We start from the raw sequence: 115,343 nt of genomic DNA, 5'->3' as shown, positions 1-115,343 counted from the left end.
CAGCTTGTTCGTAGGTTTTTTCACCCAGGCGGCTGACCTTTTTCAGCGCCGCACGGGTGGCGAACGGGCCGTTGGCGTCGCGGTGGGCCACGATATTCTGCGCCAGGGTGGCGTTAAGCCCCGAGATACGCGTCAGCAGCGCCACGGAGGCCGTGTTGACGTCAACGCCCACGGCGTTCACGCAGTCCTCGACCACCGCGTCCAGGCCTCGTGCCAGTTTGAGCTGCGACACATCGTGCTGGTACTGGCCGACACCGATGGATTTCGGGTCGATTTTCACCAGCTCCGCCAGTGGGTCCTGCAGGCGTCTGGCAATCGACACCGCGCCACGGATGGACACGTCAAGGTCGGGGAATTCACGGGCGGCAAGTTCGGACGCCGAATACACCGAGGCCCCGGCTTCAGAAACCATGATCTTGGTGATCTGCAGGGCTGGGTATTTTTTAACCAGGTCGGCGATCAGCTTGTCGCTTTCGCGGCTGGCGGTGCCGTTGCCGATGGCGATCAGCTCGACCGAGTGCTTGGCGCACAGGGCGGCGAGGACCGAAAGGGTGCGGTCCCAGTCATTGCGCGGGGCATGTGGGTAAACCGTGGTGTAGTCCAGCAGCTTGCCGGTGGCATCCACCACCGCAACCTTGCAGCCGGTACGCAGGCCAGGGTCGAAGCCCAGGGTTGCGCGCGGGCCGGCCGGGGCGGCCAGCAGCAGGTCGTGCAGGTTGTGGGCGAAAACGTTGATCGCCTCGCTTTCGGCGTTGTCGCGCAGCTCGCCGAACAGGTCGGTCTCAAGGTGGGTGTACAGCTTGACCTTCCAGGTCCAGCGCACCACTTCACTCAGCCATTTGTCGGCGGGGCGGTTGCGGTTTTCCACGCCAAAGTGGCTGCCGATCATCACTTCGCACGGGTGCAGGGTGCCTGGCAGTTCTTCGCCGACTTTCAGCGAAGCGCTCAGCACGCCTTCGTTGCGGCCACGGAAGATGGCCAGCGCACGGTGCGACGGTGCGTTGCGCAGCAGCTCGTCGTGGGCGAAGTAATCGCGAAACTTGGCGCCTTCCTCTTCCTTGCCCGCCACCACGCGGGCGCTGAGCACGGCTTCCTGCTTGAGGAAGTTGCGCAGTTTTTCCAGCAGGGCGGCGTCTTCGGCGAAGCGCTCCATGAGGATGTACTTGGCGCCTTCCAGCGCTGCCTTGATGTCGGCCACGCCTTTTTCGGCATCGACAAAACGGGCGGCTTCGCTTTCAGGGGTGAGCTGCGGGTCGTTGAACAGGCCGTCGGCCAGCTCGCCAAGGCCGGCTTCCAGGGCGATCTGGCCCTTGGTGCGGCGCTTTTGCTTGTACGGCAGGTACAGGTCTTCGAGGCGGGTCTTGGTGTCAGCCAGCTTGATCTCGCGGGCAAGCTCCGGGGTCAGCTTGCCTTGCTCCTCGATGCTGGAAAGGATGCTGGCGCGGCGCTCGTCGAGTTCGCGCAGGTAGCGCAGGCGCTCTTCCAGGTGGCGCAGTTGCGTGTCGTCCAGGCTGCCGGTCACTTCCTTGCGGTAACGGGCGATGAAAGGCACGGTAGAGCCTTCGTCCAACAGGCCCACGGCCGCCTCGACCTGTTGTGGGCGTACACCCAGTTCCTCGGCGATACGGCTGTTGATGCTGTCCATGTAAACCACCTGACAATTGTGAAAACGGGGCCGCTGGCAGGGCGTTTGGCCCGGCGGCGCTGGATGAAAGCGGCGCATTATACCCATCGTGCCGGGGTTGCGGTGATGGCGCGGCGCCAGCCCTGATGGTGCGGAAGTGGCACCGCGGGAAAAATCTGCTAACAATGCACACGGCACGCGTGGCAGTGGCTACGCCATAATGCGCGGCGATCCTAGAGGAGTTTTTCATGACCAGCACCGCAAACAACGCTGAAGGCGACAAGATTCTCATCGTCGACGATGACCCGGGCCTGAGCAGCCTGCTGGACCGTTTCTTCACCAGCAAAGGCTTTCGCGTGCGCACCGTGCCCAACGTCGAACAGATGGACCGCCTGCTGGCCCGTGAAGTGTTCAACCTGGTGGTGCTCGACCTGATGCTGCCTGGCGAGGACGGCTTGTCTGCCTGCCGCCGCCTGCGCGCGTCCAACAACCAGATCCCGATCATCATGCTCACCGCCAAGGGCGATGAACTCAGCCGCATCAAGGGCCTGGAGCTTGGCGCCGACGACTACCTGGCCAAGCCGTTCAACCCTGACGAGCTGGTGGCCCGGGTCAAAGCCGTGCTGCGCCGGCAGGCCCCAAGCGTGCCGGGTGCGCCTGGTAGCGAAGAAGAAACCGTCACCTTCGGCGACTACGAGCTGTCGCTGGCAACCCGCGAGCTCAAGCGCGGCGACGAAATCCACATGCTGACCACCGGCGAATTCGCCGTGCTCAAGGCGCTGGTGATGCACGCCCGTGAGCCGCTGACCCGTGACAAGCTCATGAACCTGGCCCGTGGCCGCGAGTGGGACGCGCTGGAGCGCTCCATCGATGTGCAGATCTCGCGCCTGCGCCGCATGATCGAGCCCGACCCGTCCAAGCCGCGCTACATCCAGACCGTATGGGGTGTGGGTTATGTGTTCGTGCCGGACGGAAACGCCAGCAAATGAGCCTGCGGCTCATCCTGCCAGTGCAGGGCGGCTCGAACGGGCCGCCCTGTTTTCGTATGGGGCATGCGCCCCTCGCGTTGCCCTTGCCGACTCGTAGCGATCGATGAAAACCCCACTCTGGTTCCCGCAAAGCTTCTTCGCCCGCACCCTTTGGCTGGTGCTGATCGTCGTGCTGTTTTCCAAGGCGCTGACGCTGGTCTACCTGCTGATGAACGAGGACGTGCTGGTAGACCGCCAGTACAGCCACGGCGTGGCCCTGACCCTGCGTGCCTACTGGGCGGCAGACGAGGAAAACCGCGAGCAGATCGCCGAAGCCGCCGGGCTGATCCGGGTTACCGGGTCTGGTGTGCCGGAAGGCGAGCAGCACTGGCCGTACAGCGAGATCTACCAGCGCCAGATGCAGGCAGAGCTTGGCGAGGACACCGAAGTGCGCCTGCGCATCCATGCGCCGCCTGCGCTGTGGGTGAACGCGCCGAGCCTGGGCCCGGGCTGGCTAAAGGTGCCGCTGTACCCACACCCGCTGCGTGGGCAGAAAATCTGGAACGTGCTGGGCTGGTTCCTGGCCATCGGGCTGCTGTCTACCGCCTCGGCATGGATCTTCGTGCGCCAGCTCAACCAGCCGCTCAAGCGCCTGGTGTTTGCCGCCCGCCAGCTTGGCCAGGGCCGTAGCGTGCGCCTGCCGATCAGCGACACCCCCAGCGAAATGACCGAGGTGTACCGCGCCTTCAATCAAATGGCCGAGGACGTCGAGCAGGCCGGGCGTGAGCGCGAACTGATGCTGGCCGGGGTGTCCCACGACCTGCGTACCCCGTTGACCCGCCTGCGCCTGTCGCTGTCGCTGATGGGTAACGACGACGACCTCAGCGATGACATGGTGCGTGATATCGAAGACATGGACGCCATTCTGGACCAGTTCCTGGCGTTTATCCGCGATGGGCGTGACGAGCCGGTCGAGGAAGTCGACTTCAACGAGCTGATCCGCGAAGTGGTGGCGCCGTATAACCAGCAAGAGGAGCGGGTGCGCCTGTGCCTGGAGCCCATCCCGCCGTTCCCGCTGCGCCGTGTATCGCTCAAACGCATGCTGGGCAACCTGATCGGCAACGCGCTGCACCATGCCGGGCAGGGGGTTGAAGTGGCCGCTTATGTGTCGGGCGAGCAGAGCGCGCCTTATGTGGTGCTGAGCGTGCTGGACCGGGGCACGGGCATTGACGAATCGGAGCTCGAAACCATCTTCAACCCGTTCATCCGCGGCGACCGTGCGCGCGGTGGCAAGGGCACTGGGTTGGGCCTGGCAATCGTCAAACGCATTGCCGCGCAGCATGGCGGCAATGTCGAGCTGCGCAACCGCTCCGGCGGTGGCATCGAGGCGCGGGTGCGCTTGCCATTGGGCCTGATGTTACCGCGCGACGCCGTGTAATACCCGCCAGACATATCTCCTGGTGTCGAGCTCCTTTGTGGCGAGCGGGCTTGTCCCGCGTTGGGCTGCGCAGCAGCCCTGAAAACCCCAGGGGCTGCTGCGCAGCCCAACGCGGGACAAGCCCGCTCGCCACGACGCTCTATCATTTCCTGCAGGATTGGGCTCAACCAGCAATGTTGCGGTTGAGCACGGCCTGCGTGGGAGCTGGCGCCAGCCTGCGATGAGGCCTTCGGATAGTGCACGGCAACCCGGCTCAGCCCTTGCCTTTGGTCCGGGTCTGATTGGGCCCGCCGTTTTTCTCCAGGTGCTCGATGATCATCCCGGCCACGTCCTTGCCGGTGGTGACCTCGATGCCTTCAAGCCCCGGCGATGAATTGACCTCCATCACCAGCGGCCCATGGTTGGAGCGCAGGATATCCACACCCGCCACGCTCAACCCCATCACTTTTGCCGCACGAATGGCAGTCATGCGCTCTTCAGGGGTGATTTTGATCAGGCTGGCGACGCCGCCACGGTGCAGGTTGGAGCGGAATTCGCCGGGCTTGGCCTGGCGCTTCATCGAGGCGATCACCTTGTCGCCCACCACGAAGCAGCGAATATCGGCGCCACCGGCCTCCTTGATGTACTCCTGCACCATGATGTTCTGCTTCAGGCCCATGAACGCCTCGATCACCGACTCTGCAGCCTTGGTGGTTTCGCACAACACCACGCCAATGCCTTGGGTGCCTTCAAGCACCTTGATCACCAGCGGGGCGCCGTTGACCATCTGGATAAGGTCGGGAATGTCGTCCGGCGAGTGGGCAAACCCTGTGATCGGCAAACCGACGCCACGGCGCGAGAGCAACTGCAACGAACGCAGTTTGTCCCGCGAGCGGGCGATGGCCACCGACTCGTTGAGCGGGTAGACCCCCATCATTTCGAACTGGCGCAGCACCGCACAGCCATAGAAGGTGACCGAGGCGCCAATGCGCGGAATGACCGCATCGAAGCCTTCCAGCGGCTTGCCGCGGTAGTGGATCTGCGGCTTGTGGCTGGCAATGTTCATGTAGGCCCGCAGGGTGTCGATCACCACCACTTCGTGGCCACGCTGGGTACCGGCCTCGACCAGGCGGCGGGTTGAATACAGACGCGGGTTACGCGAAAGCACAGCGATCTTCATGCAGCACCTGTGACAGAGGAAAGAGTGGCCGCAAAGGCCGGTTTGTCCTGGACGTACTTCACGCCCGGATTGACTACCAGTTGACCGTGGACCAGGGCCTTCGATCCAAGTAACAGGCGGTAACGCATGCTCTTGCGGCAGGCCAGGGTGAATTCCACCTGCCAGACCCGATCACCCAGCGCCAGGGGCGTGCAGATGACATAGCGGGTTTGCGCATGGCCATTGGAGCTTTTAATGCTTTTCATGGTGACCAGCGGCGCTTCGCAGCGGCGGTGGCGCAGTTGTACTACCGTGCCCAGGTGGGCGGTAAAGCGCACCCAGCGCTGGCCATCACGTTCGAAGGGTTCGATGTCGGTGGCATGCAGGCTTGAGGTGCTGGCGCCGGTGTCGATTTTGGCGCGAAGGCCGGCGACGCCGAGGTCGGGCAGGGCGACCCACTCGCGCAGGCCGATCACAGTCAGGTGGTCAAATGTCTTCACTAGGCGCGCCCTGGGGATAAGGTGGTGAACTGTAATGACGGCACGGATTTTTTGCATCCGTCAGTCACGGTAGTACAGTTCTGTGACTGACAGCGTTCGAGGAAAAACCATGGCACAAAAGCCTGAAGATGACGATAAGGTCCGCCTGGACAAGTGGCTGTGGGCGGCGCGCTTCTACAAGACCCGCGCCCTGGCCAAGGCTGCCATCGAGAGCGGCAAGGTGCACTGGCGCGGCGAGCGCTGCAAGCCTGGCAAAGAGCCACGTGTGGGCGATGAATACCTGGTGCGCACCGGTTTTGACGAGCGCACCGTGGTGGTCAAGGCGTTGTCGGTGGTGCGTCGCGGCGCCCCTGAGGCACAGGCGCTGTACGAAGAAACCCCAGAGAGCGTGAAACGCCGCGAGCAGGCTGCCGAATTGCGCAAGGCAGGCGCCTTAGGCATGACCACTGACGGGCGCCCGAACAAGAAGCAGCGCCGGCAGATTCACCAGTTGCACGGCAACTTCGACTGAATGCGCTGAGTCGCGGCTACGCAAATATAAAAAAACCGGCGCACAGGGCGCCGGTTTTCATTCATGCCGCTATGTCGGCAAAGCCTTACAGCCCGTCGAGCATCGCCTTGTTGCGCACCGCGCCTTTGTCGGCGCTGGTGGCCAGCAGGGCGTAGGCCTTCAGCGCGGTGGTGACCTTGCGTGGGCGCACTTCGACCGGCTTCCAGCCTTTCTTGTCCTGCTCGACACGGCGCTGAGCCAGCTCTTCGTCGCTGACCAGCAGGTTGATCGAGCGGTTCGGGATGTCGATCAAGACCTTGTCGCCATCACGCACCAGGCCAATGGCGCCGCCCGCAGCCGCTTCTGGCGAGGCGTGGCCGATGGACAGCCCCGAGGTACCGCCGGAGAAACGGCCGTCAGTCAGCAGGGCGCACGCCTTGCCCAGGCCCTTGGACTTGAGGTACGAGGTCGGGTAGAGCATCTCTTGCATGCCCGGGCCGCCTTTCGGGCCTTCGTATCGAATGATGACGATGTCGCCAGCCTTGACCTCGTCGGCAAGGATGCCGCGCACCGCGCTGTCCTGGCTTTCGAAAATCTTCGCGTTGCCTTCGAACACGTGGATCGACTCATCCACACCGGCGGTTTTCACCACGCAGCCGTCCAGGGCGATGTTGCCGTACAGCACGGCCAGGCCGCCTTCTTGCGAATAGGCGTGCTCGAAGCTGCGAATGCAGCCGTTCTCGCGGTCGTCGTCGAGGGTTTCCCAGCGGGTCGACTGGCTGAACGCGGTTTGCGTCGGGATGCCGGCCGGGCCTGCCTTGAAGAAGGTGTGCACGGCTTCGTCATCGGTCTGGGTGATGTCCCATTTGGCGATGGCTTCTTCCATGCTGGCGCTGTGCACGGTCGGCAGATCGGTGTGCAGCAGGCCGCCACGGGCCAGCGAACCGAGGATGCTGAAGATACCGCCAGCGCGGTGCACATCCTCCATGTGGTACTTCTGGATGTTCGGCGCCACTTTGCACAACTGCGGCACCACGCGCGACAGGCGGTCGATGTCACGCAGGTCGAATTCGACCTCGCCTTCCTGGGCGGCGGCCAGCAGGTGCAGGATGGTGTTGGTCGAACCGCCCATGGCGATGTCGAGCATCATGGCGTTTTCGAACGCCTTGAAGTTGGCGATGCTGCGCGGCAGCACCGAGGCATCGCCTTCGCCGTAGTAACGCTTGCACAGCTCGACGATGGTACGCCCGGCAGTGAGGAACAGCTGCTCACGGTCGGAGTGGGTGGCCAGTGTCGAGCCGTTGCCCGGCAGGGCGAGACCCAGGGCTTCGGTCAGGCAGTTCATCGAGTTGGCGGTGAACATGCCGGAGCACGAACCGCAGGTCGGGCAGGCGCTGCGCTCGTACTCGGCGACTTTCTCGTCGGAGGCGGTGGAGTCGGCGGCGATCACCATGGCATCGACCAGGTCCAGGCCGTGGCTGGCCAGCTTGGTCTTGCCGGCTTCCATCGGGCCGCCGGAAACGAAGATCACCGGGATGTTCAGGCGCAGTGCGGCCATGAGCATGCCGGGGGTGATCTTGTCGCAGTTGGAGATGCACACGATGGCGTCGGCGCAGTGCGCATTGACCATGTACTCGACGGCATCGGCGATGATCTCGCGGCTGGGCAGCGAGTACAGCATGCCGTCGTGGCCCATGGCGATGCCATCGTCGACGGCGATGGTGTTGAACTCTTTGGCCACGCCACCGGCGCGTTCGATCTCGCGGGCGACCAGTTGGCCCAGGTCCTTCAGGTGCACGTGCCCTGGGACGAACTGGGTGAACGAGTTGGCGATGGCGATGATCGGTTTCTTGAAGTCTTCGTCCTTCATCCCGGTGGCGCGCCACAGGGCACGGGCGCCGGCCATGTTGCGGCCGTGGGTGGAGGTCTTGGAACGATAATCAGGCATTGGCTGCTCCGGGCGGCTTAATCAGGTCACTAGTAGGAGAGTGAGCTTCTCTTGTCCTGAAACGCCGTAGGCCGGTTGCCAGCGGCAAGGATCGGGGCCGGTGTCCGCGCGGGATCGCCGCAGGCTCGGCCAGAGCTCATAAACCCGCCGGGGATGACTGGCGATGAATAGCCCGATTCTACACCGCCACGCCTGTGAAGGAACGGCGTTGTGATAATTGGCGCCAGGTGCGCCGCCCAGGGTAAAGCCCTTGGCGGCTGGCGGGGGGCTTTGGGTAGACTGCGCGCCAGCACCCCACTGGCCAAAAGGACTTGTCATGCCAGCGCCCAACCGCTCCCTGCCGTTCTACATCGCCATTGGCCTGATCCAGGGCCTGCTGGTGGTCAGCCTGCTCAGCGCCAAGGTCTACTTCCTCGATTTCAACCTGTCGATTGCCCTGTGCGCGATGGCTGCTGTGGTCGGCATCAACCTGCAACTGCTCGGCGGCCTGCGCGGGCAGCGCGGTGCGCTGTGGCTGGTGGCGGGCCTGGGCCTGCTGATTGGCGCAATCAGCGCGGTCGTCCTCGATGTAGAACACATGGCCTGGATGGAGCAAACCTGGTGCCTGGCCGCCGTGCTGGTGGGCTATATCGGCACCGCGTTCATCCTCGCCTGGCCGACCCGCGAAGGGCTGCGCCCGCGCTACCCGGCGCTGTTCCAGCATGCCTGGAACAACGCTTTCATCGTGCTGCTGGCGCTGTTGCTGACGGGGCTGTTCTGGCTGCTGGTGTGGCTGTGCGCGGGGCTGTTCAACATGGTTGGCATTGCGCAGGTCAAACAGGTAGTGACCGCACCGGTGTTTGTCTGGCTGGTGCTGCCGGTGGTGTTCTCGCTGGGTATGCGTATGGGCTGCGAAAACGAGAGGATCATCGGCCTGCTGCGCGGCATGTTGCTGGCCCTGTGCCGCTTTCTGTTGCCGTTCAGCGCCCTGAGCGTTGTGGTGTTCACCCTGGCCCTGCCGTTCACCGGCCTGCAGGCGGACTGGGGCAGCGGTTATTTCTCCTCGCTGCTGCTGGTGCTGGCTGGCATTAACCTGTTTCTGCTCAACGGCGTATTCCAGGACGGCCAACAAGTGCAGGTGTACGCCGCGCCGCTCAAGCGCCTGGTCGAAGCCAGCTTGCTATGCCTGCCGGTGCTGGTGGGCTTGGCGGCCTATGCCATGTGGATGCGCATCGACCAGGACGGCGCGAGCCCCTCGCTCATTCTGGCCTTGCTGCTGGTGGCCGTAATGGCCGCACACAGCCTGGCGGCGTTGTGGGCGGTGCTGGTGCCGCGTCGTGGCTGGCTTCATAGTCTGCAGGTGAGCAACCCGTGGATTGCCCTGCTCAGCGCGTTGTTGTTGGTGTCGTTCTACACGCCGCTGCTGGCCCCGCAGGCAATCAGTGCCAGAAGCCAGGTCGAGCGGCTGCTGAGCGGGCGCACCGCGGTTGCCGACTTCGATGTCGGCAACCTTTATTGGCGCCTCGGGGACCCTGGGCGCAAGGCGTTCGATGCATTGGATGCGCAGCTTGAGGCGGGCGAGGTACTCGACCGGAAAGAGCGTGAGCAGTTGCTGGAAAAGTTCTCGATGGTACGCACGCCGCGCCATGAGGAGGACCTGAGCACGAAGGTCGAATGGCTGGGCCCGGTAGAGCCGGGCGGTGAGGCATTCGACAGCATGCAGGCGACCTTGCAAGAGTGCGGCGGCAAGGGCTGCCTGCTCTGGGGCGTGGACATGGACGGCGATGGGCGCAACGAAGTGCTGATGATCCCCCGGCAGGTATACGCCTCCTATGTGCTGCTGTTTGCCCGTGACGGGGAGTGGCGAGAGGTCGGGAGCTTTTCTGGCCGCTTCGAGGACACCGATGAGCTGGTCAGGCTGATCCGCGAGGGGGCTATGAAACCGGTCACGCCACGGTACAAGACGTTCAATCTCAATGGTCAGGACCTGACGTTGGGGTTGGAGCACTGAGCGGGCCGTGGGTGGTTCCCTGGTTTCGTGCAAGCCCATTCTGGCCTCATCGCAGGCTGTCGCCAGCTCCACAGAGACCGTGCTCAACGGCAGCATTGCTGGTTGGACCCAATCGTGTGGGAAATGAAAGACAGTTGTGGCGAGCGGGCTTGTCCCGCGTTGGGCTGCGCAGCAGCCCTGAGGTTTACCCTTGGGTTTCCAGGGCTGCTGCGCAGCCCAACGCGGGACAAGCCCGCTCGCCACAAGGGAACTCGCCACAAAGATTGCTCTCAGCCTGGCCAAGATACCTGTGGGAGCTGGGGCTAGCCTGCGATGTGGCCGGGAAATGGTAAAGGACTTGGCATACGTCACAGCGCTTTGGGTAGACTGCGCGCCCCGTATTCCACTGGCCAAAAGGACTTGCCATGCCGGCGCCCAACCGCTCCTTGTTGTTCTACATCGCCATCGGCCTGATCCAGGGCCTGACTGTGCTCGGGCTCATCGCCTTGCGCAGCCACGACGTGTGGCTGGGTTTTGGCCTGTCGATGGGCCTGTGCATAGCCGTCGCCGTCGCTGGCGTTAACCTGCAACTGCTCGGCCGCCTGCGCGGGCAGCGCGGCGCAGGCTGGCTGGTGCTGGCCGTGACCCTGCTGGTCAGCGCTGTGGGTGCCAAAGTCTTCAGCGATAACAACCGCATGGGCTTCATCCAGCAGACCTGGTGCCTGGCGGCGGTGGCGCTGGTATACATCTTTGCTGCGTTCATCCTCGCCTGGCCCAACCGCGAAGGGCTGCGCCCGCGTTACCAGGACCTGTTCAAGCATGCCTGGAACAACGTCTTCATCGTGCTCCTGGCGCTGCTGCTGACCGGCCTGTTCTGGCTGCTGGTGTGGCTGTGCTCGGGGCTGTTCCAGATGGTCGGCATCACCCAGGTGAAGGACGCGGTGACTTCACCGACGTTTCTCTGGCTGGTGCTGCCGGTGGTGTTCTCGCTGGGCATGCGCATGGGCCGGGAGAACGAGAAGGTCATCGGTTTGCTGCGCGGCGTTCTGCTGACGCTGTGCCGGTTCCTGTTGCCGCTGAGCGCGCTGATCGCCCTGGTATTCACCCTGACCCTTCCGTTCACTGGCCTGCAGCCGGTGTGGGACACCGGTTACTCCACCACGCTGCTGCTGGTGCTGGCTGGCATCAACCTGTTTCTGGTCAATGGGGTGTTTCAGGACGGCCAGCAAGGGCATGTGTACGCCGCGCCGCTCAAGCGCCTGGTCGAGGCCAGCCTGCTGTGCACGCCGGTGCTGGTGGGCCTTGCCGCCTACGCCAGCTGGTTGCGTATCGACCAGTACGGGCTGACCCCATCGCGCATCCTCGCGGCCTTGCTGGTAACGGTGATGGTGCTGCATGCCCTGGCGGCCGTGTGGGCGGTCGTGGCGTCACGTAGCGGCTGGCTGCATACCCTGCAGGTCAGCAACCCATGGGTTGCGCTGCTCAGTGCCGTGCTGGTGGTGGCGTACTATACGCCGCTGCTCGACCCCTACGCGCTCAGCGCCAAAAGCCAGGTGCAGCGTTTGCTGGACGGGCGGACCGAAGTGGCCGATTTCGATGCCAGCTACCTCTACTGGGGCTTGGGCGAACCGGGGCGCGAAGTGTTTACCCATCTTGAGGCACAGCTGGAAGGCGATGAGCTGCTGGATGAAGCGGGGCGCGAGCAGCTGCGCAAAAAAATTGCCCAGGTGCATAAGCCTTACGAGCCGGAGCAGCACGGGCCGAAGATTGAATGGCTGGGCACTCCGGAGCCGGGCGGCGAGGCCTTCGACCAGATGGTGTTGACCATCAGCCAATGTGGCGGCAAGGGTTGCCTGCTGTGGGGTGTGGACATGGACGGCGATGGGCGCAACGAAGTACTGATGATTCCGCGCCATGTGTATGCGTCGCGCATGTTCCTGTTTGCAGCCGAGGGTGGCTGGCACCAGGTCGGCACCTACTGGGGCGATATGCAAAACACCGACGAGGTGGTGCGGTTGATCAAGGAAGGCAAGCTCAAACCGGTGACGCCCAAGTACAAGACCCTGCAACTCGATAGCGTGGACCTGAACTTCAACCTGGAGCGGTGATGTAGGAGCGGCCTTGTGCCGCGAAAGGGCTGCGCAGCAGCCCCAGGTCTCGACCTCATGCAAGATTGCCGGGGCTGCTGTGCAGCCCTTTCGCGACACGAGGCCGCTCCTACAATGACCGCGTCTGTTCGTTGATATGCGCCCAAGCTCTGGGCGCGCTGATCAGCTGTTCGGCAGCAAGCGGCAGGTGATGCTCTTGATGTAGCGGGTTTCGCCAATCGCCGGGTGCACCGGGTGGTCCGGGCCCTGGCCGCCGCGTTCGAGCAGTTGCAGGTTGCGGTCCAGGTGGCGGGCGCTGGTCAGCAGGATGTTGTTCAGGTCGTCTTCGGGCAGGTGCATCGAGCACGAGGCGCTGACCAGAATGCCGTCCTTGTTCAGCATGCGCATGGCCTGTTCGTTGAGGCGGCGGTAGGCGGCCTCGCCGTTTTTCAGGTCCTTCTTGCGCTTGATGAAGGCGGGTGGGTCGGCAATGATCACGTCGAAACGCTCTTCGGCGGCTTTGAGCTCGCGCAGGGCTTCGAACACGTCACCTTCGATGCAGGTGACCTTTTCGCTGATGCCGTTCAGCGCAGCGTTGCGCTCGACGCCGTCCAGGGCAAAGGCCGACGCATCCACACAGAACACTTCGCTGGCGCCGAACGCGCCGGCCTGCACACCCCAGCCACCGATGTAGCTGAACAGGTCGAGCACGCGCTTGCCTTTGACGTAGGGGGCCAGGCGTGCGCGGTTCATGCGGTGGTCGTAGAACCAGCCGGTCTTCTGCCCCTCACGCACCGGCGCTTCGAACTTCACGCCGTTCTCTTCCAGCGCTACCCAGTCCGGCACCTCGCCGTAGACCGTGTCGACATAACGCTCCAGGCCTTCGGCATCGCGCGCGGCGGAGTCATTCTTGAACAGGATGCCGCTTGGCTTGAGCACCTGCACCAGGGCGGCGATCACCTCGTCCTTGTGCGCTTCCATGGTCGCCGAGGCCAGCTGCACCACCAGAATGTCGAAGAAACGGTCGACCACCAGGCCCGGCAGCAGGTCGGAGTCGCCGTACACCAGGCGGTAGCACGGCTTGTCGAACAGGCGCTCGCGCAGCGACAGCGCCACGTTCAAGCGGTGCACCAGCAGCGACTTGTCCAGCGCCAGCTTGACGTCGCGCGACAGCAGGCGGGCGCAGATCAGGTTGTTCGGGCTCATGGCAACCACGCCCAGCGCCTTGCCGTTGGCCGCTTCGAGAATGGCCTGCTGGCCGGCCTTCAGGCCCTGCAGCGGGGTGGCTGCAACATCGACTTCATTGCTGTAGACCCACAGGTGGCCGGCGCGCAGGCGGCGGTCGGCATTGGCTTTGAGACGAAGGCTGGGCAGGGACATGACGTCGCTCCGGAAAAAAGAGCGGGAGTATACCGCGTTGCCCCGCTGCGCGCTGAGGGGCGCGACCAGACGCCTGTGGCAGCAACGATGACCGCAATGGGTGTGCGGGGGCGGCGACGGGGGTTAGAATCGGCTGTCCTCTTCGAGTAAGTACTTATGTCCCAGGAATTTACCGCCGAACAGATCCAGCAGGCCTTGCAAGGTATTGCCATTCCGCCCCAGCCGCAGATCATGGTTGACCTGCAGTTCGAGCAGTACATGCCCGACCCGGACCTGGAGACCATCGCCAAACTGATCGCCCAGGACCCGGGCTTGTCCGGGGCCTTGCTCAAGCTGGTCAATTCGCCGCAGTTTGGCCTTTCCAACAAGATCGGCTCGATCCAGCGTGCCGTTAACCTGTTGGGCAGCCGCTCGATCATCAACCTGATCAACGCGCAGTCGATCAAGGGCGAGATGACCGACGACACCATCGTCACCCTCAACCGTTTCTGGGACACCGCCCAGGATGTGGCGATGACCTGCCTGATGCTGGCCAAGCGCACGGGTATCCAGTCGCCCGACGAGGCCTACACCCTGGGCCTGTTCCACGACTGCGGCGTGCCATTGATGCACAAGCGCTTCCCCACCTACATGGAAGTGCTCGAAGACGCCTATGCCAAGGCGAGCGAAGAAACCCGCGTGGTCGACACTGAAAACCGGGCGTTCAATACCAACCACTCGGTGGTCGGTTACTTCACGGCCAAGTCCTGGCGCTTGCCGGAGCACATCAGCGGCGCTATCGCCAACCACCACAACGCCCTGGCGGTGTTCCGCGACGAGTCCTCACGCAATACCCAGACCCAGCTGAAGAACCTGCTGGCGGTGCTGAAAATGGCCGAGCATATCTGTGCGTCGTACCGGGTGCTGGGGAACCAGGCCGCGGACCATGAGTGGAATGTGGTCGGCAGCCTGGTTCTGGACTACATCGGCCTGACCGAATACGAGTTCCAGGAACTCAAGCACACCGCCCGCGAAATGGGCGGGCACTAAGCCATGCCGGAGTTGCCAGAGGTCGAGACCACCCGCCGCGGCATTGCCCCGCACCTGGAGGGCCAGCGCGTCAGCCGGGTGGTGGTGCGCGACCGGCGGCTGCGCTGGCCGATCCCCGAAGACCTCGATGTGCGCTTGTCGGGGCAGCGCATCGTCAGCGTCGAGCGGCGTGCCAAGTACCTGCTGATCAACGCCGAAGTGGGTACCTTGATCAGCCACCTGGGCATGTCGGGTAATTTGCGCCTGGTGGAGCTGGGCTTGCCGGCGGCGCGCCACGAGCATGTGGATATCGAGCTGGAGTCCGGCATGATGCTGCGCTACACCGACCCGCGGCGCTTTGGCGCGATGCTCTGGAGCCTCGACCCGCTCAACCATGAGCTGCTGCTGCGCCTGGGCCCGGAGCCGTTGACCGACCTGTTTGACGGCGAGCGGCTGTTCCAGCTGTCGCGCGGGCGTTCGATGGCGGTCAAGCCGTTCATCATGGACAACGCGGTGGTGGTGGGGGTGGGCAACATCTACGCCACAGAGGCGCTGTTTGCTGCGGGTATTGACCCACGCCGGCCAGCGGGCGGCATATCGCGGGCGCGGTATCTGAAGCTGGCCATCGAGATCAAGCGGGTGCTGGCGGCGGCGATCGAGCAGGGCGGCACCACGTTGCGTGATTTCATTGGTGGCGACGGCCAGCCGGGGTACTTTCAGCAGACGCTGTTTGCCTATGGCCGCAGTGGCCAGCCTTGCAAGGTGTGCGGCACCGAGCTGCGCGACGTAAAGCTGGGCCAGCGCGCCAGCGCATTCTGCCCGCGCTGCCAGCGTTAGAGGCTTCGCTGCAGGGCTTTTGTGGGGATAGTTCTGCGCAGGCTTTTTCCGGCCTCATCGCAGGCTATCGCCAGCTCCCACAGAAATCGCGCACGGCCGCAAAATTGAGGTATGGCGCAAGTCCCTGTGGGAGATTCCATGGTTTCGGGCAAGTCGCTTTTGATTGTGTAGGAGCGGCCTTGTGTCGCGAAAGGGCTGCGAAGCAGCCCCAGCGATTCTGGTGGTTGCTCAGATCCTGGGGCTGCTTCGCAGCCCTTTCGCGACACAAGGCCGCTCCTACACTGACCGCGTAGACGGCATCGATATGGGGTGGGCGAGCTCTGTGGGAGATCACCCAGCCTTTCCGGGCTGCGCTGTCGCGCAGAGAACTGGGCGTGGGAGCGGGCTTGCCCCGCGATGCGATGTTGGCAGTGCCATCGCTATCGCGGGGCAAGCCCGCTCCCACGTTTCGATGCAAATCAGGTAGTTAGCGTTTGTTCTATGAGAGCTGGCGCCAGCCTGCGATGAGGCCGGTGCAGGTTGGTACAGAACCCTGGCTACTTGTCGAATACTTTCTTCACCCGCCCGGCAATCTCTCCCTTGTCGCCTTGCCCGGAAGCCTTGGCCTGGGGCCCGCCGCCGACGTTCAGGTCGAGCTTGCCGCCGGTGTTGATCACGCCGTTCTCGCCCGCATGGATGTTGAAGTTCTTGCAACTGATGTTGATATTGCCGTCGGCCAGCAGCTCGATCACGCTGTCGCCACACACCAGGCGGATCTTGTCGCCGGCGTCCATCACATAGCTGGCGCTGACGCTGTCGCGCTTGTTGCCGCCCACCTGCAGGGTGTCGTGCTGGCGCACTGAGCGGATGCGGTCCTGGCCAATGGTGGCAATTTCGATCATGCCGACGGTCTTGACCCGGCTGATACCCACCGCCAACGTCTGGTTCTGCTCCACCACCGTGTCCATGTTGCGCTCGGCATGCACGTACAACTGCTCGGCGCCCTTCTTGTCTTCCATGCGGATTTCGTTGAAGTTGGCCGGCGTGCCGCCCTTGCTCGAACGGCTCTTCATGCCGCTTTGCGTCGCGTTGCCGGGCAGGTCGTAGGGCACCGCCTGTTCGGCGTTGTACACCCGCCCGGTAATGATCGGCCGGTCGGGGTCGCCTTCAAGGAAGCTCACGATCACTTCCTGGCCGATACGCGGCACCTGGATCGAACCCCAGTTCTTGCCGGCGGTGGCCTGCGACACACGAATCCAGCACGAGCTGTTCTCGTTGGACTGGTCGTGCCGGTCCCAGTGGAAGTGCACCTTCACCCGACCGTATTGGTCGGTCCAGATTTCCTCGCCAGCCGGGCCTACCACCACCGCGGTCTGCGGGCCTTTGACGAGAGGCCGCAGGGTGCTGCTGACCTGCCGGTAGCTTTGCTGCGCGTCGATGCAGCTGAGGTTGCTCTCGAACTGCGCCGCGCCGCTGCCCGCGCCGCTTTCAAGGCGCTCCTGGTGCACGTAGTAGCGCGCCGCGACGATCAGGTATTCGCGGTTCTGGTCAGGGCGGCTGAAGCCTTCGAGGCTGAACAGATGGCCACTGCCCAGGCCCCGCGCGTTACCGCGCAGTTCGACGCGCTCGTGCAGGCTTTGCAGCGATTCCAGGCGGGTGCGGGCGTAATGCTCGCCGTCCTGGGTCTGCTCGTAGGCGCCGGGGTAGTCGTACAGCGGATAGTCGCCGGCCTGGTGCGGGCGCGGCATGGCCGAGCGCACGTCGATACGCGCGCTGGGCCGCTGGAAGTCGTAGTCGTTGAGCTCAAGCGACCCCGGCTGGACTTCCTGGGCCAGGTGCCAGTCGTTGATATGGTCGCGTTCGCGGTGCTGGCCGTCGGGCGGGTAATACGGCACGGTCTCGTAGCCCGGCGCCTTCTGGTGCGCGCCGTAGGCGTCGGCCAGCACCAGCACGTGGCGCTCCTGTTCATGGCGGAAGAAGTAGTAGATGCCTTCTTCCTCCATCAGCCGGCTGACGAAATCGAAGCTGGTTTCGCGGTACTGCACGCAGTATTCGCGCTCGCGGTAGCTGTGGCTCAGGGCGTCTTCGAAGTCCGAGAAGCCCAGGTCACGGAACACCTGCTTGATGATCTGCGGCACGCTCAGGTGCTGGAAGATGCGGCAGTCGCTGGTGCGGCTGAGCAGCCACAGCCACGGCCGCAGGGTCACCCGGTAGCTGGCGAATTGGCCTTGGTCGACCGACTGGCTGCAGCGCGCGACGATACCGTGAAAGTGCCGCGAACTGCCGGCGCTTACCTGCACGCTGAGGCTCATCGGCTTGCCCAGCAACTGGTTGAGGTCGATGGACGGGTCGTCGCTGGTCAACTGCAACTCGTAGTCGAACAGGCGGCCGAGCTCTTCGCTGCCGCCCATTTCGGCGAGGATCAGTTTGTCCGGCCCCAGCGGGCTGTTGATCTGCGCAAGGCGCGTGAACTGCTTGAACAGCATCGTCGGTCTCGTCAGTCGGCAGCGCCGAAGTCATAGTGCAGGTCATTGTCGCGGCGGCTGATACTCACGCTCGCCAGTGGCTTGCCTTCGAGCAGGCGGGTCAGGAACTCGCGGCTCATGTCCGGCAGCAGGCCGTTGGTCAGGATGGTGTCGATCATGCGGCCACCGCTTTCGGTTTCGGTGCAGCGCGAGACTATCAGGTCTACCACGCCGTCATCGTAGGCAAAGCCGACCTTGTGCGTGCCCTCGACGCGCTTGCGGATACGCTCCAGCTGCAGGCGAGTGATGGCCTTGAGCATGGCGTCGCTGAGCGGGTAGTAAGGGATGGTCACCAGGCGCCCGAGCAGTGCCGGCGGGAAAATCTCCAGCAGCGGCTGGCGCAGCGAAGTGGCCACCGCCTCAGGGTCGGGCAGTGCCTGCGGGTTGTTGCAGGTGCGGGCGATCAGCTCGGTGCCGGCATTGGTGGTCAGCAGGATCAGCGTGTTGCGGAAATCGATCTGGCGGCCTTCGCCGTCTTCCATGACGCCCTTGTCGAACACCTGGAAGAAGATTTCGTGCACGTCGGGGTGGGCTTTTTCCACCTCATCCAGCAGCACCACGCTGTATGGCCGGCGGCGCACGGCCTCGGTCAGCACGCCGCCTTCGCCGTAACCGACATAGCCGGGTGGGGCGCCCTTGAGGGTCGAGACGGTGTGGGCTTCCTGGAACTCGCTCATGTTGATGGTGATCAGGTTCTGCTCACCGCCGTACATGGCCTCGGCCAGGGCCAGCGCGGTCTCGGTCTTGCCCACGCCGGAGGTGCCGGCAAGCATGAACACGCCGACCGGCTTGTTCGGGTTGTCCAGGCCTGCGCGGGAGGTCTGGATGCGCTTGGCGATCATTTTCAGCGCGTGGTCCTGACCAATGATGCGCTTGGCCAGGTGGCTGTCGAGGTTGAGCACCGTTTCGATTTCGTTGCGCGCCATGCGCCCGACCGGGATGCCGGTCCAGTCGGCGACCACCGAGGCCACCGCCTGGTAGTCCACGGTCGGCAGAATCAGCGGGCTTTCGCCTTGCAGCGCGGTCAGGCGCTGTTGCAGGTCGATGAGTTTTTCGCGCAGCTCATGGCTGCCTTGCACCTCGACTTCCTGGTCGACCACACCCACCTGCTCGCGCAGTTGCGCACGGGTGGCCAGCAGTTCGTCGACCAGCGTTTTTTCCTCGGCCCAGCGGCTTTCAAGCCCCGCCAGGCGCTCACGTTCTTCAATCAGCAGGGTTTCGGCCAGGCGCTGGCGCTGTTCGGTGGCAACGCCAATGGCCGCTTCGCGGGCGATGATCGCAAGCTCCACCTCAAGCGCTTCGATGCGCCGGCGGCTGTCGTCGACCTCGGCCGGCACCGCGTGCAGGCTGATGGCCACGCGGGCGCAGGCGGTGTCGAGCAGGCTGACCGACTTGTCGGGCAACTGGCGCGCCGGAATGTACCGGTGCGACAGTTTCACCGAGGCTTCCAGGGCTTCGTCGAGGATCTGCACCTGGTGGTGTTTTTCCATGGTCGAGGCCACGCCGCGCATCATCAGCAGGGCCTTGGGCTCGCTCGGCTCGTCCACTTGCACCACCTGGAAGCGGCGGGTCAAGGCTGGGTCTTTCTCGATGTGCTTCTTGTACTCGGCCCAGGTGGTGGCGGCCACGGTGCGCAGGCTGCCGCGCGCCAGTGCCGGCTTGAGCAGGTTGGCGGCATCACCGGTACCGGCTGCGCCACCTGCACCTACCAAGGTGTGGGCTTCGTCGATGAACAGGATGATGGGTTTGGGCGAGGCCTGGACGTCTTCGATGACCTGGCGCAGGCGCTGTTCGAACTCGCCTTTCATGCTGGCACCGGCTTGCAACAGGCCGACGTCCAGGCTGCGCAGCTCGACGTCCTTGAGCGCTGGCGGCACGTCGCCGGCCACGATGCGCAGGGCAAAACCTTCCACCACGGCGGTTTTGCCGACGCCGGCCTCACCGGTAAGAATCGGGTTGTTCTGCCGGCGGCGCATGAGGATGTCGACCAGTTGGCGGATCTCTTCATCGCGGCCGACGATAGGGTCGAGCTTGCCGCTACGGGCCTGTTCGGTCAGGTCCACGGTGAAGCGCTTGAGCGCTTCCTGCTTGCCCATGGCCGCAGGAGCCACGGCGCCGCTGGCTTCGCCGGGCGCACCGGCGCTGAAGCCGTCGCTTGCGGCCAGGCCGTTTTCGGGCGAATCGCCGACGTATTCGTCGAAACGCTCGGTGAGGCTGTCGATCTTCAGCTTGGCGAACTCGCTCGACAGGCCCAGCAGCGCGTTGCGCAGGCTCGGCGTCTTGAGGATGCCCACCACCAGGTAGCCGGTGCGCACCTGGCTTTCGCCGAACAGCAGGCTGCCGTACACCCAGCCACGCTCGACCGCTTCTTCAACCTGCGAAGACAGGTCGGTGATCGAGGTCGAGCCACGCGGCAGGCGGTCCAGGGCATCGGTCAGGTCACGGGCCAGGCGCGCCGGCTCGACGTTGAACTGGCGGATGATGCGGTGCAGGTCGCTGTCTTGCAGTTGCAGCAACTGGTGCAGCCAGTGCGCCAGCTCCACATACGGGTTGCCGCGCAGTTTGCAGAAGACGGTCGCGGCCTCGATGGCCTTGTAGGCGACGCTGTTGAGCTTGCCGAACAGCGCGGCGCGGCTGATTTCACCCATGATCCTGGCTCCTTGTGTGGGGGGCGGCGACCGGCTGCTCGGCGTAGTACCGGGCAAGCTTCAGGTCGCGTGCATCGTGCGAGGGGCGGCCGACCCAGGTATCGAACCCGAGGCGCTGGCCTGCGTTGAGTTGCAACGCAGGCACGTGTGCCTGCGCAAGAATCAGATTGAGGTCCCAGTCCAGTTCCTGGCCCAGGTACTCGGACACCCACGCTGCCAGCTCGACGAACGCCTGCCCGCCGGGCAACAGCGCGTGATACTGGTCCAGGGTCAGCGGGCCAAGGCACAGGCGGAACTTGTGCTGGCGGTCCCAGACGTAGCGGCCCAGGCACAGGTCCATGCCCAGGCGGTTGGCGCGCACGCCGAGCTGGCTGCGTTCGGGCAGCTCCAGCCATTGGCCGACGTACTCTTCAAGCTTGACCGGCACGCCGAAGTATTCGCCCAGGATGCTGCACAAACCGTCCGGGTAGCGGGTCTGTGCGCCGAGGTGCCCCGACCAGTGCAGCTTGGCAGTGTCAGCCAGCGGGCCTTGGCCTTGCAGCTCCGGCTGGCCACGGCCGCTCAGCGCTGCCAGGCGCGCAGCCCAGTAGTCATCGCCTGGGCGGTCATGGCTGACGGTGGGCCGGGCTTCGGCCCAGGCGCGGTAGAACAGGCTCAGCAGGCGGTGGTGGAAGATATCCAGAAAACGCTTGCTGGTGGGGTCGGCGTGGTTGCGCTGGCGCTCGCGCATGTACTCGGTCAGGTGCAGCGGCAGCGGGCCGTTGGGGCCGCCCAGGCCGAAGAAGAACTGCTCCAGGCGCGGCGGGCCGGCTTCGCCTGCGCTGACCGAGGCCAGTGTGGCTGGGGCGAAGCTGCAATCCAGGCGCTGGCCCAGGCGCACCGGCTCATCTGCCAGGCGCAACGAATGGCCGAAGCGCGGCAGCTCCGGGTTTTCTGCCTCAAGGCGGCGCAGCGCCTGGAAGAAGTCGTACTCCCAGGGCTCGGCCTGCATGGCCTGGAGCGTATTCACAGGGTAGGCCTGCGCCCGGGCTTGGCTTTCCAGCGCATGATCTCGCCTCGTTCGCTGGTGCGCAGCACGGTTTCGGTAAAGCTGTTGATCGACACGTAGCGGGTCAGGAAACGCTCGAACACCGCCCCGAGCAGAAACACCCCGGTGCCGCGGAAGGCGTTTTCATCGAAGGTCAGGGTGATTTCCAGGCCACGGCCAAAGACGATCGGCCCCGGCATCGGCAAGCGCCGCGTGCACGGCTTGCTGCTGACCTCGCGCAGGCCGTCGATCTGCAATTGCAGGGCGCTATCGTGATGGTCGCCATACAGGCGCAGCAGTTCGCGCAGGGCGGCAGCGCCCTGGCCTTGCTCGGCCAGCGACAGGTAGTTCAGCGACAGCTGGCTGATCAGGCGCCAGGCGCGGTTGTCGTGGGCGTGGCTGGCCTTTGGCCGGCTTGGCCCGGCCAGGCAGCGCACGGCGGCCACGGGGGCACTGTCGGCCAGGCTGAAATCGCTGCGCCCGTCGCCAACGTTCATGAACAGCGGCAGGTCGCGGTTGCTGCACAGCGCGCTGATGCCCAGCTGGCGCAGGTCGTGGCGGTACGGCGCCTGTTGGCCATCGACCAGGCTGACGAAGGTCTCGCTGCCCATGTAGCTGGAGCGCGTGCCGTTGCGTCGTTGCTCGCTGGACAGCACGCGCGGCTCGCGGCGCACGATGTAGTAGGCCTGGTCGCGGCCATAGCGCGACGGGTCGCGCACGGCATAGAAGGGCAGGAACGGCTGGTCGGGGCCGGTGCCGTGGCCGGTCACCTGTTGCAGCGAGTGAATCTCGAAATCGGTGGGCCGGGTGCGGTCGGCGATCACATGGTGCTCGTTGACCCGGTCGGTCAGGTGCAGGCGGTCGACCCGGCGCGGGAACAGGTTGATCGCCGGGGTGCAGAACGGCACGAACTGCGCCGCACTCACGCTGCTTTCAAGGCTCTGGTCGAAGCGCTCGAACAGCACCAGGATTTCCAGCTCCTGGCCGTCGCAGCGTTGCACCGCCCGTTGCAGCCCGGCCACATCAATGAACAGAAAACGCTGCGGCAGGGCGAAGTATTCCTGCAACAGCCGGTAACCCTGGAACGCCTGGGGCACCACCGGCAACGCCGCTTCGGCGTCATCGAAGCCGCACGGCAGCAGGGCTTGCTCGACCGGGATGCGCTCGACCCAGTCGGCACCTGGCTGGCGCACGAACACCGCGCAGGCGCTGCCGAGCAGTTGCTCGTAGAGGCGATACGGGGTTTCGTCGGCGCCGTTGAGGTACAGCGGCAGGTGCGTCAACGGCAGGCTGGAAAACGGGATTTCCGCCCCGCTGCGCAGGGTCAGGCGCAGGCCGGCACGGGCCTTGGGTTCGCTGGTGGCCAGGCGCCCAAGCACCGCGCCGGGGTTGCCGAAATACTCGGCGCGGGCTACTTGCAGTGGCCACAGGGTGACGTCCTGGGTGCTGCGAAACTCGCACGGGGTTTGCGAGTTGCGGCCCAGGTTGGCGCGCAGCACGCTGCCGCGCGGCAGCGGGAAACCTGCCGCCAACGAGCCTTCGTCGGGGTCGGTCTGCAGCTGCACCACGGTCATCGACGGGGTCGGCGCCAGGTAGTGCGGGTAGGCGATTTCGAGCAAATTGTGGGTGAAGGTCGGGTACTCGGCGTCGAGTTTCAGCTGAACGCGCGCGGTCAGGTAGGCGAAACCTTCAAGCAGGCGCTCGACGTACGGGTCGGCGCATTCGATGCCCGACAGCGTCAGGCGCCCGGCAATCTTCGGGTATTCCTTGGCGAACTCGGCAGCGCCTTCGCGGATGTGCTGCAGTTCCTGGTTGTACAGTTCGAGCAGGCGCGGGTTCATGTGCGCCTCCTGCGGTCGGCGGGCGCTACGCGCACATGGCCCGATTCGAGGTCGACGTCGGTCTGCAGCAGCAACGGCAGCGCCGCTGGCTGCGCCCACAGGTCGCCTTCGATTTCGAAGCTCAGGGCGTTGGCGTTCATCTCGCCGGGTGCAGCCTGCGCCCGTACCTTGAGGGTGTGGGCAAGGATGCGGGGTTCGTAGGTAGCGATGGCCTGATGGATGATGCGCTCCAAGGCGGTCAGGTCGATGTTCGAGGCACTGTTGCCGGCCAACGCAGGCAGGCCGTAGTTGATCACCGAGGCACCGGCTGGGGTGTTCAGGGTGGCGGCGCTGTCGAGCAGGGAGGTGGTGTTGAGCAGCCAGGCCAGGTCACGCAGCACCGAGGCCTTGAGTTGCTGCAGGCTGAGCACGCGCTTGTCGGGGGCTTCCTGCGGGTTGCCCGGTTCATCGTCGGTGAGACGATCGAGCAGCGAGGGTTGCAGGCGGTCGCGGGTGGCGAGTTCGGCTACCACTTCAAAGACACTCTCTCAGTGAGCGTTGATACCGTGGGAGCGGGCTTGCCCCGCGATGGCGACGGCACGGACAGTACGGTCTGCCGGCCGGCGCATCGCGGGGCAAGCCCGCTCCCACGAAGGGCTGTCAGATTTTGACGTTGGAGCGGATGTTCCAGCCGTACTTGATCGGGCCGCCTTCTTTGGAGCCGTCGGCTTTCTGCGGCTGGTAGTCAACGGTGACCTTGGCGAAGTTCAGGCTGACGTTTTCGGTCAGGCGGTCATCGCTGCCCGAGCCACCGGTGCTCAGCGAGCTGATGATGACTTCTTCGAGGTTGATGATGAAGTACTCGACCTGGCTCTCGCCGCCGGCTTTACGCACGGTCAGCTTGACCTTGTCGATGTGCTTGCCGCTGGAGCAGTGCGCCATCAGGTTAGGGCTGGATTTGTCGACGTACTTGGTGATCGACAGGTCCTGGATGTTGACCTTGCCCGAACCGCCGCCGCTGCCCATGTGCATGTTGCCGGACTGGGACATGCCCCAGCTCCAGTTCAGCACGTCGATTTCGTCCTTGTGGCCTTTGTCATGGGACTCGCCCTTGATGTCGCCGATCTTGATGAAAATATCTACAGCCATGATGTCCTCGGAGTTTCGCGTCGATTAACAATCTGGTGTTTGGGGGCTGCTTTGCAGCCCTTTCGCGACACAAGGCCGCTCCTACATAGAGCGCCTTGGTGCCGCAAAGGGCGGCAAAACGATCAGGGGGCTATCAGGCCCCTTTGGCCGAAGGCAGCTTCGATACCAGGCGCAGCGACACGGTCAGCCCTTCGAGCTGGTAGTGCGGGCGCAGGTAGAAGCGCGAGTTGTAATAACCCGGGTTGCCTTCGACTTCCTCGACCACCACCTCGGCAGCCGCGAGCGGATGCTGGGCCTTGGTGGTCTCGGTGGAGTGCGCCGGATCGCCGTCGACGTAGTTGAGGATCCAGTCCTGCAGCCAGCGCTGCATCTCGTCCTTTTCCTTGAACGAGCCGATCTTGTCGCGAACGATGCACTTCAGGTAATGCGCAAAGCGGCAGGTGGCGAACAGGTACGGCAGGCGCGCAGCCAGGTTGGCGTTTGCGGTGGCGTCCGGGTCGTCGTATTCGGCCGGCTTTTGCAGCGACTGGGCGCCAATGAAGGCAGCAAAGTCGGTGTTCTTTTTATGCAGCAGGGGCATGAAGCCGTTTTTCGCCAGCTCCGCCTCGCGGCGGTCGGAAATGGCGATTTCGGTCGGGCACTTCATGTCCACGCCACCGTCGTCGGTGGGGAAGGTGTGCGCCGGCAGGCCTTCCACTTCACCGCCCGACTCGACGCCACGGATGCGCGAGCACCAGCCGTAGTGTTTGAACGAACGGTTGATGTTCACCGCCATCGCGTAGGCGGCGTTGGCCCAGGTGTACTTGCTGCTGTCGGCGCCGTCGGTGTCTTCTTCGAAGGCGAAGGCCTCGACCGGGTCGGTCTTGGCGCCGTATGGCAGGCGCGCCAGGAAGCGCGGCATGGTCAGGCCGATGTAGCGCGAGTCTTCCGATTCACGCAGCGAGCGCCAGCCGGCGTATTCCGGGGTGGTGAAGATCTTGGTCAGGTCGCGCGGGTTGGACAGCTCCTGCCACGAGCCCATGCCCATCACCGTTGGCGAGGCTGCCGAGATGAACGGGGCGTGCATCGAGGCGCAGACCTTGGACATTTCGCCCAGCAGCTCGACATCCGGTGGCGACTGGTCGAAGTAGTAGTCGCCCACCAGGCAGCCGTAAGGCTCGCCGCCGAATTGGCCGTACTCTTCCTCGTAGAGCTTCTTGAACACCGGGCTCTGGTCCCACGCGGTGCCTTTGAATTTCTTCAGGGTCTTGTGCAGGTCGTTCTTCGAGATGTTGAGCACGCGAATCTTCAGCTGCTCGTCGCTCTCGGTGTTGTTGACCAGGTAGTGCAGGCCACGCCACGCGCTTTCCAGCTGCTGGAAATCGTTGTGGTGGATGATCTGGTTGACCTGCGCGGTGAGCTTCTGGTCGATGGCCGCGATGATCTGCTCGATCGAGCCGATGGCGTCGTTGGACACCAGGTTGGTCTGCGCCAGGGCCTGTTCCGCCAGGGTGCGCACCGCGCTCTCGACGGCTTCCTTGGCGCGCTCGGTCTTGGGCTTGAACTCCTGCAGCAGCAGGCTTGCGAACTCGCTTGGGTCCTGGGTGGCCGTCTGCTGGGCCTGGGTGTCGCGCAATGTGTCGGTCATGGGCTGGCTCCTCAGGCGCTCGGCTCGGAATCGGCGGGTTTCGGTGCGCTGGCCAGGGCCTGCAGCAGGGCCGGGTCCTTGATTGCCTTGAGGATGATGTCCTCGGCGCCAGTCTTGCCGTCCATGTAGGTCAGCAGGTTGGCCAGCTGGGTGCGGGCTTCGAGCAGTTGGTTCAGGGCATCGACCTTGCGCGCCACGGCCGCTGGGCTGAAGTCGTCCATGCTCTCGAAGGTGATGTCCAGGCTCAGGTTGCCTTCACCGGTCAGCTCGTTGGGCACGTTGAAGGCCACACGCGGCTTCATGGCCTTGAGGCGCGAGTCGAAGTTGTCGACATCCACCTCAAGGAACTTGCGGTCGGCAACGGCTGGCAGCGGCTCGGCAGGCTTGCCGGCGAGGTCGGAAAGCACGCCCATGACGAAGGGCAGCTGGACCTTTTTCTCGGCGCCGTAGAGTTCTACGTCGTATTCGATCTGGACCCGCGGCGCACGGTTGCGCGCGATGAATTTCTGGGAGCTGTCTTTCGCCACGTTGTTCCTCCTGCTCGCCGATGCGGCGGCTCTGTTCGTTGCGGGCGTCGTTGTTTAAGCGGGCGAGGCGTCAGTAGTCGCCTTCAGGCCCGCGCAGGTTCTCGAATTGCGACATGCCATCGGGGATCAGGTCGCGCACGATGGTCGCAAAATCGGCATTGACCAGGTTCTTGGCCCGGCGCAGCAACACCGGCAACGGGCTCGAAGGCTCGTGGCGGGCGTAGTACTGCAACAGGCGTTCAAGGCATTGCTGGACGTCTTCGCGGCTGTTGACCTCGCCCGGGCGGGCGGCAGGGCGAGGCGCTGCGGCCTGGGCCTGCGATGGCGAGTAATCGTCGTTGCTGGCCCAGGCGTCGTCCGCGGCGGCGGTAACTGGCGCTGCGCCCTCGGGGCCGTATTCGTTGAGCACCTGCTGCACCTGGCGCAGCGGCTGGCGCAGGGCCGACAGGTCGACGCCGCTGGCAGAGCCAACCTGGTCGTTGACCCGGCTTTCGATGCTGTCGAGCGCATCACGCGCCATTTGCAGCGCCTGCTGGCACTCCAGCAACTGCTCGGGGTCGGCGTCGCGCAGGGCGGCGGCGAGTTCTTCGGGGCTCAGGTGTTCGCTGGCAAAGTGCTGTACGCCACCGGCATGCAGGGCGGCGCGCAGGGTAACCGGGCCGAAGGTGCGCGAGCGCACCAGCACCGCGTCGCGCAGCAGGCCGATGTTGGTGTCGCAGGTGAGGCCGGCCAGGGCATTGACGCGCACAGTGGGGTCATTGTCGTCGGCGGCGTCCAGCTGCGGGTGCAGGTACAGCCAGTATTCGGCGAGCAGGTCGCGGATCAGCTCAAGGCTGGCGGCCAGGCCCGGCAGGCCATGCAGGGCCAGGTTGGACTGCACCAGAAAGTGGGTGATGCGCAGGTCTTTGCTGCGCTGCAACAGGTCGGTACAGGCTTGCTCGATGGCGCGCCACTGGGGCGGCTCGGCCGGCTGCACGGCATCGCCCATTACACGCTCGGGGCGGCCCTGGGCGTCACGCTCCAGTTGCAGAAAGTCGGCGTCATATTCGAGGTCGTCGCCACAGGGGAAGTCTGCGGAAACAGCGGCGAGCAACTGCGGCGAGTTCACCTGAATTCGATCTCCATATCGGCCCGTGGCGCGGGCTGGCGTTCATGCGAGGCAACTTTTGTGAGCAAGTGCACAAACTTTTCAAAGAGCACCTGGGTGATATCACGGTGATATCATTTTGGTACTCCGAAGTTGCGCATTTATGGTTTATTTGTAAACAAGTGTCAAGGTAAGCTATGCGCCGCGAATGGCGGCTGTGAACCAGTTGGCACGGCCATTGTCCATGTGTCGGGTGCCATCAAAGTGCCTCATCTTTCGGGTTCCATCTGGCCCGGCAAATCCTGAGACAAGGCCCGCGGCCTAACGTTCCCAGGCCGGTTCGAGGTTTGTAGGCACGCTCTGTCAACCCATCCATACGGGTGGGCGCAGCGTTTCACACATATGCATGGAGGCATGATGGCGCTTTGCCTAACAATCACCAGCTACCACAAGATCACGCCCGGGCAATGCCCGGAAAAGTTGCTGGAGAACGGTGCCATCACTGTTGGCCGCTCTGCGGACAATGATTGGGTACTTCCCGACCCTGAACGCCTGGTTTCATCCCAGCATTGCGTGATCCAGTTCAAGGACGGCCGTTACTACCTGACCGATACCAGTACTAACGGTGTGGAATTGGTCAATGCCGGTATTCGTCTGCGCCGTGGCAACAGTGAGCCACTGATGAACGGCGAAGTTATCCGTATTGGTGAATATGAAATTCAGGCGCGCATCGACGCGAGCCTGGCGATTGCCGTGGACGGGCAGCCGGGCGCCAACAGCTTTGAAGCGCTGATGGCTAACCAGGTGTCGTCACCGGCCATGACCGAGGCGCCGATTTCGGGCGCGCCGGCTGCGTTTTTGCAAGGGGCGTCGAGCCACGACACCTTGCCGGACCTGTTCGATTTTCTTGGCCCTGCGAGCGTGGCCCCGGTCAGCCAGCCTGACCACGTGCCGGCCCAGCAGCACGACTTCCGCCCGCCGGCGCCGGTTGCGCCGCCGCCTGCGCCCGCACCGGCACCCACTGCCCCAGGGGTGATCCCGGCGGACTGGAACCCGTTCGACGATGCCCCAGCGCCGGCCCCGGCCCCGGTATTCGCGGCACCCGCTCCTGCGCCATTCATTCCAGAGCCTGCGCCTGCGCCCGAGCCGCTGCGCAGCGTAGAGCCCATGCCCGCGCCTGCTCCTGCTCCCGTGCAGCCCGTAGCCGCCCCGGCGCCGGCCCCGGCAGCCAACAGCGATGCCCTGTTGCAGGCCTTCCTGCGCGGCGCCGGTATCGAGCACCTGCGCATCGACGCGGTTGACGCTGCCGCGCAGATGGAGTCCATCGGGCGCAGCTACCGGCTGATGGTCGAAGGCCTTATAGATGTACTGCGTGCGCGCAGCAGCCTAAAAGGCGAGTTCCGTATGCAGCAGACCACCATCGCCCCGGTGCAGAACAACCCGCTCAAGTTCGCTCCCAATGCCGACGAAGCGCTGTTGCTGTTGCTGCGCCACGGCAACCAGGCGTTCATGCCGCCTGACCAGGCGGTAAGCGACAGCTTCGATGACCTGCGCGCTCACCAGCTGGCGGTAATGGCCGGCGTTGAAGCGGCCATCAAGCACCTGTTGAACCGCTTCGAACCTGCCCGCCTCGAGGAGCGCCTGGCACCGGCAGCCGGCCTTGCCAAGCTGTTCGGCGGCTCGCGCCAGGCCCACTGCTGGCAGCAGTTCACCGCCCTTTACAGCCAGATATCCCAGGAAGCCGAAGACGACTTCCAGGACCTGTTCGGCCGTGAATTCAGCCGCGCCTACCAGGCCCAGAACAACCGTATGCAACGCCCCTGAGGCGCACAGGAAGACACCACACGTCATGAGGACGAGGATGAACGCAACACGACTGATCGCAGCCCTGGCCATGGCGCTGCTCAGTGCCTGCAGCAAGGATGCGCCGGTTGAGCCCGCGGCGGTTGCCGCAGCACCCGCCGTTACCCTGTATTTCAGTGCCGCCGAAGGGCTCAACCCCGGCGCAACGGGCACCCCTGCGCCGGTGCGTGTGCGCATCTTCGAGCTGAAGAACACCGCCGCCTTTGCCCGTGCCGACTATTTCTCCCTGGCCGACCGCGCCCAGGCCACCTTGGCTGCCGACCTGATCGACCAGGACGAGGTGCTGCTGCACCCCGGCGAGCAGCTACGCCTGGAGCGCCCGCTGGACCCCGCCACTCGCCATATCGGCCTGGTGGTGGGTTACCGCGAAGTCGACCAGGCGCAATGGCGCAGCGTGCTGCCAGTACCGCCGCGTGACTATCAGATCAGCCTCGATGTGCGTGCCGTGCGCAGCGCCGTGGCCACCCCACAACCTGAGCCTGCCCGCTAGGCAATCGGAGTACCCATGTCCTGGAACAATCGCGTGGTCTGGTCGGAAGGCATGTTCATCACGACCCAGCACTTCCAGCAACACGACCGCTATCTGGAAAACTTCGTCGACGCCCGCAGCCGCCCGCTCAGTGCCGCCGCCTGGGGCTTCTCGGAGCTGCTGATCGACCAGGGCCTGCTGGCCCAAGGCAAGCTGGCCATCCTCAGTGCCCGCGGCCTGCTGCCCGATGGCACCCCGTTCGATATCCCCCGCGACGACCTGCCGCCTGCGCCGCTGGACGTACCAGACGACCTGCGCGACGGCGTGATCTACCTGGGCCTGCCGCTCAAGCGTGCCGGCGCCCGCGATACCGTCGATGAGGGCGAGGCGGCCGATGGCGCGCGCTATGTCAGCCGCATCAGTGAGGTGCGCGACGACAACGCCCCGTTTGAAAACCGCGTGCCCCTGGCCCTGGGCAGCCGCGCCCTGCGCCTGCTGCGCGCCGAAGATGGCTTGAGCGACTACGCCGCCTTGGGTGTGGTGCGCATCCGCGAGAAGCGCGCCGACCGCGCGCTGGTGCTGGACGAACGCTACATCCCGCCACTGCTGGATATCACCGCCAACACGCAGCTGTCGGGTTTCCGTGGCGAGCTGCTAGGCCTGCTGCACCAGCGCGGCGAGGCCCTGGCCGGGCGCGTGGTGGCTTCGGCCAATGGCGGTGCGTCGGAAATCGCCGACTTCATGCTGCTGCAGCTGGTCAACCGTGCCCAGCCACTGGTCGAGCACCTCAACCAGTTGACCCCGCTGCACCCCGAGCGCCTGTACAGCGAACTGGTGGCCCTGGCTGGCGAGTTCGCCACCTTCACCCGCGATGGCCGCCGCCCAGACACGTACCCGGTGTACCAGCACGATGACCTGGCAGCCACCTTCACCCCGGTGATGGCGGCGCTGCGCGAGGCGCTGTCGATGCTGATCGACAGCAAGGCGGTGGCCATCCCGCTGGTCGAGAAGGCCTACGGCATTCACGTCGGCATGCTCGCCGACCGCAGCCTGCTCGACAGCGCCAGCTTCATTCTGGTGGTGCGCGCCGATGTGCCCAGCGAAACCCTGCGCAGCCGTTTTGGCCAGCAGAGCAAGATTGGCTCGGTGGAACACATTCGCGACCTGGTCAACCTGCAACTGCCGGGCATTGGCCTGCTGCCGCTGCCGGTGGCGCCACGGCAGATCCCGTTCCATGCAGGCTCGACCTATTTCGAGCTGGACCGTGGCAGCGAGCACTGGAAGCAACTGCAGCACTCGGGCGGCTTTGCGTTCTATGTGGCGGGCGAGTTCCCTGGCTTGAACCTGGCTTTCTGGGCGATCCGCGGATGATGCTCAACCCGATCACGCGGCAGGTCGCCCAGCCCTTCGCGCTGCACCGCCGCGCAGAAAACCGGGGCGTGGGAGCGGGCGTGCCCCGCGATCCTGCCGACGTTCATACCCCCAATCCACGGACCGGAGACTAAGCCGCGATGCAATCGGATGACCGCACCCAGTTCATGCCGCGCCCCGGTGGCCGTGGCCCGCAGCCTGGCGCCCAGGCGCAGCCGGCACCGGCCGCCGCGCCGCTGAACGTACCTGCCGAGCCGCTGGCTCCAGGCCAGGCCGTCGGCCTGAACCCGCTGGAGCAAGCCGCCGGCCCGCTGCTGGCACTGCTTACGCGCCTGCGCAACACCATCGCCCACCCGGCGCCGTCCAGCTTGCGTGCGCAACTGCTGGCCTATCTGCGCCAGTTCGAAGAACGTGCCGAAGCGGGCGGCGTGCCGCGCAACGAAGTGCTGCTGGCGCGCTACGCGCTGTGCACCGCCCTCGACGAAGCGGTGCTCAGCACCCCGTGGGGCAGCGCCAGTGACTGGGGCAAGCAAAGCCTGCTGATTACCGTGCACAACGAAGCCTGGGGCGGCGAAAAGGTCTTCCAGTTGATGGAACACTGCCTGCAAAGCCCGCGCGAGCGCCTGAACCTGCTGGAGCTGCTGTACCTGTGCACCAGCCTCGGTTTCGAAGGCCGCTACCGCGTCATGAACGGCGGCCGCGCCCAGCTTGAAGCCCTGCGCGAGCGCACCGCTGCGGCTATTCGCAACGCCCGTGGCGAGAGCGAGCGTGAGCTGTCGCCGCACTGGCGCGGCGTCACGGTGGCCCGCGATCGGCTGTCGCAGTTCGTCCCGCCGTGGGTGGGGCTGGCTGTGGCCTTGGCGCTGCTGTTGCTGATTCTGTTCGGCCTGCGCATGAAGCTGGCCTCCGACGCGGAACCGGTGTTTCGCGGCATCCATGCGCTGGGCGAAATCCCGGTGCAGGCCATGGACCGCCCGGTGGTGCAGCCCAAGGCCGTGGAGCGTCCGCGCCTGGCGGGCTTCCTGGCCGAAGAGATCAAGGCCGGGCGCGTGGCGGTGGAGGATGCCGTCGACCGTTCGGTGGTGACTATCCGTGGCGACGAGCTGTTCGCCAGCGGCAGCGCCAGCATCAAGGGCGACTTCGAGCCGCTGATGCTGCGCATCGCCGAGGCGGTGGCCAAGGTCAAAGGCAACGTCAAAGTCACCGGCCACAGTGACAACCAGCGCATCGCCACGCTGCGCTTCCCATCCAACTGGGCGTTGTCGCAAGCCCGCGCCGAAGAGGTCCGCAACCTGCTTGCCGCGCGCACCGGCCAGCCGCAGCGGTTTACCGCGCAAGGGCTGAGCGACACCGAGCCGCTGGCGTCCAACGACAGCGCCCAGGGCCGGGCGAAGAATCGCCGGGTTGAAATCACTGTTCTGGCGGAGGGCGTCGAGTGAAGGCGTTTTTCAGTTTTGTCATTCGCTGGGTCATCCCGGTGCTGGGCCTGCTCGCGCTGAGCCTGATCATCTGGTTCGTCGGCCCCTTGCTCGATGCATTGGTACCGGCCACCCCGCGCGTGGTGTTGATCGTATTGCTGTTCTCGGTGTGGATTGCCTACCGCGTATGGCGCATCGTCCAGGCCCGCCAGCAGGCGGCCAAGGTGATGCAGAGCCTGGCCGCAGAAACCCCGCCAGACCCTGCCAGCGTTGCCACCGCCGAAGAACTGGCGACCCTGCGCCAGCGCATGGACGAAGCCCTGGTGCTGCTGAAAAAGGCGCGCCTGGGTGGCGATGAACGGCGCAACCTGTACGAGCTGCCGTGGTACGTGATCATCGGCCCGCCAGGCTCTGGCAAGACCACCGCGCTCGTCAACTCCGGCCTGCACTTCCCGTTGGCGGCGCAACTGGGCGAGGGCGCCATCCGTGGCGTCGGCGGCACCCGCAACTGCGACTGGTGGTTCACCGACGAAGCGGTGCTGCTGGACACCGCAGGCCGCTACACCACCCAGGACAGCCACGCGCAAGTGGACAAAGCCGCCTGGCTGGGCTTCCTTGACCTGCTAAAGAGCCAGCGCTCGCGCCGCCCCATCGACGGTGCGTTCATTGCCATCAGCCTGTCCGACCTGCTGCTGGGCAGCGACGCCGAGCGCGCCGCCCACGCGGCGGCCATTCGCACACGTATCCAGGAGCTGTACAGCCAGCTGGGCGTGCGCTTCCCGATCTACCTGATGCTGACCAAGCTCGACCTGGTGCCGGGCTTCATGGAGTTCTTCGACAACCTGAGCAAGGAAGAGCGCGCCCAGGTGTGGGGCATGACCTTCGCCCTGGACGACGGCGAGCACGGCGAGAGCCCGCTGGCGCAGTTTGGCAGCGAATTCGGCCTGCTTGAGCAGCGCCTGAACCAGCGCCTGGTCGAGCGCCTGCAGCAAGAACGCGACCCGGCGCGGCGCGATCTGGTGTATGGCTTCGTGCAGCAGTTTGCGGCCTTGCGCAGCAACCTTGCGACCTTCCTCGATGGCGTGTTCAAGCCTAACGCCTTCGAGCAACGCGCCCTGCTGCGCGGTGTGTACTTCACCAGCGGCACCCAGGAAGGCAGCCCCATCGACCGCCTGATCGGCAGCATGGCACAGAGCATGGGCCTGGACCGCGCGCACCTGGCGCGCCAGAACGGCACCGGGCGCAGCTATTTCATCGAAAAACTGTTCAGCGCCGTGGCATTTGCCGAGCGCGGGCTGGTTGGCAGCAACCCCAAGGTCGAGCAGCGGCGCAAGTGGATCGCCCGCGGCGCCCTGGCCCTGAGTGTGGCGTTGGTGCTGGTGGTCGGCACGCTATGGACGCTGAGCTACCGCGCCAACCAGCAGTACATCGCTGAAGTCGACAGCCGCTTGAAACCTGTGGGCAAGAGCGTCCAGGAACTCAGCCCGGCGCAGCGCAACGTGGTTGAAGTGCTGCCACTGCTCAATGCCGTGCGTGACCTTGCCAACAACCCGCCCGGTTGGGCCGAGGGCCTTGGCCTGTACCAGGGCGACATGCTCGAAGGCGAGTCGGACAGCGTCTACCGCAAGCTGCTGATTGCCATTTTTGCCCCGCGCCTGGTGACCCGTATCGAGGAGCAACTGTACGCAGGTGGCCCCTCGGACTACCTCTACGAAGGCCTCAAGGCGTACCTGATGCTGGCTGACGGCGAGCACTACGACGCCGACTTCATCAAGGCCTGGATCACCCTCGACTGGGAACGCAGCCTGCCCCGCGACCTGGCCCCGGACCTGCGCCAGGCCTTGGCCGGGCACCTTGCTGCGCTGCTCGACAAGCGCCCACCGAATGCGCGCCTGGACCAGCGGCTGATCGACGATACCCGCCGCCAGTTGCAGCAGTTGCCCGTGGCCCAGCGTGTGTACGACCGGGTCAAGCGGCAGAAGCTGCCCGTTGCAGTCAACGATTTCCGCGTCAGTGATGCCGCCGGCCGTGATGCCGCGCTGGTGTTCCGCTTCAAGAGCGGCAAGCCGCTGAGCGAGCCACTGCCTGGGCTGTTCACCGTCGAGGGCTACCGCAAGGCGTTCCTCGCCGCCAGCCTTGCGCAAAGCGCAACGCTTGCCGAAGAACGTTGGGTGTTGGGCCGCGAGCCTGGGGAGGCGGGCGATGCCAAGCGCCTGGCCGACGACGTGCTGCAACTGTATTACCAGGACTACATCCGCAACTGGGATGCGCTGCTGGCCGACCTCGACTTCGTGCCGATCACCAGCGTCGGCCAGGCTGCCGACATTCTGCGGGTGCTCTCCGGGCCGACTTCGCCCATGAAAAAGATGCTCCAGGCGGTCGCCCACGAAACCAACCTGTCGCAGCCAACCGCGCTGGACAAGGTGCAGGACAAGGCCGAACAGGCCGGCGTCGATCAACTGCGCCAGCGCCTCGGCGGTTTGCTTGGCGATACCCCGCTGCCTGGCGACAACCCGGCTGCGCGCCAGGTCGACCCGGTTACCGCGCACTTTGCCGAAGTCGCCGCCCTGGTTGAAACCGGTGACGGCCAACCGGCGGCCATCGATGCCCTGTTGACCGACATGAACGCGCTGTACGTGCAGGTCAGCGCCATGGTTGGCGCCAGTGGCGATGCGCTGCTGGGCGAGGCGAGAAACCAGGCCCAGGCCGCCGCGCAGCGCGTGGCACTGGGTGCGGCACGCCAGCCCAAGGTGGTGCAAAACCTGGTCAGCTCGGTGCTCGGTTCGACCCATGGCGTGGTCATGGGCGGGGTGCGCAACCAGCTCAACGCCGCCTGGACCAGCGAAGTGGTCAATATCTACCGCCAGTCGCTGAGCGGCCGTTATCCGCTGGTAGCCGGCAGCAGCCGTGACGCCACCCTGGAAGACTTCGGCCAGTTCTTCGGCGTTGGCGGGGTGATGGATAACTACTTCCGCAAGTACCTGCAGCCTTACGTCAACACCTCCACCACGCCGTGGAGCTGGCAGCCGGGCGCCGCGCAGAAGCTTGGGATCAACAGCAACGTGCTGTACACCTTCCAGCGCGCGGCGAGCATTCGGGATGCGTACTTCCGCTCAAGCGGCATGCAGCCGGGTGTGCGTTTCGAGCTCAAGCCGGTGGCCATGGACGCCAGCATTACCCAGTTCCTGCTCGACCTCGACGGCCAGCAAGTCAGCTACGACCATGGCCCGAGCCGCCCGGTGGCCTTGCAGTGGCCCAACCCCAACAGCATTGGCGTGGTGCGCCTGTCGGTGTCGCCACCGCTGGCCAGCGGCCGCTCCGGGCTGACGCTGGAAGGGCCGTGGGCCTGGTTCCGCCTGCTCGACCAGTCGGACCTGGTGGCCGGTGGCTCGCCTGAACGCTTCAACCTGCGCCTGCGCGTAGACGGCGTCAGCGTCTCCTACGAGCTGCGCGCCAGCAGTGCCTTCAACCCGTTCCGCAGCCGAGTGGTCAGCGGTTTCAGCCTGCCGGAGCGCCTGTGAACGACGTCGGCTTCTACGGAAAGCTGGCAAGCCGCGGTGACTTCGTCAGCCGCGGCCTGCCCAATACCTTCATCCAGCCTTGGGACCAGTGGCTGGCGGCGGGTATCCAGGCCAGCCAGCAAAGCTTGGGCGAGCGCTGGCTCGAGGCTTATCTGGTGAGCCCGCTATGGCGCTTTGCCTTGGCGCCGGGCGTGTGTGGGCCGGATGCGGTGGTGGGCGTGATGATGCCGAGCATCGACCGCGTCGGGCGGTATTTTCCGCTGACCGTGGCGCAGGTGCTGGGGGCTTGCGAGTCGCTGGCCAGTGCTGTGGTTGGGGCGGATGAGTGGTTCGAGGGGGTTGAGGAGGCGTTGTTGGCCACCCTTGAGCCTGATGCTGCTTTTGAGCGCTTTGAGGCTGCCTTGCAGCCGTATTGCGGGGCAAGCCCGCTCCCACGGGGTGCCTCCGGGCACCTGCTGGCGGCGACCACGCCTGAACAGCGTGCGCAGGCTTTGGCCGAGTGCGCCTGCGCGGGCATGAGCCTGTGGTGGGGCAGGGGGTCGGAGCGTATCGCCCCAGGGTTGCTGCGCTGCGCAGGGCTACCGCGCAGTGACGACTTTGGCGGGTTTCTTTTGGGTAGCGAGGCACAGTTCGGATGACCGCATTGCACTACCAGGCGGCCAGTTACAGCCATGTCGGCATGGTCCGCAAGATCAACGAAGACGCCTGCCTGGAGCACACCTGGGAAGGCCTGTGGGCGGTGGCCGACGGGATGGGTGGGCATGCGGCTGGCGATTACGTCAGCAGCCTGGTGATGGACAGCCTGCGCAACCTGCCATTGTTCGAAACCCTCGATACCTTCGCGCAAGCGGTGTGCAGCAGCCTGGAGCAGGTCAACGCCAAAGTGCGTGAAGAAACCGCACGGCGCGGCGTGGCGATGATGGGCAGCACCGTGGTGGTGCTGGTTGCCCATGGCAACCGCGGCATCGGCCTGTGGGCCGGTGACAGCCGCCTGTACCGCCTGCGTGAGGGGCGCATCGAGCGCCTGTCGCATGACCACAGCTACGTCCAGGAGTTGCAGGACAGCGGCCTGCTCAACGAGGCCGAAGCCCGCGTGCACCCACGCGGCAACATCGTCACCCGCGCCATTGGCGTCGAGGACCAGTTGCAACTGCAACAGGTGCACCTTGAAGTGCAGGCAGGCGACAGTTACCTGTTGTGCAGCGACGGCCTTAACAAAACGGCCGAAGACCATGAAATAGCCGACGTGCTCGGCCACGCCGACCCCTATCAGGTGGTGCGCAGCCTGGTCCATCTGGGCCTGACCCGTGGCGCCCCCGACAACATTACCGCCGTGGTCGTGAAGGCGAATTGAAGACAATGAACATGCACATCCCCGGATTCGACATCGACAGCGAGATTGGCCAAGGCGCCATGGCCAGCGTGTACCTGGCCACCCAGCGCTCGCTGGAGCGCAAGGTCGCGCTGAAGGTCATGGCGGCAAGCCTTGCCGCCGACCCGACCTTCTGCGAGCGGTTTTTGCGCGAGGGGCGCACCCTGGCGCGGCTGGCGCACCCGAACATCGCCACCATCCATGACATCGGCAACGTCGATGAGCTGTACTACATGGCCATGGAGTTCTTGCCCAACGGCACGCTCAAAGAGCGTATCGCGGGCGGGCTGACGCCGCAGCAGGGGCTGGTGTATGTGCGCCAGATCGCCCAGGCGCTGGGCTATGCCCACGCCCAGGGCCTGGTGCACCGCGACGTGAAACCGGCCAACATCCTGTTCCGCGCCGATGGCACGGCGGTGCTCTCGGACTTCGGCATCGCCAAGTCGCTGGACGACCGCACGCAGTTCACCCAGGCCGGTTTCGCCGTGGGCACGCCGAGCTACATGAGCCCCGAACAGGCCCGTGGCCTGGACATCGACGGCCGCGCCGACCTGTATGCACTGGGCGTTGTGCTGTACGAGATTCTGGTCGGCAAGCTGCCTTACAACGGCAACGACGCGCTGTCGACGGCGCTGGCGCACCTCACCGAGCCATTGCCGGAACTGCCAATCGAGCATGGCCGCTACCAGGACATCCTGCGCGGGCTGCTGGCCAAGGACCCCAACGAGCGCTTCGCCGACGCCGCGGCCTTGCTGGCCGCGCTCGACCGTTTGCCGGCGCAGGACACCGAGACCACGGTGATCCAGCCGCTGCCGCTCCCCGCAGTTGCCAGCCCCACGCTTGGCGGGCTGACCCCGGTGTCCATCGATATCCCCAAGGCGGCGCCCACGCCTGCGCCAAATCTGACCAAGCAGCCGCCACCTGCCGCCGCCAAGCCCGCCGCAAGCAAGCCGCAGCCTGCCAAGTCGGGCTCCAGCAAGCCGGCCAAGGCCGTGCTGGCGGTAGCCATCGCTGCCGCACTGGGCCTGGGTGCGACGTTCTTCTGGCTGCTGGGCGGCGACGACGAGCCCGCCGCGCAACCCCCGGTGACGCAAGCCCAAGCCCCGCTCGAGCCTGCCGCAACCCCGCCAATGGCCGCCAGCGAAGACGGCCGCCCGCTGTTGATGCCAGGCAAGAAAACCCTGTTCCAGCGCGTGCTGAGCAAGCCCGACGCGCAACTGGTCGCCCAGCCCGGCGATGCCACGGGCGAGAAGCTGCCGGCGTTCTCGGTGCTCTACGTTTACCAGCGCAAAGAGGTCGACGGCCAGCCGTGGGTGCAGGTCGGTGCCTCCAGCGATGGTCAGCGCGATGGCTGGCTGCAAGCGGCGCAAACCAGCGACTGGAAGCAGAGCCTGGTGCTCAAGCTCACCGAACGCTCTGGGCGTTCGCCGGTGATGTTCCTGCGCCAGCCCGATGACGTGCAGCGCCTGTTGGACAACACCAGCCAAGCCCGCGACAGCCTGCTCAAGGCGCAGAACAGCCCCGACAAGGTGCCCCAGGTGCTGGCCCTGGAGCCGGCTGCCAGCGCCGTGCCGCAGAACCAGTTCTACCTGATGCCGATTTTCGACTACCGCGAGAGCTTCGACGCCGACGGCCAGCCGGTGCAGTTGCTCAACATCGCCTCCATCGACCCAGGCGCCAGTGCCCGCGCAGCAGCCCCAAAAACGGTTGCGGCGGCTGACAATGGTTTCCGCACCGGCATCGTGCTGGTGGTCGATACCTCGGTGTCGATGCAGCCCTACATCGACCGCGTGCGCCAGGTAGTCAGCGAACTGCAGCAGCAACTCGCCGCCCGTGGCGAGCTGGACAGCGTCAGCTTTGGCCTGGTGGGCTTTCGCAACAGCGTCAAGCGCACCCCTGGCCTTGAATACCTGAGCAAGACCTTGGTCAGCCTGGAACAGGGCCGCGACCCGGCGCGCTTCCTCAAGGCAGCGGCGCAGGTCAAGGCCACCAACGTGTCCAGCCACTCATTCAACGAAGATGCCTTTGCCGGCGTGATGCAGGCCGTGCAAGGCATGGACTGGAGCGGCTACGGCGGGCGCCTGATCCTGCTGGTCAGCGATGCCGGCGCGTTGCGCAAGAACGACCCGTTCAGCAGCACGCAAATGAACGAGGCCGAAGTGCGCCAGGCGGCGCTGAGCAAGCAGATCAAGATCTACGCCCTGCACCTGCGCACCCCGGCCGGGGTGAAGAACCACGGCGCTGCCGAAAGCCAGTACCGCGTACTCACCGCCGACAGCAACCCGCAGATCGGCGACCTGTACGTGGGCGTGCCGGGCGGCGAAGTGGGCGTGTTTGGCGACCGCGTGCGCGAAATCGGCTCGACCTTCGCCGAGCTGGTGCACCAGGTGCGTAGCCAGCAGGCCCAGGCGGCGCCGGTGCTCACTTCGGGGGCGAACCTGGCGGCCAAGTCCCAGGCCATCGGTTATGCCATGCACATGGACTTCCTCGGCCGCAACGGCGCCAGCCAGGCCCCGCAACTGGTCAGCGCCTGGACCGCTGACCGCGACCTGACCAACCCGGCGCTGCCGACCTTGCAGGTGTGCGTGATGCTGACCAAGCTGCAGCTCAACGACCTGCAGCAGTCGCTGAAGCTGATCGTCGATGCCGCGCGCAAGACGCGCAGTTCGCCGGGCGACTTCTTCAATGAAATTGCCAGCGCCAGTGCCTACATGAGCCGCGACCCGGCGGCCTTGAGCAAGGGCGCCAACCTGGCACAGGGCGGCGTGCTGGGCGAATACCTCGAAGGCCTGCCGTACCGCAGCAAGTCGCTGAGCATGACCCAGGACTTGTGGCTGTCGCTGTCGGTGGCCGAGCAGGAGGACTTCATCGACGAGCTGGATTCGAAGATCCGCCTGTACGAGACCTTCCACAACGACATGGCCAACTGGGTGCGCTTCGGCAAGGCCGAGCCTGGCGACGCCCTGTACCGTGTGCCGCTGTCGACGCTGCCGTGATGATCAGCCTGAGCGGCGTGCACAAGACGCGCGGGCAGGGCGCCCAGCGTTACAGCCTGCGCATCGGCCAGTTGCAGTTGCAGCCCGGCGCGCGCGTGGCGCTGGTCGGGCCAAGCGGCTGTGGCAAGAGCACGCTGCTCGACCTGCTGGCGCTGGTGCTGGCACCCGATGGCGCCGAGGGCTTTGCCTTGGGCGGTGAAGACATCGCCGCACTGTGGCGCCGCCGTGCGCTGGACCGCCTGGCAGCGCTGCGCAGCCGCCATCTGGGCTATGTGCTGCAGGCCGGTGGGCTGCTCGGGTTTCTGGATGTGCGCGGCAATATTCGCCTGCCGCGCCAGTTGCTCGGGCTTGCCGATGACGGCAGCGTCGAGCGCCTGGCCGAGGCGCTGGATGTGCTCGACCAACTGGCCAAGAAACCCGCCGCGTTGTCCCTGGGCCAACGCCAGCGGGTCAGCTGTGCCCGCGCCCTGGCCCACGCCCCGGCGCTGCTGCTGGCCGACGAGCCCACCGCAGCGCTGGACCCGGTGAATGCCGAGCGCGTCATGCAGCTGTTGCTGCGAGAGGCCGAACAGCGCCAAGTCACCTGTGTGGTGGCCACCCATGACGAAACGCTTGCGCGCAATGCCGGGCTCAAGGTGCTGCGCATCGCCTGCCGGCGTGATGCCGACGGCGGCGTCACCGCCACCTTGGAGCAGGCCGCCTGATGCGCCCGCTGCTGATCGCCAGCCTGGCCTGGCAGGACTACCGCGCCGAGGCACGCCTGTCGGCCTGTGGCGTGCTGGCGCTGGTGGCGGTAATCGCCCCGTTGCTGGTGCTGTTCGGCCTGAAGTTCGGGCTGGTCGGCAGCCTTACCGAGCGGCTGCAACGTGACCCTGGCGTGCGCGAGATCATTCCCTTGGGCGGCGGGCGCTTCAACGCCGAGTTTATCCACAGCCTGGCGCAGCGTGCGGACGTCGCCTTTGCCATCCCACGCACCCGGCAGATCGCGGCCACTGCCGAGCTGCTGATGCCGCTGCAAGGGCGCGGGGTCACGGTGGAGATGTTGCCGACTGCCGGCGGCGACCCGCTGCTGGGCCGCGTTGCGCCGCCGCAGGGCTTGCAGGATGTGGTGCTGAGCTTCACCGCCGCCGAAAAACTCGGGGCCCGCGCCGGCGATCAGTTGCAAGCCAGCTTCAGCCGCCAGCAGGCCGGCCAGGTGCAATGGCGCCAGACCCCATTGCAGGTCACGGCCGTGTTGCCGCTGGCGGCGTTCGAGCGCGATGCACTGTTTGCCCCGTTAGCGCTGCTTGAAGCGGTGGAAGACTATCGCGATGGCCGTGGCGTGGCGGCGCTGGGCTGGGCCGGCGACGAGCCGGGCAACGCGGCGCAGCGGGTGTACCCGGCGTTTCGTCTGTACGCCCGTGGCCTGGACGATGTCGAGCCGCTGCGTGAGCTGTTTGCCGAGCGTAAGCTGCTGGTGTCGACCCAGGCTGCACAGATTGCCCAGGTGCAATCGCTGAGCCGTAACCTCGACCTGGTGTTCTGGATCATCGCAAGCCTTGCGGTGGCGGGCGCCGTGGCGGCGATTGGCGCAGGCGCGGTGGCGGCGGTGGAACGCAAGCAGCGTGAGCTTGCGGTGCTGCGCCTGCTGGGCTTTGGCAGCGCCGCATTGCTGCTGTTCGTGATGCTCCAGGCCCTGTACAGCGGCGTGATCGCCGCGGCTGTGGCCGGGCTGCTGTACGTGTTGGCCGAACACGGCCTGAACCGGCTTTTCATGCAGGTGCCCGGCGAGTACGCCAGCCGCCTGTTACCCCTGCACTACCTCGTTGCGCTGGCTGCCGTGCTGCTGGCCAGCAGTACAGCCGCTGCCCTCGGTGGCTGGCGGGTTTCGCGCATCGATGCTGCCCAAGGAATTCGTGATGTCTGACTACCGTCTCAAGGCTGCGGCCTTGATATTCACAGCGCTGGGCCTTGCGGCCTGTTCACCGGCCGATGGCGACGACCAGGGCAAGGCCACGGGCGCGCAAGCCGCCGGGCAGCCGGTCGATGCGGCCAAGCTGGATAACCCCAAGCCGTTGCCGGGCGACGTCAGCCTGCCGCTGCCGTGCGGCGGTGAGCTGGTGTTGCGCAGCGTCTATGTGCTGGCCCAGGGCAGCCTGGATGACCGCGAGGTGCACCTGGGCTACCCGTTCAGCGAAGGCGAGGCGGGCTACAAACAGTCGTTTATTTCCGGCTACCGGCGCGACTTCATCAACGGCCAGTTCAGCCTGCAGGACCTGGCGCCGCAGTGGCAGAAAGCCGTAGCGCCGACCTTGCCGAAGATCGATAAGGGCGGGCCGCTCAAGCCAATGATGTACTTCATCGGCAAGTATGAGGTGACTGCGCGCCAGTACGCCCAGGTGATGGCCCAGGCGCAGTCGCTGGCCAGTGGCGAGGCACCGCCTGAGTGCAAGGCCGACACCACCGCTGCCGGGCGCCTGCCCAAGGTCAAGCTGTCGCGCTTCGAGGCCGAGCGTTTTGCGGCGGTGTACAGCGCCTGGCTGCTCAAGCACCACCGCGATGTGCTGCCGGTCAGCGGCCGTGGCAGCAAGGCCGAGGATGGCGGTATCGGCTTTGTGCGCCTGCCCACCGAGGTGGAATGGGAATTCGCGGCCCGTGGCGGCTCGCAGGTCAGCCGCCTGGAACTGGAAGGGCGGCTGTTCCCGCGCAAGGTCGAAGGCGCCGACAGCGAAGGCCCGCTGGCCGACTGGGCGGTGTTCAACCAGGTGGCAGGCGGCACCGGCCAGGCTGCGCGGCTGATGCCCATCGGCACCAAGCTGCCCAACCCGCTGGGCCTGTTCGATGTGATCGGCAACGCCGCCGAGATGGTCCAGGAATCGTTCCAGCTGGTTAATGCCGGGCGTTTGCAGGGCGCTTACGGCGGCTTCGTGGTCAAGGGCGGTAACTACCTGGAAGGCGAGGGCACCTTGTTCACCGGCATGCGCCGCGAATACCCGCTGTTTGGCGCCGATGGCACCGAGCAACGTAACGAAACCACCGGGTTCCGCGTGGCCATTGGCGCACTGTCGGCGCCGCGCTCGCGTTATGACGAGCTGTTCACCCAGTGGCAGAAAGAAGGCCGCCTAGCTGGGCTGACCGATGATATCGATGCCGCCCAGGACCCGACCAAGCGCTTGGACAGCATCATTGCCGCCACGACCGACCCGCGCCAGCAGGCCGAGCTGGGGGTGGTCAACGAAGAGCTCAAGCGCAATGTGTCGCTGATCGCCCGTCAGCGTGAAGAGGCCGCTGGCAACCTGATCCAGTCCGCCGCACTGATGGGCGAGACCATCAACAACTACAACATTCGCCTGACCAACCTGCGCGCCACCCAGGCCAAGGCCGAGGCCGCTGGCGACCAGGCCAGCGCGCGCATGTATGGTGCTGCAATTGCCAACGGCCGTGCGGCACTAGACGGCGCCGTGGCGATCTACATCGACAACCTGGCCAGCGGCACGCGCTACACCGATGCGGTGATCCAGGCGCAGTTCCAGCGGGTCAAGGAAGAGCTGAACCGCAAGCCGGTGCTGGGCAACAGCCTGGTCACCCGCGCAACCCTGTTCGTTCGCCACGTCGGGGAGTACCGCCAGAACCGGCGGGCCGATCCGGCGACGATCCTCAAGGAGCTGCTGGCATCGGCCGCTCCGCGACCTTAAGGACTGCTTCAGTTGAAAGGAATCCCGGGCGGCATGACGCCCCCGGACACCGACAAAACCCAAGAGAGAACCTGACCATGTCCACCCGTAAACCTTTGATCAACGCCACCCACGCCCGCACCGCGCTGCTGCTGGCTGCAGGTTTCAGCACCGTGCTGCTGGGCGGTTGCGCCAGCTCCCCGGCCTCCAAAGTGGGCGCGACCACCAAGGTCGAGTACTACCCAACCTGCTACGAGCCGGTGAAGCACTTGCGTGCAACCGACGGTGACATGACCCGTTCGGTCGCCACTGGCGCGGTGATGGGCGCGCTGGGCGGAGCCCTGGCCGGTGCCTTGGTCGATGACGAGAAGCGTGGCCGCAATGCCGCCATCGGCGCTGCCGGTGGTGCCTTGGTCGGCGGCGCTGCCGGTTACTACACCGAGCGTCAGAAGCAGATCAGCGATGACAAGCAGCGTATCGCTTCGTACGCCACCGACATCGACAAGAGCGCCGCCGACATGGACCGCACCACGGCTTACGCCAAGTCGTCGCAGTCCTGCTACCAGCGTGAATTCACCAGCCTGATCGATGGCCGCAAGGCTGGCCGCATCAACGATGGCGAAGGCCGCAAGCGCCTGGCCGAGATCGTCTCGGGCCTGCAGGAATCGAACAAGCTGCTGGCGGCGGTCAACGGCCGTGTCGGTGAAGATCTCAACAACTACACCCAGGCCTACGAGCAGGACCTCAAGCAGGTTGGCGTGCAGCGTACCGAAGTGGTTGCCGTAGCCGAGCCGCCGAAAGTGGCGACCACCGGCAAGAAGAAAAAGGGCAACCAGAAAGTGCAGCCGGCCAAGGTCAACAAGAACGTGCCGCAAGAAGCAGTCGCCACCGAGAAGACCCTGCAAAAAGCCACCACCAAGCAGGCTGAAGCGCAGCAAGTCGCCAAGGCCGGTACCGACCAGGTCAATGGCATGTGCCGCAACCCGGACATGGGTGACTGGGCTCCGGTGCCTTGCCCTAACGTTTGATGTAAATGGGGGCGTTCTGCGCCCCGTTCGCGACAAAAGGCCGCCCCGCAACGGGCGGCCTTGCATTGGCGTAGCAACCTGCAGAAGGACCTCATCGCGTGACAGATCTTCTGGTCAACTCCCTGGCCAACAGTTCGCAATTCCTCGCCCGCCAGCGTATCCAGGCGCGGATCAACCTGCCGCAGCTGTTCGCCGCCATCGATGCCGACCCGCGTATCGTCGGTGCCGGCGTGGTGTATATCGATGCCGAGTTCAACGTCATTACCCTGCGTGAATTCCAGCCCATCTGCAGCATCCGCCCCAAGCGGGTGATCCTGCGCGAAATCAAGAAATACCAGACCCCCGACCAGTACACCCAGCAATTGCAGACCAACCCTCGCGAGTCGAAGGTGGTGAAGGAGGCGGTGAATACCACCTTGTCCTGTGCAGGCGCGGTCATTGGTTGGTTCGTGGTTTTCAGCGGCACCATCGCCGCCCCATTTTCGGCCGGTACCAGCCTGGTACTGACCTACGTCGGTGGCGCAGCAGCCACCGCCAGCAGCATCCAGTGCGGCATCGGCCTGATGCGCACGGTACGTGAAGTGACCAACCCGGCCGCCAACGACGCGCTGGACAGCAACCAGTGGTACCAGAATGCCTCGCTGGTGCTCGATGGTGTGTCGCTGTTAGGTGTCGGCGCTTCGGGCCTGACCACCCTGAAGTACCTGCAGGTGCACAAGGCATCGACCGGCCGCAGTTGGCTGGAGCTGACCAAAAGCCTCAGCCGGCAGCAGCGCAAGTCGCTCACCGATGAGTTGCTGTCGATCAAGCACCCGACCCTGACTGCCAAGCAGCTCAAGTTGGAGCAGGCAGCCGGTAACTTGACCAAGCGCTATACCCCGACCGAGATCAGCCACGCCACTAAAACCCTGATGCGCGACTCGCTCGGCGCTACGTTCGGTTTTGCTGGCAGCGGTACGGTGCAGAGTATTGCCGTGGGGCTGTACGAGGAGTTCGAATGATGGGGGGCGGGGAATTCCAGGCGTTCATGCGGGTTTACTTCCCAACGTTCCTGCTGGGTTTTTTCACCTGTTTGATGTCGGTGGCGTTGTCGCTGGTGGTGTGGATCGATGAGCACTGGCTGCACCACCCCGATAACGCCACCTATACCCTGCTGTTCAGCACTGCTCTCACGATTCCGCTATGCCTTGGGCATTTCGCCGTGGTCCGTGGCTGGAGGTGGGCCATGTGGGCTGTTTTACCTGTACCGGCCGTGACCTTGCTGATTGCCCTGAGCCTATTCGGCAGTGGCCTGCCGGCGCTGCTGCTGGTGATCATGCTGGCACTGCCGTTGCTGGCGCTGCTGATCTTCAACAGCCAGCGGCACCGCGAAATGCGCCGCCGGCTGGTGGAACTGCGCCAGCAACGCTGAAGGCCGGGAAGGCCCCCTTGAACCTGTAAGGAAACAGCCCTGTGACTGCATTCATGCCCAACCCTTTGGGCAATACCGCAATACCTGGCCCGCCAACTTCAGGATGCCACGGGCGGTGTACTGGGCCTGGCCGGTAGCCGCCTGGTGCGTGGCGGGGTGGGGGCGGTGAAAGGCCTGGCGGTGGGGTTGTACGAGGAAATCAGCGAATGAAGCGCAGCCCGGCGTTCAACGAATTCGTCCAGCGTTACTTCGGGGTATTCATCGGCGCCTGGTTCACCTCGCTGGTGGCGGTGGCGTGGAGTTTCGTTCTGGTCTGGGGCACCTGGTTCCGGGCTGGCAGCAAGGACGAGATGCGCGCCAGCCTAGTCGCGCTGTTGGTGGTGTTCATGCTCGGCCATGGCGCGGTGGTGCGCGGGCGGGCGTGGGGGGCGTGGATCGTGGCGGCGATGTGCGTGGCTTGCCTGGTGCTGGTGATTGGCACCTACGGGCAGCGGTCGCACCTGTTTCTGTTCAGCGCGAGCGTGGCCTTTTCATCAGCGGCGCTGTTGTTGCTGAACAGCCGGCGCTACCGCGAAATGCGCGAGGTGTTGGCGCAGCAGCGCCAGCTCCGGCGTGCGCAAAAGCTAAAGCGAAGCGACCTCGTGTAGGAGCGGCCTTGTGTCGCGAAAGGGGTGCGAAGCGCCCCCAGGGAATGTGCATCAAGCGGATATCGCCTGGGCCGCAAGGCGGCCCTTTCGCGACACAAGGCCGCTCCTACACTGACCGCGTGACCGCACAGCCACACCCGCAAGATCCAGCATCACTTCCACTCGGCCCATTCCCGCAGGCTGGCCATAATTCTTTCCAGGCAGCCCATCCGTCGTCCAGGTGGGTATAGTGTTGATAGTTCGCGCGTGGTGGTTATACTAACCACCGTGGCGCATAACCCAAGGAAAGGGTTCATGAACAGCCGCGAAATGATTTCGGTGATCGAGGCCGATGGTTGGTACCTGGTGCGTTCGAAGGGCAGCCATCATCACTTCAGACACCCCAACAAGCCCGGGCTGGTGACCATCCCGCACCCGAAAAAGGACCTGCTCGCGGCTACCGCAGCCAGCATCCTTCGCCAGGCGCGCATTGGTTACGCCAGTTGAGCAGGAGAACCCTCGTCATGTTGTTTCCCATCGCCATTCTTGCCGGTGACGCCCAGCACGCCTGGGGCGTCGAGGTGCCGGATATTCCAGGCTGCTTTTCGGCAGGCGAAGACCTGGACCACGCCATGGCCATGGCCCGCGAAGCCATCGAAGGTCACCTGGAATTGCTTGCCGAGAGCCAGCAGGAGATCCCCAAGGCCAGCACGGTGACTGCCCATGCGGCCAACCCGGCGTACAGCGGCTGCACGTGGGCGGTCATCGAGATCGACATCACCCGCTACCTGGGCAAGGCCGAAAAACTCAATATCACCCTGCCGGCCTACTTGCTCACCCGCATCGACAGTTATGTGCAGAACCATCCACAGCACAAAAGCCGCTCGGGCTTTTTGGCCGAGGCGGCGCTGAAGGTTCTGCAGGGCGGCTGCAAGTAAGGTTGCGGCGTGGAGCCTGGTCAGGCCTTGCCGGTGATCTTGCGGTACTTGGCCATCAGCTCGTCCTGGGTTTCCGGGTGCGCTTCATCCAGCGGGATGCAGTCGACCGGGCAGACTTGCTGGCACTGAGGCTCGTCGTAGTGCCCCACGCACTGGGTGCACAGGTTGGGGTCGATCACGTAGATCTCTTCGCCCTGGGAGATGGCGGCGTTCGGGCACTCGGGTTCGCAGACGTCGCAGTTGATGCAATCGTCGGTGATGATCAGGGACATGGAGACTCCGGCCGGGGCGTCGGGCCCGGGCATGTTTCAAGGCAATGTGCGCAATTGTGCCGTATTCGCGCGCGCAGTGCACGCAGGCGCGGCTGTGACGCCGCGCCGCGCCTGGCAATGGTTACTTGCGAAAGCGCTCGGTCAGCGCATCGGCCACTGCCGGGTGCACGAACTTGGTGATGTCGCCGCCCAGCGCTGCAATTTCCCGTACCAAGGTGGACGAAATGAACGAATAGCGCTCGGACGGGGTGAGGAACAGGCTCTCGACGTCCGGGGCCAGCTGGCGATTCATGTTGGCCAGCTGGAATTCGTATTCGAAGTCGGACACTGCGCGCAGGCCGCGCAGGAACACATTGGCGTTCTTTTCCTTGGCAAAATGCGCCAGCAGCGAGGAAAAGCCGATGACTTCGACATTGGGCAGGTGCTTGGTGACCTCGCGTGCCAGCTCGACCCGTTGTTCCAGTGGGAACAGCGGGTTCTTCTTGGGGCTGGCCGCCACGGCGATGATCACGTGATCAAACAGCCGCGAGGCGCGCTCTACCAGGTCGCCATGACCTTTGGTAATAGGGTCGAAAGTACCCGGGTACAACACTCGGTTCATCGCGTCTTCCTGGCTGGAGTGCGTTGGGGACTCGGATGGTAGCGCAGCGATTGCGCTCGGCCAAGTCGTGCGGCCGGCTGATGGCACTATAGACAGCACGGCCATTGGCTGTCATGTGCCGTGTGTCATGCCTGCCGAGACTGCACCAGTCAGCGGATGAACAGCCTGTACACCAGGCGCAGCAGGGCTTTGCCATACGGCGGATAAATCAGCCGGGCGACGTTCAGGCGTTGTTTGCTCAGCACTGCCTTGGCCTTGCTGAAGGTGTGGAAACCTTCCCTGCCATGGTAATGGCCCATGCCCGACGGCCCGACACCGCCGAATGGCAGGTCGTCCTGGGCCACGTGCAGCAAGGTGTCGTTGATGCACACCCCGCCCGAATGGGTATCGCGCAGCACCCGCGCCTGCGCCGCGCGGTCGTAGCCGAAGTAGTAGAGCGCCAGTGGGCGAGGGCGTTGGTTGATATAGGCCAGCGCATCATCCAGGTGGTCATAGGGCACCAACGGCAACAGCGGCCCGAAGATTTCTTCCTGCATGACCCGCATCTGCTCGGTTACCCCGCGCAGCACATGCGGCGGCAGGCGCCGGCCCTGGCGCACTTCGTCGGGGTACAGGTCAATGACCTCGGCGCCTTGGGCGCGGGCGTCGTCCAGCAGTTGCTCCAGCCGCTGCAACTGGCGCGGGTTGATGATCGCGCTGTAATCGGTGTTGCCGGCAATACGTGGGTACAGGCGGTGCACGGCGGTGCGGTAGGCCTCGGCGAAGGCGCCCAGGCGCTCGCGCGGGACCAGCACGTAGTCTGGTGCTACGCAGGTTTGCCCGGCGTTGAGCGTCTTGCCGAAGGCGATGCGCTCGGCGGCGGTGTCCAGCGGCACGTCCGCCGAGACGATGGCAGGCGACTTGCCGCCCAGCTCCAGCGTGACCGGGGTGAGGTTGTGAGCAGCGGCCAGCATGACCTGGCGGCCAACGCCAGTGGCGCCGGTGAACAGCAAGTGATCGAACGGCAGGCGGGCGAAGGCTTGGCCCACTTCGACCTCACCGAGCACCACGCACACCAGCTCTTGCGGGAACACCCGGCCAAGCAAGGCCTTGAGCGCCAGGCCGGTGGCGGGGGTGGCTTCGCTGAGCTTGAGCATCACCCGGTTGCCTGCCGCCAGCGCGCAGGTCAGCGGGCCAATGGCCAGAAACAGCGGGTAGTTCCACGGCACGATGATGCCGACCACGCCCAATGGCTGGTAGACCACCTGGGCGCTGGCCGGCTGGAACGCCAGGCCCACGCGCCGGCGCGACGGGCGCATCCAGCGTTGCAGGTGGCGTTCTGCGTGGCGCAGGCCCTGCACCGAGGGCAGCAGTTCGGCCAGCAGGGTTTCGTCTGCGCTGCGCCCTTCGAAGTCGGCGTCGATGGCGTCGATCAGCGCCTGTTGCTCGTGCACCAGGGTGCTACGCAGGCTTTTCAGCCACTGCTTGCGCTGGGCCGCAGGCGGCATCGGGTGTTCGGCAAATGCCTGGCGCTGGCGTGCGAACGCCGCCTGCAGGTCAAGGTCGGGGGATATAGAGGCGGTGGCGGTGGTCGAACTCATGACGCGGGCAGCCAGGCAGAAGGTCGCTAGAGCCTATACTCTAATGCGCTGCTGCAAGAGTGCTTTTTCTGCCACAACTGCAGCCATTTGCGCGCCGCTCACCTGGCCCATCGCGGCATCAGCCCTTAATTTATCGGAGATTGTCATGCCCCTCGCGCAACTGATCACCCCACAGCAGCTAGCTGAGCGTCTGGAAGCCCCGGGTATGGTGATCCTCGATTGTCGTTTTGCCCTGGAAGACATCGACTACGGCCAGCGTAGCTATGCGCTGGGCCATATTGCCGGTGCGCATTTCGCCGACCTTGAGCGTGACCTGAGCGGGCCGGTGATCAAGGGCCAGAGCGGCCGCCACCCGTTGCCCGACCCCCAGCACCTGGCCCAGCGCCTGCGCGAATGGGGGGTGGATAACGACAGCCAAGTGGTGCTGTATGACGACGGCCCCGGCGCATTCGCGGCCCGCGCCTGGTGGTTGCTGGCCTGGCTTGGCAAGCGCGATGCGGTGTTCATCCTCGATGGCGGGCTCAAGGCCTGGCATGCGGCGGGGCTGCCGTTGAGCCTGGACCCGCCGCCGCGCCGTGAAGGGATGTTCAGCGGCGAGCCGGACATGGGCCTGCTGATCGATGCCGCAGATCTTGCCAGGCGCCTGAACGACCCTGAGATGACCTTGCTGGATGCCCGCGCGCTGCCGCGTTTTCGTGGCGAAGTGGAGCCGATCGACCCGGTGGCCGGGCATATTCCGGGCGCGCAGTGTGCGGCATTTACCGAAAACCTTGGGCCGGATGGGCGCTTCCTGGCGCCCGGCCAGTTGCAGCAACGTTTTGCCGAAAAGCTTCACGGCCGTGCGCCAGAGCATTTGGTGGCCTATTGCGGTTCGGGGGTAACGGCCTGCCACAACCTGTTTGCGCTGGCGCTGGCCGGGTATCCGTTGGCTCGGCTGTATGCCGGGTCCTGGAGTGAGTGGATCAACGACCCCCGGCATCCGGTGGCCACGGGCGGCTGACGGGCACGCGGCGCATCGCGGGGGCAAGCCCGCTCCCACAGGGTCTGGGTCAACCCACAATATCGAGGCTGGACACATTCACTGTGGGAGATTCTATGGTTTTGTACAAGCCTGTTCCCGCCAGATATATCTCCTTGTGGCGAGCGGGCTTGCCCCGCGTTGGGCTGCGCAGCAGCCCCTTGGGTTTTCAGGGCTGCTGCGCAGCCCAACGCGGGACAAGCCCGCTCGCCACAACTCTCTATCATGTCCCACAGGATTGGGTCCAACCAGCAAGGTTGCGGTTGAACATGGCCTCTGTGGGAGCTGGCGACAGCCTGCGATGAGGCCGGAACAGGCCTGCACCAAACTGCGCTCCCCCAAAACGCCAACCCCGCGATGGGCAGCAGGTGGTGCGCTATTGCCCCTCGATCAACCACTGCGGAATGCGCCGCTCGAGGTAGTAGCTCGGGTGGCGCAGGCTGCCTTCGACAAACCCCACATGCCCGCCGCGCGGGTGAAGCTCAAGTTGCGTCAGTGCGGCCAGTTCGCCAGGCTCGGGCAGGCTGTGGTTGAACACGAACGGGTCATCGCTGGACTGGATGATCAACGTGGGTGTGCGATTCGCGCCAAGGTAATAGCGGCTTGAGGCATGCCGGTAATATTCGTCGGCGTCCTTGAACCCGTTGAGCGGCGCGGTCACCTTGCCGTCAAAGTCCCAGAAGGTGCGCAGGTTGCGCAGCGAGCCCAGGCGCTCGATTTCGGCCAGCCGCTCGTGGTGGCCGTTATCACGAAAATGCTGCTGCTTGCCCTGCACATAGGCCAGCATCTCGCGCATGAAATGCGCCTGGTACACCTTGGAGAAGCCCAGCCCAATGCGGTCTGCACACTGGTCGAGGCGAAACGGCACGGAAACCGCCACCGCGGCCTGCAACTGGCTGTCCGCGCCACTTTCGCCCAGATATTTGAGCAGCACATTGCCCCCTAGCGAGTACCCCACCGCATAAAGCGGCGCCAGAGGGCGCTGGGCACGCAGGTGGCGGATGGTTTCGGCCAAATCTCCGCTGGCGCCTGAGTGGTAGCTGCGCGCCAGCAGGTTGGGCTCACCCGAGCAGCCGCGCCAGTTCACTGCCACGCTGGCCCAGCCGCGTGCCTGCAATGCCAGTTGCAAGCCTTTTACATAGTGCGATGAGGACGACCCGGTCAGCCCGTGCAGCACCAGCACCAAGGGTGCGTCGGCCTGGTGCGGGCCGAAGCTGTCGAGGTCGAGAAAATCGCCATCGGCCAGCCACAGGCGCTCGCGGCTGCGCTCAAGCGCGGGCAGCTTGCGCCAGAGCGGGCCCCACAGGGTCTGCAGGTGCGGGTTGGACAGGCCGATGGCCGGGTGGAAGGTGGCGCTGTGACTGGGCATTCTTTGCGGCTCATGATGTGCCTGCCTAGAGTGCCATGAAACAGCGCCGGGTTGCCTGTGTCACTGCTCGTCGGCAGGTACTGGCGGCAGCGGTTTCTGGTCGGCAGCAGGGCCGACACTCACCTCGATGCTCATGTTGATATCGAGGTTGGCCTGCAAGGCTTCGCGCACCTGTTCAGGCGTGAGTGCGGCGAGGCGCGGCAGGTAGGTCGACAGATAGTCGTCGGGCAGCTGCTTGTAACCCATTTCGCCCAGCAGCGCGGCCAATCGCCGGTTCTGCGCGACGTTGCGCAGCATCGGGCCGGTCAGTTGCCGGTGAGCCGCCAGCAGCTCAGCGGCGGTAGGGCCTTGCTCGATGAAATCCTGCACGGTTTGCCGAACCAGTTGCAGCGAGGCATCGACGAATTCGGCAGCCACTTCCCAGCGCACCATGAACAGCCCGCCTACCCGCAACGGGTTCAGCGCCGAGCTGATGTCGTAGGTCAAACCGCGTTGCTGTCGCAGCGCCTGCATCAGCCTGGAGTTGAGGCCGCTGCCGAGTACCTCGTTGGCCAGAATCAGGTTCAGTTGCGCGGGGGCATCTGCGGGCACAGCCATGGGCAGGGCCAAGGCCATTACATTGCTGGCGCCGGGCTGCTCGATGTGGATGCGGCCAGGCGACGGGGTCGGCAACGGTGGCAGTTCGGCGGCTGCCCAGCCTTGGGGCAAGGCCTGGCTGAGCTGCTGGGTAATCCGCTCGGCATCCTCGCGGGACAGATCGCCCACCAGCGAGATCTCAAGGTTGTTTGCCGAGTAGGCTTTGCCATGGAAAGCCTTGAGGTCGTCGGTGGTAATGGCCGCAATGCCTTGCTCCGAACTGCCCTCGGGGGTGCCGTAGGGATGGCCCGCGAACAGGTGCCGATAGACTTCGGCGGTGGCCCTGATCGGTGGGAATTTTTCTAGCCCGGCCCGTTGCCCGAGCAATTGGGCTTTGACCTTCTCCAGGCCCGTGGCCGGGAAGTCGGGGCGCGCCACCAGGTCGGTGAACAGCGCGAGAGCGGGGTCGAGCACTTCCTTGGCGCTCAGCGTGCGCAGGGTCAAGGTGCTGTATTCCAGGCGTGAGCTTTTCTCGAATAGCGCCCCCAGCGATTCCAGGCGCTCGGCAAATTCGCTGGCGCTCTTGCCTGCACTGCCTTCATCGAGGTTGTACAGGGTCAAGGCGGCGAGCCCGGGGTAATCGGTGTCCTGGGTGGTGCCGGCCTTGAACACCAACTGCACATCCACCATGGGCAACCCGTGCGACTCTATGAACCGAACCCGTGCTCCGCTTTCGTCGGTCCAGGATTGAATTTCGGTATTGATGAGCGTTGGTTCATCAAGTACCAGGCCTTGCGCGCTGAGCAGCCGGGTGGTGGTTTGGTTGGGCAACAGGGTATCAGTCATCGCGGCTTTCCTCGGTTTGCAGGAAGGTGATGGTTTGCAGGTCTTCGCGCAAGAACTGCGCCGCGGCCTCCTTGACATGCTCAAGCGTGACGGCTTTCAGCCCTTGCGCATCGTTATCCATAAGCAGCGGGTCAAGCCCGCCAACGGCGAACTCGCCGATAGCTGCAGCCTGATTGGCGATGTTGTCGCGGCCGAATACCTGGCGGGCAAGCAACCGCGCACGGGCGCGCTCCAGCTCGGCTTGCGTCGGGCCTGTCTCGGCCAGTTTGCCCAGTTCGGCAAAAAGGCGTTCAGCCGCCTCTTGCTGGGAGCCTTTGCTGGGGTTGGTGTAGGCATAAATACTGAACAGCGTGTCGCCGCGGCTGAGGGAGGCGTATTTGCAGCTCATGTTCAGCAGGATGGTTTCATCATTGATCAGCAAGCGCCGCAGGCGCGCACCGTAGCCGTCGCAGAGCAGGTCAGGCAGAAGGCTTAATGCCAGCGCCTGTTCCGTGCTGCTTGCAGTTGCCCGGCTTGGGACATTGAAACTCATCAGCACGCCGTCGCGCAGGCCTGGCTTGGAGACGGTTTGAGTACGCTTGGCGAGCACTGCGTCCTGTCGGGGCTGCGCAGCGGCTGGCAGCTCGGCTTGCGCAATGTCTGCAAAATGTCGCTCGACCATGGCCTGCAGTTGCTCCAGGCCAATGCTCCCGGCAACTGCCAGCGTTGCGTTGTTTGGGTGGTACCAGGTTTGCTTCCAACTGCGTGTGGTCGCGGACGTCAACTGTTCCAGGTCTGCCCGATGGCCGATTACAGGGCTGGCGTACGGGCTGCTGCCGTGGGCGAGTGCTTCATGGGCCTCGATCGCGCTCGCCAGTGGGTTATTGTCGACGTTCTTGCGCCGTTCGCTCAGGACGATATCGCGCTCACGGGTAAAGGGCGCCTCCTCGAAACTGGCGCTGGCCATGGCATCGGCCATGGCTTCCAGAGGAATTTCCACGCGGTGGCTGGGCACCGTCAGTGGGTAGACGGTGGCATCTACGGTAGTGAAAGCGTTTGGCTCGCCGCCAATGAGGATCATCAGCGAGGTGTACTCGCCCGGCGCCAGTTTGCTGCTGCCCTCGAACATCAAGTGTTCCAGGGCGTGGGACAGGCCCGATTGGCCAGCTGGTTCGTAGCTTGCGCCGACGTGGTACCACAGCTGGATACTGACCAACGGGGCGCGGCGGTCCTCGCGCAGGTACACACGCAGGCCGTTCGCCAACGTGAAGTGCTGCAAGGTGGAAGGAGGGTTAGGCATGACAAAAGTGGCTCCTTTGGGGGAGCGCGGAGTGTCTGTCATGCCTCAGGGGCGGTTGCGGTAACTATCTATGAGCCGCTAGCTGCAAGGGTGACGCTCAGCCGCGCTGCCACAGCGAATAGTGCACCTGGCCGGTCTTTTTCTCGCGGTGCAGGCGCCAGTTGCCGGGCAGCGCCAGGCTGGACGGGGCCGCTTCGCTTTCGGTGTAGACCCAGGCCTGTTCGCGCAACCACTGGCCCTGTTCCAGCAGGTTGCAGGTGTTGGCCAGCAGGTCCTGGTGGAATGGTGGGTCAAGGAACACCACATCGAACTGCTGTTTGGCCGGCCCTTGCAGATAGCGCAGGGCGTCGGTCTGCAGGATTTGCCCACGCGGGCAGCGCAGCAGTTCGAGGTTGTGCTTGAGGTTGGCAATGGCGGCCGGGTTGCTGTCCAGCGCCACCGCGTTCTCGGCCCCGCGCGACAGGGCCTCCAGCACCAGAGCACCGCTGCCGGTAAAGGCATCGAGCACATGGGCGCCCTCGATATAGGGCGCCAGCCAGTTGAAGACGGTTTCACGCACGCGGTCCGGGGTTGGGCGCAGGCCATCGCCTTCGGGCACCGCCAGGCGACGGCTGCGCCATTCGCCGGCGATGATGCGCAGGTGGCCTGCGCCCCTGCTTTGCGGTTGGGTGGGTGTACGTGCCATCAGTGCTCCGGTACGCCGAGCGGTTGCGCGGTGTTTTTGTCAGTAGGGGCCGGCAGGGGTTGCTGCGCGACTTTCGGGCCAACGGTGACGATCACCAGTTTGTCGGCTGCCAGGTGTTTGTTCATCGCCGCCTTGACCTGCTCTACCGTCAGCGCCTGGGACTGCTGCATGAAGTCCTCGATCCAGGTCAGCGGCAGGTTGTAGAAGCCGATGGCGCCCAATTGCCCGACGATGCTCGAATTGCTGGCGTTGGACAGCGGGAAGCTGCCGGCCAATTCGCGCTTGGCGTCGTCCAGCTCTTGCTGCGACGGGCCGGTTTTCAGGTAGTCGGTAAGGATGTCCTGAACCAGCTTGAGCGTGGCTTCGCTGAGCTCGGCGCGGGTTTGCAGGTTGATCATGAACGGGCCACGAACCTGCATCGGGCTGAATGCCGAGTAAACGCCGTAGGTAAGGCCGCGTTTTTCGCGCACCTCGCTCATCAGGCGAGTCCCGAAGGCACCGCCGCCGAGGATCTGGTTGCCCAGCGACAGCGCCGGCCAATCCGGGTCGGTGCGGTCGATACCCAGCTCGGCCAGCATCAGGTGGGTCTGCTTGGTCGGGAAATCGATGTGGGTGATGCCAGGCTTGGGTTCTGCGGGCTGCGCGGGCTTGGCCAGGGCCGGGCCCTTGGGCAGGCCGGCGGATACTTGCGCGGCGATGGCTTCGGCTTCGCTGCGGCTGAGGTCGCCGACCAGCGCGATCACCGCGTTGCCAGCGGTGTAGGCTTTGCCGTGGAAGTCACGCAGCTGCTGCAAGGTGATGCCGGGGATGCTCTGCGCGGTGCCGTCGCTTGGATGAGCATACGGGTGGTTGCCATACAGGTTGGCGAACAGCGCCTTGCCGCCGATCTTGCCCGGGTTCTGCTTCTCGTATTCGAAACCGGCCAGCAGCTGGTTCTTGATGCGCTTGAGGGCGTCTTCGGGGAAGGTCGGCTGGCCGACCACCTCGGTGAACAGCTTCAGGGCCGGCTCGCGTTTGTCGGTGGCGCTGAGGCTGCGCAGCGAGGCAACGGCCATGTCGCGATAGGCGCCATTGCCGAAGTCGGCGCCCAGGCCTTCGAAGCCTTCGGCGATGGCAGTGACGTCCTTGCCGGCTACGCCTTCGTTGAGCATGGCGTTGGTCAGTGTGGCCAGGCCTTGGGTGGCACCGTCCTGGCTGCTGCCAGCGGCGAAGGTCAGGCGCAGGTCGAACATCGGCAGTTCACGGGCTTCGACGAACAGCACGCGGGCGCCTTCGGCAGTGTTCCAGTGCTGGATGTTCAACTGGCGGCGGCTGGGGGCTTTACCGTCCAGCTCGGCCAGCGATTGCAGCGAATTGGCCGGGCGAGCCGCGGGGGCGGGTTTGCTGGCGTTGTCTGACTGCGCCGGGCGTGCCAGCAACAGGGCCGCACCGACCACTGCAGCGATGAGGGCCAGGCCGAACAGGGTGTAGCGGGGTGCGCTGCGATCACTCATGAGCGGACTCCTCAGGCAGTACGTGGGCAACGCTCAGGCGTTCGCGGGTGAAGTAGGTGCGTGCGGCGTTCTGGATGTCTTGCGGGGTGACGCGCTTGAGGTCGTCCAGTTCGCTGTCAATCAGCTTCCAGGACAAGCCCACGGTTTCGAGCTGGCCAATGGTGGTGGCCTGGCTGCTGATGGAGTCACGGTCGTAGACCAGCCCGGCGATCACCTGAGCACGTACGCGCTCGAGTTCTTCAGCGCTCGGCGGGGTGTTCTTTAGCTCATCGAGCAATTGCCACACGCCTTTTTCGACGTCGGCCAGGGTTTTCTGCTTTTGCACGTTGGGCGTTGCGGAAATCAGGAACAGGCTGTCGCCACGGGTGAAGGCGTTGTAGCTGGACGAGGCGCCTGCCACCAGCTCTTGGCCGCGCTCCAGGCGCGCCGGCATGCGTGCGCTGTAGCCGCCGTCGAGCAGCGCCGAAATGAGCCGCAGGGCATTGACCGTGCGCGGGTCCTTGGCGGTGGCCATGGCGGGTACATTGAAACCGTAGATCAGGCTAGGCAGCTGGGTGCGCACATGCAGGGTGAGCTGGCGCAGCCCAGGTTCGGCAAGTTCAAGCGGCAGCTTGCTTGGCGGGACGGCGCGGCGCGGGATGGCGCCGAAGTATTTCTGCGCGAGGGTTTTAACCTCGTCAGCGGTGACATCACCGACCACCACCAAGGTGGCGTTGTTCGGTGCGTACCAGGACTCGTACCAATGGCGCAGCTCTTCGACCTTCATGCGTTCGAGGTCGGCCATCCAGCCGATGGTCGGGGTGTGGTAGCCGCTGGCCGGGTAGGCCATGGCGCGGAACAGTTCGAACGCCTTGGAACCGGGCTGGTCATCGGTGCGCAGGCGGCGCTCCTCTTTGATGACCTCGATTTCGCGGCTGAACTCGTCGGCCGGCAGGCGCAGGCTGGCCAGGCGATCGGCTTCGAGCTCCAGCGCTACCGGCAGGCGGTCGCGGGCCAGCACTTGGTAGTAGGCGGTGTAGTCGTCGCTGGTGAAGGCGTTTTCTTCGGCGCCCAGGTCGCGCAGAATCCGTGACCCCTCGCCCGGGCCAACCTTGGCGCTGCCTTTGAACATCATGTGTTCGAGGGCATGGGACAGACCGGTCTGGCCCGGCGTTTCGTAGCTGGAGCCGACCTTGTACCAGATCTGCGAAACCACCACCGGGGCACGGTGGTCCTCGCGCACGACCACTTTAAGGCCGTTATCGAGGATGAATTCGTGGGTGGGCTGCACATCGGCAGCCAAAGCCGCAAGCGGCAGGCACAGCGTGCCGAGCAACAGGCCAGCGGCGCGGCGGGCTAGAGCATTCATACGGTGTTTAACCTGTTCGGCGGCCCGCTTGGGTTTAGCGTCGGCGGGCCAGGAGGTGCTAGGATACTGATCCGGTTGCCTGGCGACCATGCCTGTCGCCGTTCTGGCCCCCAGGTCCTTACGACAAAACGTTGCGCGTGAACCAGCCGGATACAAAAATAGTCTGTTCTGCGTGAGTCGAGAATTCCCGATACGCCACTGCTGGCGCATCGCTACCCTGAGATAGCCGTCTTCCATGTTTGGTTCCAACGACGACAAAAAAGCGCCGGCCCCGGCTGGCGAAAAGAAAGGCCTGTTCAGCTGGTTCCGCAAGAAGCCGGAACACCCTGTCGCCGAACAGCCACAAACCGACACCGCGCCGGCTGTAGAGCCTGTTGCGGCTGTTGAACAGCCCGCTGTGGTTGAGCCGCCAACGCCCGTGGCCGAGGCGCCTGCGCCGCAGGCTGAGCCGCTGCCTGAGGTGCTGCCGCTGGCCGAACCGCAGCCGCTGCCTGAGCCTGAGCCTGAGCCTGAGCCTGAGCCGGCTGCGGTGGTCGAGCCGGTGGTGCCTGCTGCACCCGTCCACGCGCCTGAGGCGCCGGTCAGCAACCTGGTACTGCCAGTTGCCGAAGAGCCGGTTGCCCTGGTGCCGGACCTCGAACCCACGCCGCCACCCGCTATCCCGGAGCGTCCCGCCCCTGAGGTAGTGACAGCGCCCGAGGCCGAGCCTGCTCCTGAGCCGGCGCCGCGGGTAGCCGAGGTGCCTGCCGAGGTTGCAGCCCCTGCTGCCGAGCCAACTGCTGCTGAACCGGCCAAGCCGGGCTTTTTCGCACGCCTCAAGCAAGGCCTGTCGAAGACCAGCGCGAGCATCGGCGAGGGCATGGCCAGCCTGTTCCTGGGCAAAAAAGTCATCGACGATGACCTGCTCGATGAAATCGAGACCCGCCTGTTGACCGCCGACGTGGGTGTCGAGGCCACCTCGCTGATCGTGCAGAACCTCACCCAGAAAGTCGCCCGCAAGCAGTTGGCCGATGCCGACGCGCTGTACCAGTCGCTGCAGGACGAACTGGCCGCGCTGCTGCGCCCGGTCGAGCAGCCGCTGAAAATCGAATCGCAAAGCAAGCCCTACGTGATTCTCGTGGTTGGCGTGAACGGCGCCGGCAAGACCACCACCATCGGCAAGATGGCCAAGAAGCTGCAGCTTGAAGGCAAGAAAGTCATGCTGGCGGCTGGCGACACCTTCCGCGCCGCTGCCGTGGAGCAGTTGCAGGTGTGGGGCGAGCGTAACCAGATCCCGGTCATTGCCCAGCACACAGGCGCCGATTCCGCCTCGGTGATCTTCGACGCCGTGCAGGCTGCCAAGGCGCGTAACGTCGATGTGCTGATCGCCGATACCGCCGGGCGCCTGCACACCAAAGACAACCTGATGGAAGAGCTCAAGAAAGTGCGCCGGGTCATCGGCAAGCTCGACGCCGACGCACCCCACGAAGTGCTGCTGGTGCTCGACGCCGGCACCGGGCAGAACGCCATCAGCCAGGCCAAGTACTTCAACCAGAGCGTTGAACTGACAGGCCTGGCCTTGACCAAGCTCGACGGCACCGCCAAAGGCGGGGTGATCTTCGCCCTGGCCAAGCAGTTCAACATCCCGATTCGCTTCATCGGTGTGGGCGAGGGTATCGACGACCTGCGCACCTTCGAGGCCGAACCCTTCGTCAAGGCGCTGTTCGCCGAGCGAGACCCTGCATGATCCGATTCGAACAGGTCGCCAAGCGCTACCCCAACGGCCATGTCGGCCTGCACGAGCTGAGCTTCCGCGCTCGCCGTGGCGAGTTCCTGTTCGTCACTGGCCACTCCGGCGCCGGCAAGAGCACCTTGCTGCGCCTGTTGCTGGCCATGGAACGCCCGACCAGCGGCAAACTGCTGTTGGCGGGGCAGGACCTCGGCCAGATCAGCAACGCGCAGATACCTTTTTTGCGTCGGCAGATCGGCGTGGTGTTCCAGAACCACCAGTTGCTGTTCGACCGCACGGTGTTCAACAACATTGCCCTGCCGCTGCAGATTCTCGGCCTGTCCAAGGCCGAGATCGCCAAGCGTGTGGACTCGGCGCTGGAGCGGGTGTCGCTGAGCGACAAGGGTGAGCTGTTCCCAGCCGACCTGTCCACCGGCCAGCAACAGCGCGTGGGTATTGCCCGCGCCATCGTCCACCAGCCGGCCTTGCTGCTGGCCGACGAACCTACCGGTAACCTTGACCCGCGTCTGGCTGCAGAGATCATGGGTGTGTTCGAAGACATCAACCGGCTGGGCACCACGGTATTGATCGCCAGCCACGACCTGGCGCTGATCGCGCGCATGCGCCACCGCATGCTGACGCTGCAACGCGGCCGCTTGATCGGCGATGGGGAGGCCGGGCAATGAATACACGTTCATCCAAGGTAGCCGAGCGCGTAGCGCCCAAGGCCGCCGACCCGCAGCCTGCAAAAAAGAAGCGCGGCGACCATGACGACGACGGCCCGGACTTCCGCACGCTGCTGCACGCGTGGCTGGAAAGCCACCGGGCCAGCCTGGTTGACAGCCTGCGGCGCCTGGGCAAACAGCCGATTGGCAGTTTCTTCACCTGCCTGGTGATGGCCGTTGCCTTGAGCATGCCTATGGGCCTGTCGCTGCTGCTCAAGAACGTCGAGAAACTCGGCGGCTCGTGGCAGCGCGCGGCGCAGATTTCGTTGTATCTCAAGCTCGATGCCAGCAGTGCCGATGGCGAGGCCTTGCGCGACGAGATCAAGGACATGCCTGGGGTTGCCGAGGCGCAGTTCATCAGCCGCGAGCAGGCGCTGCAGGAGTTCCAGCAGCAGTCGGGGCTGGGCGAGGCGCTGCGCGAGCTGCCGGACAACCCGCTGCCAGGCGTTGTGGTGGTGACCCCGACCGAAGTCGACAAGCCCGCCCTGGAGGCCTTGCGCCAGCGCCTGGCGGAACTGCCACGGGTCGAGGCGGCGCAGCTGGACCTGGTCTGGGTCGAGCGGCTGGCGGCCATCCTCAAGCTGGGGGACCGCTTTGTCTTCGGCCTCGCGGTGATGCTGGTTTCTGCCTTGCTGTTAGTAATTGGTAACACGATTCGTCTACATATCGAGAACCGCCGCGTCGAGATCGAGGTGATCAAGCTGGTGGGTGGCACCGACGCCTATGTGCGCCGGCCGTTCCTCTATATGGGCGCGTTCTACGGCCTTGGCGCTGGTGTGTTGGCCTGGGGCATCCTGGCGTTCGGCCTGAACTGGCTCAACGGCGCGGTCGTCGAGCTGTCCGGGCTGTACGGCAGCGACTTCGCCCTGGGCGGCGTGCCGCCGTCCGATGGTCTGTCGCTCTTGATCAGTGCGGTACTGTTAGGGTATATCGGTGCATGGATCGCGGTGGCCCGCCACCTGAACGAGCTGGCCCCGCGATAATGTTTTTTAGCCAGTATTGACTTTTTTTCATCGGAACTTGTCCAGTGGTTCCGGGTCTATGCTGGCAGTGCCCACAAGGCACGAGTCCAGTGAGTCGGAGGTACTTGAATGACCACTTCGTTGCAACCTGCCTATGCCTTGGTGCCCGGTGCAAACCTGGAAGCCTATGTGCACACGGTCAACAGCATTCCGCTGCTGACGGTCGAGCAGGAGCGTGAACTGGGCGAGCGTCTCTATTACGAGCAGGATGTTGAAGCCGCTCGGCAAATGGTGTTGGCTCACCTGCGGTTCGTCGTCCATATCGCGCGTAGCTACGCAGGCTACGGGCTGGCCCAGGCCGACCTGATCCAGGAAGGCAATGTGGGGCTGATGAAGGCCGTCAAACGCTTCAACCCGGAAATGGGTGTGCGTCTGGTGTCGTTTGCCGTGCACTGGATCAAGGCTGAAATTCACGAGTTCATCCTGCGCAACTGGCGCATCGTCAAGGTCGCTACCACCAAGGCCCAGCGCAAGCTGTTCTTCAACCTGCGCAGCCAGAAAAAACGCCTGGCCTGGCTGAACAACGATGAAGTACATCGTGTCGCCGAGAGCCTGGGTGTCGAGCCGCGCGAAGTGCGCGAGATGGAAAGCCGCCTCAGCGGCCATGACATGGCCTTCGACCCGGCAGCAGAAGCCGACGACGACAGCGCGTTCCAGTCGCCTGCGCATTACCTTGAAGACCACCGCTACGACCCGGCCATGCAGCTTGAGGACGCCGATTGGAGCGACAACTCCACCAGCAACCTGCACGAAGCCCTGCAAGGCCTGGATGATCGCAGCCGCGATATCCTCTACCAGCGCTGGTTGGCCGAAGAAAAAGCCACGCTGCACGAGCTGGCTGAGAAGTACAGCGTGTCGGCTGAGCGTATTCGCCAGTTGGAAAAGAACGCGATGAACAAGGTCAAGGCACTGATCACTGTGTGATCGGCCGGGGCTGTACGAAAAAGCCGCTGCTCTTGCAAGAGACAGCGGCTTTTTCAATGGGGCCTGCGTTGCAGGCCATCGCAGGCTGTCGCCAGCTCCCACAGAGGCCATGCGCAACCGCAACATTGCTGGTTGGACCCAATCCTATGGGAAACGATAGACAGTTGTGGTGAGCGGGCTTGTCCCGCGTTGGGCTGCGCAGCAGCCCTGAAAACTCAAGGGGCTGCTGCGCAGCCCAACGCGGGGCAAGCCCGCTCGCCACAAGTATCAATCATTTCCACAGGATTGGGTCCAACCAGCAATGTTGCGGTTGAGCACGATCTTTGTGGGAGCTGGCGCAAGCCTGCGATGAGGTCGGTATAGGCCTGCGCATAAATGTGCTCCCCCATGGCTGTGAGCGGGCTTGGCCCGAACAGGGCCCTAGCGCGAATGGTCCAGCTGCATCAGGTAGCTCGGCCCGCCAAGCTGGCTCATCTGCCGGCGAATCCACCCGGCGCGGCTTGCCACGTAGGCGCTGGGGCGGCTGGCGCTCCACTTGATCGGGCTTGGCAGCACCGCCGCCAGCTGTGCGGCCTGCTGGCGGTTCAGGCGGCTGGCATCGACACCAAAGTGATAGCGCGCCGCAGCCTGCGCGCCGAACACGCCTTTGCCCCACTCGGCGCTGTTCAAGTACACCTCAAGAATCCGCTCCTTGGGCCAGAGCAGCTCGATCAGCGCCGTGAACCAGGCTTCCAGGCCCTTGCGCAGCCAACTGCGCCCAGACCACAGGAACAGGTTCTTGGCCACCTGTTGGGTCAGGGTGCTGGCGCCACGCACCTTGCCGCCACGCTCGTTGTAGGCCAGCGCCGCCTGGATGGCCGGAACATCGAACCCCCAGTGGCTGGCGAACTTCTGGTCTTCGCCGGCAATCACCGCCACCTTGAGCTCATCGGAAATCTGCGCCCAGGGCGTCCAGTCGCGCTGCAGGTCGATCGGCTCGCCGCTGACCCACGACTGCACCTTGCGCTCGACCATCAGCGCGGTGCCCGGCGGCGGCACCCAGCGCAGCACCAGGACCACGGCGATGCTGCCGGCAGCGAACCACAGCAGGGCGCGGGTGAGGCGACGCAGAATAGATGACAACATGGTGATGGCTTGGCCCGACCGATGGAACGGGCCATTATACAGACCCGTTTCGAGGAGTCGTCCCATGCTTCGCAGCTTCCTGATGCTTGCCGCGTTCTTCGGCTTCACCGGCGTGGCCCTTGGCGCGTTTGCCGCCCATGGCCTGAAAAACCGCCTGAGCGCCGACTACCTGGCGATTTTCCATACTGGTGTGACCTACCAACTGGTGCATGCCCTGGCGATCTTCGGCGTCGCGGTGCTGGCCGCGCACTTGCCGGGCCGCCTGGTGGGCTGGGCGGGGGTGATGTTTGCGGTCGGCATCGTGCTGTTCTCCGGCAGCCTGTACCTGCTCACCCTGACCGGCGTGAGCAAGCTCGGCATCATCACCCCGCTCGGCGGCCTGTGCTTCCTGGGTGGCTGGCTGTGCCTGGGGCTGGCCGCCTGGCGCTTGGGCTGACCAGGCAGTCCACAATCGCGACTAATGGCGCCGCCCGCCCTTGGGTTGCAGGGCGGATCGGGGCTAGAATGCGTGCCCCAAAGCACAATGGTGGCCGTGCGCATGCGCATTCAATTGAACGGTGAGCCCTACGAACTGCCCGCAGGCGAAAGCGTTGCAGCCCTGCTGGGCCGGCTTGAGCTGGCTGGCCGTCGGGTGGCGGTAGAACTGAACCTGGATATCGTGCCGCGCAGCCAGCACGAAAGCACGCTGTTGAGCGAAGGCGACCAGGTCGAAGTGGTTCACGCCATCGGCGGCGGTTAAGCCCAGCGCCGCAATTCACCTGCAAGCCCCGTAACCTTTACCGAGGAACAACGATGAGCAACGTTCGCAGCGACAAGCCTTTCATCCTGGCCGGGCGTACTTTCCAGTCGCGCCTGCTGGTCGGCACCGGCAAGTACCGTGACATGGAAGAAACCCGCCTGGCCACCGAAGCCTCGGGTTCGCAGATCGTCACCGTTGCCGTGCGCCGCACCAACCTGGGCCAGAATGCCGGCGAGCCGAACCTGCTCGATGTGTTGTCGCCTGACAAGTACACCATCCTGCCCAACACCGCTGGCTGCTTCGATGCGGTCGAGGCGGTACGCACCTGCCGTCTGGCCCGTGAACTGCTCGATGGGCGCAAGTCCCACGAGACGCGCACGCTGGTCAAACTGGAAGTGCTGGCCGACCAGAAAACCCTGTTCCCCAACGTGATCGAGACCCTCAAGGCTGCCGAAGTGCTGGTCAAGGAAGGTTTCGATGTGATGGTCTACACCAGCGATGACCCGATCATCGCCCGACAGCTGGCCGAAGCCGGCTGTATCGCGGTCATGCCGCTGGCCGGCCTGATCGGCACCGGCCTTGGCATCTGCAACCCGTACAACCTGCAGATCATCCTCGAAGAATCCAAGGTCCCGGTGCTGGTCGACGCAGGCGTCGGTACTGCCTCCGATGCGACCATCGCCATGGAAATGGGCTGTGAGGCGGTGCTGATGAACTCGGCAATCGCCCACGCCCAGCAGCCGGTGATGATGGCCGAGGCGATGAAACACGCCATTCTGGCAGGGCGCATGGCATACCTGGCCGGGCGCATGCCGAAGAAACTCTATGCCAGCGCGTCCTCGCCGCTGGAAGGTCTGATCAAGTAAGAGCCCCCGATGACTGACTCGCAAGAAACGCCGATTACCGCTGACGGCGAAGAACGCCCGCACCGCCGCATCAAGAGCTTCGTGATGCGCGCCGGGCGCATGACCGAAGGCCAGCAACGCGGCCTCGACCAAGGCGGCCCGCAGTTCATCCTGCCGCTGGCCGACAGCCCCGTGGACTTCGACCAGGTGTTCGGCCGCTCGGCGCCGCGCACCCTGGAGATTGGCTTCGGCATGGGCCATTCGCTGCTGGAAATGGCAGCGGCTTCGCCGGAGCTGGATTTCATTGGCGTCGAAGTGCACCGCCCAGGTGTCGGCGCGCTACTTAACGGTGTGCTCACCGAAGGCCTGAAAAACCTGCGTGTGTACGACTGCGATGCCATCGAGGTGCTCAACCGCTGCGTGGCTGACAACAGCCTTGACCGGCTGATGCTGTTCTTCCCAGACCCATGGCACAAGGCGCGCCATCACAAGCGCCGCATCGTGCAGGCGGGTTTTGCCGAGCTGGTGCGTAGCAAGCTGAAGGTCGGCGGTGTGTTCCACATGGCGACCGACTGGGAGCCGTATGCCGAATACATGCTCGAAGTGATGAGCGCAGCGCCCGGTTACCGCAACCAGGCCGCCGATGGCACCTACGTGCCGCGCCCTGAAGAGCGCCCGGTCACCAAGTTCGAGCGCCGCGGTGAGCGCCTTGGGCATGGTGTGTGGGATTTGAAGTTCGAGAAGGTGGACTGAGCAAGGTCCATTGGGTGCTGGGGTTGAGGTCAGTCTGCACGGGCCTCATCGCAGGCTAGCGCCAGCTCCCACAGAGCCCGCGTCAGGCCGCGAGGTTGATGAAGGGCGTAGCCCTGTGGGGGATTCTATGGTTTTGTACAAGCCTGCTCTCGCCAGACATATCTCCTTGTGGCGAGCTCCATCGTGGCGAGCGGGCTTGTCCCGCGTTGGGCTGCGCAGCAGCCCTTGGGTTTTCAGGGCTGCTGCGCAGCCCAACGCGGGACAAGCCCGCTCGCCACAATTTTCCACAGGATTGGGTCCAACCCGCAATGCTGCGGTTTACCCGCGCCGGTCAGCCACTACGCCGATCAACACAAGCACCACCAGCAGCACCGGTGCCAGCGCATAGTTGTTGAACTGGCTCAGCCCGCGCACCACCCACGGCGTTGCATAGATCAGTGCCGCGCCGCTGCCGATCATCACCAGCAATGCCATGAACGGCACGCGCAAGGCGCCGGCCAGGCCGCCCAGGCGCCCTTCGACCCAGGCTTTGATATCGGTGCCGAACAGCACCAGCAGGCAGCCTACCAAGGCCAGCGAAATTTCCGACAGGTTGCTGCGGCTCCAGCGGGAAACGGTCGAGAGCAGGTCAAGCACCAGGTCCATGGGTCATCCTTAATTCAAGAAGTACTGCAGCAGGTCGTTGAGGAACAGCTGCCCGCGCGGGGTGGCCGCCAGACGATCCGGTTCGACCTGCAAAAGGCCCTTTTGTTCGGCGTCACGGCGGGCTTGGGCCAGTTGCGCCAGCGGCAGCCCGGTGCGCGCGGTAAACAGCTCGGCAGGCACGCCATCGCTCAGGCGCAGCGCGTTCATCAGGAACTCGAACGGCAGCTCCTCGGCGGGCAGCAGCTTTTCACCGGCCTTGAAGGGTTTGCCCGGGTTCAGGTAATCCTTGGGCAGGCGCGTCTTCCAGGTGCGCAGAATGCGCCCGTCGGGGAACGACAGCTTGCCGTGGGCGCCGGCACCAATGCCGATAAAGTCGCCAAACTGCCAGTAATTGAGGTTATGCCGGGCGGCGCGCCCGGCCAGCGCGTAGGCCGACACTTCGTACTGGCGGTAGCCGTGCTCGGCCATCAGCGTTTGCCCGGCTTCCTGAATGTCCCACAGGATGTCGTCTTCAGGCAGCTCCGGGGGCTGGCTCCAGAACACTGTGTTCGGCTCCAGGGTCAGCTGGTACCACGACAGGTGCGTCGGGCCAAGCTCGATGGCCTGGCGCAGGTCGCCCAGGGCATCGTCCAGCGACTGGTCGGGCAGGCCGTGCATCAGGTCGAGGTTGAAGTTGTCGAACCCCGCCGCACGGGCCATGCCAGCGGCGCGAATGGCCTCGTCACCGTTGTGGATGCGCCCGAGCTTTTCCAGCTTGGCCGGCTGGAAGCTCTGGATGCCGATGGACAGGCGGTTGATACCCGTCTGCCGGTAGGCCTTGAACTTGTCCTGCTCGAAGGTGCCGGGGTTGGCCTCAAGGGTAATTTCGATATCGGCAGCGAACGGTATGCGCTGCTCGACCCCGCGCAGCAGCCGGCCCAGGGCATCGGCGCTGAACAGGCTCGGGGTGCCGCCGCCAAAGAAGATCGTGCTGATGCTGCGGCCCTGAACCGCGGCCTGCTCCTGGTCGAGGTCGGCGAGCAGGGCATCGATGTAGGCGTCTTCGGGCAGCGTCGGGCCGGCCTGGTGCGAGTTGAAGTCGCAGTACGGGCACTTGCGCACGCACCAGGGAATATGGATATACAGCGACAGCGGCGGCAGCTCGGCAAGGACCAGCCCGGCAGGCTGCGTGGACGGCGTGACGGTCATGCCAGGCCCAGGCGTTGACGCAGCAGGGCCATGGCGCGGGCGCGGTGGCTGAGCTGGTTCTTGTCGACAGGGGCCAGGTCCGCGCTTGAACAGTTGCGCTCCGGCACCCAGAACAGCGGGTCGTAGCCGAAGCCATGCTCGCCGCTGGCGGCGAACAGGATGCTGCCGTGCCACAGGCCTTCGCACAGAATCGGCAGCGGGTCATCGGCATGGCGCACCAGCGCAAGCACGCAGACGAACTGCGCGCCACGTTGCTCCTGCGGCACGTCCTTGAGCGCTTCGAGCAGCTTGGCGTTGTTGGCCGCATCGCCCTTGCCGTCGGCATAGCGCGCGGAGTAGATACCGGGGGCGCCGCCCAGGTAATCCACGGCCAGGCCCGAATCGTCGGCCAGTGCCGGCAGGCCGGAAATGCGCGCCGCGTTGCGCGCCTTCAGGATGGCGTTCTCGACAAACGAAAGGCCGGTTTCTTCCGGCTCGACCTGGCTGAACTCGCCAATCGAGCGCAGTTGCACGGCCTCGCCGAGCATGGCCTGCAGTTCCTTGAGCTTGCCGGCGTTGTGGCTGGCCAGCACGAGTTGGGTAAGGTTCATCATTGCCCTGGGAAGACTTCCTGACTGAAGCTGAGTTTATGGCTGACCCCGCCGGTTTCGACATTCAGGTCGAAGACCAGCGTTTCGGGCTGTTCGATCTTGAACTGGGCGATATAGCCCACCGCGCCACCGTCGCTGACCTGCCTGAACGACAGCGGGCTGCTGCGCCCGGTGAGGTCCTTGACGGTGCCACTGACGACCGCCATGGCCGGTTTGCCGGCCTTGAGCACGGCAATGTTGAGCACGCCCTGGTTCTTGCTGCGTTGGACGCCCACGTTGGTGGCGATTTGCGGCTGCAACATGCTTGAGCTGAAGGCGTTGTAATGCACCGTCACATCGCCAAACACTTCCTTGCGCTCGGGCCTGGCGGCATCGGCTGCCATGGCCGGCAAGGCCAGGCACAGACTGAACAGGGCTACTGCTAGGCGACGCATCATGCCATTTCTCCGTTGGATGACGGTCAGACTGCGAGCTGATGCTCCTGCAAGCCCGGACTGCTGACCCGATAGATACCGATTTCCCCTAGAAGATTAGGCCAAAGCCGGCCGCCCAGCCCATTACGGTGCAGGTGGTCTACGGCCAGCCGGTCGAGCACCTTGGCGTTGCGTGCGCGGCACAGGTTCTCGAAGTCTTCGAAGGTGCAGAAGTGAATGTTCGGCGTGTTGTACCAGGTGTACGGCATGAAGTCCGACACCGGCATGCGCCCTTTGGTCGCCAGGTACCAGCGGCAGCGCCAGTGGCCAAAGTTGGGGAAGGTAATGATGCACTGTCGGCCCACGCGCAGCATTTCGTCGAGGATGCGGTCGGGGTATTCCACGGCCTGCAGCGCCTGGGTCATGACCACCACATCGAAGCTGTTGCTGGCGAAGTTGCCCAGGCCTTTGTCGAGGTCCTGCTCGATGACGTTGACGCCGCGGGCTACGCAGTCGGCGATGTTGTCGGCGTCGATTTCCAGGCCGTAGCCGGTGACGTTCTTGCGATCACGCAGCGAGGCCAGCAGTTCGCCGTTGCCGCAGCCAAGGTCGAGTACCCGGCTGCCGGCGGGGATCCAGTCGTGGATGATTTCCAGGTCGGCTCTCATGCGGTCCTCAGAGGGCGATGCGGTTCATGTAGTTGGAGAAACCCTGCATGTAGCGAGGCGTCGGGATCAGGAAGGCGTCGTGGCCATACGGCGAGTCGATGTCCAGGTAGCAGACATTCTTGCGCGCGGCCATCAGCGCATCGACGATCTCCCGCGAACGGGCCGGCGAGAAGCGCCAGTCGGTGGTGAACGACATGATGCAGAAGTTTGCCGTGACCCCGGCCAGGGTGGCCGCCAGGTCGCCGCCGTGGGCTGCGGCCGGGTCGAAGTAGTCCAGCGCCTTGGTCATCAGCAGGTACGTGTTGGCGTCGAAACGCCCGGAAAACTCCTCGCCCTGATAACGCAGGTAGCTCTCGACCTGGAACTCCACGCTGTGGAAGTCGTAGTTGAGCTTGTCGCTCTTGAGTTCGCGGCCGAATTTCTCGCCCATCGAGTCATCCGACAGGTAGGTGATATGCCCGACCATGCGCGCCAGCATCAGGCCGCGCTTGGGGATCACGCCTTGGTCCTGGAACGAGCCACCATGGAATTCAGGGTCGGTGAGGATGGCCTGGCGCGCCACTTCGTTGAAGGCGATGTTCTGCGCCGACAGCTTGGGCGCCGAGGCGATGTCGACGCAGTGGCGCACGCGGTCCGGGTAGGTGATGGCCCATTGCAGCGCCTGCATGCCGCCCAGGCTGCCGCCAACGATGGCGGCCCAAGTATGGATGCCCAGGCGGTCGGCCAGGCGCGCCTGGCTGTGCACCCAGTCTTCCACGGTCAGTACCGGGAAGTCCGCCCCGTAGGGCTTGCCGGTTGCCGGGTTGATGCTGCTGGGGCCGGTGCTGCCGTTGCAGCCGCCGAGGTTGTTAAGGCTGACCACGAAGAAGCGATTGGTGTCGATCGGCTTGCCGGGCCCGATGCAGCTGTCCCACCAGCCCGGCTTGCGGTCGGTGGCTGCGTGGTAGCCGGCAGCGTGATGGTGGCCAGACAGTGCGTGGCAGATGAGCACGGCGTTGCTGGCGCTGGCATTGAGCTGGCCGTAGGTTTCGTAGATGAGTTCGTACGAGGCCAGCGAGCGGCCACAGGCCAGGGCCAACGGTTCATCGAACCGGGCGATCTGGGGGGTTACCAGACCGACGGAATCTTCGGGAAAGACTGTGGACATCGACCCTGCTCACGCTTGACGGAGGCGTAAGTCTAAAGAGCGCTACCCCCTGCGGCAAGCAATGGCTTGCCACAGGGGCCGTGCGGCTTAGATCATCCGCCACAGCTCTTGTGGCATGCCGGCATAGGCGGCCAGGGCAGGCATGATGAACGACTGGATCACCTGGATGGCGATAAAGGCGAAGATCGGCGAAATATCCATGCCGCCCAGGTTCGGCACCAGGCGGCGGAACGGCGCCAGTACCGGCTCTGCAATCTGGTTGGCCAGCTCGGCGGCGGGGTTGTGGCTGTTGGGCGCAACCCACGAGACGATCACCATGACGATCATCGCCACCCAGAAGATTTTCAGGAACAGCGAGGTAATGCCAAGGATCGCCCACATCAGCAAATGCAGCACATCACCGAAGGTGCCGTAGGTGACCATCAGCACGAAGGCCATCAGCAGCGCCTGGATGATGATCGCCAGCAGCAGCGAGGAGGTATCCAGGCCGGCAATGCTCGGCACTATGCGGCGCAGCGGCTTGAGCAGCGGCTGGGTGGCGCGCACGGCGAACTGGCTGAGTGGGTTGTAGAAGTCGGCCTTGACCAGTTGCAACACAAAGCGCAGCAGGACAATCACCAGGTACAGGCTGACCAGGGTTTGCACCACGAAAATCGCAGCGCCTGACAGTGCATTCATTCAACGGCTCCTTATTTGCCCAATTGTTCGGCGAGTTCGGCGGAACGCTGGGCGGCGGCTTGCAGTGCTTGTTCGACGATGGCCTCGAAACCGCTGGCCTGGAACGACTTGATCGCCGCTTCCGTGGTGCCGGCAGGCGAGGTGACGCGGCGGCGAAGTTCGGCGGCGTCGACGTCGCTGGCCACCGCCATGTGCGCGGCGCCCAAGGCGGTTTGCAGGGTCAGTTGCGAGGCGGTTTCGCGCGGCAGGCCGAGTTTTTCGCCGGCAGCGGTCATGGCTTCGATCAACAGGAAGAAATACGCCGGGCCACTGCCGGAAACGGCGGTCACGGCATCGAGTTGCTGTTCTTGCTCAAGCCACAGCGCCGTGCCCACGGCCGACAGCAACTGCTCGGCCTGCTGGCGTTGTTCGGCAGACACCTGCTCGGTGGCGTACAGGCCGCTGGCGCCTTGGCGCAGCAGCGACGGGGTGTTAGGCATGCAGCGCACTACCGCAATGTTGCCAAGCCAGGCTTGCAGGCTGGCGCAGGTGATGCCGGCGGCAATCGACACGACCAGCTGGCCGGCCTTGAGGCTGGGCTTGAGGGTTTCGCAAACCGCTTTCATCACCTGCGGCTTGACCGCCAGCACGATGACGTCGGCGCCCTCGATAGCCTCGGCGTTGTGCTCGAAGGTTTCGATGCCGTGTTCGGCCTTGATGCGGCTGCGGGTTTCGGCGCCCGGGTCGCTTGCGCGAATGTGCGCGGCATCCAGGCCCTGGGCGCGCAGGCCGCCGATCAGGCTGGCGGCCATGTTGCCGGCGCCGATAAAGGCAATACGAGTCTTGCTCATGTCAGGTCCTTGTGCGAAAGCGTGAGTTAAGCATGGATTCAGGGCTGGCCGTAATCGCGCGCACCGAACAGGGCGGTGCCGATACGCACCCAGGTCGCCCCTTGGGCGATGGCGGCTTCAAGGTCATGGCTCATGCCCATCGACAGGGTGTCCAGGCCCAGGCCCAACTGGGCCTGCAACTGCGCCAGGGTGGCAAACGCCGCCTCTTGCTCGGCGCGCACCTCGGTGGGCTCCGGGATTGCCATCAGCCCGCGCAGGCGCAGGCCAGGCAGGGCGCTGACGGCTGCGGCCAGGGCTGGCAGGTCGGCGGGGGCACAGCCGGATTTGCTCGCCTCGCCGCTGACGTTCACCTGCAAGCACACATTGAGCGCGGGCAGGCCGGCCGGGCGTTGTTCGCTGAGGCGCTGGGCGATTTTCAGGCGGTCCACGGAATGTACCCAATCGAAGTGCTCGGCGATGGCCTTGGTCTTGTTCGATTGGATGGGGCCGATGAAGTGCCAGATCAAGGGCAGGTCAGACAGTTCCTGTTGTTTTGTCAGGGCTTCCTGCAGGTAGTTCTCGCCAAAATCGGCCAGGCCCGAGGTGTAGGCCTCGCGGATCGCGGCGGCGGGCTTGGTCTTGCTGACAGCCAGCAATTGCACGGCAGCCGGGTCACGGCCTGAAGCCATCGCTGCAGCGTGGATGCGGGCGTTAATGGCGCTAATGTTGTCTGCTAGGGTGGACATGGATCGTCGCCGCCGGTGTTGGAGTCTGCGGCATTCTACCTGCTTGATGGCCGTTGGGGAGTCTCATGGATGTGACTGACTTGTTGCGCCGGGCCGTGTTGGCCGGGGCCAGCGACTTGCACTTGGCAGCCGGTGAGAGCCCGCTGCTGCGCGTTGACGGCGAGCTGCAACGCCTGGCCTGCCCGGCTGTGCCAGCCGATGCCCTGGAGCGGGCGCTCACCGGCCTGCTCGATGCGGCCCAGCGGGAGCGCTGGGGGGCTGGCGATGAGCTGGACCTGGCCTTGAGCCTGCCGGCACTTGGGCGTTTTCGCCTGAACCTGTACCGCCAGCGCAGCGGCCCGGCGCTGAGCGCTCGGGTAATCGCGACGCAGGTGCCTGATGTCGACCATTTGGGGCTAGGCGATGTATTTCAGGGCATTGCGCAATGCCGCGACGGCCTGGTGCTGGTGGCTGGCGCCACGGGCAGCGGCAAGTCCAGTACCTTGGCGGCACTGCTCGGGCGGCTGAACCGCGAGCAGCCATTGCACATCGTCACCCTTGAAGACCCCATCGAGTTTATCCACAGCAGCCAGTTGGGCCTGGTCAGCCAGCGCGAGGTCGGGGTGCACAGCCGCGACTTCGCCCAAGGCCTGCGCAGTGCGCTGCGCCAGGACCCGGATGTCATCATGATTGGCGAGCTGCGCGACCTTGAGAGTATCCGCCTGGCACTGCGCGCCGCCGAGACCGGGCATCTGGTGCTGGCCACGGTGCATACGCGCTCGGCAGCGAGCTGCGTCGACCGGCTGGTGGATGTGTTTGCCGCTGAGGAAAAGCCACTGGTGCGGGCGATGCTTGCCGAGTCGCTGCGCGTGGTGGTGGCCCAGGTGCTGGTGCGGCGCAAAGGGGGTGGGCGAGTGGCAGCGCGCGAAGTGCTGGTGGCGACGCCTGCGGTGCGCAACCTGATCCGCGAAGGGCGCATGGCGCAGTTGCCGTCGATCATGCAGGCTGGTGCGGCGCAGGGCATGCGTACCCTGGAGGGGGCGATGCAGGCGTTGCAGGCGCAGGGTTTGATTGCTGACCACAACCACAAGCGACACGGGATGCTGTAGGAGCGGCCTTGTGTCGCGAAAGGGCTGCGTAGCGGCCCCAGCAATTGTGTGTGATGCCAAAATCCTGGGGCCGCTACGCAGCCCTTTCGCGACACAAGGCCGCTCCTACACGAGGCTGCGTAAGGCAGGATGTTGCTGCAGTATCAGCGCTTGGCCAGGCGCAGGGCCTGTTGCTCTTTGGGCAATACCCGCTTGGCGACCACGTAGTGCTTCTGCCAGTAAGGCTTGCTGAGGTTGTCGATGCTTACCCGTTTGCCGGTGCGCGGCGCATGGATGAAGCGGTCGTTACCCAGGTAGATGGCAACGTGGTTCACCCGACGGCTTTTGATGTTGAAGAAGATCAGGTCGCCCGGCTTGAGCTCGCCGCGCTGCACTTTGACACCCTGGCCCTCGGCCATGGCATTGGAGGTGCGCGGCAGGTCGATGTCGGCCACGTCGTTGAACGCATACTTGACCAGGCCGCTGCAGTCGAAACCCTTTTTCGGGCTGCTGCCACCCCAGCGGTAGGGCGTGCCCAGTACATTGACTGCACGGCTGAGCACTTCGCTGCTCTGCTTGGGCGACATGGCCACCGCTTGCAGGCCCTGCTGGCGCGCGGCGTTATTGGGCCGGGCGCGCACGCTGGCGCTGCTGCGGTAGTGCACCGGGGCACGTTTTACCGTGGCTTCGGCGTTTGAGGTGTAACCGGTGAACCCGCTGGGCAGACGTTGCTCACGATTGGTGGCATGGGCCGCCAGCGGTAAAAGAAGGCAGAGGGTCAGCCATGGCTTGATGAAAGGCGGCATGTTGAAGCTCTTATAGGTGTTGGCGCGCAACTTTATAACAGCTTTTTGCTCAAACTTCGGTCCGCTGGTCGATTCAGCACGTACCATATGTCGGGTAGAAACAGAAAAGTCACATTTTCCGTTAGAAAATTTTCACCTAACCCATGAGGGCTTGGAATGAATGGTTATCCACCAAACGGGGCGGTGAACGACACCCACAGCAAGGTGCTCGGCTACCTGCTGTGGATCTTCGGCTTCACCGGGGCCCACCGCTTTTACTATGGCAAACCGATCACCGGGACGATCTGGTTCTTCACCCTGGGCCTTCTGGGCATCGGCTGGCTGATCGACCTGTTTCTGATTCCGTCGATGGACCGCGAAGCAGATATGCGCTTTCAGTCAGGCAGCGTCGATTACAACCTGGCATGGCTGTTTTTGACGTTCCTGGGGATTTTCGGCGCGCACCGTTTGTACCAAGGCAAATGGATCAGTGCGCTGGTCTACTTCTTTACCGGCGGGCTGTTCCTGCTGGGCGTGCTGTATGACTTCTGGACGCTCAACAGCCAGGTTTCGCAGGTTAACGCCGAACGGCGCAGGGCCTGACCCGAAGCCATCAAAAAAGGCCTTGTCGCACGCTGGCGGCAAGGCCTTTTCGGTTACTGCCGGCGCTGTTGCAGCAGCAGGTTGCTGAAACCTGCCCCGGACAGTTGCTTCTGCGCCACGGTCAGCTGTTCACGGTTGCTGAACGGCCCGACCATGACCCGGTACCAGGTCTCTTCCTTGACCGTCCCCGACTCTACCTTGACCGCCTGGCCGAGCAGGATGATCTGCGCGCGTACCTTGTCGGCATCGGCCTGCTTGCGGAACGAGCCTGCCTGCAAGAAGAACTGCGTGGTGGCGGCCGGCTTGATCACCGGTGGTGCCGGTGGCGGGGTTTGCCCCTGTAGCGCGGCCTGGGCGCGGGCGGTGTCGATCTTTGCCGCTTCTGCCGGGGTTACCGGTGTGGTCGGCACCACGGGGACCGGTGGCGTCTTCTCCGGCACCGCCTCGGGCGGCACGATGACTTCCGATTCAGGCAGCAAGGTGTAGAAGTCGTACTTGGGCTTGATCGGTTGCTGTACCGCAGGCGCGGTGCTCTTGCTCGCCTCGGTGACGCGGTCGGCCTTCTGCTGGTCTGGCTTGGTGCGCTTGATGTCGCCGCCGCCGCCGGGTTCGAGTTTCATCAAAAAGACGATGAACGCGCCCACGGTCAGCCCGACCGCCAGCCATACCCACCCAGGGATCGGCTGCTTGGCGGCGGGTTGGTGGCGGCTGGCGCCGCGCCTGGGTGCGGGTTTTTTCTTCGCAGCCAACTTACATGCGCTCCAAGGTTTCCAGGCCCAGCAATTCCAGGCCCTGCTTGAGGGTGCGGCCGGTCAGGGCAGCCAGGCGCAGGCGGCTCTGTTGTTGCTCAGGGCTTTCGGCGGTGAGGATCGGGCAGTTCTCGTAGAAACTCGAGAACAGGCCGGCCAGGTCGTAGAGATAGCTGCACAGCACGTGCGGCGTGCCTTTTTCGGCAACGTTGTTCAGCACTTCGCCAAACTGCGCCAGGCGCGCGGCCAGGTCCTGCTCGTGGGCAGCTTGCAGCACGATGCTGCCATCCACCTCGTCGAAGCCCTTGCCCAGCTTGCGGAACACGCCGGCGACGCGGGTGTAGGCATACAGCAGGTAAGGTGCGGTATTGCCTTCGAAGTTGAGCATCAGCTCGAAGTTGAAGCTGTAGTCGCTGGTGCGGTGCTTGGACAGGTCGGCGTATTTCACCGCGCCGATACCGACTACTTCACCGATGTGGCGCAGGTCGTCTTCGGCGAGGGTCGGGTTCTTATCCTTGACCAGCGCGTAGGCACGCTCCTTGGCTTCGTTGAGCAGGTCGATCAGCTTGACCGTGCCACCGTCGCGGGTTTTGAAGGGGCGGCCGTCGGCGCCGTTCATGGTGCCAAAGCCCATGTGTTCCATTTGCATCGGGTGGCCGACGAAGCCTGCGCGGCGGGCCACTTCGAACACCTGGTTGAAGTGCAGGGCCTGGCGCTGGTCGACGAAATACAGCGCGCGGTCGGCCTTGAGCACGTTGCTGCGATAGCGCACGGCGGCGAGGTCGGTGGTGGCATACAGGTAGCCACCATCGGCTTTCTGTACGATCACCGGCAGAGGCTCGCCTTCGCTGTTCTTGAATTCTTCGAGGAACACGCACTGCGCGCCTTGGTCTTCGACCAGCAGGCCCTTGGCCTTGAGGTCGCTGACCACATTGGCGAGGTCGGCGTTGTAGGCGCTTTCGCCCATCACGTCGGCCATGCTCAGTTTGACGTTGAGCAGCTCGTAGGTTTTCTGACAGTGCGACAGCGAGATGTCCTTGAAGCGCGTCCACAGCGCCAGGCACTCGGCATCGCCGGCCTGCAGCTTGACCACCAGGCCGCGCGCGCGGGTGGCGAACTCTTCAGACTCGTCGAAGCGTTTTTTTGCTGCGCGGTAGAAGTTCTCCAAGTCCGACAGCTCGTCGCTGGTGATCGGGTTTTCTTCAAGGTAGGCCAGCAGCATGCCGAACTGGGTACCCCAGTCGCCCACGTGGTTCTGGCGGATGACCTCGTCACCGAGGAACTCCAGCACCCGCGCGACGCTGTCACCGATGATGGTCGAGCGCAGGTGGCCGACGTGCATCTCTTTGGCCAGGTTCGGCGCCGACAGGTCAACCACGACCTTTTGCGCAGCGCCGGCCTTGCGCACACCCAGGTGGCCATCGGCCAGGGCGGCATCCAGGCGGCTGGCCAGGGCGTCGGTGTTCTGGAAGAAGTTGAGGAAGCCCGGGCCGGCGATCTCGACCTTGGTGATATCGGCGCTGGCCGGCAGTGCAGCGATGAGCTTTTCAGCCAGGTCGCGCGGCTTCATGCCAGCAGGCTTGGCCAGCATCATGGCGATGTTGCTGGCGAAGTCGCCGTGGGTTTTGTCACGGGCGTTTTCCACCTGGATCGCCGGCGTCAGGCCTTCAGGCAGCACACCTTCGGTGACGAGTTGGGTGAGGGCTTGCTGGATCAGCTGGCGAATGGTGTCTTTCATGGGGGTCTCTTTTCGACCGCAAGCGCGGTAAGCGCTTCGATGCGCAGGTGGAAAAACTGGGCATTATCCGTTGCCCGGGTCAGCTTGCCAACCATTGCGCGGCAAGCGTCGAGCTCAGTACAGGTCGACCGGGTCGACGTCCAGTGACCAGCGGACCTGTCGGCCTGACGGGAGCTGCTCCAACACTAGCAACCAGGCACTGATCAGTCGATGCAGTGGCGCCCGGGCGTTGGCCTGGAGCAATAGTTGTGCGCGATAACGGCCCGCCCGTCGCTCCATGGGCGCAGGTACCGGGCCGAGCAGTTCGATGCCTTGCAGGCCTTGTTCGTTCACTACGCGTTCGGCAGCAGCGCAGGCTTCGTCGAGAAACCCCTCGGCTTGGCCGGGCTTGTGCGCATCGGCGCGCAGCAGCGCCAGGTGGGCGAAGGGTGGCAGGCCGGCGGCGCGGCGCTCGCTCAGGGCTTGTTCGGCGAAGGCGAAATAGCCCTGCTCGGTGAGTTGCACCAGCAGCGGATGGTCGGCCAAGTGGGTCTGCACGATGACCTTGCCAGGCTCTTCGGCACGGCCGGCGCGGCCCGCCACCTGCACGATCAGTTGGGCCATGCGCTCGCCGGCGCGAAAATCGCCAGAGAACAGCCCGCCGTCGGCATCGAGAATCGCCACCAAGGTGACCCGGGGGAAGTGGTGCCCCTTTGCCAGCATCTGGGTGCCGACCAGAATGCTCGGCTGGCCGCGCTGGATGGTGGTGAACAGGTTGTGCATGGCGTCCTTGCGCGAGGTGCTGTCGCGGTCCACACGCAGGATCGGGTATTCGGGGAACAGCACCTTCAAGCGCTCTTCGGCGCGCTCGGTGCCGGCGCCGACCGGGCGCAGGTCAACGTGGGCGCACTGCGGGCATTGCAGTGGCAGGCGCTCGTCATAGCCGCAATGATGGCAACGCAGCACCGCCGAGCGTTGGTGCACGGTCATGCGTGCATCGCAGCGCGGGCACTCGCTGAGCCAGCCGCAGTCGTGGCACAGCAGGGTTGGGGCGAAGCCGCGGCGGTTGAGGAACACCAACACCTGCTGGCCGGCTTCCAAGGTCTGGCGGATGGCCTGTTGCAGCGGGCCGCTGATGCCGCTGTCCAGCGGCAGGCTGCGCACGTCCAGGCGCAGAAAACGCGGCGCCTTGGCGCCGCCGGCGCGCTGGTTCATGCGCAGCAGCCCGTAACGGCCGCTGTGGGCGTTGTGCAGGCTTTCCAGCGACGGCGTGGCCGAGCCCAGCAGGATTGGAATGTTCTCCTGGTGGGCGCGCACCACGGCCAGGTCGCGGGCGTGATAGCGCAGGCCTTCCTGCTGTTTATAAGAGCCGTCGTGCTCTTCGTCGATGATGATCAGGCCGGGGTTCTTCATCGGCGTGAACAGCGCCGAGCGGGTGCCGATAATAATGTCGGCCTCGCCGTCGCGTGCGGCCAGCCAGGCGTCCAGGCGCTCGCGGTCGGCCACGGCCGAATGCAGCAGGGCGATGCGCGCATTGAAGCGCTGTTCGAAGCGCTGCAAGGTCTGCGGGCCAAGGTTGATCTCGGGGATCAGGATCAGCGCCTGCTTGCCGGCTTCGAGGGTCTCGCGGATCAGTTGCAGGTAGACCTCGGTCTTGCCGCTCCCGGTCACCCCCGCCAACAGGAACGCGTGGAAGGCGCCAAAGCCCGAGCGTACCGCCTCGAAGGCGGCGCGTTGTTCGTCGTTCAGCGGCAGTTCCGGCTGCGCCAGCCAGTGCTCGTGGCGCGGCGCGGGGAGGTGGCGGCGCACTTCGATGTTGACCAAGTCCTTGGCCAGCAGCAGGTCGAGGCTGTCCTTGTTCAGGCCCAGCTTGCTCAGCAGGCTGTGGGCCACGCCGTGGGGGTGCTGCGACAGCGTTTTCAGGGCCTCGCGCTGGCGCGGGGCGCGGGCAATGCGCGGGTCATCCAGGCGGGCGCCGGGGGTGCTGTGCCAGAAGCGCTCCTGGCGCGTCTCGGCGGCATCGCCTTGGCGCAGCAGGGTCGGCAGGGCCCAGCTCAGGGTGTCGCCAAGGCTGTGCTGATAGTACTGGGCGGTCCACAGGCACAGCTTGAACAGCGCAGGCGGGATGGGCGAGACCGGGTCGAGCAGCGCGCTGGCAGGCTTGAGCTTGTCAGCGGGCACCTCGCTTTTTTCTGCTACTTCTACCAGCACGCCGATCATCTCGCGGCGGCCGAACGGTACGCGGATGCGCATGCCCGGCGTGAGCGCCTGGCGGGCCATGCTCGCCGGCGCCTGATAGTCGAACAGGCGGCGCAAGGGCGAGGGCAGGGCAAGGCGCAGGATGACGTCGGACACGCGAAAGGTCTCTGGAGGGCGTTTCTGTAATCGGGCGAGCCTAGCAGACGACAGTCGGTGCACGCGACAACTTGCGCTGCGGCTGCGCTCTGGTATTATTCCCCGCCTAATTACGTGCGGTATTCAACAAATGGTTGTTGGGTGGCGGCACGCAGCTCGAGGAAGTGACCATGAAAGCCAATATTCATCCGAACTACGAAGTAGTTGCAGTCACCTGCAGCTGCGGCAGCAAATTCGAAACCCGTTCGACCCTGGCCAAGCCGCTGGCGATCGACGTGTGCTCGCAGTGCCACCCGTTCTACACCGGTAAGCAAAAAGTCCTGGACACCGGTGGCCGCGTACAGAAGTTCGCCGACCGCTTCGGCATGTTCGGTGCCAAGAAGTAATAATGCGCATGGCGAGGCCTTCGGGGTTCGCATTGCTGCAAAAGAAGGCGCCCCTTGTGGGCGCTTTTTTTGTGGCCGCGCTTTGGCATTTCCCGGCCCTGGCGTTCTGCCCGCTGCCTGAACGAGCGCAGCAGGTGGCGGTGCGCGCAGTGGTAGATGGCGATACCGTGCGCCTGGTCGATGGCCGCAGCGTGCGACTGATTGGCATCAATGCCCCTGAAATCGGGCGCAGGGGCCGCGCCAGCGAACCCTATGCCGAGGCTGCCCGGCTGCGTCTTCAAGCCCTGATCAAGGCCAGTGACGGCAAAGTTGGGCTGGTTCCGGGCACTGAGCACAAGGACAAATATGGCCGTACTTTGGCGCATATATATGGCCGGGGCGGCAACAATCTTGAAGCACAACTGCTCAGCGAGGGGCTTGGCTACCGGGTGGCCGTAGCGCCCAATGTCGCCTTGGCAGGCTGCCAGCAGCAGGCGGAGCAGGTGGCTCGGCAGGCCCGGTCTGGGCTGTGGCAGCACTCCCCCGTGCAACGTGCCGATACGCTCAAACGCAGCGGGTTCGCGCTGCTCAAGGGGCGTATAACCCACGTTGCGCGCAACCGCGGCGGTACTTGGCTTGAGCTGGACAACACCGTGGTGCTGCATATTCCCGCTCGTCTGCAGCGGCACTTTCCTGGGCGCTTTGTGGATAACCTGAAGGGGCGCCAGGTTGAAGCGCGCGGCTGGGTGAAGGACCGCAGCGGCAGCCGCAAAGCCAAGCCAGGCCAGCGCCGCTGGCTGCTGCCGCTGACCGATCCGAGCATGCTGACGGCCCTGCCTGGTTAAATAGTTGTAGACAGTATGCTTATGGATTGTACACACTGGCTTTTCCTAAGCCCCGTGGGTTTTAGCGTAAAGTCGTAGGCCGCAGGCCTTGACACTTGTGACCGGGCAGTCTTGTCGCCCCCCGGCACTTTGCGTATCCTCGGCGGTCCGTCAGAACAGTAAATAGCGGAATGCCCATCATGTCAGACCTGAAAACCGCCGCTCTCGAATACCACGCCCAGCCCCGTCCAGGGAAACTGAGCGTCGAGCTCTCCAAGCCAACTGCCACTGCCCGTGACCTCGCCCTGGCCTATAGCCCAGGCGTCGCCGAGCCTGTGCGCGAGATCGGCCGTGATCCGGAGCTGGCCTACAAATACACCGGCAAGGGCAACCTGGTAGCGGTGATCTCCGATGGCACCGCTATCCTCGGTCTGGGTGACCTGGGCCCGCTGGCCTCGAAGCCGGTCATGGAAGGCAAGGGCGTTCTGTTCAAGCGTTTCGCCGGCATTGACGTATTCGACATCGAAGTCGAATCGGAAAGCCCGCAAGCCTTCATCGACACCGTTCGCCGCATCTCGATCACCTTCGGTGGTATCAACCTTGAAGACATCAAGGCCCCAGAGTGCTTCGAAATCGAACGCACCTTGATCGAGCAGTGCGACATTCCGGTCTTCCACGATGACCAGCACGGCACCGCCATCGTTACCGCGGCCGGCATGATCAACGCCCTGGAAATCGCCGGCAAGAAGCTCGAAGAAGCCAAGATCGTCTGCCTGGGTGCCGGTGCTGCCGCCATCTCCTGCATGAAGCTGCTGGTAAGCATGGGCGCCAAGGTCGAGAACATCTTCATGATCGACCGTAGCGGCGTGATCCACGCTGGCCGCGACGACCTGAACCAGTACAAGGCCCAGTTCGCCCACGCGACCGACAAGCGCACCCTGGCCGACGCCCTGAACGGCGCCGACGTGTTCGTTGGCCTGTCCGGCCCGAACCTGCTGAGCGCTGAAGGCCTGAAGTCGATGGCTGCCAACCCGATCGTGTTCGCTTGCTCGAACCCAGACCCGGAAATCGCTCCAGAGCTGGCTCACGCCACTCGCGACGACGTGATCATGGCGACCGGTCGTTCCGACTACCCGAACCAGGTCAACAACGTACTGGGCTTCCCGTTCATCTTCCGTGGTGCCTTGGACGTCCGCGCCAAGCGCATCAACGAAGAAATGAAGATCGCTGCTGCCATCGCCCTGAAAGACCTGGCCAAGCTGCCGGTGCCGAAGGAAGTGTGCGAGGCCTACGGCGTTCAGGCGCTGGAGTTCGGCCGTGAGTACATCATCCCGAAACCACTGGATGCGCGTCTGATCACTGTTGTTTCCGATGCCGTGGCCAAGGCCGCCATCGAATCCGGCGTGGCGACCCTGCCGTATCCGAAGCACTACCCGCTGAAAAGCGTGGATGAAGTGTTCAACGGCTGATCCTGCCGTCGCCACATGAAAAAGCCCCGGCTCGCGAGAGCCGGGGCTTTTTTCGTCTGCGCCTTGCGCCAGCTGTAGGAGCGGCCTTGTGTCGCGAAAGGGTCGCGCAGCGGCCCCGGCGATTTTGCATGAGGCCAAAATCTCGGGGCCGCTGCGCGACCCTTTCGCGACACAAGGCCGCTCCTACACCAGGCAGTGTTGCCTGTGGCTTAGAACAGATCCATCGGCGCGGCTTCGTCCGCTGGCAGCGGGCTGCCAGGGGCTGAACCGTTGCCCAGTTCGTCCACCGATGGCGGCGAATCCTCGGCTTTGAACAGCTCGAAGTAGGCATTCGGCGTGCTCGGGGTGGCCGCGCGGCCACTGACCGGGTCGACCCGCAGGCTGAGAATGCCTTCCGGCTCAGCCGGGGCATGCTCGGGCTTGCCCTTGAGCGCCGGGCCCATGAAGTCCATCCAGATCGGCAGCGCCACGGTGCCGCCGTATTCGCGCCGGCCCAGGGTTTCTGGCTGGTCGAAGCCCACCCAGACAGTCGTCACGTAGTCCGCGTTGTAACCGGAGAACCAGGCGTCCTTCGACTCGTTGGTGGTGCCGGTCTTGCCTGCCAGGTCGTTGCGGCCCAAGGCCATGGCCCGGCGGCCGGTGCCGCGCTTGATCACATCCTGCAGCATGCTGGTGAGGATATAGGTGGTCCGCCCGTCGACGATGCGCTCGGCGACTGCTGGAACCTGCGCAGCCTGGGCCGGGGCGCTTTCGCCTGGCATTGGCGCAACGCTGATTGGCTGCTCGGGGGCGGCAGTGCCGGCCTGGTCCTGATTGCCCTGCGGCACGCTCGGCGGGTTGGCGACGAACAGGGTCTCGCCACTGCGGCTGTCGATTTGCTGGATCAGGTAGGGGCTGATCTTGTAACCGCCGTTGGCAAAGGTGCTCCAGCCGGTGGCGATTTCCATCGGCGTCAGCGTCGCAGTGCCGAGCGCCAGCGACAGGTTGCGCGGCAGGTCCTGCTTGTTGAAGCCGAACTTGGCGATGTAGTCGATGGTGCGGTCAACGCCCATGGCTTGCAGCAGGCGGATCGAAACCAGGTTGCGCGACTTGTACAGCGCTTCGCGCATACGGATCGGGCCAAGGAAGGTGTTGGTGTCGTTCTTCGGGCGCCAGACCTTGTCCAGGTATTCGTCGACGAACACGATGGGCGCGTCGTTGACCAGGCTGGCGGCGGTGTAGCCGCTATCGAGGGCCGCGCTGTAGACGAACGGCTTGAAGCTCGAGCCCGGCTGGCGCTTGGCCTGCATGGCGCGGTTGTAGTTGCTCTGCTCGAACGAGAAGCCGCCCACCAGTGCACGGATAGCGCCGTTGTAGGGGTCGAGGGTTACCAGTGCGCTCTGCGCGCCCGGTACCTGGCTGAACTTCAGCTTGCCGTCTTCCAGGCGTTGCAGGCGTACCAGGTCGCCGACCTGTGCCACGTCGGCAGGCGACTGCGGCATACGGCCCATGGAATTGGTGTTCAGGAACGGCCGTGCCCACTTCATGGTGTCCCAGGCGACAGTGTCTTCCAGGCCGCTGCGGGTCATGACTTTCAGCCCGGTTTTAGTCACTTCAGTGACGATGGCAGGCTCGAGGCCGCCCAGCGGGCGCTGCTTGGCCAGCTCTTGCAGCCACGCGGCGCGGGTTTTACCCGGGAAGCGCGACTCAGGGCCGCGGTAGCCATGGCGTTCATCGTATTGGGAGAGGCCGTTGAGCACCGCGCTGTTGGCGATTTGTTGCATGTCGCTCGGCACCGTGGTGGTGACGCGGAAACCTTCGGTGTAGGCCTCGCTGCCATAGCGGCCAACCATTTCGGCACGGGCCATTTCGGCGACGTAGGGCGCGTTCACTTCCGGGGTCGGCACGTGATAGCTGGCGTTCAGCGGCTCGGCGAGGGCGGTCTGGTAGCTGGCCTGGTCGATTTTGCCGAGCTTGTACATGCGCCCGAGAATCCAGTCGCGACGTTCTTTGGCGCGCACCGGGTTGGCCAGTGGGTTGAAGCGCGACGGCGCCTTGGGCAGGCCGGCGATCATCGCCATTTGCGCGAGGCTGACGTCACGAATCGACTTGCCGTAGTACACCTGCGCAGCGGCATCAATGCCGTAGGCGCGGTTGCCCAGGTAGATCTTGTTGACGTAGAGCTCGAGGATCTCGTCCTTGGTCAGCTCACGCTCGATCTGCAGGGCCAGCAAAATCTCGTTGGTCTTGCGCGAGAAGCTGCGTTCGCTGGAGAGGAAGAAGTTCTTCGCCACCTGCATGGTGATGGTGCTGCCGCCGGTCTGGATGTGCCCGGACTTGACCAGTTGCGTCGCGGCGCGCATCAGGCTGCTGGGGTCGACGCCGTAGTGGTTGAGGAAGTTATCGTCCTCGGCTGACAGAAGCGCCTGTATGAACTGTGGGGGAATTTCCTGGAACTTGATAGGCGAGCGGCGCATTTCGCCAAACTCGGCAATCAGCTTGCCGTCGCTGCTGTACACCCTCAGCGGGATTTGCAACTGGACGCTTCTGAGCGAATCGACCGACGGGAGGTTGGGGCTAAGATACAGAAACGCACCGCTCACACCGAGTACGAGCGCGCAGATGACTGCGACAAAAGACCACCAGAAGAACTTCAGCAGGCGTATCAAGGCTTTTGGGTGTCCAGGTTGAGGGGTGGATTGCACGCGGGCCGGCGGACAGGAAAAAACGCCGGCCATTATAAGCAGTTTTCGCCCTGCCGGGTTAGCCGGCGGGCCCTCGCCACCGCTGCCTGCTGCCATGGCAGCAGCGGTGGCGGGCGATCAGGGAGCAACATGACATGCTTGGACGGCTTGGCAGGGATGCCGGTTCACTGTTGGGGGTAGAAATCACCGCCAATGCCATAAGAATGCTGCAGGTCCGCCGCCATCGCGGCCGTTGCCAGGTCACCGGCTGGGCCTGCCAGGCGCTGGCCGCACCGGGCGGTGGTGCGCAACTGGCGCAGGCGTTGGTGCAGGCCCACCGTCGCTGCGCCACGGCCCAGCGCAAGGTTGCCTTGGCGCTGCCTGCCTCGCAGGTCATCTGCAAGCTGTGCCAGTTACCCCAGGGCACCCACGTGCAGGACATCGAGACCCACCTGCTTGGCCAGGCAGACCAGTTGTTTCCATTCCCCATCGATGATCTGGCCCTGGATTTCCAGGTGGTCGGCGCATCCCGCTGCGATCCCGGCTTGGTGGATGTGGTGGTAGCCGGGTGTCGGCAAAGCCAGCTTGAACCCCTTGAAGCACTGTTTGGCGAGGCGGGTCTGGAGCTGGTAGCCATGGAGGTCGACAGCTTCGCCTTGCGCCGGGCGTTGCTGCCCGAGGGCGCTGCCGGCTGGGCGCTGGTGCAGCTGGAGGCGGACAAGCTGGTGCTGCATCTCTGGGCGCAAAGCCTGTTGCCTACGCGTCAGCAACTACCGCTTGGCGCTGCCTCGTGCTGGGTCGATGAGCTGGCGCGTTTGCTGGGGGGCGCCTGCGGGCGGTTGCAAGGCGTGGTGCTCGCCGGTGATGGCGCTGATACCGCCGATGCCCAGCGCCTGACACAGCGGCTGGGTATTGCCTGCCGCCTGGCCGTGCTGCCAGCGGGACTGGGTGCTGCCCCAGGCATGGCATTGGCCTATGGCTTGGCCATGGGAGGGCTGCGATGAATATTCGCATCAACCTGATGCCGTGGCGCGAGCGTCAGCGCGCGTCGGCGGTGCGGCGTTTTCAATGCGGTGTGGTTGCCAGCCTGGTTGTGGCGCTACTGGCTATGCTGCTGCTCGACCAGATGGCGCGGGCGCGTCTGGCGCGGCAGTTTGCAGCATTGGTTGAAACTCAGGCCCAGTTGAGTGCGCTGGACGCGCAGTTGGCGGCAGGCGCTGAACTGCGTACCGAGCGCGAAACGGTGCTTGCCGAGCACAGGGCGCTGGCCCAGCTCAGGGCCGGGCAATCTGTGCTGTCTGATTTGCTTGAGGGCCTGGAGCACAGCATGCCCAGCGGTGCGCAGTTGACCGAGCTGAGCCTGGAAGCCGGCAGGTTGCGCCTGGGCGGGCTGGCAGCGTCGCCATCGGTGGTCGCGCAGTTGATGCGCGAGCTTGAGGCAAGAGGCGTTGCCGCAGGGCTTGAAGTGGTGTTTTTGCGCCAGCGGCCCACGGGCGATGAGTTTCTGCTGCTGGCTCAGGTACCTGCCCCGTGAAAGTGCTGCTGGCACTGGATTGGCGGGGGGTGGTCGTCCGTTCGCGCCTGTTCAGGGTGGCGGCGCTGGCGCTGTCGATGTTGGCGGTCGGCGCTGCTGGCTGGGCCTCGGTTTTGCGCGAAACCGGGCAGCAGCTGCGTGAGGCCCAGGTGCTTGAACAGAGTGCGTTGCAAAGCCTTGCCGAGCGCAGGACGGAATTGGCCGAGCTTGACGGCGAGCGCCTGGCGTTGCAGCGCGCCCGGCAGATGCTGCAAGAGGCGCGCTGGCGGCTCGATGCCGGGGAGGGCATGAGCGACCTGTTGGACCAGTTGGCCCTGTCGGGGCACGAGCATGGGCTGGTTTTCGAGCGCGTCGATGTGCTGGCCGAGCAGCAGCCTGGCCCTGGCTATCACCGCCTGCCGCTGGATATCCAGGTGGTGGGCCACTACCCGTCGCTGCGCGCGTGGGTCGAGCAGAGCCTGCAGCGGTTGCGTCTGTTGCAGGTCACCCGTATCAGCCTGGCGGGTGTGGATAACTCGCAAGGCCTGGTTACTGCGCAGTTGCACCTGCAGGTGTACCGCGCCGCAGAGGCGCTGCCGGCCCCGGCTTCGCTCGCTGACGAGCCCGCGCAGGCGCTGGTCGTGCGCAGGCCTTTCGATCCCTTCAAGCCATGGTCATTCAGCGAACCCGATGGCGGGCTGGGGCGCATGCCGCTGGAACAACTGGCCATGGTGGGCAGCTTGTCGCGCGACGGCCGTCATCAGGCCCTGGTGCAGGCGGCAGGGCGGCTGCATCGGGTGCAAGAAGGCCAGCGCCTTGGCCGCGATGATGGGCGTGTGGTGCGAATCGATGCGCAGCAGATGGAAGTGCGCGAGCGGCTTTATATCGCCGGCGGCTGGCAGGAGCGGTCACGGTTTCTGGCACTCGTGACGGGTGCGCAAGGGGAGGTCATGGATGACGTTGAAACTCGCAATGCTGACACTGCTGCTGATGCTGTCGACGGGCTCGAAGGCGGGGCTATCGAAGGCTGAACCCATGTCGCTGAACTTCCAGGACGTGGATGTGCGTTCGGTGTTGCAGATAATGGCCGATTTTGCCGGCATCAACCTGGTGGCCAGCGATACCGTACAGGGCCGCATCACCCTGCGCCTTGAGCAGGTGGCGTGGGAGCAGGCGCTGGACATGGTGCTGCGCAGCAAAGGCCTGGGGCGGCGCATGGAGGGTGGCGTCATGCTGGTGGCGCCGCTCGCCGAGCTGGCGGGGCAGGGTGTCTACCTGGAGCAGGAGCCGGTGCAGCGCGAACTGATCGCCATTCATCACGCCAAGGCCGGGGAGCTGGCCGAGCTGCTGCTGGCCAGCCTGGCCGACGATGGCATTCTGGCCGGGCGTGGCAGCATCAGCGTAGATGCGCGTACCAATACGCTGGTGGTCGCGCAGCAGGCGAGCCGGCTGGTCGAAATCCACAAGCTTGTCGCCGAGCTGGATGTGCCTGTGCGCCAGGTCATGATCGAGGCGCGCATTGTCGAGGCGGGGGTGGATTACGAGCGGGCGTTAGGTGTGCGTTGGGGTCGCAACCTTTATGGGCAAGACGCGCGCCTTGGCAGCGACCTGTTCGTTGACCTGGGGGTGGACCGCGCCAGCTCCGCGCTGGGCGTTGGTTTGTTGCGCAGCGATGTGCTGCTGGACCTTGAGCTCAGTGCCATGGAAAAAAGCGGTAACGGCGAGATTATCTCCCAGCCCAAGGTAGTCACCGCCGACAAGGAAACCGCGCGCATTCTCAAAGGCACCGAGGTGCCCTACCAGGAAACCACTAAAAGCGGCGCTACCTCCATTTCCTTTCGCGAGGCCTCGCTATCGCTTGAGGTGACGCCGCAGATCACCCCGGACGGCAAGGTGCTGATGGCGGTGCGGGTTACCAAGGATGAGCCGGATTTCGTCAATGCCTTGAACAATGTGCCGCCGATCCGCAAGAACGAGGTAAACGCCAAGGTTCGTGTGGGTGATGGCGAGACCATTGTGATTGGTGGCGTCTACTCGACGTCGCAGAACAATGTGGTGGACAAGGTGCCATTTCTTGGCGATCTGCCGTATGTTGGGCGGCTGTTTCGACGCGATGCATTACAAGAGAAAAAATCCGAGCTGCTGGTCTTCCTGACTCCGCGTATCATGAGTGACCAGGCGATTGCTGTGAGTCGTTGATTCTGTGCGAAATTTGATACTTGTAGGGCCCATGGGTGCCGGTAAGAGCACCATCGGGCGCCTGTTGGCCAAAGAGCTGCGCCTGCTGTTCAAAGATTCCGACAAGGAAATCGAGCTGCGGACCGGCGCCAATATCCCGTGGATCTTCGACAAGGAAGGCGAGCCGGGCTTTCGTGACCGCGAGCAGGCGATGATCGCCGAGCTCTGCGAACTCGACGGCGTAGTGCTGGCCACGGGCGGCGGTGCAGTCATGCGTGCTGCCAACCGCGCCGCGCTGCACGCTGGCGGGCGGGTTATCTACCTGCACGCCTCGGTCGAACAGCAGGTCGGGCGCACTGCCCGTGACCGCAACCGGCCGCTGCTGCGCACCGCCAACCCAGAGGCCACCTTGCGTGCCTTACTGGAAGCGCGCGACCCGCTCTATCGCGAAATCGCCGATGTGATCGTGGAAACCGACGAACGGCCGCCGCGCATGGTGGTGCTCGAAATCCTCGATCAGTTGCACAGGTTGCCGCCCCGCTAAGCGGGGGTCTATGCTCGGCGACCAACGCCGAGACGGGGTTGAACGTCACCGCGCGCTGCTGCATTGATGGCACCGCGCCCAAGTACATTGTGGGGACACATGCAGACATTGAAGGTCGACCTGGGCGAGCGTAGCTACCCGATCTACATTGGCGAGGGCCTGCTGGACCAGCCCGAGCTGCTGGCGCCGCATATCGCCGGCCGGCAGGTCGCCATCGTTTCCAACGAAACCGTCGCTCCGCTGTACCTGGAGCGTCTGAGCAAGGCCCTGGGCGCCCGGTCGGTGCTGCCAGTGGTGTTGCCCGACGGCGAAGCCTTCAAGAACTGGGAAACCCTGCAACTGGTCTTCGATGCGCTGCTGACCGCGCGCCATGACCGGCGCACCACCGTGATTGCCCTCGGTGGCGGCGTAATCGGCGACATGGCCGGTTTTGCCGCTGCCTGCTACCAGCGTGGCGTCGACTTCATCCAGGTGCCGACCACGCTGCTGTCACAGGTCGACTCCTCGGTGGGTGGCAAGACGGGCATCAACCACCCGCTGGGCAAGAACATGGTGGGTGCGTTCTATCAGCCCAACGCCGTGCTGATCGACACCACCACCCTCAAGACGCTGCCCGCTCGCGAGCTGTCGGCAGGCCTTGCCGAGGTCATCAAGTACGGTCTGATCTGCGACAAGCCGTTTCTCGGCTGGCTCGAAGACAATATGCAGGCCCTGCGCGGCCTGGACAGCGTGGCACTGACCGAGGCCATCCGCCGCTCCTGCGCCGCCAAGGCCGCAGTGGTCGGTGCCGATGAACGCGAGTCCGGTGTGCGCGCCACGCTCAACCTTGGCCATACGTTTGGCCATGCCATCGAAACACACATGGGTTACGGCGTCTGGCTGCACGGCGAAGCGGTGTCAGCGGGCACGGTGATGGCCCTGGAGATGTCGATGCGCCTTGGCTGGATCGACCAGCCCGAGCGCGATCGCGGAATTCGCCTGCTGCAGGATGCAGGATTGCCGGTGGTGCCACCACAGGAAATGACCCCGGCGCATTTCATGGAGCATATGGCGGTCGACAAAAAAGTGCTCGATGGGCGCCTGCGCCTGGTGCTGTTGCGCCAGATGGGCGAAGCCGTCGTCACTGACGACTATCCGACAGAGGTTCTTCAGGCCACGTTGGCAGCGGATTACCGCGCGATCGTGGCCCAGCTTTGAGGTTGTGACAACGCAATGACCAGTCTGCATGCCGATGAGGCGTTTCTCGATCATTACCAGCTGAGCCATGATCCATTCGCGCCGCGAGTGCCTGGCTTCAAGTTCTTCCCCGCCCAGCGCAAGCCGGTGCTTGGGCAATTGCACCACCTGGCGCGCTACAGCCAGCTGATGCTGGTGGTTACCGGCCCTGTGGGCAGCGGCAAGACGCTGCTGCGCCAGGCCCTGGTGGCCAGCACCAACAAGCAGTCGGTGCAAAGCGTGGTGATTTCCGCGCGTGGCGCGGTGGGGGCTGCCGGTGTACTGGGCCAGGTCGCGCAGTCGCTGAACGTCGGCGAAGCCGCGGTACAGCCGATCCTGTCGCAGGTGGTGCAACTGGCGCTGACCGGCCAGGAAGTCTACTTGCTGGTAGACGATGCGGAACAACTTGATGACTCGGCACTCCAAGCGTTGCTGGAGTTGGCGGCAGGCGTCGCGGAAGGGCGTCCGCACGTGTTCCTGTTCGGTGAGCCGTCGCTGATTGCCGCGCTGGACGAGTTGCAGTTCGAGGAAGAGCGCTTCCATGTCATCGAACTGGCACCCTACAGCGAGGATGAAACACGCGAGTACATGGAGCAGCGCCTGGAAGGGGCTGGCCGAGGTATCGACGTGTTCACCCGCGAGCAGATCGCCGACATCCACGAAAACTCCGACGGGTGGCCTGGGACCATCAACCAGGTTGCCCGCGATACCTTGATCGAAGCCATGATCGCCAGCCGCACCACGGTCAAGCGACCATCCATGGGGTTCAAAATGCCTAAGAAACACGTGCTTGCGCTGTCTGCAGTGGTCGTGGTCGCCGTTGGCGCAGCAGTCCTGATGCCGAAGAAGGGCGACAAGGCGCCGACCGAGGCGCCTGCTGCCCAGGCCCAACTGCCATTGGGGCAACAGGGCAATGGCGCGCCCAATATCGAATTCTCCGGCTCCTCGCAGCCAATGCCGCTGCCGCTGGTCGGCCAGTCGCAGCCGGTCATGCGCGAGCCGCTGGCGCAGGCCGCCGGCATGGGTGAAGGTGATGAAGCCGGCCCTGCAGGCAACACCGAGCTGCAGCCGTCGGCACCGTCTGCCGCCGTGCCGCCAACCGTGACCACCATTGCCCCGCCGCAAGGCGCCACGGCAAGCGCTGCGCCGACTCCGGCACAACCTGTGACCACAACGCCGGTTGCGCCAGCGCAAAAACCGGTCGCAACCCAGCCAGCCAAGCCGGTTGCACCTGCCAAGCCGGCAACCGCGCCAACCCAGGTCGCTTCAGCCAAGCCTGCAGAAAAACCCGCAGCTGGCGGCGCTGGCAACAGCAGCTGGTACAGCGGCCAGAAAGCCGGTAATTACGTGGTGCAGATCTTTGGTACCAGCTCCGAAGCGTCGGCCCAGGCGTTCGTCAAGGCGCAGGGTGGCGACTATCGCTACTTCCGTAAAAATCTGCAGGGCAAGCCGCTTTATGTAGTCACCTATGGCAACTTCGCCAGCCGTGACGCCGCTGCTGCTGCCATCAAGAACTTGCCAGCCAAGGTCCAGGCTGGTAAACCTTGGCCACGTACCGTCGGCAGCGTCCAACAAGAGCTGGCCACGGCCCGCTGATAACCTTCCGGGCGGCATCACCCCCGCCGCCCAGTTGCTGAGCGACTTCCAGCTTTCAACTAGCCTGCTGCGCCTGAGCGCGGCAGGCTTTTCTGTCCCAGACTGCCGGCCACAAGCCCTTCCTTGCAGTCATGGCTGAAACGCTTCAGACTCAAGCCAAGCCGGTATCACGGCTAATGGCGCAAAAACATTCAAAATTGCGACATAAATTTTCAATGGTGAGACATGAAAATTTGTGGGCATCGCTGTCGCTGTGCAACAATGGTTTTCCATGGCCACCGCAAAAAAGCTGGCGTTTGATCGGCGTGGATGGTAAGTGGTTGTTAAAAAAGAGATTTGCCTCCGGTTGAGAGGTGAACCTGGTGAGAAAGTGTCTATGAAAACAGGTCTGTACCATCCCGAAGAATTCAAGGACAACTGTGGTTTTGGCCTGATCGCCCATATGACGGGCGAACCGAGCCACCACCTTCTGCAAACCGCCATGCAGGCCTTGACCTGCATGACCCACCGCGGCGGTATCAACGCCGACGGCAAGACCGGCGACGGTTGCGGTCTGCTCATGCAGAAGCCCGATCAATTCCTGCGTGCCATGGCCCAGGAACACTTTGCCGTCGAGCTGCCCAAGCAGTACGCCGTCGGCATGGTGTTCTTCAACCAGGACCCGGTCAAAGCCGAAGCTGCGCGCGCCAACATGAACCGCGAAATCGCCAACGCCGGCCTTGCGCTGGTTGGCTGGCGCAAGGTTCCGATCGACACCAGCGTGCTGGGCCGCCTGGCCCTTGAGCGCCTGCCGCAGATCGAACAGGTGTTCATTGGCGGCGAAGGCCTGAGCGATCAGGAATTCGCGATCAAGCTGTTCAGTGCCCGTCGCCGCTCGTCCGTGGCCAACGCCCACGACGCCGACCACTACATCTGCAGCTTCTCGCACAAGACCATCATCTACAAAGGCCTGATGATGCCGCGCGATCTTGCGGCGTTCTACCCAGACCTCAGTGACGAGCGCCTGCAAACCGCAATCTGCGTGTTCCACCAGCGCTTCTCCACCAATACCCTGCCGAAATGGCCGTTGGCGCAGCCGTTCCGCTTCCTCGCCCACAACGGCGAGATCAACACCATTACCGGCAACCGCAACTGGGCCATGGCCCGTCGCACCAAGTTCGCCAACGACCAGATCCCCGACCTCGAAGAGCTCGGCCCGCTGGTCAACCGCGTCGGTTCCGACTCTTCGAGCATGGACAACATGCTGGAGCTGATGGTGACCGGCGGCATCGACCTGTTCCGTGGCGTGCGCATGCTGGTGCCGCCAGCATGGCAGAACGTCGAGACCATGGACGCCGACCTGCGCGCCTTCTACGAATACAACTCCATGCACATGGAGCCGTGGGACGGCCCGGCCGGTATCGTCATGACCGAAGGCCGCCACGCGGTGTGCCTGCTCGATCGCAACGGCCTGCGCCCGGCGCGCTGGGTCACCACCACCAACGGCTACATCACCATCGCCTCGGAAATCGGCGTGTGGGGCTACCAGCCTGAAGACGTGGTTGCCAAAGGCCGTGTCGGCCCAGGGCAGATCCTCGCCGTGGACACCGAGACCGGGCAGATCCTCGACACCGATGCCATCGACAACCGCCTGAAGTCGCGCCACCCCTACAAGCGCTGGCTGCGTCAGCACGCCACGCGTATCCAGGCGACGCTGACCGATGACCAGGGCGCGGCCAGCTACGATGCTGACCAGCTCAAGCAATACATGAAGATGTTCCAGGTAACCTTCGAGGAACGTGACCAGGTACTGCGCCCACTCGGCGAGCAGGGCCAGGAAGCGGTCGGTTCGATGGGTGACGACACGCCGATGGCGGTGCTGTCGCAGCGCGTGCGCTCGCCGTTCGACTTCTTCCGCCAGCAATTCGCCCAGGTCACCAACCCGCCGATCGACCCGCTGCGCGAAGCGATCGTGATGTCGCTGGAAATCTGCCTGGGCGCCGAGCGCAACATCTTCCAGGAATCCCCAGAGCACGCCTCGCGGGTTATCCTCAGCTCCCCGGTGATCTCGCCCGCCAAGTGGCGTTCGCTGATGAACCTGGAGCGCGAAGGCTTCGACCGCCAGCTGATCGACCTCAACTACGAGCAAGGCGTCGGCCTGGAAGCTGCCATCCGCAACATCGCCGATCAGGCCGAAGAAGCGGTGCGCAGCGGCAAGACCCAGCTGGTGCTGAGCGACCGTTACATCGCGCCGGGCAAACTGCCGGTGCATGCCTCGCTTGCCGTGGGTGCAGTGCACCACCGTCTGACCGAGCAGGGCCTGCGGTGCGACAGCAACATCCTGGTCGAAACCGCCACTGCCCGTGACCCACACCACTTTGCCGTGCTGCTGGGCTTCGGCGCCTCGGCGGTGTACCCGTACCTCGCTTACGAGGTGCTGGCCGACCTGATCCGCACCGGCGAAGTGCTGGGCGATCTGGACGAGGTGTTCAAGTACTACCGCAAAGGCATCTCCAAGGGCCTGCTGAAGATCCTGTCGAAGATGGGTATCTCCACCATTACCTCGTACCGTGGCGCGCAGCTGTTCGAAGCCATTGGCCTGGCCGAGGAAGTGGTTGGCCTGAGCTTCAAGGGCGTGTCCAGCCGCATCAAGGGCGCGCGTTTCGTCGACCTGGAAAACGACCAGAAGCTGCTCGCCGCCGAAGCCTGGAGCGCGCGCAAGCCGATCCAGCAAGGCGGCCTGCTCAAGTTCGTGCATGGCGGTGAATACCACGCCTACAACCCGGACGTGGTCAACACCCTGCAGGCCGCTGTGCAGCAGGGCGACTACGCCAAGTTCAAGGAATACACCACGCTGGTCGACAAGCGCCCGGTGTCGATGATCCGCGACCTGTTGAAAGTCAAAGAGGCCGAACAGCCGCTGGCGCTGGAGCAGGTCGAGCCGCTGGAGGCAATCCTCAAGCGCTTCGACTCGGCCGGTATCTCGCTGGGTGCGTTGTCGCCAGAGGCTCACGAAGCCCTGGCCGAGGCGATGAACCGCCTGGGTGCGCGTTCCAACTCCGGTGAAGGCGGTGAAGACCCGGCGCGCTACGGCACCATCCGCAGCTCGAAAATCAAGCAGGTGGCCACCGGCCGCTTCGGCGTCACCCCCGAGTACCTGGTCAACGCCGAAGTGCTGCAGATCAAGGTTGCACAGGGCGCCAAGCCCGGCGAAGGCGGGCAACTGCCTGGCGGCAAGGTCAACGGCCTGATCGCCAAGCTGCGTTATGCAGTGCCGGGCGTCACGCTGATTTCGCCGCCGCCGCACCACGACATCTACTCGATCGAAGACCTGGCGCAGCTGATCTATGACCTCAAGCAGGTCAACCCGCAGGCGCTGGTGTCGGTCAAGCTGGTTGCAGAGGCCGGCGTTGGTACCATCGCCGCAGGCGTGGCCAAGGCCTATGCCGACCTGATCACCATTTCTGGCTACGATGGCGGCACCGGCGCGTCGCCGCTGACCTCGATCAAGTACGCTGGCGCCCCGTGGGAACTGGGCCTGGCTGAAACCCACCAGACCCTGCGCGGCAACGACCTGCGCGGCAAGGTACGGGTACAGACCGACGGCGGCCTGAAAACCGGCCTGGACGTGATCAAGGCAGCCATCCTCGGCGCCGAGAGCTTCGGCTTCGGCACCGCGCCAATGATCGCACTGGGCTGCAAGTACCTGCGTATCTGCCACCTGAACAACTGCGCCACCGGCGTTGCCACGCAGAACGACAAGTTGCGCAAGGACCACTACATCGGCACCGTCGATATGGTGATCAACTTCTTCACCTTCGTGGCCGAAGAAACCCGTGAATGGCTGGCGCGCCTTGGCGTGCGTAGCCTGGGTGAGCTGATCGGCCGCACCGACCTGCTCGACGTGCTGCCAGGTGACACCGAGCGCCAGCAGTACCTCGACCTGAGCCCGCTGCTGGGCAGCTCGCACATTCCGGCCGACAAGCCGCAGTTCTGCGAAGTGGAAAACAACCCGCCGTTCGACAAGGGCGAGCTGGCCGAGAAGATGGTCGAAATGGCCCTGCCGGCCATCCGCGACCAGGCCGGTGGCGAGTTCAGCCTCGACATCTGCAACTGCGACCGCTCCATCGGTGCGCGCATCTCGGGTGAAATCGCCCGTCTGTACGGCAACCAGGGCATGGCGGCCAAGCCGATCAGCTTCCGCTTCAAGGGCACTGCCGGGCAGAGCTTCGGCGTGTGGAACGCCGGTGGCCTGAACCTGCACTTGGAAGGCGATGCCAACGACTACGTCGGCAAAGGCATGACCGGTGGCAAGGTCACCATCGTGCCACCTGCCGGCAGCCCGTTCGCAACCCAGCACAGCGCCATTGTCGGCAACACCTGCCTGTACGGCGCAACCGGCGGCAAGCTGTTTGCTGCAGGTACTGCCGGCGAGCGCTTCGCTGTACGTAACTCCGGCGCCCACGCTGTGGTCGAGGGCACCGGCGATCACTGCTGTGAATACATGACCGGCGGCTTTGTCTGCGTTCTGGGCAAGACCGGTTACAACTTCGGTTCTGGCATGACGGGCGGTTTCGCCTACGTGCTCGACATGGATAACTCCTTCGTCGACAAACTCAACCACGAGCTGGTGGAAATCCAGCGCATCAGTGGGGAGGCGATGGAGGCCTACCGTAGCCATCTGGCGCGGGTCCTGGGCGAGTATGTAGACGAGACTGGCAGTGAGTGGGGGCGTGAGCTCTCCGAGAACCTGGACGACTATGTGCGGCGCTTCTGGCTGGTCAAGCCGAAGGCGGCCAACCTCAAGCAACTGTTGTCCAGCACACGTGCCAACCCGCAGTAAAAACAGCTGCAAGTGGCAAGCCTCAAGCTGCAAGTAACAGCAGCTCGAGGTTTGCCCGGCTTAAGTGATCGTCTTGTGGCTTGCAGCTAATCGCTTGCAGCTGCTGTAAAGAGGTTTTGAAAAATGGCTGAACGTCTGAGCAACGACTTCCAGTTCATCGAAGTGGGGCGTAAAGACCCGAAGAAAAAGCTGCTGCGCCAGCGCAAGAAGGAGTTCGTGGAGATCTACGAACCGTTCAAGCCGCAGCAGTCCGTGGAGCAGGCGCACCGTTGCCTGGGCTGCGGTAACCCGTATTGCGAATGGAAATGCCCGGTCCACAACTTCATCCCCAACTGGCTGAAGCTGGTGTCCGAAGGCAACATCCTGGCGGCCGCGGAGCTTTCGCACCAGACCAACACCCTGCCTGAAGTGTGTGGCCGCGTGTGCCCGCAAGACCGTCTGTGCGAGGGTGCCTGCACCCTGAACGACGGTTTTGGCGCCGTGACCATCGGCTCGGTCGAGAAGTACATCACCGACACCGCCTTCGCCATGGGCTGGCGCCCGGACATGTCCAAGGTCAAGCCGACCGGCAAGCGTGTCGCCATCATCGGTGCCGGCCCTGCAGGCCTGGGCTGTGCCGACGTGCTGGTGCGCGCCGGGGTCACCCCGGTGGTGTTCGACAAGAACCCCGAGATCGGTGGCCTGCTGACCTTCGGTATTCCTGAGTTCAAGCTGGAAAAGACCGTGCTGAGCAATCGGCGCGAGGTATTCACCGGCATGGGCATCGAGTTCCGCCTCAATACCGAGATTGGCCGCGACATCAGCATGGAGCAGCTGCTGGCCGAGTACGATGCGGTGTTCATGGGCATGGGCACCTACACCTACATGAAGGGTGGCTTCCCGGGTGAAGACCTGCCAGGTGTTCACGATGCGCTGGACTTCCTGATCGCCAACGTCAACCGCAACCTGGGCTTTGAAAAGTCGCCGGAAGACTTCGTCGACATGCAGGGCAAGAAGGTCGTGGTACTCGGCGGCGGCGACACCGCGATGGACTGCAACCGCACCTCGATTCGCCAAGGCGCCAAGGCGGTAACCTGCGCCTATCGCCGTGACGAGGCGAACATGCCTGGCTCGCGCAAAGAGGTGAAGAACGCCAAGGAAGAGGGCGTGAAGTTCCTCTACAACCGCCAGCCTATCGCCATTGTTGGCGAGGACAAGGTTGAAGGCGTGAAGGTGGTCGAGACCCGTCTCGGCGAACCGGATGCCCGTGGCCGCCGCAGCCCCGAGCCGATCCCGGGCTCCGAAGAAATCCTCCCGGCCGATGCCGTGGTGATCGCCTTCGGCTTCCGCCCAAGCCCGGCGCCGTGGTTCGAGCAGCATGGCATCCAGATGGACAGCCAGGGCCGTGTGGTAGCGCCCGAGCAAGGCAAGTTCAAGCACCAGACCAGCAACCCGAAAGTGTTTGCCGGTGGCGACATGGTGCGTGGCTCGGACCTGGTGGTGACGGCGATCTTCGAAGGCCGTACGGCCGCTGAAGGCATCCTGGACTACCTGGAAGTCTGAGGTGTCGCGCTACTGTAGGAGCGGCCTTGTGTCGCGATGGGGCGCAGAGCGCCCCCCGGCGATTTTGCCTGCAGCCGAGATCCCCTGGGCCGCGCTGCGGCCCATCGCGACACAAGGCCGCTCCTACAGGCAGCTACATAGCGGCTTTGTGTACAAGAACGCTTGACCCAAAGCATCCAATAGACAAAACGCATGGCCATGGCCGTGCCTTTTGTGCTCGCGTCTGAGAAAATGCCCGCACTTTTTTTCCGGATGCCGACATGACTGCCCTGAAGAACGATCGTTTCCTGCGTGCGCTGCTCAAGCAACCCGTAGACGTCACCCCGGTCTGGATGATGCGCCAGGCCGGCCGCTATCTGCCGGAGTATCGCGCCAGCCGTGCCAAGGCCGGCGACTTCATGAGCCTGTGCATGAACCCGCAGTTCGCCTGCGAGGTCACCCTGCAGCCGCTGGAGCGCTACCCGCTGGACGCCGCGATCCTGTTCTCGGACATCCTCACCATCCCCGACGCCATGGGCCTGGGCCTGTACTTCGAAACCGGCGAAGGCCCGCGTTTCAAGAAGGTCGTCAGCACCCTGGCAGACATCGAAGCGCTGCCTATTCCTGACCCGCAGAAAGACCTCGGTTACGTGATGGACGCGGTCAGCACCATCCGTCGCGAGCTCAATGGTCGCGTGCCGCTGATCGGTTTCTCCGGCAGCCCGTGGACCCTGGCAACCTACATGGTCGAAGGCGGTTCTTCCAAGGACTTCCGTAAAACCAAGGCCATGGCCTACGACAACCCCCAGGCCCTGCACCTGCTGCTGGACAAGCTTGCCCAGTCGGTCACCAGCTACCTCAACGGCCAGATCCTGGCCGGTGCCCAGGCGGTACAGATCTTCGATACCTGGGGCGGCAACCTGTCGGCGGCGGCCTACCAGGAATTCTCCCTGGCCTACATGCGCAAGATCGTCAGCGGGCTGATCCGCGAGCATGACGGGCGCAAAGTGCCGGTCATTTTGTTCACCAAGAACGGCGGTATGTGGCTGGAGAGCATTGCCGAAGCCGGTGCCGATGCCCTGGGCCTGGACTGGACCTGCGAAATCAGCGACGCCCGCCGCCGTGTCGGTGACAAGGTTGCCCTGCAAGGCAATATGGACCCGACCGTGCTGTACGCAAACCCTGCGGCCATCCGCAAGGAAGTTGCGCGCATTCTGGAGAGCTACGGCCATGGCAGCGGCCATGTGTTCAACCTCGGCCACGGCATCACCCCCGAGGTGGACCCAGAGCACGCCGGGGTGTTTATCAATGCCGTGCACGAGTTGTCGGCGAAGTATCACCCGTAAACCAGCAGCGCCCCGGGCCGCTTCTGCGTGATCTTGCGCAAGCGGCACCGGGCTTGTGGCTGGATTAAGCTTCAATTCAGCGATCGTCGGTAATCTGTGGCCATCAAAACGCAAACAGGACCGATCATCATGAAAACTCGCTACCTCGCGCTCATTCTCGCCCCTCTGTTCAGCACCGCTGCTTTGGCTACCAGCTACACAGGCCCAGGCGCCGAGTCCGTGACCACCGTTGCTGCCGCCAACAAAGCCGCTGACGATACTCCTGTCGTGCTGCAGGGCTACGTGATCAAGAAGATCAACAACGACGACAAGTACGAGTTCAAGGACAGCACCGGCACCATCACTGTCGAGATCGATAACGAAGACCTCCCGCCAACCCCGTTCAACGACAAGACCAAGGTCAAGCTGACCGGCGAGGTGGAAAAGCACCTGATGAGCCGTGAAGTGGATGTGGACATCGTCGAGATCATCAACTGATCGCGGATTGAACCACAGGCGACGCGTCCTCGTGTAGGAGCGGCCTTGTGTCGCGAGAGGGCTGCGAAGCAGGCCCGGGATTTATGCATCACGCGGATATCCTGGGGCTGCTCCGCAGCCCTCTCGCGACACAAGGCCGCTCCTACACGGGCCGCGTAACGAAAACCTCAGAATGCTTTAGGCGCCAAGCGGCTCAGCCGCAGCGCCACCAGCAACGCCACCGCCAGCAGGCTGCCGATAAACAGCCCGATGCCATCCCAGCCCCAGTGGTGCCAGAACACCCCGCCCGCCGTACCCGCCACACTCGACCCCGCGTAATAGCAGAACAGGTACAGCGACGACGCCTGGCCTTTGGCCTTGAGCGCGCGGCGGCCGATCCAGCTGCTGGCCACCGAGTGCGCGCCAAAGAAGCCAAAGGTGAACACCAGCATGCCGACGATGATCATCGAAAGCGGGCTTGCCAGGGTCATCAGCATGCCGCCAGCCATCACCACGATGCTTACCCAGAACACCCTGCGCCGGCCTAGCCGGTCGGCCAGAGCGCCCACTTGGGCCGAGCTGTAGATACCCGCCAGGTACACGACCGAGAGCAACCCCACCAGCGCCTGGTTCATATGGTAGGGCCCGGCCAGCAGCCGGTAGCCAATGTAGTTGAACAGGGTGACGAAGGCCCCCATCAGCAGGAAGGCTTCAAGGAACAGCCACGGCAGGCCGGCGTCCTTGAAGTGCATGACGAAGCCATCGAGCAAGCTGCGCGGGTTCATGGCCTGGGGGCGGAAATTGCGCGACTCAGGCAGCACTTTCCAGAACACCGCCGCTGCCACCAGGGCCAGGCCGCCGATCACCAGCATCGCCGTGTGCCAGCTGACAAAGTCGATCAGCACGCCGGTAATCAGCCGCCCGCTCATTCCGCCGATGGCATTGCCACCGATATACAGCCCCATCGCCAGGCCGATGTGCTGTGGGTGGATCTCTTCGCTCAGGTAGGTCATTGCCACCGCCGCCAGGCCGCTCAGCGACAGGCCGACCAGCGCGCGCGTGGCGAGTACCAGCTCCCAGCTCGGCATCACTGCACTGGCCAGCGTGGCGAGCGCGGCGCAGGCCAGGGCGAACACCATCACCGGCTTGCGCCCAAGGCGGTCGGATATAGGGCCGGTGATCAGCAGGCCGATGGCGAGCATGGCGGTGGCCACCGACAGCACCAGGCTGCTCTGCGCGGCATTGATGGCGAACTCCTGCGACAACAGCGGCATCATCGGCTGCACGCAGTAGAGCAGGGCAAAGGTCGCAAAACCGCCGCTGAACAGCGCCAGCACGGTCTTCATGAATGCGGGGGTGCCTTTTTCGATCCAGATATCGCTGCGGGCGGGTTCAGCTTGAAGGGGCAGGGGAGCTACGGCGGATCTCACGGGTTTTACCTCGGGCGCGGGGCCAGGTGCTGCGATGGAAAAATCATATAGCTCACTAACGATTGCATCCAATATATTGTTCGACCTGTTTAAGACGTTTTACGACTTGTTTGGAGCAAGCATGGAACTGCGTCACCTGCGCTACTTCATCGCCGTGGCCGAGGAGCTGCACTTTGGCCGTGCCGCCCAGCAACTGGGTATCTCGCAGCCTCCCCTGAGCCAGCAAATCCAGGCCCTTGAGCAAGAGCTGGGTGCACGCCTGTTCGAGCGCACCAACCGCCGGGTCGAGTTGAGCGAGGCAGGCCGGCTGTTCCTCGACGAGGCCCGGCAGGTGCTGGCGCAGGTAGACAAAGCCGCAGATGTGGCGCGACGAGCGCAGTTGGGTGAGCTGGGCGAGATGAAGGTCGGCTTCACCTCTTCGGCGCCGTTTACCTCACGTATTCCCCGTGCGATCCATGCCTTTCGCCAGCGCTTTCCCTCGGTGCACCTGAACCTCAAGGAAATGAGCAGCCGCGAGGTGGTGCAGGCGGTATTCGACGAGTCGATCGAGGTGGGCTTGATGCGCCCCCTGCCATTGCCCGAGGGCATCCGCTGCACCGAGCTGTTCCGCGAGCCGCTGGTCGCCGTGCTCAACGCTTCGCACCCGCTGGCAGCGGGCAGCGAGCAGGGCCTGTACATGCAGGCGCTGGCCCACGAGCCGTTCGTGTTTTTCCCTCGCAGCTACGGCAGTGGCTTGCATGCGCAACTGCTGAGCCTGGCGCGCCAGGCCGGGTTCAGCCCGCACTTTGCCCAGGAGGCGGGCGAGGCGATGACCATTATCGGGCTGGTGTCGGCGGGGCTTGGCGTGTCGGTGTTGCCGGCGTCGTTCCAGCGCATGCGCATCGATGGGGTGGTGTACCGCACCTTGCTCGACGAGCAGGCCATGACGGCGGTGTGGCTGGTACGTCGCGAAGCACCGGGCTCGGCGATGGCCAATGCCTTTGCCGCGCTGCTGGCGGGGCAGGATGCGCCCGAAGGTGCTGGCTAAACACCGGTACTGCTCACATACTCGGGCATTCGTTGATACACGGAGGTCTGACATGCGGCGCGTGGTTTTCAATCAGAAAGGTGGCGTAGGCAAGTCGAGCATTGCCTGTAATCTCGCAGCGGTGAGTGCCAGTGAAGGCTATCGGACCCTGCTGATCGACCTGGACGCCCAGGCCAACTCGACCCAGTACCTGACCGGCCTTACCGGCGACGATATCCCCATGGGGATCGCCGACTTTTTCAAGCAGTCGCTGTCCAGCGGCCCGTTTTCGAAGAAGAACAAGGTGGATATCTACGAAACCCCGTTCGACAACCTGCATGTGGTCACGGCCACGGCGGAGCTTGCCGACCTGCAGCCCAAGCTTGAGGCCAAGCACAAGATCAACAAGCTGCGCAAACTGCTTGAAGAGCTGGACGAAGACTATGACCGGATCTACATCGATACGCCGCCTGCCTTGAATTTTTATGCGGTTTCGGCGCTGATTGCCGCTGATCGCGTACTAATCCCCTTCGATTGCGACAGCTTCTCGCGCCAGGCGCTGTATGGCCTGCTCGCCGAAATCGACGAGCTCAAGGAAGACCACAACGAGGAGCTGGAGGTAGAAGGCATCGTCGTCAACCAGTTCCAGGCCCGCGCCAGCCTGCCCCAACAGATGCTCGACGAGCTAGTGGCCGAGGGTTTGCCGGTGTTGCCGGTGTACCTGACCAGTTCCGTGAAGATGCGCGAGTCGCACCACGCCAGCTTGCCGCTGATTCACCTGGAACCACGGCACAAGCTCACCCAGCAGTTTGTCGAGTTGCATGATTTGCTGGAGCGCAGTGCGTAAGAGTTGTGCTGCTGCTCAAATCGGGCGCCGCCTTGGCGGCGCATCGCAGGCTATCGCCACCCCACAGCGCTCGCCCATCCACATATCGATGCCGTCTACGCGGTCAGTGTAGGAGCGGCCTTGAGTCGCGAAAGGGCTGCGGAGCAGCCCCAGGATCTGAGCACCCACCAGAATCGCTGGGGCTGCTTCGCAGCCCTTTCGCGACACAAGGCCGCTCCTACACAATCAAAAGCGACTTGCCCGAAACCATAGAATCTCCCACAGGGATGGAGTCGCCCTTGATTTTGTGGGAGCTGGCGCCAGCCTGCGATAGGGCCATCGGTAATTGGCCCAAGGCTCAGGACGAACAGCTTATTTCCAGGTGCTTGCCCCACTCAGGCGGCCGTTCGGCGTAGGCCTGCATCCCTTCCTGCTCGTCGAACGGCGTGCTCAACACCTGGTGCAAGCGCCGCACTTCGCTGTAATCCCCGGCCTCGGCCGCTTCGATGGCTTTCTGCGCCAGGTAGTTGCGCAGCACGTATAGGGGGTTGACCGCATGCATGCGCTCGCGCCGGCCTTCGGCGTTGCCCGGCTCGCGTTCGCAGCGGGCCAGGTAGTCGGCGGCCCAGGCGTCGAACCCGGCCAGGTCGATGAAGTCGTTGCGCAGCACCTGCAAGGCATCGGGCAGCGGCTGCTCGCCCAGGCGACGGAAGAACAGCGTGTAGTCCACGCCGCCGCTCTGCATGCGTTGCAGCAACTGCTCGACCAGCGCCAGGTCGTTGTCCTCGGCGCTGGTCAGCCCCAGGCGACGGCGCATCAGGTCGAGGTAGTGCGCCTGGTACAGCGGCAGGAACAGTTCCAGCGCGGCCTTGAGCGCCTCGACGTCGATCACTGTGGTCAGCGCCTGGGCTAGCGCGCTGAGGTTCCAGTGGGCGATGGGCACTTGGTTGGCATAGCTGTAGCGGCCACGGTCGTCGGAGTGGTTGCAGATGAAGTTAGCGTCGAAGTCGTCCAGAAACGCATAGGGGCCAAAATCGAAGGTAATGCCCAGGATCGACATGTTGTCGGTGTTCATCACCCCATGGCAGAAACCATAGGCCTGCCAGCGGGCGATCAGCTCGGCGTTGCGTTCGACGATGCTGCGGAACATCGCCAGATAGGGCTGCTCGGCGCTGACGCACTCGGGGTAGTGTTGCTGTAGCACGTGGTCGATCAGCACACGCTGCTGCTCGGGCTGGCGGGTGTAGTAGAAGTATTCGAAATGCCCGAAGCGCACGTGGCTCTGCGCCAGGCGCAGCAGCATGGCCGCGCTTTCCTGGGTTTCACGCCACACCGGGGTGCTCGAACCGATCACGCACAGCGCACGGCTGCTGGGGATGCCCAGCGCGTGCAGCGCTTCGCTGCCCAGAAACTCGCGGATCGACGAGCGCAGCACGGCGCGGCCGTCGCCCATGCGCGAATACGGCGTCTGGCCAGCGCCCTTGAGGTGCAGGTCCCAGTGCTCGCCGGCATCGTTGAGCACCTCGCCCAGCAGCAGGCCGCGGCCATCGCCCAGGCGAGGGTTGTAAGAGCCGAACTGATGGCCGGAATACACCATGGCCCGGGGTTCGGCTTCGGCCCACAGCTTGTGGCCGCTGAACAGCTCGGCAAACACCGGCAGTTCGGCCTGGGCCGGGTCGAGGTCGAGCAGGGCCATGGCAGAGGCGCTGGCAACCACCAGGCGCGGGTCGGCGATGGGGTCGGGCAGGACTTCGGTCGAGTACGTATCGCCGAGGGCGGCGAAGCGGTTGTCGAAGGTGAGGTGGTCGAGGGACTTCACTGGCCTGCTCCGCAGTTGGGCTGATCGCAGGGCCAGCCCGGCACCACGTGGCGTGCGTGGCAGCGGGCTTGCCCGGTGATGCGGTGATGGATGCTGGGCATCATTCTCGGGGTCATGCCCGCTGGCGTCCACTCACACCGGTGGCGTGCTATCGGGTTTGTGCTCCAGCGCTATTTGCTGCTGCTTGCCGTTCTTTGTGTCCATCAGGAACACCTCCACCTGGCGTACCGAAATCTTGATGCCGTGGGCCTTGAACTCGCGGTTGATGTAGCGGTTGAGCTCATCCAGGGTCGGGTTGCGGTCGCCCAGGTCACGCACGTGCATACGCAGTTCGTGGTCCAGCGAGCTTTCGCCAAAATTGAGGAAGTACACGATCGGCTCTGGGTCCTTGAGCACGCGTGGGTTCTCGTGGGCGCCCTTGAGCAGCAGGTCGCGTACCAGGTCCAGGTCCGAGCCGTAGTCGATGCCAAGCTTGAGCGTCACGCGGGTGACCGTGTCGGTCAGCGACCAGTTGATCAACTGCCCGGTAATGAAGGTCTTGTTGGGGACGATGATGTCCTTGCGGTCGAAGTCGGTAATGGTGGTTGCACGAATGCGAATACGGCTGACGGTGCCCGACAAGTTGCCGATGGTGATGGTGTCGCCGATGCGCACCGGGCGCTCGAACAGGATCATGATGCCGGAGATGAAGTTGGCGAAGATCTCCTGCATACCAAAACCAAGCCCCAGCGACAGCGCCGCCACCAGCCATTGCAGCTTGTCCCAGCTCACCCCGAGGGTGGCCAGGGTGCTGACGATGCCGACCCCGGCGATCACGTAGGAGAGCAAGGTGGTAATGGCGTAGGCGCTGCCTTGGGCGAGGTTCAGCCGCGACAGCACCAACACTTCCAGCAGGCCTGGCAGGTTGCGCGCCAGGGCCACGGCAATACCGCCGATGACCAACGCCCCGAGCAGGTCGCCGAGGCTGATCGGCACCATGCTGGCGGCAGCGCCAGTACCGCTTGAATATTCGTAGAGAGTGACGTTGTTCAGGTACGAGAACACGGTGATCAGGTCGGCCCAGACCCAGTACAGCCCGCCAATGAAGCCGCCTAGCAAAGCCAGGCGGATCAGGCGCAGCGACTGCTGGTTGACCTGTTCGATATCCAGCGTCGGTTCTTCGACCAGCACTTCGCCATCAAGCCCTTCCTTGGCCGCCTGACGCTTGCTCAGGGCGCGCTGGTAGGCCAGGCGCCGTGCGGCCACCGACAGGCCGCGCACGAACGCCGCCTCGATGACCAGCCAGAACAGCAGCAGGTACAGGGTGTAGATCAGCCGGTCGGTGAGTTTGAGCGCGGTGTAGTAATAGCCAAAGCATACGGCGACGAACAGCGCGATCGGCAGCGCGGTAAACGCCACCCCGACGGCCTTGCGGAACAGCGAGGTGTTGCGGTGCGCGGGGCTGCTCAACAGCAGGCGGCTGAGCAACCAGGCCATCAGCGCATAGCAGGTCAGCACCACGCCGATGCCCAGCACGTCGTCGGCCAGCGCCGAGGGCTGATGCTCGGCCACCGCCACCACGCCGACCAGCGCCAGCACCACGGTGCCCAGCCGGCGGATCCAGCCACGCAGGAACTCCACCTGCGGCTTGTGCCAGCGGAAGTGAATCTCGGCAACGCCACCTGGGGCCAGGATGCGGTAGGCGGTGTAGAACACCAGCCACGCCTGGGCCAGTTGCCACAGTGCCGCGCCGAGGTTGGCGTTCTGCCCGCGGGCGTCGATCTGCAGGGCGTAACTGCCCAGCGTCAGCGCCAGCGCCAAGGGCATGGCCAGCAGAATATTGATGAGGATCGCCTGCGGCGTGTGCCACTGGCTGTCGCGCTTGAAATGGCCGATGTCCTGGTGAACCTTGCCCAGGCGCCGGTACAGCGCCTTGCGCCGCCACAGCAGTGCGCCGATCACCAGCAGCAGCGGCGAGAACAGCAGCGGCTGCTGCACCAGCCCGTCGGCCAGCTCCGACACCCCGGAGCCCCACGGCAGGTTGGCCATCTGGTAGCTCAGGCGGTCTGGCACTTCGCGCAGCCACTGCCAGTCCAGCGGCTTGTTGCTGGGTATCCAGAACATCTGCTCTTCAAGGGTGGTGCGCAGGCCTTGCGCGGTACCCAGCAGCTGCTTCTGGTTGAGCTGCAAGGTGATGCTTTCGTTGAGCAGCGCCGACAGTTCGCGGTTCAGGCGTTCGAGCAGGTCGGCGCGGGAAATCGCCACCTCCAGCAAGGCCTTGCGCAGCGCCGGGGTGACGTCTTCCTCGGGCTGGTTGAGCAGCAGCTTGTCGACGTAGTTGGACGGGCTGCTCATCTGTTCGCGTTGCTGGTTGATCTCGAATTGGTACAGGCGGATATCGGCAATCTGGTCGGCGAGGTCGCGGTCCAGTTTCAGGTGCGGCAAGGCCTGCTTCTGCTTGTAGAGGATCTTCGACAGCAGCAGGCTGCCCTTGAGCACGCTGATCTGCTCATCCAGCGCCTGGTCGGCCTGGGTCAGGCTGTCCAGTTGCTGCTTGGCGCGCAGGTTCTGCTGAGTGACTTCGTTGAGGCGGTCGGTACTGCGCAGCAGGTAGTCGGACAGTTGCAGGTTGGCGGCGCTTTCGGTGGCCAAAAGGTTGCTGCCGCCGGCTTTCTGCGCTTCCAGCGACTGCTGGGTGACGGTCTGTTGCGACTGCGCCAGGCGCTTCTGGTTGATCAGCGTCTGCAGGTCCTGGATTTCCTGCTCAAGACGCGCGGCGCGCTCGATCAGCAGGTCATGGCGGGCATTGCCCAGGTCTTGCAGCAGGCTGTTGCCGGCCAGCTCCTGGCGGCGCAGCAGGGTTACGGCGTTGAGGCTGCCAAGCTCGGCATTGAGCTGGTTGCGCATGTCGGCGCTCAGCGCCTTGCCGTTGTCCTTGCCGCTCTTGAGGCTGTTGTTGATCTGCTGCGAGCGGGTCTGGTTGCTGCTGATCTCGGCCTGGGCACGTTCCGGGCGGGTCTGCGAGTTGATGATCAGGCTGTTGGCTTCGGACAGCGCCTTTTGCAGGTCGCCCTGCAGCGTACTGCGCTCGCTGAGCATCTGTTCAAGCTGCGGCACATTGAGGTTGGCGTAGCGCTGGGCTACGGGCACGGCGGCGGTGCCCTTGAGCTTGATCAGCTCGCGCTGGCTGTCGCGGATTTCCTGCGGGGCACTGGCCAGTTGCTGCTTGAGGTCAGCGAGCTTTTTTTCGGTGTCCTGCTTGCTTGCCAGCAGTGCCAGGGTTTGCTCCAGCACCTGCTGCACGGCTTTCTGCTCGGCTTCCGGGAGTTTGCGCTCGCCGATCTTGTCGAGGCTGTTCTGGGTGCCAGGAATGGTGAGAGCTTCGGCTGCGGTAGCAGCCAGCGACAGGGTCAGGCACAGCCCGATCAGGGCTGTGCGGCAGTACGCACGCAGGGACATAGGCAGAGTTCTTGTGCTTCGAGGCAATTCGCAGTTTAGAGGAACAACCCAGGGCTTGGCCGGGTTCCTTCGGGGAATCTGACGCCGACTTTCTGGATCTTGTTCCCGTCCATGACCGCAACGGTCCAGATGGTGCCATGCCATTCGATCTGGTCGCCTACTACTGGAGCGCCTCCGACCTTTTGTCGGATGAACTGCGCCAGCGGCATTTTTGCGTCCAGGCCGTCGAGTTTCAGGCCATACAGTGCAGCGACCGCACCCAGTTCGGCATCGCCTTCGAGCACGAAGTCGCCGAAGAAACGCAGGTCGAGGCCGCGTTGCGGTGCCTGGCTGAACAGCTTGCCCAATGCCGGCAGGTTATGTTCGTGGCCAATCACGCAGAGCATGTCGTCGATTTCCAGCACCGTACTACCCGAAGGGTGCAGCAGCTGCTCGCCACGGAACAGCGCGGCGATGCGCGTGCCCTCGGGCATTTTCAGCTCGCGCAGGGCGGCGCCGATGCACCACTTTTCGGCGCCCAGGCGGTAGACGAACATTTCCCACTCGCTGGTGATGTGCACCTCCAGCGCCGAGCGCGAAATGGGCGCAGGGTCCGGCGGTACCGTCACTTTCAGCAGCTTGGCCATCCACGGCAGGCTGGTGCCTTGCACCAACAGCGACACCAGTACGATGAAGAACGCCAGGTTGAAGAACAACTGTGCGTCCGGCAGGCCCGCCATCAGTGGGAACACTGCCAGAATGATCGGCACCGCGCCGCGCAGGCCGACCCAGCTGATAAAACCTTTTTCGCGGCCATGGAACGCCTTGAATGGTAGCAGTGCGGCAACCACCGACAGTGGCCGCGCCACCAGGATCATCCACAGCGCCAGGCCCAGCGCCGGCAGCGCAATCGGCAGCAGGTCGTGGGGCGTGACCAGCAGGCCGAGCACCAGGAACATGCCGATCTGCGCAAGCCAGGCCATGCCATCGAGCATGTGCAGGATGCCGTGGCGGCTGCGGATCGGCCGGTTGCCCAGCACCAGGCCGCACAGGTAAACGGCCAGGAAGCCGCTGCCGTGCAGGGCGTTGGTCAGCGAGAACACCACCAGGCCACCGGCGACCACCAGGATCGGGTACAGGCCCCCGGCCAGGTTGATGCGGTTGACCAGTTGCAGCATCAGCCAGCCGCCGCCCAGGCCCAGCAAGCCGCCGATGCCGAACTCGCGCAGCAGATGGGTGAGCAGGCTCCAGTGCAGGCCGGTCTGGCCGCTGGCGATCATGTCGATCAGGGTCACGGTGAGGAACACCGCCATCGGGTCGTTGCTGCCGGACTCGATTTCAAGCGTGGCGGTGACCCGTTCGTTCAGGCCTTTGCCGCCCAGCAGCGAGAACACCGCCGCGGCATCGGTGGAGCCGACGATGGCGCCGATCAGCAAGCCCTGGATCAGGCTCAAGTCGAACAGCCAGGCGGCGACCATGCCGGTCAGCCCGGTGGTAATGAGCACGCCGACGGTCGCCAGCGACAGCGCCGGCCACAGCGCTACGCGAAAGCTCGCTACCCGTGTGCGCAGGCCGCCATCGAGCAGGATCACGGCCAGCGCCAGGTTGCCCACCAGGTAGGCGGTCGGGTAGTTATTGAAGATGATGCCGCCACCGTCCACGCCGGCGACCATGCCGACGGCGAGGATGATGACCAGAATTGGGATGCCCAGGCGCGACGATAGCGAGCTGACCAGAATACTTGCCCCGACCAGCAGTGCGCCGATCAGGAACAGGCTGTTGATGGTGCTCGCATCCAAAGGCAGGTACTCCGGGGACAGCAGAAGAAGAGGACTTGATAGCGTTGAGCTAGCAGGTCGCGTGCCAACCGATTCTAACCTGATGAATTAGCAGGGTGTAAAGCGTTTCTGCATATGAAAAAAGGCACCTCGAGAGGTGCCTTTTTACGCGGACGGTGTAGGAGCGGCCTTGTGTCGCGATGGGCTGCGAAGCGGCCCCAGGATTTGCGCATCATGCAGAATCGCCGGGGCTGCTTCGCAGCCCATCGCGACACAAGGCCGCTCCTACACACCCGAGGTCGCGTGGGACCCAGGCATCACCAGGCCCAATCAGCCCTGCTGCACTTCCCGCATCGGCTTGCCTTTGACCGGCGCGCCGTTGGCGACGTAGTAGTCAGCGGTGCTGCGCGGCAATGGCTTGCGGTTGCGGATCTTGTCCGAGATTTTCTCGGCGATCATGATCGTGGTGGCATTCAGGTTGCCAGTGATGATGATCGGCATGATCGAGGCGTCGACCACGCGCAGGCCCTGCATGCCATGCACACGGCCCTCGCCGTCTACCACTGCCATGTCGTCGGTGCCCATCTTGCACGAGCAGGACGGGTGGAAGGCGGTTTCGGCGTGCTCACGGATGAACTGGTCCAGCTGCTCATCGGTCTGCACGTGGGCGCCCGGGCTGATTTCGCGGCCACGGTAAGGGTCCAGCGCCGGCTGAGCCATGATTTCGCGGGTCAGGCGGATGCCGTCCCGGAATTCCTGCCAGTCCTGCTCGGTGGCCATGTAGTTGAACAGAATGCTCGGGTGCTGGCGCGGGTCTTTGGACTTGGCCTGGATGCGGCCACGGCTTGGCGAACGCATCGAACCCATGTGCGCCTGGAAACCGTGCTCTTTCACACCGTTGGAGCCGTTGTAGTTAATCGCCACCGGCAGGAAGTGGTACTGGATGTTCGGCCACTCGAATTCAGGGCGAGTGCGGATGAAACCACCGGCCTCGAACTGGTTGCTGGCGCCGATACCGGTGCCTTTGAACAGCCACTCGGCACCAATGGCCGGCTGGTTCCACCACAGCAGCGATGGGTACAGCGATACCGGCTGGGTGCAGGCGTATTGCAGGTACAGCTCAAGGTGGTCCTGCAGGTTCTCGCCCACGCCTGGCAGGTCGTGGACCACCGGGATATCGAGGCTTTCGAGCAGGGCACGCGGGCCGACGCCGGAGCGTTGCAGCAGTTGCGGCGAAGCGATGGCGCCGGAGCTGACGATCACTTCCTTGCGCGCACGGGCCTCGACGCGTTCTTCGCTGTCGCCCACCAGGTAGGTCACGCCGACGGCGCGCTTGCCTTCAAACAGCACGCGGTCGCTCAGGGCGTGGGTGACGATGGTCAGGTTCGGGCGCTTCTTGGCTTGGTCCAGGTAGCCGCGAGCGGTGCTGGAACGGCGGCCTTCCTTGGTAACCGAACGGTCCATCGGGCCGAAGCCTTCCTGCTGGTAGCCGTTGAGGTCTTCGGTGCGCGGGTAACCGGCTTGCACGCCGGCTTCGACCATGGCGTGGAACAGCGGGTTGTTGCCAGCCTTGGGCGTGGCCACGCTGACCGGGCCGTCGCCGCCGTGGTAGTCGTTGGGGCCGATGTCGCGGGTTTCGGCTTTGCGGAAGTACGGCAGGCAGTCGAGATAGGCCCAGTCTTCCAGGCCTGGCAGTTTGGCCCAGCCGTCGAAGTCCAGGGCGTTACCGCGGATGTAGCACATGCCGTTGATCAGCGACGAGCCGCCCAGGCCCTTGCCGCGACCACACTCCATGCGGCGGCCGTTCATGTGCGGCTCGGGGTCGGTCTCGTAGGCCCAGTTGTAGCGGCGGCCCTGCAGTGGGAAGGCCAGGGCGGCTGGCATCTGGGTACGGAAGTCGAAGCGGTAGTCGGGGCCACCGGCTTCGAGCAGCAGCACGCTGACGTTGGCGTCTTCGGTCAGGCGGGTGGCCAGGGTGTTACCGGCCGAGCCGGCACCAACGATGATGTAGTCGTATTCCATGGGGCTTGCTCCGGAAGCAGCGGTGAGCCTTTAGCGACAAACTGCAAGTAGAGGCAGTTGTGCAAAGCTCACGGATGGATTAGGCCTGCAAGGGCCGGTGGCAGAACGCGACCGGCACTTTCTTGCAGCTTGAAACTTGGCGCTTGCAGCTCTGGGTCTTAGAAGACCGAGGCGTAGTCGCCCAGTTCGACCTGGACCGACTTGATGCGGGTGTATTGCGCCAGCGAGCTGATGCCGTTTTCGCGGCCCACGCCCGACTGCTTGTAGCCACCCACCGGCATTTCGGCCGGCGACTCGCCCCAGGCGTTGATCCAGCAGATACCGGCTTCGAGCTTGTGGATGATGCGGTGGGCGCGGCTGATGTCGTTGGTGCAGACGCCGGCGGCCAGGCCGTACTCGGTGTCGTTGGCGCGGCGGATGACTTCTTCCTCGGTCTCGTAGCTGAGGATGCTCATCACTGGGCCGAAGATCTCTTCCTTGACGATGGTCATGTCGTCGGTGCAGTCGGTGAATACGGTCGGGGCCACGAAGGCGCCCTTGGCGAAGTCGCCGTCCAGCAGACGCTCACCGCCACACAGCACACGGGCGCCTTGCTCTTTGCCCTTGGCGATGTACGACAGCACGCTTTCCATGTGGGCAAAGCTGACCAGTGGGCCGAAGTTGGTGTTTTCGTCTTCTGGGTTGCCGACGCGGATACGGGCAACGCGCTCGGCGATCTTGGCTTCGAACTCAGCCTTCAGCGAAGCCGGCACGAACACGCGGGTGCCGTTGGTGCAGACCTGACCGGAGCTGTAGAAGTTGGCCATCATGGCGATGTCGGCGGCCTTGTCCAGGTCGGCGTCGGCGCAGATGATCAGCGGCGACTTGCCGCCCAGTTCCATGGTGACTTCCTTGAGCGAGGAACTCGAAGCGCTGGCCATGACTTTCTTGCCGGTGGTGGTGCCGCCGGTGAACGACACCTTCTCGATGCGTGGGTGCTCGGTCAGCCAGGTGCCGACTTCACGGCCGCTGCCGGTCAGTACG

General features: G+C 64.4%; 95 protein-coding genes (2 of these 95 cut by a window edge). 51 read left to right on the top strand and 44 right to left on the bottom strand.

From position 1 onward, the window contains the following. Window positions 1-1,645, bottom strand: partial view of a Tex family protein gene (locus HU719_RS10900; protein ID WP_186519507.1) — the 5' portion only. The gene continues 683 nt to the left of window position 1, outside the view; only the first 1,645 of its 2,328 coding nucleotides appear in the window; its start codon is at window positions 1,643-1,645; its stop codon lies off the left edge, out of view. Between the two features lie 227 nt (window positions 1,646-1,872). On the opposite strand from HU719_RS10900, the gene ompR reads away from it, so the two are divergent. Both ompR and HU719_RS10890 read left to right on the top strand, forming a co-directional pair. After that, window positions 1,873-2,613 carry an osmolarity response regulator transcription factor OmpR gene (gene ompR, locus HU719_RS10895; RefSeq protein WP_186519509.1) on the top strand — a complete coding sequence of 247 codons (741 nt, stop codon included), beginning with the start codon at window positions 1,873-1,875 and terminating at the stop codon, window positions 2,611-2,613. 103 nt (window positions 2,614-2,716) lie between these two features. Next, a complete protein-coding gene (locus HU719_RS10890) occupies window positions 2,717-4,030 on the top strand; it encodes an ATP-binding protein (RefSeq protein WP_186519511.1) in 1,314 nt (437 codons plus the stop codon). 253 nt (window positions 4,031-4,283) lie between these two features. Here HU719_RS10890 and rimK read toward each other — a convergent pair whose 3' ends face one another. Continuing rightward, window positions 4,284-5,189: a 30S ribosomal protein S6--L-glutamate ligase gene (rimK, locus tag HU719_RS10885; RefSeq protein ID WP_186523251.1), complete on the bottom strand. Its 906-nt coding sequence runs from the start codon at window positions 5,187-5,189 to the stop codon at window positions 4,284-4,286. Further along, a complete protein-coding gene (gene rimB / locus HU719_RS10880) occupies window positions 5,186-5,668 on the bottom strand; it encodes a retropepsin-like aspartic endopeptidase RimB (protein WP_339600680.1) in 483 nt (160 codons plus the stop codon). The genes rimK and rimB overlap by 4 nt, the downstream gene beginning before the upstream one ends. Window positions 5,669-5,777: 109 nt before the next feature. Between rimB and HU719_RS10875 the strand changes: the two genes are divergently transcribed. Further along, window positions 5,778-6,179: an RNA-binding S4 domain-containing protein gene (locus HU719_RS10875; protein WP_186523250.1), complete on the top strand. Its 402-nt coding sequence runs from the start codon at window positions 5,778-5,780 to the stop codon at window positions 6,177-6,179. An 85-nt stretch (window positions 6,180-6,264) separates the two neighbouring features. Here the strand turns inward: HU719_RS10875 and ilvD are convergent, their stop codons facing one another. Next, entirely contained in the window at window positions 6,265-8,106 is a 1,842-nt protein-coding gene (gene ilvD / locus HU719_RS10870; RefSeq protein WP_186523249.1) for a dihydroxy-acid dehydratase, read from the bottom strand. Between the two features lie 316 nt (window positions 8,107-8,422). On the opposite strand from ilvD, the gene HU719_RS10865 reads away from it, so the two are divergent. Together HU719_RS10865 and HU719_RS10860 are read left to right on the top strand one after the other, a co-directional pair. Next, window positions 8,423-10,096: a DUF4153 domain-containing protein gene (locus HU719_RS10865; protein ID WP_186537464.1), complete on the top strand. Its 1,674-nt coding sequence runs from the start codon at window positions 8,423-8,425 to the stop codon at window positions 10,094-10,096. Between the two features lie 404 nt (window positions 10,097-10,500). Beyond that, on the top strand, window positions 10,501-12,183 hold the full coding sequence (locus HU719_RS10860; RefSeq protein WP_186537475.1) for a DUF4153 domain-containing protein: 1,683 nt from the start codon (window positions 10,501-10,503) through the stop codon (window positions 12,181-12,183). Window positions 12,184-12,345: 162 nt separating this feature from the next. On the opposite strand, the gene HU719_RS10855 is transcribed toward HU719_RS10860, so the two are convergent. After that, window positions 12,346-13,542, bottom strand: coding sequence for a class I SAM-dependent rRNA methyltransferase (locus HU719_RS10855; RefSeq protein ID WP_186537474.1), 1,197 nt, complete (start codon window positions 13,540-13,542; stop codon window positions 12,346-12,348). Window positions 13,543-13,752: 210 nt separating this feature from the next. Between HU719_RS10855 and HU719_RS10850 the strand changes: the two genes are divergently transcribed. Together HU719_RS10850 and mutM are read left to right on the top strand one after the other, a co-directional pair. Next, a complete protein-coding gene (locus HU719_RS10850) occupies window positions 13,753-14,571 on the top strand; it encodes an HDOD domain-containing protein (protein ID WP_186523253.1) in 819 nt (272 codons plus the stop codon). Window positions 14,572-14,574: 3 nt separating this feature from the next. Next, complete coding sequence (gene mutM, locus HU719_RS10845; protein WP_186523235.1) at window positions 14,575-15,387, top strand: bifunctional DNA-formamidopyrimidine glycosylase/DNA-(apurinic or apyrimidinic site) lyase; 813 nt, start codon at window positions 14,575-14,577, stop codon at window positions 15,385-15,387. Window positions 15,388-15,923: 536 nt separating this feature from the next. Here the strand turns inward: mutM and HU719_RS10840 are convergent. The 9 genes from HU719_RS10840 to tssA form a co-directional block, all read right to left on the bottom strand. Beyond that, a complete protein-coding gene (locus tag HU719_RS10840) occupies window positions 15,924-17,852 on the bottom strand; it encodes a type VI secretion system Vgr family protein (protein WP_186518826.1) in 1,929 nt (642 codons plus the stop codon). Window positions 17,853-17,863: 11 nt separating this feature from the next. Continuing rightward, a complete protein-coding gene (gene tssH, locus HU719_RS10835; protein WP_186518828.1) occupies window positions 17,864-20,539 on the bottom strand; it encodes a type VI secretion system ATPase TssH in 2,676 nt (891 codons plus the stop codon). Continuing rightward, window positions 20,532-21,581, bottom strand: coding sequence for a type VI secretion system baseplate subunit TssG (gene tssG, locus HU719_RS10830; RefSeq protein WP_186518939.1), 1,050 nt, complete (start codon window positions 21,579-21,581; stop codon window positions 20,532-20,534). Before tssG ends, tssH begins: the two co-directional genes overlap by 8 nt. Continuing rightward, the gene (gene tssF, locus HU719_RS10825; protein WP_186518830.1) at window positions 21,545-23,407 is read right to left on the bottom strand and encodes a type VI secretion system baseplate subunit TssF; all 1,863 of its coding nucleotides are present in this window, start codon (window positions 23,405-23,407) and stop codon (window positions 21,545-21,547) included. The genes tssG and tssF overlap by 37 nt, the downstream gene beginning before the upstream one ends. Further along, the gene (gene tssE / locus HU719_RS10820; RefSeq protein ID WP_186518832.1) at window positions 23,404-23,919 is read right to left on the bottom strand and encodes a type VI secretion system baseplate subunit TssE; all 516 of its coding nucleotides are present in this window, start codon (window positions 23,917-23,919) and stop codon (window positions 23,404-23,406) included. Before tssE ends, tssF begins: the two co-directional genes overlap by 4 nt. A 127-nt stretch (window positions 23,920-24,046) precedes the next feature. Beyond that, the gene (locus tag HU719_RS10815; RefSeq protein WP_186518834.1) at window positions 24,047-24,535 is read right to left on the bottom strand and encodes an Hcp family type VI secretion system effector; all 489 of its coding nucleotides are present in this window, start codon (window positions 24,533-24,535) and stop codon (window positions 24,047-24,049) included. 133 nt (window positions 24,536-24,668) lie between these two features. After that, complete coding sequence (gene tssC, locus HU719_RS10810; protein WP_186518836.1) at window positions 24,669-26,162, bottom strand: type VI secretion system contractile sheath large subunit; 1,494 nt, start codon at window positions 26,160-26,162, stop codon at window positions 24,669-24,671. A gap of 11 nt (window positions 26,163-26,173) precedes the next feature. Continuing rightward, complete coding sequence (gene tssB, locus HU719_RS10805) at window positions 26,174-26,689, bottom strand: type VI secretion system contractile sheath small subunit (RefSeq protein ID WP_186518838.1); 516 nt, start codon at window positions 26,687-26,689, stop codon at window positions 26,174-26,176. 70 nt (window positions 26,690-26,759) lie between these two features. After that, window positions 26,760-27,797: a type VI secretion system protein TssA gene (gene tssA / locus HU719_RS10800; protein WP_186536628.1), complete on the bottom strand. Its 1,038-nt coding sequence runs from the start codon at window positions 27,795-27,797 to the stop codon at window positions 26,760-26,762. Window positions 27,798-28,193: 396 nt separating this feature from the next. On the opposite strand from tssA, the gene tagH reads away from it, so the two are divergent. The 17 genes from tagH (at window position 28,194) to HU719_RS10715 (ending at window position 48,442) form a co-directional block, all read left to right on the top strand. Then, window positions 28,194-29,600 (top strand): type VI secretion system-associated FHA domain protein TagH, encoded by a 1,407-nt coding sequence (gene tagH, locus HU719_RS10795; protein ID WP_186536629.1) that lies wholly within the window; start codon window positions 28,194-28,196, stop codon window positions 29,598-29,600. A 37-nt stretch (window positions 29,601-29,637) separates the two neighbouring features. After that, window positions 29,638-30,129: a type VI secretion system lipoprotein TssJ gene (tssJ, locus tag HU719_RS10790; protein ID WP_186518845.1), complete on the top strand. Its 492-nt coding sequence runs from the start codon at window positions 29,638-29,640 to the stop codon at window positions 30,127-30,129. Window positions 30,130-30,144: 15 nt separating this feature from the next. Beyond that, on the top strand, window positions 30,145-31,479 hold the full coding sequence (gene tssK, locus HU719_RS10785; RefSeq protein WP_186536630.1) for a type VI secretion system baseplate subunit TssK: 1,335 nt from the start codon (window positions 30,145-30,147) through the stop codon (window positions 31,477-31,479). Window positions 31,480-31,619: 140 nt separating this feature from the next. Continuing rightward, window positions 31,620-32,918, top strand: coding sequence for a DotU family type VI secretion system protein (locus tag HU719_RS10780; RefSeq protein WP_186518849.1), 1,299 nt, complete (start codon window positions 31,620-31,622; stop codon window positions 32,916-32,918). Next, window positions 32,915-36,418, top strand: a complete 3,504-nt coding sequence (gene tssM / locus HU719_RS10775) for a type VI secretion system membrane subunit TssM (RefSeq protein ID WP_186536631.1) — start codon at window positions 32,915-32,917, stop codon at window positions 36,416-36,418. Before HU719_RS10780 ends, tssM begins: the two co-directional genes overlap by 4 nt. Next, entirely contained in the window at window positions 36,415-37,056 is a 642-nt protein-coding gene (tagF, locus tag HU719_RS10770; RefSeq protein ID WP_186536632.1) for a type VI secretion system-associated protein TagF, read from the top strand. The genes tssM and tagF overlap by 4 nt, the downstream gene beginning before the upstream one ends. Further along, complete coding sequence (locus tag HU719_RS10765) at window positions 37,053-37,772, top strand: PP2C family protein-serine/threonine phosphatase (protein ID WP_186536633.1); 720 nt, start codon at window positions 37,053-37,055, stop codon at window positions 37,770-37,772. Before tagF ends, HU719_RS10765 begins: the two co-directional genes overlap by 4 nt. 5 nt (window positions 37,773-37,777) lie before the next feature. Beyond that, a complete protein-coding gene (locus HU719_RS10760; RefSeq protein WP_186536634.1) occupies window positions 37,778-40,786 on the top strand; it encodes a serine/threonine-protein kinase in 3,009 nt (1,002 codons plus the stop codon). Continuing rightward, window positions 40,786-41,490, top strand: a complete 705-nt coding sequence (locus HU719_RS10755; protein ID WP_186518940.1) for an ATP-binding cassette domain-containing protein — start codon at window positions 40,786-40,788, stop codon at window positions 41,488-41,490. Before HU719_RS10760 ends, HU719_RS10755 begins: the two co-directional genes overlap by 1 nt. Further along, window positions 41,490-42,692, top strand: coding sequence for an ABC transporter permease (locus HU719_RS10750; RefSeq protein ID WP_186536635.1), 1,203 nt, complete (start codon window positions 41,490-41,492; stop codon window positions 42,690-42,692). Before HU719_RS10755 ends, HU719_RS10750 begins: the two co-directional genes overlap by 1 nt. Further along, window positions 42,685-44,460, top strand: coding sequence for a formylglycine-generating enzyme family protein (locus tag HU719_RS10745; protein ID WP_186518861.1), 1,776 nt, complete (start codon window positions 42,685-42,687; stop codon window positions 44,458-44,460). The genes HU719_RS10750 and HU719_RS10745 overlap by 8 nt, the downstream gene beginning before the upstream one ends. 77 nt (window positions 44,461-44,537) lie before the next feature. Continuing rightward, window positions 44,538-45,467 carry a type VI secretion system-associated lipoprotein TagQ gene (gene tagQ, locus HU719_RS10740; protein WP_186518863.1) on the top strand — a complete coding sequence of 310 codons (930 nt, stop codon included), beginning with the start codon at window positions 44,538-44,540 and terminating at the stop codon, window positions 45,465-45,467. A gap of 98 nt (window positions 45,468-45,565) precedes the next feature. Next, complete coding sequence (ssp4, locus tag HU719_RS10735; RefSeq protein ID WP_186518865.1) at window positions 45,566-46,468, top strand: Ssp4 family T6SS effector; 903 nt, start codon at window positions 45,566-45,568, stop codon at window positions 46,466-46,468. After that, window positions 46,465-46,878: a hypothetical protein gene (locus HU719_RS10730; protein ID WP_186536636.1), complete on the top strand. Its 414-nt coding sequence runs from the start codon at window positions 46,465-46,467 to the stop codon at window positions 46,876-46,878. The genes ssp4 and HU719_RS10730 overlap by 4 nt, the downstream gene beginning before the upstream one ends. Before the next feature lie 206 nt (window positions 46,879-47,084). Then, window positions 47,085-47,525 (top strand): hypothetical protein, encoded by a 441-nt coding sequence (locus tag HU719_RS10725; RefSeq protein ID WP_186536637.1) that lies wholly within the window; start codon window positions 47,085-47,087, stop codon window positions 47,523-47,525. 294 nt (window positions 47,526-47,819) lie between these two features. Continuing rightward, window positions 47,820-48,011 carry a type II toxin-antitoxin system HicA family toxin gene (locus HU719_RS10720; protein WP_186536638.1) on the top strand — a complete coding sequence of 64 codons (192 nt, stop codon included), beginning with the start codon at window positions 47,820-47,822 and terminating at the stop codon, window positions 48,009-48,011. A gap of 17 nt (window positions 48,012-48,028) precedes the next feature. Beyond that, window positions 48,029-48,442 (top strand): type II toxin-antitoxin system HicB family antitoxin, encoded by a 414-nt coding sequence (locus HU719_RS10715; RefSeq protein WP_186536639.1) that lies wholly within the window; start codon window positions 48,029-48,031, stop codon window positions 48,440-48,442. 20 nt (window positions 48,443-48,462) lie between these two features. Here the strand turns inward: HU719_RS10715 and HU719_RS10710 are convergent, their stop codons facing one another. The 3 genes from HU719_RS10710 to HU719_RS10700 form a co-directional block, all read right to left on the bottom strand. Continuing rightward, window positions 48,463-48,714 carry a YfhL family 4Fe-4S dicluster ferredoxin gene (locus HU719_RS10710; RefSeq protein ID WP_186518874.1) on the bottom strand — a complete coding sequence of 84 codons (252 nt, stop codon included), beginning with the start codon at window positions 48,712-48,714 and terminating at the stop codon, window positions 48,463-48,465. 121 nt (window positions 48,715-48,835) lie between these two features. Beyond that, window positions 48,836-49,315, bottom strand: coding sequence for a pantetheine-phosphate adenylyltransferase (gene coaD, locus HU719_RS10705; RefSeq protein WP_186518876.1), 480 nt, complete (start codon window positions 49,313-49,315; stop codon window positions 48,836-48,838). A gap of 149 nt (window positions 49,316-49,464) precedes the next feature. Continuing rightward, entirely contained in the window at window positions 49,465-50,895 is a 1,431-nt protein-coding gene (locus HU719_RS10700) for a coniferyl aldehyde dehydrogenase (RefSeq protein ID WP_186536640.1), read from the bottom strand. A 145-nt stretch (window positions 50,896-51,040) separates the two neighbouring features. Here HU719_RS10700 and HU719_RS10695 point away from each other — a divergent pair, with 145 nt between their 5' ends. After that, window positions 51,041-51,895 (top strand): sulfurtransferase, encoded by an 855-nt coding sequence (locus HU719_RS10695; protein WP_186536641.1) that lies wholly within the window; start codon window positions 51,041-51,043, stop codon window positions 51,893-51,895. Between the two features lie 394 nt (window positions 51,896-52,289). On the opposite strand, the gene HU719_RS10690 is transcribed toward HU719_RS10695, so the two are convergent. The 6 genes from HU719_RS10690 to HU719_RS10665 all read right to left on the bottom strand — a co-directional run bounded on the left by HU719_RS10690 (window position 52,290) and on the right by HU719_RS10665 (window position 59,509). Continuing rightward, window positions 52,290-53,282 carry a hydrolase gene (locus HU719_RS10690; protein WP_186536749.1) on the bottom strand — a complete coding sequence of 331 codons (993 nt, stop codon included), beginning with the start codon at window positions 53,280-53,282 and terminating at the stop codon, window positions 52,290-52,292. A gap of 60 nt (window positions 53,283-53,342) precedes the next feature. Further along, window positions 53,343-54,704 (bottom strand): M16 family metallopeptidase, encoded by a 1,362-nt coding sequence (locus tag HU719_RS10685; RefSeq protein ID WP_186518884.1) that lies wholly within the window; start codon window positions 54,702-54,704, stop codon window positions 53,343-53,345. Continuing rightward, entirely contained in the window at window positions 54,697-55,983 is a 1,287-nt protein-coding gene (locus tag HU719_RS10680) for a M16 family metallopeptidase (protein ID WP_225917212.1), read from the bottom strand. The genes HU719_RS10685 and HU719_RS10680 overlap by 8 nt, the downstream gene beginning before the upstream one ends. Before the next feature lie 97 nt (window positions 55,984-56,080). Continuing rightward, window positions 56,081-56,668 (bottom strand): 16S rRNA (guanine(966)-N(2))-methyltransferase RsmD, encoded by a 588-nt coding sequence (rsmD, locus tag HU719_RS10675; protein WP_186518886.1) that lies wholly within the window; start codon window positions 56,666-56,668, stop codon window positions 56,081-56,083. Then, a complete protein-coding gene (locus HU719_RS10670; RefSeq protein WP_186518888.1) occupies window positions 56,668-58,161 on the bottom strand; it encodes a M16 family metallopeptidase in 1,494 nt (497 codons plus the stop codon). Before HU719_RS10670 ends, rsmD begins: the two co-directional genes overlap by 1 nt. Beyond that, the gene (locus HU719_RS10665; protein ID WP_186518890.1) at window positions 58,154-59,509 is read right to left on the bottom strand and encodes a M16 family metallopeptidase; all 1,356 of its coding nucleotides are present in this window, start codon (window positions 59,507-59,509) and stop codon (window positions 58,154-58,156) included. Before HU719_RS10665 ends, HU719_RS10670 begins: the two co-directional genes overlap by 8 nt. Before the next feature lie 235 nt (window positions 59,510-59,744). On the opposite strand from HU719_RS10665, the gene ftsY reads away from it, so the two are divergent. The 4 genes from ftsY to rpoH all read left to right on the top strand — a co-directional run bounded on the left by ftsY (window position 59,745) and on the right by rpoH (window position 63,888). Beyond that, a complete protein-coding gene (ftsY, locus tag HU719_RS10660) occupies window positions 59,745-61,235 on the top strand; it encodes a signal recognition particle-docking protein FtsY (protein ID WP_186536747.1) in 1,491 nt (496 codons plus the stop codon). Continuing rightward, window positions 61,232-61,903, top strand: coding sequence for a cell division ATP-binding protein FtsE (ftsE, locus tag HU719_RS10655; protein WP_011531723.1), 672 nt, complete (start codon window positions 61,232-61,234; stop codon window positions 61,901-61,903). Before ftsY ends, ftsE begins: the two co-directional genes overlap by 4 nt. Beyond that, window positions 61,900-62,925, top strand: a complete 1,026-nt coding sequence (gene ftsX / locus HU719_RS10650; protein WP_186536746.1) for a permease-like cell division protein FtsX — start codon at window positions 61,900-61,902, stop codon at window positions 62,923-62,925. The genes ftsE and ftsX overlap by 4 nt, the downstream gene beginning before the upstream one ends. Before the next feature lie 108 nt (window positions 62,926-63,033). Beyond that, complete coding sequence (rpoH, locus tag HU719_RS10645; RefSeq protein ID WP_186536745.1) at window positions 63,034-63,888, top strand: RNA polymerase sigma factor RpoH; 855 nt, start codon at window positions 63,034-63,036, stop codon at window positions 63,886-63,888. Between the two features lie 420 nt (window positions 63,889-64,308). On the opposite strand, the gene mtgA is transcribed toward rpoH, so the two are convergent. Further along, window positions 64,309-65,013, bottom strand: coding sequence for a monofunctional biosynthetic peptidoglycan transglycosylase (mtgA, locus tag HU719_RS10640; RefSeq protein WP_186536744.1), 705 nt, complete (start codon window positions 65,011-65,013; stop codon window positions 64,309-64,311). A gap of 64 nt (window positions 65,014-65,077) precedes the next feature. Here mtgA and HU719_RS10635 point away from each other — a divergent pair, with 64 nt between their 5' ends. From HU719_RS10635 to trmB, 4 genes are all read left to right on the top strand, one after another. Further along, window positions 65,078-65,449, top strand: coding sequence for a DUF423 domain-containing protein (locus HU719_RS10635; RefSeq protein ID WP_186518900.1), 372 nt, complete (start codon window positions 65,078-65,080; stop codon window positions 65,447-65,449). A 102-nt stretch (window positions 65,450-65,551) separates the two neighbouring features. Continuing rightward, window positions 65,552-65,752: a sulfur carrier protein ThiS gene (gene thiS, locus HU719_RS10630; protein WP_166885687.1), complete on the top strand. Its 201-nt coding sequence runs from the start codon at window positions 65,552-65,554 to the stop codon at window positions 65,750-65,752. A 53-nt stretch (window positions 65,753-65,805) separates the two neighbouring features. After that, window positions 65,806-66,618, top strand: coding sequence for a thiazole synthase (locus tag HU719_RS10625; RefSeq protein WP_186536743.1), 813 nt, complete (start codon window positions 65,806-65,808; stop codon window positions 66,616-66,618). A 9-nt stretch (window positions 66,619-66,627) separates the two neighbouring features. Then, entirely contained in the window at window positions 66,628-67,350 is a 723-nt protein-coding gene (gene trmB, locus HU719_RS10620) for a tRNA (guanosine(46)-N7)-methyltransferase TrmB (RefSeq protein WP_186518904.1), read from the top strand. 318 nt (window positions 67,351-67,668) lie between these two features. On the opposite strand, the gene HU719_RS10615 is transcribed toward trmB, so the two are convergent. The 9 genes from HU719_RS10615 to HU719_RS10575 all read right to left on the bottom strand — a co-directional run bounded on the left by HU719_RS10615 (window position 67,669) and on the right by HU719_RS10575 (window position 74,234). Continuing rightward, window positions 67,669-67,995 (bottom strand): DUF3392 family protein, encoded by a 327-nt coding sequence (locus HU719_RS10615; protein WP_186518906.1) that lies wholly within the window; start codon window positions 67,993-67,995, stop codon window positions 67,669-67,671. 9 nt (window positions 67,996-68,004) lie between these two features. Beyond that, a complete protein-coding gene (gene hemW / locus HU719_RS10610; protein WP_186518908.1) occupies window positions 68,005-69,183 on the bottom strand; it encodes a radical SAM family heme chaperone HemW in 1,179 nt (392 codons plus the stop codon). Further along, window positions 69,180-69,776, bottom strand: a complete 597-nt coding sequence (rdgB, locus tag HU719_RS10605; protein ID WP_186518910.1) for an RdgB/HAM1 family non-canonical purine NTP pyrophosphatase — start codon at window positions 69,774-69,776, stop codon at window positions 69,180-69,182. The genes hemW and rdgB overlap by 4 nt, the downstream gene beginning before the upstream one ends. Beyond that, entirely contained in the window at window positions 69,773-70,207 is a 435-nt protein-coding gene (locus tag HU719_RS10600; protein WP_186518942.1) for a DUF4426 domain-containing protein, read from the bottom strand. Before HU719_RS10600 ends, rdgB begins: the two co-directional genes overlap by 4 nt. A gap of 26 nt (window positions 70,208-70,233) precedes the next feature. Further along, entirely contained in the window at window positions 70,234-70,854 is a 621-nt protein-coding gene (gene metW / locus HU719_RS10595; protein WP_186518912.1) for a methionine biosynthesis protein MetW, read from the bottom strand. Window positions 70,855-70,861: 7 nt separating this feature from the next. Beyond that, window positions 70,862-72,001: a homoserine O-succinyltransferase MetX gene (metX, locus tag HU719_RS10590; protein ID WP_186518914.1), complete on the bottom strand. Its 1,140-nt coding sequence runs from the start codon at window positions 71,999-72,001 to the stop codon at window positions 70,862-70,864. Between the two features lie 87 nt (window positions 72,002-72,088). Then, window positions 72,089-72,679: a YggT family protein gene (locus HU719_RS10585; RefSeq protein ID WP_186518916.1), complete on the bottom strand. Its 591-nt coding sequence runs from the start codon at window positions 72,677-72,679 to the stop codon at window positions 72,089-72,091. Between the two features lie 11 nt (window positions 72,680-72,690). Next, window positions 72,691-73,509, bottom strand: a complete 819-nt coding sequence (gene proC, locus HU719_RS10580; RefSeq protein ID WP_186518918.1) for a pyrroline-5-carboxylate reductase — start codon at window positions 73,507-73,509, stop codon at window positions 72,691-72,693. Between the two features lie 38 nt (window positions 73,510-73,547). Continuing rightward, window positions 73,548-74,234 carry a YggS family pyridoxal phosphate-dependent enzyme gene (locus HU719_RS10575; RefSeq protein WP_186536742.1) on the bottom strand — a complete coding sequence of 229 codons (687 nt, stop codon included), beginning with the start codon at window positions 74,232-74,234 and terminating at the stop codon, window positions 73,548-73,550. 65 nt (window positions 74,235-74,299) lie between these two features. Between HU719_RS10575 and HU719_RS10570 the strand changes: the two genes are divergently transcribed. Then, a complete protein-coding gene (locus HU719_RS10570; RefSeq protein WP_186536741.1) occupies window positions 74,300-75,322 on the top strand; it encodes a type IV pilus twitching motility protein PilT in 1,023 nt (340 codons plus the stop codon). Window positions 75,323-75,465: 143 nt separating this feature from the next. On the opposite strand, the gene HU719_RS10565 is transcribed toward HU719_RS10570, so the two are convergent. After that, on the bottom strand, window positions 75,466-76,107 hold the full coding sequence (locus tag HU719_RS10565) for a C40 family peptidase (protein ID WP_186518924.1): 642 nt from the start codon (window positions 76,105-76,107) through the stop codon (window positions 75,466-75,468). A 156-nt stretch (window positions 76,108-76,263) separates the two neighbouring features. Here HU719_RS10565 and HU719_RS10560 point away from each other — a divergent pair, with 156 nt between their 5' ends. Next, entirely contained in the window at window positions 76,264-76,689 is a 426-nt protein-coding gene (locus HU719_RS10560; RefSeq protein WP_186536740.1) for an NINE protein, read from the top strand. Window positions 76,690-76,742: 53 nt separating this feature from the next. Here HU719_RS10560 and HU719_RS10555 read toward each other — a convergent pair whose 3' ends face one another. From HU719_RS10555 to HU719_RS10545, 3 genes are all read right to left on the bottom strand, one after another. Further along, complete coding sequence (locus HU719_RS10555; protein WP_186518928.1) at window positions 76,743-77,438, bottom strand: SPOR domain-containing protein; 696 nt, start codon at window positions 77,436-77,438, stop codon at window positions 76,743-76,745. Between the two features lies 1 nt (window position 77,439). Continuing rightward, the gene (argS, locus tag HU719_RS10550; RefSeq protein WP_186518930.1) at window positions 77,440-79,176 is read right to left on the bottom strand and encodes an arginine--tRNA ligase; all 1,737 of its coding nucleotides are present in this window, start codon (window positions 79,174-79,176) and stop codon (window positions 77,440-77,442) included. 114 nt (window positions 79,177-79,290) lie between these two features. Next, window positions 79,291-81,510 carry a primosomal protein N' gene (locus HU719_RS10545; protein ID WP_186536739.1) on the bottom strand — a complete coding sequence of 740 codons (2,220 nt, stop codon included), beginning with the start codon at window positions 81,508-81,510 and terminating at the stop codon, window positions 79,291-79,293. Window positions 81,511-81,680: 170 nt separating this feature from the next. Here HU719_RS10545 and rpmE point away from each other — a divergent pair, with 170 nt between their 5' ends. From rpmE to HU719_RS10530, 3 genes are all read left to right on the top strand, one after another. Then, entirely contained in the window at window positions 81,681-81,896 is a 216-nt protein-coding gene (gene rpmE / locus HU719_RS10540; RefSeq protein ID WP_119146850.1) for a 50S ribosomal protein L31, read from the top strand. A gap of 2 nt (window positions 81,897-81,898) precedes the next feature. Next, window positions 81,899-82,720, top strand: a complete 822-nt coding sequence (locus HU719_RS10535) for a thermonuclease family protein (RefSeq protein ID WP_186536738.1) — start codon at window positions 81,899-81,901, stop codon at window positions 82,718-82,720. Between the two features lie 179 nt (window positions 82,721-82,899). Continuing rightward, complete coding sequence (locus HU719_RS10530; protein WP_186518937.1) at window positions 82,900-84,168, top strand: malic enzyme-like NAD(P)-binding protein; 1,269 nt, start codon at window positions 82,900-82,902, stop codon at window positions 84,166-84,168. A 209-nt stretch (window positions 84,169-84,377) separates the two neighbouring features. Here HU719_RS10530 and HU719_RS10525 read toward each other — a convergent pair whose 3' ends face one another. After that, on the bottom strand, window positions 84,378-86,816 hold the full coding sequence (locus HU719_RS10525) for a penicillin-binding protein 1A (protein ID WP_186522131.1): 2,439 nt from the start codon (window positions 86,814-86,816) through the stop codon (window positions 84,378-84,380). Between the two features lie 170 nt (window positions 86,817-86,986). On the opposite strand from HU719_RS10525, the gene pilM reads away from it, so the two are divergent. The 11 genes from pilM to HU719_RS10470 all read left to right on the top strand — a co-directional run bounded on the left by pilM (window position 86,987) and on the right by HU719_RS10470 (window position 102,043). After that, complete coding sequence (gene pilM / locus HU719_RS10520; protein WP_186537154.1) at window positions 86,987-87,835, top strand: type IV pilus biogenesis protein PilM; 849 nt, start codon at window positions 86,987-86,989, stop codon at window positions 87,833-87,835. Continuing rightward, entirely contained in the window at window positions 87,832-88,365 is a 534-nt protein-coding gene (locus HU719_RS10515) for a PilN domain-containing protein (protein ID WP_186537153.1), read from the top strand. Before pilM ends, HU719_RS10515 begins: the two co-directional genes overlap by 4 nt. Next, window positions 88,362-89,375 carry a pilus assembly protein PilP gene (locus HU719_RS10510; protein ID WP_186537152.1) on the top strand — a complete coding sequence of 338 codons (1,014 nt, stop codon included), beginning with the start codon at window positions 88,362-88,364 and terminating at the stop codon, window positions 89,373-89,375. The genes HU719_RS10515 and HU719_RS10510 overlap by 4 nt, the downstream gene beginning before the upstream one ends. Next, window positions 89,317-90,543 carry a type IV pilus secretin PilQ gene (locus HU719_RS10505; RefSeq protein ID WP_437179674.1) on the top strand — a complete coding sequence of 409 codons (1,227 nt, stop codon included), beginning with the start codon at window positions 89,317-89,319 and terminating at the stop codon, window positions 90,541-90,543. The genes HU719_RS10510 and HU719_RS10505 overlap by 59 nt, the downstream gene beginning before the upstream one ends. A 4-nt stretch (window positions 90,544-90,547) precedes the next feature. Beyond that, window positions 90,548-91,066 carry a shikimate kinase AroK gene (gene aroK, locus HU719_RS10500; protein WP_186522116.1) on the top strand — a complete coding sequence of 173 codons (519 nt, stop codon included), beginning with the start codon at window positions 90,548-90,550 and terminating at the stop codon, window positions 91,064-91,066. A 99-nt stretch (window positions 91,067-91,165) separates the two neighbouring features. Beyond that, window positions 91,166-92,263 (top strand): 3-dehydroquinate synthase, encoded by a 1,098-nt coding sequence (gene aroB, locus HU719_RS10495; RefSeq protein WP_186522107.1) that lies wholly within the window; start codon window positions 91,166-91,168, stop codon window positions 92,261-92,263. A 15-nt stretch (window positions 92,264-92,278) separates the two neighbouring features. Next, window positions 92,279-93,877 (top strand): AAA family ATPase, encoded by a 1,599-nt coding sequence (locus HU719_RS10490; protein WP_186537151.1) that lies wholly within the window; start codon window positions 92,279-92,281, stop codon window positions 93,875-93,877. 376 nt (window positions 93,878-94,253) lie between these two features. Then, complete coding sequence (gene gltB, locus HU719_RS10485; protein WP_186537150.1) at window positions 94,254-98,699, top strand: glutamate synthase large subunit; 4,446 nt, start codon at window positions 94,254-94,256, stop codon at window positions 98,697-98,699. Between the two features lie 123 nt (window positions 98,700-98,822). Continuing rightward, window positions 98,823-100,241 (top strand): FAD-dependent oxidoreductase, encoded by a 1,419-nt coding sequence (locus HU719_RS10480; RefSeq protein WP_186522098.1) that lies wholly within the window; start codon window positions 98,823-98,825, stop codon window positions 100,239-100,241. Window positions 100,242-100,501: 260 nt separating this feature from the next. Further along, a complete protein-coding gene (hemE, locus tag HU719_RS10475) occupies window positions 100,502-101,566 on the top strand; it encodes a uroporphyrinogen decarboxylase (protein ID WP_186537149.1) in 1,065 nt (354 codons plus the stop codon). 129 nt (window positions 101,567-101,695) lie between these two features. Next, window positions 101,696-102,043, top strand: a complete 348-nt coding sequence (locus HU719_RS10470; protein ID WP_186522096.1) for a YgiW/YdeI family stress tolerance OB fold protein — start codon at window positions 101,696-101,698, stop codon at window positions 102,041-102,043. A 167-nt stretch (window positions 102,044-102,210) separates the two neighbouring features. Here the strand turns inward: HU719_RS10470 and HU719_RS10465 are convergent, their stop codons facing one another. Continuing rightward, a complete protein-coding gene (locus HU719_RS10465) occupies window positions 102,211-103,452 on the bottom strand; it encodes an MFS transporter (protein WP_186537148.1) in 1,242 nt (413 codons plus the stop codon). A 121-nt stretch (window positions 103,453-103,573) separates the two neighbouring features. On the opposite strand from HU719_RS10465, the gene HU719_RS10460 reads away from it, so the two are divergent. Next, the gene (locus HU719_RS10460; protein WP_186537147.1) at window positions 103,574-104,479 is read left to right on the top strand and encodes a LysR family transcriptional regulator; all 906 of its coding nucleotides are present in this window, start codon (window positions 103,574-103,576) and stop codon (window positions 104,477-104,479) included. Between the two features lie 52 nt (window positions 104,480-104,531). Then, window positions 104,532-105,305: a ParA family protein gene (locus HU719_RS10455; RefSeq protein ID WP_186522084.1), complete on the top strand. Its 774-nt coding sequence runs from the start codon at window positions 104,532-104,534 to the stop codon at window positions 105,303-105,305. A 337-nt stretch (window positions 105,306-105,642) separates the two neighbouring features. On the opposite strand, the gene selO is transcribed toward HU719_RS10455, so the two are convergent. The 5 genes from selO to betB form a co-directional block, all read right to left on the bottom strand. After that, on the bottom strand, window positions 105,643-107,103 hold the full coding sequence (gene selO / locus HU719_RS10450; protein ID WP_186537449.1) for a protein adenylyltransferase SelO: 1,461 nt from the start codon (window positions 107,101-107,103) through the stop codon (window positions 105,643-105,645). A gap of 132 nt (window positions 107,104-107,235) precedes the next feature. After that, window positions 107,236-110,541, bottom strand: a complete 3,306-nt coding sequence (gene mscK / locus HU719_RS10445) for a mechanosensitive channel MscK (RefSeq protein ID WP_186537450.1) — start codon at window positions 110,539-110,541, stop codon at window positions 107,236-107,238. A gap of 35 nt (window positions 110,542-110,576) precedes the next feature. After that, on the bottom strand, window positions 110,577-112,319 hold the full coding sequence (locus HU719_RS10440; RefSeq protein ID WP_186520926.1) for a potassium/proton antiporter: 1,743 nt from the start codon (window positions 112,317-112,319) through the stop codon (window positions 110,577-110,579). Window positions 112,320-112,628: 309 nt separating this feature from the next. Continuing rightward, window positions 112,629-114,320, bottom strand: a complete 1,692-nt coding sequence (gene betA / locus HU719_RS10435) for a choline dehydrogenase (RefSeq protein WP_186537156.1) — start codon at window positions 114,318-114,320, stop codon at window positions 112,629-112,631. Window positions 114,321-114,478: 158 nt separating this feature from the next. Beyond that, window positions 114,479-115,343, bottom strand: partial view of a betaine-aldehyde dehydrogenase gene (gene betB, locus HU719_RS10430; protein ID WP_186537157.1) — the 3' portion only. It continues 608 nt past the right edge of the window; the window shows 865 of its 1,473 coding nt (coding positions 609-1,473); its start codon lies off the right edge, out of view; the stop codon is at window positions 114,479-114,481.

The organism is Pseudomonas farsensis (assembly GCF_014268805.2).
In the GTDB taxonomy this organism is placed as follows: domain Bacteria; phylum Pseudomonadota; class Gammaproteobacteria; order Pseudomonadales; family Pseudomonadaceae; genus Aquipseudomonas; species Aquipseudomonas farsensis.
Note: the sequence above shows the minus strand (reverse complement) of the source record. Positions and strands in the feature narration are given on the sequence as shown.

What these genes read in the sequence shown, in the direction of transcription:
- ompR (WP_186519509.1), top strand. Translation starts at nt 1,873, where the DNA reads ATGACCAGCACCGCAAACAACGCTGAAGGCGACAAGATTCTCATCGTC.
- HU719_RS10890 (WP_186519511.1), top strand. Translation starts at nt 2,717, where the DNA reads ATGAAAACCCCACTCTGGTTCCCGCAAAGCTTCTTCGCCCGCACCCTT.
- rimK (WP_186523251.1), bottom strand. Translation starts at nt 5,189, where the DNA reads ATGAAGATCGCTGTGCTTTCGCGTAACCCGCGTCTGTATTCAACCCGC.
- HU719_RS10875 (WP_186523250.1), top strand. Translation starts at nt 5,778, where the DNA reads ATGGCACAAAAGCCTGAAGATGACGATAAGGTCCGCCTGGACAAGTGG.
- ilvD (WP_186523249.1), bottom strand. Translation starts at nt 8,106, where the DNA reads ATGCCTGATTATCGTTCCAAGACCTCCACCCACGGCCGCAACATGGCC.
- HU719_RS10865 (WP_186537464.1), top strand. Translation starts at nt 8,423, where the DNA reads ATGCCAGCGCCCAACCGCTCCCTGCCGTTCTACATCGCCATTGGCCTG.
- HU719_RS10860 (WP_186537475.1), top strand. Translation starts at nt 10,501, where the DNA reads ATGCCGGCGCCCAACCGCTCCTTGTTGTTCTACATCGCCATCGGCCTG.
- HU719_RS10855 (WP_186537474.1), bottom strand. Translation starts at nt 13,542, where the DNA reads ATGTCCCTGCCCAGCCTTCGTCTCAAAGCCAATGCCGACCGCCGCCTG.
- mutM (WP_186523235.1), top strand. Translation starts at nt 14,575, where the DNA reads ATGCCGGAGTTGCCAGAGGTCGAGACCACCCGCCGCGGCATTGCCCCG.
- HU719_RS10840 (WP_186518826.1), bottom strand. Translation starts at nt 17,852, where the DNA reads ATGCTGTTCAAGCAGTTCACGCGCCTTGCGCAGATCAACAGCCCGCTG.
- tssH (WP_186518828.1), bottom strand. Translation starts at nt 20,539, where the DNA reads ATGGGTGAAATCAGCCGCGCCGCGCTGTTCGGCAAGCTCAACAGCGTC.
- tssF (WP_186518830.1), bottom strand. Translation starts at nt 23,407, where the DNA reads ATGAACCCGCGCCTGCTCGAACTGTACAACCAGGAACTGCAGCACATC.
- HU719_RS10815 (WP_186518834.1), bottom strand. Translation starts at nt 24,535, where the DNA reads ATGGCTGTAGATATTTTCATCAAGATCGGCGACATCAAGGGCGAGTCC.
- tssC (WP_186518836.1), bottom strand. Translation starts at nt 26,162, where the DNA reads ATGACCGACACATTGCGCGACACCCAGGCCCAGCAGACGGCCACCCAG.
- tagH (WP_186536629.1), top strand. Translation starts at nt 28,194, where the DNA reads ATGGCGCTTTGCCTAACAATCACCAGCTACCACAAGATCACGCCCGGG.
- tssJ (WP_186518845.1), top strand. Translation starts at nt 29,638, where the DNA reads ATGAACGCAACACGACTGATCGCAGCCCTGGCCATGGCGCTGCTCAGT.
- tssK (WP_186536630.1), top strand. Translation starts at nt 30,145, where the DNA reads ATGTCCTGGAACAATCGCGTGGTCTGGTCGGAAGGCATGTTCATCACG.
- HU719_RS10780 (WP_186518849.1), top strand. Translation starts at nt 31,620, where the DNA reads ATGCAATCGGATGACCGCACCCAGTTCATGCCGCGCCCCGGTGGCCGT.
- HU719_RS10765 (WP_186536633.1), top strand. Translation starts at nt 37,053, where the DNA reads ATGACCGCATTGCACTACCAGGCGGCCAGTTACAGCCATGTCGGCATG.
- HU719_RS10760 (WP_186536634.1), top strand. Translation starts at nt 37,778, where the DNA reads ATGAACATGCACATCCCCGGATTCGACATCGACAGCGAGATTGGCCAA.
- HU719_RS10755 (WP_186518940.1), top strand. Translation starts at nt 40,786, where the DNA reads ATGATCAGCCTGAGCGGCGTGCACAAGACGCGCGGGCAGGGCGCCCAG.
- HU719_RS10750 (WP_186536635.1), top strand. Translation starts at nt 41,490, where the DNA reads ATGCGCCCGCTGCTGATCGCCAGCCTGGCCTGGCAGGACTACCGCGCC.
- HU719_RS10745 (WP_186518861.1), top strand. Translation starts at nt 42,685, where the DNA reads ATGTCTGACTACCGTCTCAAGGCTGCGGCCTTGATATTCACAGCGCTG.
- tagQ (WP_186518863.1), top strand. Translation starts at nt 44,538, where the DNA reads ATGTCCACCCGTAAACCTTTGATCAACGCCACCCACGCCCGCACCGCG.
- HU719_RS10730 (WP_186536636.1), top strand. Translation starts at nt 46,465, where the DNA reads ATGATGGGGGGCGGGGAATTCCAGGCGTTCATGCGGGTTTACTTCCCA.
- HU719_RS10725 (WP_186536637.1), top strand. Translation starts at nt 47,085, where the DNA reads ATGAAGCGCAGCCCGGCGTTCAACGAATTCGTCCAGCGTTACTTCGGG.
- HU719_RS10720 (WP_186536638.1), top strand. Translation starts at nt 47,820, where the DNA reads ATGAACAGCCGCGAAATGATTTCGGTGATCGAGGCCGATGGTTGGTAC.
- HU719_RS10715 (WP_186536639.1), top strand. Translation starts at nt 48,029, where the DNA reads ATGTTGTTTCCCATCGCCATTCTTGCCGGTGACGCCCAGCACGCCTGG.
- HU719_RS10710 (WP_186518874.1), bottom strand. Translation starts at nt 48,714, where the DNA reads ATGTCCCTGATCATCACCGACGATTGCATCAACTGCGACGTCTGCGAA.
- coaD (WP_186518876.1), bottom strand. Translation starts at nt 49,315, where the DNA reads ATGAACCGAGTGTTGTACCCGGGTACTTTCGACCCTATTACCAAAGGT.
- HU719_RS10700 (WP_186536640.1), bottom strand. Translation starts at nt 50,895, where the DNA reads ATGAGTTCGACCACCGCCACCGCCTCTATATCCCCCGACCTTGACCTG.
- HU719_RS10695 (WP_186536641.1), top strand. Translation starts at nt 51,041, where the DNA reads ATGCCCCTCGCGCAACTGATCACCCCACAGCAGCTAGCTGAGCGTCTG.
- HU719_RS10690 (WP_186536749.1), bottom strand. Translation starts at nt 53,282, where the DNA reads ATGCCCAGTCACAGCGCCACCTTCCACCCGGCCATCGGCCTGTCCAAC.
- HU719_RS10685 (WP_186518884.1), bottom strand. Translation starts at nt 54,704, where the DNA reads ATGACTGATACCCTGTTGCCCAACCAAACCACCACCCGGCTGCTCAGC.
- HU719_RS10680 (WP_225917212.1), bottom strand. Translation starts at nt 55,983, where the DNA reads ATGCCTAACCCTCCTTCCACCTTGCAGCACTTCACGTTGGCGAACGGC.
- rsmD (WP_186518886.1), bottom strand. Translation starts at nt 56,668, where the DNA reads ATGGCACGTACACCCACCCAACCGCAAAGCAGGGGCGCAGGCCACCTG.
- HU719_RS10670 (WP_186518888.1), bottom strand. Translation starts at nt 58,161, where the DNA reads ATGAGTGATCGCAGCGCACCCCGCTACACCCTGTTCGGCCTGGCCCTC.
- HU719_RS10665 (WP_186518890.1), bottom strand. Translation starts at nt 59,509, where the DNA reads ATGAATGCTCTAGCCCGCCGCGCCGCTGGCCTGTTGCTCGGCACGCTG.
- ftsY (WP_186536747.1), top strand. Translation starts at nt 59,745, where the DNA reads ATGTTTGGTTCCAACGACGACAAAAAAGCGCCGGCCCCGGCTGGCGAA.
- ftsE (WP_011531723.1), top strand. Translation starts at nt 61,232, where the DNA reads ATGATCCGATTCGAACAGGTCGCCAAGCGCTACCCCAACGGCCATGTC.
- ftsX (WP_186536746.1), top strand. Translation starts at nt 61,900, where the DNA reads ATGAATACACGTTCATCCAAGGTAGCCGAGCGCGTAGCGCCCAAGGCC.
- rpoH (WP_186536745.1), top strand. Translation starts at nt 63,034, where the DNA reads ATGACCACTTCGTTGCAACCTGCCTATGCCTTGGTGCCCGGTGCAAAC.
- mtgA (WP_186536744.1), bottom strand. Translation starts at nt 65,013, where the DNA reads ATGTTGTCATCTATTCTGCGTCGCCTCACCCGCGCCCTGCTGTGGTTC.
- HU719_RS10635 (WP_186518900.1), top strand. Translation starts at nt 65,078, where the DNA reads ATGCTTCGCAGCTTCCTGATGCTTGCCGCGTTCTTCGGCTTCACCGGC.
- thiS (WP_166885687.1), top strand. Translation starts at nt 65,552, where the DNA reads ATGCGCATTCAATTGAACGGTGAGCCCTACGAACTGCCCGCAGGCGAA.
- HU719_RS10625 (WP_186536743.1), top strand. Translation starts at nt 65,806, where the DNA reads ATGAGCAACGTTCGCAGCGACAAGCCTTTCATCCTGGCCGGGCGTACT.
- trmB (WP_186518904.1), top strand. Translation starts at nt 66,628, where the DNA reads ATGACTGACTCGCAAGAAACGCCGATTACCGCTGACGGCGAAGAACGC.
- HU719_RS10615 (WP_186518906.1), bottom strand. Translation starts at nt 67,995, where the DNA reads ATGGACCTGGTGCTTGACCTGCTCTCGACCGTTTCCCGCTGGAGCCGC.
- hemW (WP_186518908.1), bottom strand. Translation starts at nt 69,183, where the DNA reads ATGACCGTCACGCCGTCCACGCAGCCTGCCGGGCTGGTCCTTGCCGAG.
- rdgB (WP_186518910.1), bottom strand. Translation starts at nt 69,776, where the DNA reads ATGATGAACCTTACCCAACTCGTGCTGGCCAGCCACAACGCCGGCAAG.
- HU719_RS10600 (WP_186518942.1), bottom strand. Translation starts at nt 70,207, where the DNA reads ATGCGTCGCCTAGCAGTAGCCCTGTTCAGTCTGTGCCTGGCCTTGCCG.
- metW (WP_186518912.1), bottom strand. Translation starts at nt 70,854, where the DNA reads ATGAGAGCCGACCTGGAAATCATCCACGACTGGATCCCCGCCGGCAGC.
- metX (WP_186518914.1), bottom strand. Translation starts at nt 72,001, where the DNA reads ATGTCCACAGTCTTTCCCGAAGATTCCGTCGGTCTGGTAACCCCCCAG.
- HU719_RS10585 (WP_186518916.1), bottom strand. Translation starts at nt 72,679, where the DNA reads ATGAATGCACTGTCAGGCGCTGCGATTTTCGTGGTGCAAACCCTGGTC.
- proC (WP_186518918.1), bottom strand. Translation starts at nt 73,509, where the DNA reads ATGAGCAAGACTCGTATTGCCTTTATCGGCGCCGGCAACATGGCCGCC.
- HU719_RS10575 (WP_186536742.1), bottom strand. Translation starts at nt 74,234, where the DNA reads ATGTCCACCCTAGCAGACAACATTAGCGCCATTAACGCCCGCATCCAC.
- HU719_RS10570 (WP_186536741.1), top strand. Translation starts at nt 74,300, where the DNA reads ATGGATGTGACTGACTTGTTGCGCCGGGCCGTGTTGGCCGGGGCCAGC.
- HU719_RS10565 (WP_186518924.1), bottom strand. Translation starts at nt 76,107, where the DNA reads ATGCCGCCTTTCATCAAGCCATGGCTGACCCTCTGCCTTCTTTTACCG.
- HU719_RS10560 (WP_186536740.1), top strand. Translation starts at nt 76,264, where the DNA reads ATGAATGGTTATCCACCAAACGGGGCGGTGAACGACACCCACAGCAAG.
- argS (WP_186518930.1), bottom strand. Translation starts at nt 79,176, where the DNA reads ATGAAAGACACCATTCGCCAGCTGATCCAGCAAGCCCTCACCCAACTC.
- rpmE (WP_119146850.1), top strand. Translation starts at nt 81,681, where the DNA reads ATGAAAGCCAATATTCATCCGAACTACGAAGTAGTTGCAGTCACCTGC.
- HU719_RS10535 (WP_186536738.1), top strand. Translation starts at nt 81,899, where the DNA reads ATGCGCATGGCGAGGCCTTCGGGGTTCGCATTGCTGCAAAAGAAGGCG.
- HU719_RS10530 (WP_186518937.1), top strand. Translation starts at nt 82,900, where the DNA reads ATGTCAGACCTGAAAACCGCCGCTCTCGAATACCACGCCCAGCCCCGT.
- pilM (WP_186537154.1), top strand. Translation starts at nt 86,987, where the DNA reads ATGCTTGGACGGCTTGGCAGGGATGCCGGTTCACTGTTGGGGGTAGAA.
- HU719_RS10515 (WP_186537153.1), top strand. Translation starts at nt 87,832, where the DNA reads ATGAATATTCGCATCAACCTGATGCCGTGGCGCGAGCGTCAGCGCGCG.
- HU719_RS10505 (WP_437179674.1), top strand. Translation starts at nt 89,317, where the DNA reads ATGCTGACACTGCTGCTGATGCTGTCGACGGGCTCGAAGGCGGGGCTA.
- aroB (WP_186522107.1), top strand. Translation starts at nt 91,166, where the DNA reads ATGCAGACATTGAAGGTCGACCTGGGCGAGCGTAGCTACCCGATCTAC.
- HU719_RS10490 (WP_186537151.1), top strand. Translation starts at nt 92,279, where the DNA reads ATGACCAGTCTGCATGCCGATGAGGCGTTTCTCGATCATTACCAGCTG.
- gltB (WP_186537150.1), top strand. Translation starts at nt 94,254, where the DNA reads ATGAAAACAGGTCTGTACCATCCCGAAGAATTCAAGGACAACTGTGGT.
- HU719_RS10480 (WP_186522098.1), top strand. Translation starts at nt 98,823, where the DNA reads ATGGCTGAACGTCTGAGCAACGACTTCCAGTTCATCGAAGTGGGGCGT.
- hemE (WP_186537149.1), top strand. Translation starts at nt 100,502, where the DNA reads ATGACTGCCCTGAAGAACGATCGTTTCCTGCGTGCGCTGCTCAAGCAA.
- HU719_RS10470 (WP_186522096.1), top strand. Translation starts at nt 101,696, where the DNA reads ATGAAAACTCGCTACCTCGCGCTCATTCTCGCCCCTCTGTTCAGCACC.
- HU719_RS10460 (WP_186537147.1), top strand. Translation starts at nt 103,574, where the DNA reads ATGGAACTGCGTCACCTGCGCTACTTCATCGCCGTGGCCGAGGAGCTG.
- HU719_RS10455 (WP_186522084.1), top strand. Translation starts at nt 104,532, where the DNA reads ATGCGGCGCGTGGTTTTCAATCAGAAAGGTGGCGTAGGCAAGTCGAGC.
- mscK (WP_186537450.1), bottom strand. Translation starts at nt 110,541, where the DNA reads ATGTCCCTGCGTGCGTACTGCCGCACAGCCCTGATCGGGCTGTGCCTG.
- betA (WP_186537156.1), bottom strand. Translation starts at nt 114,320, where the DNA reads ATGGAATACGACTACATCATCGTTGGTGCCGGCTCGGCCGGTAACACC.